General features: G+C 36.1%; 124 protein-coding genes, 1 tRNA gene and 1 other annotated feature (1 of these 126 running past the window's edge). Of the genes, 102 read left to right on the top strand and 23 right to left on the bottom strand.

All coding sequences use genetic code 11. From position 1 onward, the window contains the following. Positions 1 to 72 carry the 3' portion of an AI-2E family transporter gene (locus ACVWY7_RS01625; protein ID WP_000793106.1) on the top strand. The gene continues 996 nt to the left of window position 1, outside the view, so the window shows 72 of its 1068 coding nt (coding positions 997-1068); its start codon lies beyond the left edge, outside the window; its stop codon occupies positions 70 to 72. Between the two features lie 38 nt (positions 73 to 110). On the opposite strand, the gene ACVWY7_RS01620 is transcribed toward ACVWY7_RS01625, so the two are convergent. Next, positions 111 to 455: a PH domain-containing protein gene (locus ACVWY7_RS01620; RefSeq protein ID WP_000209459.1), complete on the bottom strand. Its 345-nt coding sequence runs from the start codon at positions 453 to 455 to the stop codon at positions 111 to 113. A gap of 222 nt (positions 456 to 677) precedes the next feature. Further along, positions 678 to 897 (top strand) — a binding site (T-box leader). A gap of 40 nt (positions 898 to 937) precedes the next feature. Between ACVWY7_RS01620 and alaS the strand changes: the two genes are divergently transcribed. From alaS to ACVWY7_RS01560, 12 genes are all read left to right on the top strand, one after another. Beyond that, entirely contained in the window at positions 938 to 3580 is a 2643-nt protein-coding gene (alaS, locus tag ACVWY7_RS01615; protein ID WP_105989260.1) for an alanine--tRNA ligase, read from the top strand. Positions 3581 to 3656: 76 nt separating this feature from the next. Continuing rightward, positions 3657 to 3923 carry an IreB family regulatory phosphoprotein gene (locus tag ACVWY7_RS01610; RefSeq protein ID WP_000348590.1) on the top strand — a complete coding sequence of 89 codons (267 nt, stop codon included), beginning with the start codon at positions 3657 to 3659 and terminating at the stop codon, positions 3921 to 3923. 3 nt (positions 3924 to 3926) lie between these two features. Beyond that, positions 3927 to 4340 carry a Holliday junction resolvase RuvX gene (ruvX, locus tag ACVWY7_RS01605; protein WP_001221197.1) on the top strand — a complete coding sequence of 138 codons (414 nt, stop codon included), beginning with the start codon at positions 3927 to 3929 and terminating at the stop codon, positions 4338 to 4340. 12 nt (positions 4341 to 4352) lie between these two features. Next, positions 4353 to 4631, top strand: a complete 279-nt coding sequence (locus ACVWY7_RS01600; protein WP_000392247.1) for a DUF1292 domain-containing protein — start codon at positions 4353 to 4355, stop codon at positions 4629 to 4631. A gap of 217 nt (positions 4632 to 4848) precedes the next feature. Further along, the gene (gene mltG, locus ACVWY7_RS01595; RefSeq protein WP_000230086.1) at positions 4849 to 5919 is read left to right on the top strand and encodes an endolytic transglycosylase MltG; all 1071 of its coding nucleotides are present in this window, start codon (positions 4849 to 4851) and stop codon (positions 5917 to 5919) included. Between the two features lie 202 nt (positions 5920 to 6121). Continuing rightward, positions 6122 to 6763, top strand: coding sequence for an O-methyltransferase (locus tag ACVWY7_RS01590; protein ID WP_000389090.1), 642 nt, complete (start codon positions 6122 to 6124; stop codon positions 6761 to 6763). A 7-nt stretch (positions 6764 to 6770) separates the two neighbouring features. Continuing rightward, complete coding sequence (locus ACVWY7_RS01585) at positions 6771 to 7700, top strand: peptidase U32 family protein (protein ID WP_000742780.1); 930 nt, start codon at positions 6771 to 6773, stop codon at positions 7698 to 7700. A gap of 18 nt (positions 7701 to 7718) precedes the next feature. After that, on the top strand, positions 7719 to 8999 hold the full coding sequence (locus tag ACVWY7_RS01580) for a peptidase U32 family protein (protein WP_000217969.1): 1281 nt from the start codon (positions 7719 to 7721) through the stop codon (positions 8997 to 8999). A gap of 17 nt (positions 9000 to 9016) precedes the next feature. Continuing rightward, positions 9017 to 9655: a uridine kinase gene (gene udk, locus ACVWY7_RS01575; RefSeq protein ID WP_000537076.1), complete on the top strand. Its 639-nt coding sequence runs from the start codon at positions 9017 to 9019 to the stop codon at positions 9653 to 9655. Between the two features lie 278 nt (positions 9656 to 9933). Next, the gene (gene greA, locus ACVWY7_RS01570; protein ID WP_000179966.1) at positions 9934 to 10410 is read left to right on the top strand and encodes a transcription elongation factor GreA; all 477 of its coding nucleotides are present in this window, start codon (positions 9934 to 9936) and stop codon (positions 10408 to 10410) included. A 92-nt stretch (positions 10411 to 10502) separates the two neighbouring features. Then, positions 10503 to 12257, top strand: coding sequence for a peptidoglycan D,D-transpeptidase FtsI family protein (locus ACVWY7_RS01565; protein WP_002080278.1), 1755 nt, complete (start codon positions 10503 to 10505; stop codon positions 12255 to 12257). Positions 12258 to 12373: 116 nt separating this feature from the next. Then, positions 12374 to 13024: a YrrS family protein gene (locus tag ACVWY7_RS01560; protein WP_000897111.1), complete on the top strand. Its 651-nt coding sequence runs from the start codon at positions 12374 to 12376 to the stop codon at positions 13022 to 13024. Positions 13025 to 13059: 35 nt separating this feature from the next. Here ACVWY7_RS01560 and ACVWY7_RS01555 read toward each other — a convergent pair whose 3' ends face one another. Further along, complete coding sequence (locus ACVWY7_RS01555) at positions 13060 to 13275, bottom strand: YrzA family protein (RefSeq protein ID WP_000010984.1); 216 nt, start codon at positions 13273 to 13275, stop codon at positions 13060 to 13062. A 136-nt stretch (positions 13276 to 13411) separates the two neighbouring features. Between ACVWY7_RS01555 and ACVWY7_RS01550 the strand changes: the two genes are divergently transcribed. The 13 genes from ACVWY7_RS01550 (at position 13412) to ACVWY7_RS01490 (ending at position 25245) form a co-directional block, all read left to right on the top strand. Continuing rightward, positions 13412 to 14050 carry a class I SAM-dependent DNA methyltransferase gene (locus ACVWY7_RS01550; RefSeq protein WP_000536327.1) on the top strand — a complete coding sequence of 213 codons (639 nt, stop codon included), beginning with the start codon at positions 13412 to 13414 and terminating at the stop codon, positions 14048 to 14050. Between the two features lie 14 nt (positions 14051 to 14064). After that, a complete protein-coding gene (mtnN, locus tag ACVWY7_RS01545; RefSeq protein ID WP_001217039.1) occupies positions 14065 to 14760 on the top strand; it encodes a 5'-methylthioadenosine/S-adenosylhomocysteine nucleosidase in 696 nt (231 codons plus the stop codon). Between the two features lie 82 nt (positions 14761 to 14842). After that, on the top strand, positions 14843 to 15766 hold the full coding sequence (locus tag ACVWY7_RS01540) for an O-acetylserine dependent cystathionine beta-synthase (protein WP_001103859.1): 924 nt from the start codon (positions 14843 to 14845) through the stop codon (positions 15764 to 15766). A 3-nt stretch (positions 15767 to 15769) separates the two neighbouring features. After that, positions 15770 to 16903 carry a bifunctional cystathionine gamma-lyase/homocysteine desulfhydrase gene (locus ACVWY7_RS01535; protein ID WP_001201906.1) on the top strand — a complete coding sequence of 378 codons (1134 nt, stop codon included), beginning with the start codon at positions 15770 to 15772 and terminating at the stop codon, positions 16901 to 16903. Between the two features lie 259 nt (positions 16904 to 17162). Then, a complete protein-coding gene (gene adhE / locus ACVWY7_RS01530) occupies positions 17163 to 19766 on the top strand; it encodes a bifunctional acetaldehyde-CoA/alcohol dehydrogenase (protein ID WP_000260480.1) in 2604 nt (867 codons plus the stop codon). A gap of 126 nt (positions 19767 to 19892) precedes the next feature. After that, positions 19893 to 20120: a YrhC family protein gene (locus tag ACVWY7_RS01525; RefSeq protein ID WP_000661442.1), complete on the top strand. Its 228-nt coding sequence runs from the start codon at positions 19893 to 19895 to the stop codon at positions 20118 to 20120. Positions 20121 to 20276: 156 nt separating this feature from the next. Beyond that, positions 20277 to 21224 (top strand): helical backbone metal receptor, encoded by a 948-nt coding sequence (locus ACVWY7_RS01520; RefSeq protein WP_000748472.1) that lies wholly within the window; start codon positions 20277 to 20279, stop codon positions 21222 to 21224. A 5-nt stretch (positions 21225 to 21229) separates the two neighbouring features. Beyond that, a complete protein-coding gene (locus ACVWY7_RS01515; RefSeq protein WP_000445949.1) occupies positions 21230 to 22258 on the top strand; it encodes a FecCD family ABC transporter permease in 1029 nt (342 codons plus the stop codon). Further along, entirely contained in the window at positions 22245 to 23063 is an 819-nt protein-coding gene (locus tag ACVWY7_RS01510) for an ABC transporter ATP-binding protein (protein WP_000626545.1), read from the top strand. Before ACVWY7_RS01515 ends, ACVWY7_RS01510 begins: the two co-directional genes overlap by 14 nt. After that, positions 23030 to 23428, top strand: a complete 399-nt coding sequence (locus ACVWY7_RS01505) for an ankyrin repeat domain-containing protein (protein ID WP_001258470.1) — start codon at positions 23030 to 23032, stop codon at positions 23426 to 23428. The genes ACVWY7_RS01510 and ACVWY7_RS01505 overlap by 34 nt, the downstream gene beginning before the upstream one ends. 249 nt (positions 23429 to 23677) lie before the next feature. Continuing rightward, on the top strand, positions 23678 to 24241 hold the full coding sequence (locus tag ACVWY7_RS01500) for a GNAT family N-acetyltransferase (protein ID WP_116869394.1): 564 nt from the start codon (positions 23678 to 23680) through the stop codon (positions 24239 to 24241). A 56-nt stretch (positions 24242 to 24297) separates the two neighbouring features. Continuing rightward, a complete protein-coding gene (locus tag ACVWY7_RS01495; RefSeq protein ID WP_000276116.1) occupies positions 24298 to 24756 on the top strand; it encodes a GNAT family N-acetyltransferase in 459 nt (152 codons plus the stop codon). A gap of 111 nt (positions 24757 to 24867) precedes the next feature. Then, entirely contained in the window at positions 24868 to 25245 is a 378-nt protein-coding gene (locus ACVWY7_RS01490; protein ID WP_000025005.1) for a hotdog family protein, read from the top strand. A gap of 32 nt (positions 25246 to 25277) precedes the next feature. Here the strand turns inward: ACVWY7_RS01490 and ACVWY7_RS01485 are convergent, their stop codons facing one another. Continuing rightward, positions 25278 to 25823 (bottom strand): helix-turn-helix domain-containing protein, encoded by a 546-nt coding sequence (locus tag ACVWY7_RS01485; RefSeq protein ID WP_001020695.1) that lies wholly within the window; start codon positions 25821 to 25823, stop codon positions 25278 to 25280. A gap of 156 nt (positions 25824 to 25979) precedes the next feature. Between ACVWY7_RS01485 and ACVWY7_RS01480 the strand changes: the two genes are divergently transcribed. Together ACVWY7_RS01480 and ACVWY7_RS01475 are read left to right on the top strand one after the other, a co-directional pair. Next, on the top strand, positions 25980 to 26384 hold the full coding sequence (locus ACVWY7_RS01480; RefSeq protein WP_001071556.1) for a DoxX family protein: 405 nt from the start codon (positions 25980 to 25982) through the stop codon (positions 26382 to 26384). Positions 26385 to 26405: 21 nt separating this feature from the next. Next, entirely contained in the window at positions 26406 to 27263 is an 858-nt protein-coding gene (locus tag ACVWY7_RS01475) for a VOC family protein (protein WP_000009815.1), read from the top strand. Between the two features lie 17 nt (positions 27264 to 27280). On the opposite strand, the gene ACVWY7_RS01470 is transcribed toward ACVWY7_RS01475, so the two are convergent. The 3 genes from ACVWY7_RS01470 to ACVWY7_RS01460 all read right to left on the bottom strand — a co-directional run bounded on the left by ACVWY7_RS01470 (position 27281) and on the right by ACVWY7_RS01460 (position 32275). After that, complete coding sequence (locus tag ACVWY7_RS01470) at positions 27281 to 27595, bottom strand: 4a-hydroxytetrahydrobiopterin dehydratase (RefSeq protein ID WP_000979543.1); 315 nt, start codon at positions 27593 to 27595, stop codon at positions 27281 to 27283. Next, positions 27576 to 29330 carry an aromatic amino acid hydroxylase gene (locus ACVWY7_RS01465; protein WP_000163218.1) on the bottom strand — a complete coding sequence of 585 codons (1755 nt, stop codon included), beginning with the start codon at positions 29328 to 29330 and terminating at the stop codon, positions 27576 to 27578. Before ACVWY7_RS01465 ends, ACVWY7_RS01470 begins: the two co-directional genes overlap by 20 nt. Before the next feature lie 191 nt (positions 29331 to 29521). Beyond that, positions 29522 to 32275 (bottom strand): S8 family serine peptidase, encoded by a 2754-nt coding sequence (locus ACVWY7_RS01460; RefSeq protein WP_456523628.1) that lies wholly within the window; start codon positions 32273 to 32275, stop codon positions 29522 to 29524. 228 nt (positions 32276 to 32503) lie between these two features. On the opposite strand from ACVWY7_RS01460, the gene ACVWY7_RS01455 reads away from it, so the two are divergent. Beyond that, positions 32504 to 33736 (top strand): eIF2A-related protein, encoded by a 1233-nt coding sequence (locus ACVWY7_RS01455; RefSeq protein WP_000709059.1) that lies wholly within the window; start codon positions 32504 to 32506, stop codon positions 33734 to 33736. A gap of 47 nt (positions 33737 to 33783) precedes the next feature. On the opposite strand, the gene ACVWY7_RS01450 is transcribed toward ACVWY7_RS01455, so the two are convergent. Beyond that, positions 33784 to 33906 carry a DUF4023 domain-containing protein gene (locus ACVWY7_RS01450; protein WP_000071861.1) on the bottom strand — a complete coding sequence of 41 codons (123 nt, stop codon included), beginning with the start codon at positions 33904 to 33906 and terminating at the stop codon, positions 33784 to 33786. 70 nt (positions 33907 to 33976) lie between these two features. Further along, positions 33977 to 34315: a hypothetical protein gene (locus ACVWY7_RS01445; protein WP_000871756.1), complete on the bottom strand. Its 339-nt coding sequence runs from the start codon at positions 34313 to 34315 to the stop codon at positions 33977 to 33979. A gap of 170 nt (positions 34316 to 34485) precedes the next feature. Between ACVWY7_RS01445 and ACVWY7_RS01440 the strand changes: the two genes are divergently transcribed. The 3 genes from ACVWY7_RS01440 to ACVWY7_RS01430 all read left to right on the top strand — a co-directional run bounded on the left by ACVWY7_RS01440 (position 34486) and on the right by ACVWY7_RS01430 (position 36408). Further along, on the top strand, positions 34486 to 35088 hold the full coding sequence (locus tag ACVWY7_RS01440) for a phosphoglycerate mutase family protein (protein ID WP_000766610.1): 603 nt from the start codon (positions 34486 to 34488) through the stop codon (positions 35086 to 35088). A gap of 18 nt (positions 35089 to 35106) precedes the next feature. Then, positions 35107 to 35643 carry a hypothetical protein gene (locus tag ACVWY7_RS01435; RefSeq protein WP_000935623.1) on the top strand — a complete coding sequence of 179 codons (537 nt, stop codon included), beginning with the start codon at positions 35107 to 35109 and terminating at the stop codon, positions 35641 to 35643. Between the two features lie 264 nt (positions 35644 to 35907). Further along, entirely contained in the window at positions 35908 to 36408 is a 501-nt protein-coding gene (locus tag ACVWY7_RS01430; RefSeq protein ID WP_000236633.1) for a DoxX family protein, read from the top strand. A 41-nt stretch (positions 36409 to 36449) separates the two neighbouring features. Here the strand turns inward: ACVWY7_RS01430 and ACVWY7_RS01425 are convergent, their stop codons facing one another. Both ACVWY7_RS01425 and ACVWY7_RS01420 read right to left on the bottom strand, forming a co-directional pair. Beyond that, the gene (locus ACVWY7_RS01425; protein WP_000819820.1) at positions 36450 to 37334 is read right to left on the bottom strand and encodes an alpha/beta fold hydrolase; all 885 of its coding nucleotides are present in this window, start codon (positions 37332 to 37334) and stop codon (positions 36450 to 36452) included. 15 nt (positions 37335 to 37349) lie between these two features. After that, a complete protein-coding gene (locus ACVWY7_RS01420) occupies positions 37350 to 38183 on the bottom strand; it encodes a GNAT family N-acetyltransferase (protein WP_078984486.1) in 834 nt (277 codons plus the stop codon). 261 nt (positions 38184 to 38444) lie between these two features. Here ACVWY7_RS01420 and ACVWY7_RS01415 point away from each other — a divergent pair, with 261 nt between their 5' ends. Both ACVWY7_RS01415 and ACVWY7_RS01410 read left to right on the top strand, forming a co-directional pair. Continuing rightward, positions 38445 to 39830: an alkaline phosphatase gene (locus ACVWY7_RS01415; protein WP_456523627.1), complete on the top strand. Its 1386-nt coding sequence runs from the start codon at positions 38445 to 38447 to the stop codon at positions 39828 to 39830. A 54-nt stretch (positions 39831 to 39884) separates the two neighbouring features. Continuing rightward, positions 39885 to 40352 carry a hypothetical protein gene (locus tag ACVWY7_RS01410; RefSeq protein ID WP_456523626.1) on the top strand — a complete coding sequence of 156 codons (468 nt, stop codon included), beginning with the start codon at positions 39885 to 39887 and terminating at the stop codon, positions 40350 to 40352. Between the two features lie 54 nt (positions 40353 to 40406). Here the strand turns inward: ACVWY7_RS01410 and ACVWY7_RS01405 are convergent, their stop codons facing one another. Beyond that, a complete protein-coding gene (locus tag ACVWY7_RS01405) occupies positions 40407 to 41057 on the bottom strand; it encodes a GTP pyrophosphokinase (RefSeq protein WP_000456225.1) in 651 nt (216 codons plus the stop codon). A gap of 392 nt (positions 41058 to 41449) precedes the next feature. On the opposite strand from ACVWY7_RS01405, the gene ACVWY7_RS01400 reads away from it, so the two are divergent. From ACVWY7_RS01400 to ACVWY7_RS01390, 3 genes are all read left to right on the top strand, one after another. Further along, on the top strand, positions 41450 to 42034 hold the full coding sequence (locus ACVWY7_RS01400) for a nitroreductase family protein (protein WP_072192961.1): 585 nt from the start codon (positions 41450 to 41452) through the stop codon (positions 42032 to 42034). Positions 42035 to 42178: 144 nt separating this feature from the next. After that, positions 42179 to 42328 carry a 50S ribosomal protein L33 gene (rpmG, locus tag ACVWY7_RS01395; protein WP_001265617.1) on the top strand — a complete coding sequence of 50 codons (150 nt, stop codon included), beginning with the start codon at positions 42179 to 42181 and terminating at the stop codon, positions 42326 to 42328. 92 nt (positions 42329 to 42420) lie between these two features. After that, complete coding sequence (locus ACVWY7_RS01390) at positions 42421 to 43914, top strand: YcdB/YcdC domain-containing protein (RefSeq protein ID WP_456523625.1); 1494 nt, start codon at positions 42421 to 42423, stop codon at positions 43912 to 43914. 43 nt (positions 43915 to 43957) lie between these two features. Here the strand turns inward: ACVWY7_RS01390 and ACVWY7_RS01385 are convergent, their stop codons facing one another. Beyond that, on the bottom strand, positions 43958 to 44851 hold the full coding sequence (locus tag ACVWY7_RS01385) for a hypothetical protein (RefSeq protein WP_142395543.1): 894 nt from the start codon (positions 44849 to 44851) through the stop codon (positions 43958 to 43960). 182 nt (positions 44852 to 45033) lie between these two features. On the opposite strand from ACVWY7_RS01385, the gene sigK reads away from it, so the two are divergent. Together sigK and ACVWY7_RS01375 are read left to right on the top strand one after the other, a co-directional pair. Further along, positions 45034 to 45747 (top strand): RNA polymerase sporulation sigma factor SigK, encoded by a 714-nt coding sequence (sigK, locus tag ACVWY7_RS01380; RefSeq protein ID WP_000051382.1) that lies wholly within the window; start codon positions 45034 to 45036, stop codon positions 45745 to 45747. A gap of 290 nt (positions 45748 to 46037) precedes the next feature. Next, positions 46038 to 46826, top strand: a complete 789-nt coding sequence (locus ACVWY7_RS01375) for a phosphatidylserine decarboxylase (RefSeq protein ID WP_001254998.1) — start codon at positions 46038 to 46040, stop codon at positions 46824 to 46826. A 146-nt stretch (positions 46827 to 46972) separates the two neighbouring features. On the opposite strand, the gene sda is transcribed toward ACVWY7_RS01375, so the two are convergent. Further along, positions 46973 to 47128: a sporulation histidine kinase inhibitor Sda gene (gene sda / locus ACVWY7_RS01370; RefSeq protein ID WP_000850094.1), complete on the bottom strand. Its 156-nt coding sequence runs from the start codon at positions 47126 to 47128 to the stop codon at positions 46973 to 46975. Between the two features lie 247 nt (positions 47129 to 47375). Here sda and ACVWY7_RS01365 point away from each other — a divergent pair, with 247 nt between their 5' ends. The 8 genes from ACVWY7_RS01365 to ACVWY7_RS01330 all read left to right on the top strand — a co-directional run bounded on the left by ACVWY7_RS01365 (position 47376) and on the right by ACVWY7_RS01330 (position 52505). Further along, on the top strand, positions 47376 to 47888 hold the full coding sequence (locus tag ACVWY7_RS01365; RefSeq protein WP_000765311.1) for a YqeG family HAD IIIA-type phosphatase: 513 nt from the start codon (positions 47376 to 47378) through the stop codon (positions 47886 to 47888). Between the two features lie 3 nt (positions 47889 to 47891). Beyond that, positions 47892 to 48998: a ribosome biogenesis GTPase YqeH gene (gene yqeH / locus ACVWY7_RS01360; protein ID WP_000140795.1), complete on the top strand. Its 1107-nt coding sequence runs from the start codon at positions 47892 to 47894 to the stop codon at positions 48996 to 48998. 15 nt (positions 48999 to 49013) lie between these two features. Continuing rightward, positions 49014 to 49847 (top strand): shikimate dehydrogenase, encoded by an 834-nt coding sequence (gene aroE, locus ACVWY7_RS01355; RefSeq protein WP_000812060.1) that lies wholly within the window; start codon positions 49014 to 49016, stop codon positions 49845 to 49847. Positions 49848 to 49852: 5 nt separating this feature from the next. Continuing rightward, on the top strand, positions 49853 to 50146 hold the full coding sequence (gene yhbY / locus ACVWY7_RS01350) for a ribosome assembly RNA-binding protein YhbY (protein ID WP_000955224.1): 294 nt from the start codon (positions 49853 to 49855) through the stop codon (positions 50144 to 50146). A gap of 131 nt (positions 50147 to 50277) precedes the next feature. After that, positions 50278 to 50847 carry a nicotinate-nucleotide adenylyltransferase gene (gene nadD / locus ACVWY7_RS01345; protein WP_001226054.1) on the top strand — a complete coding sequence of 190 codons (570 nt, stop codon included), beginning with the start codon at positions 50278 to 50280 and terminating at the stop codon, positions 50845 to 50847. Then, positions 50837 to 51406: a bis(5'-nucleosyl)-tetraphosphatase (symmetrical) YqeK gene (gene yqeK / locus ACVWY7_RS01340; RefSeq protein WP_001078245.1), complete on the top strand. Its 570-nt coding sequence runs from the start codon at positions 50837 to 50839 to the stop codon at positions 51404 to 51406. The genes nadD and yqeK overlap by 11 nt, the downstream gene beginning before the upstream one ends. Then, complete coding sequence (gene rsfS / locus ACVWY7_RS01335) at positions 51403 to 51759, top strand: ribosome silencing factor (RefSeq protein WP_000653200.1); 357 nt, start codon at positions 51403 to 51405, stop codon at positions 51757 to 51759. Before yqeK ends, rsfS begins: the two co-directional genes overlap by 4 nt. Beyond that, the gene (locus tag ACVWY7_RS01330; protein WP_001105571.1) at positions 51756 to 52505 is read left to right on the top strand and encodes a class I SAM-dependent DNA methyltransferase; all 750 of its coding nucleotides are present in this window, start codon (positions 51756 to 51758) and stop codon (positions 52503 to 52505) included. The genes rsfS and ACVWY7_RS01330 overlap by 4 nt, the downstream gene beginning before the upstream one ends. A 171-nt stretch (positions 52506 to 52676) precedes the next feature. Here the strand turns inward: ACVWY7_RS01330 and comER are convergent, their stop codons facing one another. Next, positions 52677 to 53504: a late competence protein ComER gene (gene comER / locus ACVWY7_RS01325; protein WP_001020550.1), complete on the bottom strand. Its 828-nt coding sequence runs from the start codon at positions 53502 to 53504 to the stop codon at positions 52677 to 52679. A gap of 77 nt (positions 53505 to 53581) precedes the next feature. Between comER and comEA the strand changes: the two genes are divergently transcribed. From comEA to ACVWY7_RS01310, 3 genes are all read left to right on the top strand, one after another. Further along, positions 53582 to 54181, top strand: coding sequence for a competence protein ComEA (gene comEA, locus ACVWY7_RS01320; protein WP_017560009.1), 600 nt, complete (start codon positions 53582 to 53584; stop codon positions 54179 to 54181). Positions 54182 to 54244: 63 nt separating this feature from the next. Next, the gene (locus ACVWY7_RS01315; protein ID WP_000439783.1) at positions 54245 to 54802 is read left to right on the top strand and encodes a ComE operon protein 2; all 558 of its coding nucleotides are present in this window, start codon (positions 54245 to 54247) and stop codon (positions 54800 to 54802) included. A 14-nt stretch (positions 54803 to 54816) separates the two neighbouring features. Then, positions 54817 to 57138, top strand: coding sequence for a DNA internalization-related competence protein ComEC/Rec2 (locus tag ACVWY7_RS01310; RefSeq protein WP_105989432.1), 2322 nt, complete (start codon positions 54817 to 54819; stop codon positions 57136 to 57138). A 28-nt stretch (positions 57139 to 57166) separates the two neighbouring features. Here the strand turns inward: ACVWY7_RS01310 and ACVWY7_RS01305 are convergent, their stop codons facing one another. Then, the gene (locus ACVWY7_RS01305) at positions 57167 to 57301 is read right to left on the bottom strand and encodes a YqzM family protein (RefSeq protein WP_000997609.1); all 135 of its coding nucleotides are present in this window, start codon (positions 57299 to 57301) and stop codon (positions 57167 to 57169) included. A 346-nt stretch (positions 57302 to 57647) separates the two neighbouring features. Between ACVWY7_RS01305 and holA the strand changes: the two genes are divergently transcribed. Beyond that, positions 57648 to 58658 carry a DNA polymerase III subunit delta gene (holA, locus tag ACVWY7_RS01300; RefSeq protein WP_001989864.1) on the top strand — a complete coding sequence of 337 codons (1011 nt, stop codon included), beginning with the start codon at positions 57648 to 57650 and terminating at the stop codon, positions 58656 to 58658. Positions 58659 to 58740: 82 nt separating this feature from the next. On the opposite strand, the gene rpsT is transcribed toward holA, so the two are convergent. Then, complete coding sequence (gene rpsT, locus ACVWY7_RS01295) at positions 58741 to 58998, bottom strand: 30S ribosomal protein S20 (RefSeq protein ID WP_001274011.1); 258 nt, start codon at positions 58996 to 58998, stop codon at positions 58741 to 58743. A 181-nt stretch (positions 58999 to 59179) separates the two neighbouring features. Here rpsT and gpr point away from each other — a divergent pair, with 181 nt between their 5' ends. The 31 genes from gpr (at position 59180) to ACVWY7_RS01140 (ending at position 90112) form a co-directional block, all read left to right on the top strand. Further along, the gene (gene gpr, locus ACVWY7_RS01290) at positions 59180 to 60283 is read left to right on the top strand and encodes a GPR endopeptidase (RefSeq protein ID WP_073525089.1); all 1104 of its coding nucleotides are present in this window, start codon (positions 59180 to 59182) and stop codon (positions 60281 to 60283) included. Next, the gene (locus tag ACVWY7_RS01285) at positions 60283 to 60645 is read left to right on the top strand and encodes a YqxA family protein (RefSeq protein ID WP_000438983.1); all 363 of its coding nucleotides are present in this window, start codon (positions 60283 to 60285) and stop codon (positions 60643 to 60645) included. Before gpr ends, ACVWY7_RS01285 begins: the two co-directional genes overlap by 1 nt. Before the next feature lie 210 nt (positions 60646 to 60855). Then, positions 60856 to 62679 carry an elongation factor 4 gene (gene lepA, locus ACVWY7_RS01280; RefSeq protein WP_001030953.1) on the top strand — a complete coding sequence of 608 codons (1824 nt, stop codon included), beginning with the start codon at positions 60856 to 60858 and terminating at the stop codon, positions 62677 to 62679. A 131-nt stretch (positions 62680 to 62810) separates the two neighbouring features. Further along, positions 62811 to 63185 (top strand): winged helix-turn-helix transcriptional regulator, encoded by a 375-nt coding sequence (locus ACVWY7_RS01275; RefSeq protein WP_001293546.1) that lies wholly within the window; start codon positions 62811 to 62813, stop codon positions 63183 to 63185. A gap of 52 nt (positions 63186 to 63237) precedes the next feature. Then, on the top strand, positions 63238 to 64377 hold the full coding sequence (hemW, locus tag ACVWY7_RS01270; RefSeq protein WP_105989431.1) for a radical SAM family heme chaperone HemW: 1140 nt from the start codon (positions 63238 to 63240) through the stop codon (positions 64375 to 64377). Positions 64378 to 64510: 133 nt separating this feature from the next. Next, entirely contained in the window at positions 64511 to 65527 is a 1017-nt protein-coding gene (gene hrcA, locus ACVWY7_RS01265; RefSeq protein WP_000954954.1) for a heat-inducible transcriptional repressor HrcA, read from the top strand. A 114-nt stretch (positions 65528 to 65641) separates the two neighbouring features. Next, positions 65642 to 66208 carry a nucleotide exchange factor GrpE gene (gene grpE, locus ACVWY7_RS01260; protein ID WP_000392710.1) on the top strand — a complete coding sequence of 189 codons (567 nt, stop codon included), beginning with the start codon at positions 65642 to 65644 and terminating at the stop codon, positions 66206 to 66208. A 26-nt stretch (positions 66209 to 66234) separates the two neighbouring features. After that, positions 66235 to 68070 carry a chaperone protein DnaK gene (gene dnaK / locus ACVWY7_RS01255; RefSeq protein ID WP_000034699.1) on the top strand — a complete coding sequence of 612 codons (1836 nt, stop codon included), beginning with the start codon at positions 66235 to 66237 and terminating at the stop codon, positions 68068 to 68070. 204 nt (positions 68071 to 68274) lie between these two features. Then, positions 68275 to 69390 carry a chaperone protein DnaJ gene (dnaJ, locus tag ACVWY7_RS01250; protein ID WP_000043944.1) on the top strand — a complete coding sequence of 372 codons (1116 nt, stop codon included), beginning with the start codon at positions 68275 to 68277 and terminating at the stop codon, positions 69388 to 69390. 28 nt (positions 69391 to 69418) lie between these two features. Then, the gene (gene prmA / locus ACVWY7_RS01245; protein ID WP_000872105.1) at positions 69419 to 70357 is read left to right on the top strand and encodes a 50S ribosomal protein L11 methyltransferase; all 939 of its coding nucleotides are present in this window, start codon (positions 69419 to 69421) and stop codon (positions 70355 to 70357) included. Positions 70358 to 70501: 144 nt separating this feature from the next. After that, positions 70502 to 71251, top strand: a complete 750-nt coding sequence (locus ACVWY7_RS01240; protein WP_001190168.1) for a 16S rRNA (uracil(1498)-N(3))-methyltransferase — start codon at positions 70502 to 70504, stop codon at positions 71249 to 71251. Between the two features lie 6 nt (positions 71252 to 71257). Beyond that, positions 71258 to 72610, top strand: a complete 1353-nt coding sequence (mtaB, locus tag ACVWY7_RS01235) for a tRNA (N(6)-L-threonylcarbamoyladenosine(37)-C(2))-methylthiotransferase MtaB (RefSeq protein ID WP_000108686.1) — start codon at positions 71258 to 71260, stop codon at positions 72608 to 72610. A 332-nt stretch (positions 72611 to 72942) separates the two neighbouring features. Beyond that, complete coding sequence (gene rpsU, locus ACVWY7_RS01230; RefSeq protein ID WP_000048061.1) at positions 72943 to 73116, top strand: 30S ribosomal protein S21; 174 nt, start codon at positions 72943 to 72945, stop codon at positions 73114 to 73116. 15 nt (positions 73117 to 73131) lie between these two features. After that, a complete protein-coding gene (locus tag ACVWY7_RS01225) occupies positions 73132 to 73575 on the top strand; it encodes a GatB/YqeY domain-containing protein (RefSeq protein ID WP_000054571.1) in 444 nt (147 codons plus the stop codon). A gap of 108 nt (positions 73576 to 73683) precedes the next feature. Beyond that, positions 73684 to 73977 (top strand): sporulation protein YqfC, encoded by a 294-nt coding sequence (yqfC, locus tag ACVWY7_RS01220; RefSeq protein WP_000732265.1) that lies wholly within the window; start codon positions 73684 to 73686, stop codon positions 73975 to 73977. Between the two features lie 176 nt (positions 73978 to 74153). Continuing rightward, positions 74154 to 75353, top strand: coding sequence for a sporulation protein YqfD (yqfD, locus tag ACVWY7_RS01215; RefSeq protein WP_000792481.1), 1200 nt, complete (start codon positions 74154 to 74156; stop codon positions 75351 to 75353). A 3-nt stretch (positions 75354 to 75356) separates the two neighbouring features. Then, entirely contained in the window at positions 75357 to 76316 is a 960-nt protein-coding gene (locus tag ACVWY7_RS01210; RefSeq protein WP_000840510.1) for a PhoH family protein, read from the top strand. 193 nt (positions 76317 to 76509) lie between these two features. Continuing rightward, positions 76510 to 78654, top strand: coding sequence for an HD family phosphohydrolase (locus ACVWY7_RS01205; protein ID WP_000946454.1), 2145 nt, complete (start codon positions 76510 to 76512; stop codon positions 78652 to 78654). Beyond that, on the top strand, positions 78651 to 79121 hold the full coding sequence (gene ybeY, locus ACVWY7_RS01200; RefSeq protein ID WP_000054692.1) for an rRNA maturation RNase YbeY: 471 nt from the start codon (positions 78651 to 78653) through the stop codon (positions 79119 to 79121). The genes ACVWY7_RS01205 and ybeY overlap by 4 nt, the downstream gene beginning before the upstream one ends. After that, on the top strand, positions 79118 to 79471 hold the full coding sequence (locus ACVWY7_RS01195) for a diacylglycerol kinase family protein (RefSeq protein WP_000715479.1): 354 nt from the start codon (positions 79118 to 79120) through the stop codon (positions 79469 to 79471). The genes ybeY and ACVWY7_RS01195 overlap by 4 nt, the downstream gene beginning before the upstream one ends. 99 nt (positions 79472 to 79570) lie before the next feature. After that, positions 79571 to 79969, top strand: a complete 399-nt coding sequence (locus tag ACVWY7_RS01190) for a cytidine deaminase (protein ID WP_001086294.1) — start codon at positions 79571 to 79573, stop codon at positions 79967 to 79969. Beyond that, positions 79962 to 80867, top strand: a complete 906-nt coding sequence (gene era, locus ACVWY7_RS01185) for a GTPase Era (RefSeq protein ID WP_001080241.1) — start codon at positions 79962 to 79964, stop codon at positions 80865 to 80867. Before ACVWY7_RS01190 ends, era begins: the two co-directional genes overlap by 8 nt. Before the next feature lie 176 nt (positions 80868 to 81043). Beyond that, positions 81044 to 81187, top strand: a complete 144-nt coding sequence (locus ACVWY7_RS01180) for a YqzL family protein (RefSeq protein ID WP_000883924.1) — start codon at positions 81044 to 81046, stop codon at positions 81185 to 81187. Positions 81188 to 81220: 33 nt separating this feature from the next. Further along, positions 81221 to 81967: a DNA repair protein RecO gene (gene recO, locus ACVWY7_RS01175; protein WP_000487010.1), complete on the top strand. Its 747-nt coding sequence runs from the start codon at positions 81221 to 81223 to the stop codon at positions 81965 to 81967. Positions 81968 to 82074: 107 nt separating this feature from the next. Continuing rightward, complete coding sequence (locus ACVWY7_RS01170) at positions 82075 to 82707, top strand: helix-turn-helix transcriptional regulator (RefSeq protein ID WP_000583759.1); 633 nt, start codon at positions 82075 to 82077, stop codon at positions 82705 to 82707. 29 nt (positions 82708 to 82736) lie between these two features. Next, positions 82737 to 83549: a pyruvate, water dikinase regulatory protein gene (locus ACVWY7_RS01165; protein ID WP_000368943.1), complete on the top strand. Its 813-nt coding sequence runs from the start codon at positions 82737 to 82739 to the stop codon at positions 83547 to 83549. 852 nt (positions 83550 to 84401) lie between these two features. Next, positions 84402 to 86198 (top strand): DNA primase, encoded by a 1797-nt coding sequence (gene dnaG / locus ACVWY7_RS01160; protein ID WP_144507677.1) that lies wholly within the window; start codon positions 84402 to 84404, stop codon positions 86196 to 86198. Between the two features lie 59 nt (positions 86199 to 86257). After that, a complete protein-coding gene (gene rpoD, locus ACVWY7_RS01155) occupies positions 86258 to 87379 on the top strand; it encodes an RNA polymerase sigma factor RpoD (RefSeq protein WP_000764058.1) in 1122 nt (373 codons plus the stop codon). A 385-nt stretch (positions 87380 to 87764) separates the two neighbouring features. After that, on the top strand, positions 87765 to 88121 hold the full coding sequence (gene cccA / locus ACVWY7_RS01150) for a cytochrome c550 (protein WP_000828146.1): 357 nt from the start codon (positions 87765 to 87767) through the stop codon (positions 88119 to 88121). A 165-nt stretch (positions 88122 to 88286) separates the two neighbouring features. Beyond that, positions 88287 to 88994 (top strand): tRNA (adenine(22)-N(1))-methyltransferase, encoded by a 708-nt coding sequence (locus ACVWY7_RS01145; RefSeq protein ID WP_001006551.1) that lies wholly within the window; start codon positions 88287 to 88289, stop codon positions 88992 to 88994. Beyond that, a complete protein-coding gene (locus ACVWY7_RS01140; RefSeq protein ID WP_000036218.1) occupies positions 88991 to 90112 on the top strand; it encodes a Nif3-like dinuclear metal center hexameric protein in 1122 nt (373 codons plus the stop codon). The genes ACVWY7_RS01145 and ACVWY7_RS01140 overlap by 4 nt, the downstream gene beginning before the upstream one ends. Positions 90113 to 90152: 40 nt before the next feature. Here the strand turns inward: ACVWY7_RS01140 and ACVWY7_RS01135 are convergent, their stop codons facing one another. Both ACVWY7_RS01135 and vrrA read right to left on the bottom strand, forming a co-directional pair. Beyond that, the gene (locus tag ACVWY7_RS01135; RefSeq protein ID WP_000706669.1) at positions 90153 to 91103 is read right to left on the bottom strand and encodes a 4-hydroxy-3-methylbut-2-enyl diphosphate reductase; all 951 of its coding nucleotides are present in this window, start codon (positions 91101 to 91103) and stop codon (positions 90153 to 90155) included. A gap of 89 nt (positions 91104 to 91192) precedes the next feature. After that, positions 91193 to 91933: a VrrA/YqfQ family protein gene (vrrA, locus tag ACVWY7_RS01130; protein ID WP_073525065.1), complete on the bottom strand. Its 741-nt coding sequence runs from the start codon at positions 91931 to 91933 to the stop codon at positions 91193 to 91195. 180 nt (positions 91934 to 92113) lie between these two features. Between vrrA and ACVWY7_RS01125 the strand changes: the two genes are divergently transcribed. Further along, positions 92114 to 93424: a DEAD/DEAH box helicase gene (locus ACVWY7_RS01125; RefSeq protein ID WP_000194030.1), complete on the top strand. Its 1311-nt coding sequence runs from the start codon at positions 92114 to 92116 to the stop codon at positions 93422 to 93424. A 230-nt stretch (positions 93425 to 93654) separates the two neighbouring features. After that, positions 93655 to 94551 (top strand): deoxyribonuclease IV, encoded by an 897-nt coding sequence (locus tag ACVWY7_RS01120; protein ID WP_000912466.1) that lies wholly within the window; start codon positions 93655 to 93657, stop codon positions 94549 to 94551. A gap of 18 nt (positions 94552 to 94569) precedes the next feature. On the opposite strand, the gene ACVWY7_RS01115 is transcribed toward ACVWY7_RS01120, so the two are convergent. After that, positions 94570 to 94824: a DUF2624 domain-containing protein gene (locus ACVWY7_RS01115; RefSeq protein WP_001048962.1), complete on the bottom strand. Its 255-nt coding sequence runs from the start codon at positions 94822 to 94824 to the stop codon at positions 94570 to 94572. 149 nt (positions 94825 to 94973) lie between these two features. On the opposite strand from ACVWY7_RS01115, the gene ACVWY7_RS01110 reads away from it, so the two are divergent. The 4 genes from ACVWY7_RS01110 to ACVWY7_RS01095 all read left to right on the top strand — a co-directional run bounded on the left by ACVWY7_RS01110 (position 94974) and on the right by ACVWY7_RS01095 (position 98124). Beyond that, positions 94974 to 95852 carry a YitT family protein gene (locus tag ACVWY7_RS01110; RefSeq protein WP_000435958.1) on the top strand — a complete coding sequence of 293 codons (879 nt, stop codon included), beginning with the start codon at positions 94974 to 94976 and terminating at the stop codon, positions 95850 to 95852. Between the two features lie 241 nt (positions 95853 to 96093). After that, positions 96094 to 96864 (top strand): metal ABC transporter ATP-binding protein, encoded by a 771-nt coding sequence (locus ACVWY7_RS01105; RefSeq protein WP_001059649.1) that lies wholly within the window; start codon positions 96094 to 96096, stop codon positions 96862 to 96864. Further along, the gene (locus ACVWY7_RS01100) at positions 96864 to 97697 is read left to right on the top strand and encodes a metal ABC transporter permease (protein WP_000613822.1); all 834 of its coding nucleotides are present in this window, start codon (positions 96864 to 96866) and stop codon (positions 97695 to 97697) included. The genes ACVWY7_RS01105 and ACVWY7_RS01100 overlap by 1 nt, the downstream gene beginning before the upstream one ends. A gap of 13 nt (positions 97698 to 97710) precedes the next feature. After that, entirely contained in the window at positions 97711 to 98124 is a 414-nt protein-coding gene (locus ACVWY7_RS01095) for a Fur family transcriptional regulator (protein ID WP_001054512.1), read from the top strand. Positions 98125 to 98155: 31 nt separating this feature from the next. Here ACVWY7_RS01095 and ispG read toward each other — a convergent pair whose 3' ends face one another. The 3 genes from ispG to ACVWY7_RS01080 form a co-directional block, all read right to left on the bottom strand. After that, positions 98156 to 99259 (bottom strand): flavodoxin-dependent (E)-4-hydroxy-3-methylbut-2-enyl-diphosphate synthase, encoded by a 1104-nt coding sequence (gene ispG / locus ACVWY7_RS01090; RefSeq protein WP_002194540.1) that lies wholly within the window; start codon positions 99257 to 99259, stop codon positions 98156 to 98158. A 164-nt stretch (positions 99260 to 99423) separates the two neighbouring features. Then, positions 99424 to 99789, bottom strand: a complete 366-nt coding sequence (locus ACVWY7_RS01085; RefSeq protein WP_000825409.1) for a hypothetical protein — start codon at positions 99787 to 99789, stop codon at positions 99424 to 99426. Between the two features lie 71 nt (positions 99790 to 99860). Next, complete coding sequence (locus ACVWY7_RS01080) at positions 99861 to 100619, bottom strand: DUF1189 domain-containing protein (RefSeq protein ID WP_000021908.1); 759 nt, start codon at positions 100617 to 100619, stop codon at positions 99861 to 99863. A 242-nt stretch (positions 100620 to 100861) separates the two neighbouring features. On the opposite strand from ACVWY7_RS01080, the gene ACVWY7_RS01075 reads away from it, so the two are divergent. The 14 genes from ACVWY7_RS01075 to glcK all read left to right on the top strand — a co-directional run bounded on the left by ACVWY7_RS01075 (position 100862) and on the right by glcK (position 115081). Continuing rightward, positions 100862 to 100935: transfer RNA gene (locus ACVWY7_RS01075), tRNA-Ile, on the top strand. A 221-nt stretch (positions 100936 to 101156) separates the two neighbouring features. Then, positions 101157 to 101768, top strand: a complete 612-nt coding sequence (sodA, locus tag ACVWY7_RS01070) for a superoxide dismutase [Mn] (RefSeq protein ID WP_001052031.1) — start codon at positions 101157 to 101159, stop codon at positions 101766 to 101768. Positions 101769 to 101882: 114 nt separating this feature from the next. After that, positions 101883 to 103160, top strand: a complete 1278-nt coding sequence (locus ACVWY7_RS01065) for an MFS transporter (protein WP_000871375.1) — start codon at positions 101883 to 101885, stop codon at positions 103158 to 103160. A gap of 109 nt (positions 103161 to 103269) precedes the next feature. Continuing rightward, complete coding sequence (locus ACVWY7_RS01060) at positions 103270 to 105390, top strand: peptidoglycan D,D-transpeptidase FtsI family protein (RefSeq protein ID WP_000039008.1); 2121 nt, start codon at positions 103270 to 103272, stop codon at positions 105388 to 105390. A 331-nt stretch (positions 105391 to 105721) separates the two neighbouring features. Next, positions 105722 to 106639: a phosphate ABC transporter substrate-binding protein PhoX gene (phoX, locus tag ACVWY7_RS01055; protein ID WP_000871263.1), complete on the top strand. Its 918-nt coding sequence runs from the start codon at positions 105722 to 105724 to the stop codon at positions 106637 to 106639. A 27-nt stretch (positions 106640 to 106666) separates the two neighbouring features. Continuing rightward, positions 106667 to 107617 (top strand): phosphate ABC transporter permease subunit PstC, encoded by a 951-nt coding sequence (gene pstC, locus ACVWY7_RS01050; protein ID WP_000323883.1) that lies wholly within the window; start codon positions 106667 to 106669, stop codon positions 107615 to 107617. A gap of 1 nt (position 107618) precedes the next feature. After that, positions 107619 to 108485, top strand: a complete 867-nt coding sequence (pstA, locus tag ACVWY7_RS01045; protein WP_001242542.1) for a phosphate ABC transporter permease PstA — start codon at positions 107619 to 107621, stop codon at positions 108483 to 108485. Between the two features lie 28 nt (positions 108486 to 108513). Continuing rightward, the gene (pstB, locus tag ACVWY7_RS01040) at positions 108514 to 109329 is read left to right on the top strand and encodes a phosphate ABC transporter ATP-binding protein (protein ID WP_000226683.1); all 816 of its coding nucleotides are present in this window, start codon (positions 108514 to 108516) and stop codon (positions 109327 to 109329) included. A gap of 155 nt (positions 109330 to 109484) precedes the next feature. Next, positions 109485 to 110141, top strand: a complete 657-nt coding sequence (gene phoU, locus ACVWY7_RS01035) for a phosphate signaling complex protein PhoU (RefSeq protein WP_000251234.1) — start codon at positions 109485 to 109487, stop codon at positions 110139 to 110141. Between the two features lie 375 nt (positions 110142 to 110516). Continuing rightward, positions 110517 to 112871, top strand: coding sequence for a sugar phosphate nucleotidyltransferase (locus tag ACVWY7_RS01030; protein ID WP_000679313.1), 2355 nt, complete (start codon positions 110517 to 110519; stop codon positions 112869 to 112871). Positions 112872 to 112940: 69 nt separating this feature from the next. Then, on the top strand, positions 112941 to 113090 hold the full coding sequence (gene rpmG, locus ACVWY7_RS01025) for a 50S ribosomal protein L33 (RefSeq protein ID WP_001265616.1): 150 nt from the start codon (positions 112941 to 112943) through the stop codon (positions 113088 to 113090). A 104-nt stretch (positions 113091 to 113194) separates the two neighbouring features. Then, complete coding sequence (locus ACVWY7_RS01020; protein ID WP_001206423.1) at positions 113195 to 113773, top strand: 5-formyltetrahydrofolate cyclo-ligase; 579 nt, start codon at positions 113195 to 113197, stop codon at positions 113771 to 113773. A gap of 104 nt (positions 113774 to 113877) precedes the next feature. Further along, a complete protein-coding gene (locus tag ACVWY7_RS01015) occupies positions 113878 to 114078 on the top strand; it encodes a YqgQ family protein (protein WP_000253699.1) in 201 nt (66 codons plus the stop codon). Positions 114079 to 114097: 19 nt separating this feature from the next. Beyond that, positions 114098 to 115081, top strand: coding sequence for a glucokinase (gene glcK, locus ACVWY7_RS01010; protein ID WP_000391706.1), 984 nt, complete (start codon positions 114098 to 114100; stop codon positions 115079 to 115081). 80 nt (positions 115082 to 115161) lie between these two features. Here the strand turns inward: glcK and ACVWY7_RS01005 are convergent, their stop codons facing one another. Further along, entirely contained in the window at positions 115162 to 115335 is a 174-nt protein-coding gene (locus ACVWY7_RS01005; protein ID WP_000524853.1) for a DUF2759 domain-containing protein, read from the bottom strand. Positions 115336 to 115343: the final 8 nt, after the last annotated feature.

The following is a 115343-nucleotide window of genomic DNA, read 5'->3' as shown; positions in this document are numbered from 1 at the left end:
GTTCCTGTTTTAGCGGTCATTCGTACAGTGATCGTTCATGTAAGGCCTCTTTGGAAAAAAGAAGATGTGTAATAGGAAGGCCCTCTACTTTTTTAAGTAGAGGGCCTTCGTTATTTAGAGAGTTGCTCGTTTATTTTTTGAACGAGAGAGCTTACATCATTTGTTTGAATATGTTTTATTTTTTTCCATTCACTATCATACATAAATACAATTTGATTGCTGAAAAGACGCTTTTGTTCTTTTAAATTTGAAATTTTTGCGAAAGAGTACTCCTCAAGTAATGGATTCTTGCTTACATCTGGACCATAAAAGAAGAGCCTTTTGTTTGTTAAAATTAATAGGCCTGGTCTTGCGACGGAACGATAAATAAATATTTCTAGTGAACATGCTGTGTAAAATAATATTGTTTCATCATTTGTTAACATATTTTTAGCTTCGTTCAATAAGGTTGTCATTATAATCGCTCCTTTATTATTGATAATTTAATTATAATAAAAAAATAATATTCAGAAAAGTTCATAGAAGTAGTACAATTTATTAATACATGCATAATATATGAAAAGGCTGTTAAGAATGAATGGTAGAATAGCTATGATTAATAAGCAATTAATATAATATAAATGATTATCTACATTGACAAACTTAAGAGAATTCTATTATATTTAGTCATATAATACATTAAATCAATGACGGAACAAGTACGTTACAGTCCATTTATAGAGAGAAGCTTCCATATGGCTGAAAGAAGCTTTAAATGAAGGGTAACAGAAAGCTAATCCTGAGAGCAGCTAATCACTGCCGTCTTGCCACGTTACGGCACCATGAGGTGATGAATTGATTCGTATAGCAATCAATTCATAATTAGGGTGGTATCGCGAGTTAACTCTCGTCCCTTTTATAGGGGCGGGAGTTTTTTATATTTAAGGAGGAAAATACAATGAAACAACTAACAGGCGCACAAATTCGTCAAATGTTTTTAGACTTTTTCCAAGAAAAAGGACACGCAGTAGAACCTAGTGCATCACTAGTTCCACATGAAGATCCATCTCTTCTATGGATTAACAGTGGTGTAGCAACATTAAAAAAATATTTTGATGGACGTGTAATCCCGCAAAATCCACGTATTACAAATGCTCAAAAATCGATTCGTACAAACGATATTGAAAACGTAGGGAAAACAGCTCGTCACCATACATTCTTTGAAATGTTAGGGAACTTCTCAATCGGTGATTACTTCAAAGAAGAAGCAATTACTTGGGCTTGGGAATTTTTAACGAGCGACAAATGGATTGGATTCGATAAGGAATTACTATCCGTTACAATCCATCCAGAAGATGAAGAAGCATTCACAATTTGGAATGAGAAAATGGGTGTTCCAAAAGAGCGCATCATCCGCTTAGAAGAGAACTTCTGGGATATCGGTGAAGGACCAAGTGGACCGAATACAGAGATTTTCTATGACCGCGGAGAAGCTTACGGTAATGACTTTAGTGACCCGGAATTATATCCAGGTGGAGAAAATGAGCGTTACTTAGAAGTATGGAACCTTGTATTCTCTCAATTTAACCATAATCCAGACGGTTCATATACACCACTTCCTAAGAAAAACATCGATACAGGGATGGGTCTAGAGCGTATGACATCTATCGTTCAAGATGTGCCTACAAACTTTGACACAGACTTATTCATGCCAATGATTGGTGCAACAGAAACAATCTCTGGTGAGAAATATCGTAATGGTGACTTAGAAAAAGATATGGCGTTTAAAGTAATTGCTGACCATATCCGTACAGTAACATTCGCTGTTGGTGACGGTGCTCTTCCATCTAACGAAGGCCGTGGTTATGTATTACGTCGTTTATTACGCCGTGCGGTGCGTTATTCGAAGAAATTAAACATCAACCGTCCATTCATGTTTGAATTAGTGCCGGTTGTTGGAGAAGTAATGAAAGACTTCTATCCAGAAGTACTTGAAAAGAAAGATTTCATCGCAAAAGTTGTGAAAAATGAAGAAGAGCGTTTCCATGAAACACTTCATGATGGGGAAGCAATTTTAGCTGAAGTTATCGCAAAAGCTAAAGAAGAAAAAACAACTGTTATTTCTGGAGTAGATGCGTTCCGTCTATATGACACATACGGTTTCCCAATTGAATTAACAGAAGAATATGCAGAAGAAGCTGGTATGACAGTTGATCATGAAGGCTTTGAAAATGAAATGGAAAAACAACGTGAGCGCGCACGTGCTGCTCGTCAAGACGTTGATTCTATGCAAGTTCAAGGCGGTGTCCTTGGAGAAGTGAAAGTAGCGAGCGAGTTCGTTGGTTACGGTACAGTTGCAACAGAAAGTAACGTTGTTGCACTTGTGAAAAACGGCGAATACACAGATAGTTTACAAGTTGGTGAAGAAGGACAATTAATGCTTGATGTAACACCATTCTATGCTGAGAGCGGTGGACAAATTGCAGACCGTGGTTATCTTCTTGCTGATGGCGTGAAAGTTCTTGTAAAAGACGTACAAAAAGCACCAAACGGCCAAAACTTGCACAAAGTTGTTGTGGAAGAAGGTACGTTAACGAAAGATGCGGCTGTAAAAGCTATTATCGATACGAAAAACCGTAGTAGTGTTGTGAAAAACCATACAGCAACTCACTTACTACACCAAGCATTAAAAGATGTACTTGGAACGCACGTTAACCAAGCGGGTTCTCTTGTAACTTCTGAACGTTTACGCTTTGACTTCTCTCACTTCGGTCAAGTACAAGCTGACGAATTAGAAAAAATTGAGCGTATTGTAAACGAGAAAATTTGGGAAAGTATTGATGTTGAGATTTCTCAAAAAGCAATCGAAGAAGCGAAAGAAATGGGCGCAATGGCATTATTCGGTGAAAAATATGGTGATGTTGTACGCGTTGTACAAGTTGGCGATTATAGCTTAGAGCTTTGCGGTGGTTGTCACGTTGATAACACAGCTTCTATCGGTATTTTCAAAATCGTTGCTGAGTCTGGTATCGGTGCAGGAACTCGTCGTATTGAAGCAGTAACTGGTAAGTCTGCTTATGAATTAATGAACGATCAAGTAGGTTTATTAAAAGAAGCAGCTGGAAAAATGAAAACAAATCCGAAAGATATTTTAACAAGAGTAGATGGTTTATTTGCTGAAGTAAAACAACTTCAAAAAGAAAACGAATCTCTTGCAGCAAAATTAAGCAATATTGAAGCTGGAAACTTAACTGATTCAGTAATGACAGTTGATGGCGTGAACGTATTAGCGGCAAAAGTAAATGTTGCAGATATGAACAACTTACGAACGATGATGGATGACCTAAAAAATAAATTAGAATCTGCAGTTGTCGTATTAGCGTCTGTAAATGATGATAAAGTAAACATCTTAGCTGGCGTAACGAAAGATTTAATTAGCCAAGGATACCATGCTGGTAAACTTGTGAAAGAAGTAGCTTCTCGTTGTGGCGGTGGCGGTGGTGGCCGTCCTGATATGGCACAAGCGGGCGGTAAAAACCCAGCGCAAGTTGAGGAAGCTTTAGCATTTGTACAAGAGTACATTAAATCTGTTTCAAAATAAAGAGATAGTAGTGTACAATGGTAGGGAGAGGAGAAGTTCTTCTCCCTATACTTACTATATAAGTGAGGTGCTTGAAATGGACGGTTTTGATAAAACAATGAAGTTTAGCATTCAAGATGAAAAACAGAGTGTCCATGTAAATGATGTACTTTTAACTGTGTATGATGCACTTCAAGAAAAAGGCTATAATCCGATTAACCAAATCGTCGGTTATTTATTAAGTGGAGACCCAGCATACATACCTCGCCATAAAGATGCACGAAGCATCATTCGCAAGCTTGAACGTGATGAATTAATTGAAGAGCTTGTGAAGTCTTACTTGAAACATCATCGTGAGGAGTAATTTATGCGGATATTAGGTTTAGATGTAGGTACAAAAACAGTCGGAGTTGCAATTAGTGACGAAATGGGCTGGACAGCGCAAGGGCTTGAAACAATCAAGATTAACGAAGAACGAGGTCAATTTGGATTTGACCGCATTTCTGAGTTAGTAAAACAGTATGATGTGGACAAGATAGTAGTAGGTTTACCTAAAAATATGAATGGTACAATTGGCCCGCGTGGTGAAGCATGCCAACAATTTGCAGAAAACCTACGAGAGCTGTTACAATTAGACGTTGTAATGTGGGACGAGCGTTTGTCAACGATGGCAGCGGAACGTCTACTCATTTCAGCCGATGTAAGCCGTAAGAAGCGAAAGCAAGTAATTGATAAGATGGCTGCAGTCGTAATCTTACAAGGATTTTTAGATAGTAAATAAGAGGTGACCAAAATGGAAGAAAATCAAATTACAATTGTAGACGAAAAAGGTAACGAACATTTATGTGAAATTATTTTCACTTTTGACGCTGAAAAATTTGGCAAAAAATCATACGTAGTCTTCTCTCCAATCGGTGAAGTAGACGAAGATGGAGACCAAATTTATGACGCAATGGCTTATGAGCAAAATGAAGAAGAGGGCGGAACTTTACTTCCAATCGAATCTGAAGAAGAGTGGGAAATGGTACAAGAAATGTTCAACACTCTAGCTGATGAGCAAGAAGCTGAATAATAAGTACTGAAAAGGTGGACGATATATCGTCCACCTTTTTTTATATGTAAAATGAAAGATTTTTTGTCGAAACTGCGTAATCCTTTGTAGTATAATGAGACGGATTGTAGAAAAATAAAGTATCTGTCAAAAATGATAGGTAAGTTTATTGTGATTTTTCATCATGTTGTATAGAAAGATGTACATATGGCCTACAATTGAATAAGGAGGAAGAGTTTTGGTAGAGAATCAAGTGAAAAAGAAGCGTAGACGCATTTTTTTATTTTCGATTATTGCACTGCTTTTAGTTTGTGGTTCAGTCTATGCGTATATTTCATCCGCATTAGGACCAGTTGATAGTGGGAATAAAAAAGAGATTGAAGTAGAAATTCCAAAGGGATCATCTACTAGTAAAATTGGTGAGATTTTAGAAGAAAAAGGTGCTGTGAAAAGCGGTACAGTTTTTAGTTTTTATACAAAGGCTAAATCTAAAAATTTACAAGCGGGTACATATTTATTAAATCCTTCAATGAGTGCGAAAGATGTTATGGAGCAAATGTCATCTGGTAATGTACATCGTCCAGCTCTTTATAAAGTGACGATAAAAGAAGGAGCACAAGTAACTGAAATTGCAGAAACGGTTGCAAACGAATTAAAGTGGAATAAAGATGATGTCGTACGTCAATTAAACGATAAAGCATTTATTCAAAAAATGCAGCAAAAGTATCCAAAGTTGTTAACCGATAAAATCTTTGATAGCAATATTAAATATCCATTAGAAGGTTATTTATATCCTGCGACGTACTCTTTCTATAAAAAAGATACAACGTTAGAAGAAGTTGTAATTCCAATGCTTGAAAAAACGAATGCAATCATTGTTCAAAACGAGGCAAAAATGAAAGCGAAAAACTGGGATGTTCACCAGCTTTTAACATTGTCTTCACTTATTGAAGAAGAGGCAACAGGCTTTACAGATCGTCAAAAGATCTCTAGTGTCTTTTATAATCGTTTAGCAAAAGGTATGCCACTGCAAACTGATCCGACGGTATTATATGCACTTGGAAAGCATAAACAACGTGTGTTATACGAAGATTTAAAGGTTAACTCACCGTACAATACGTATGTTGTGAAAGGATTGCCTGTCGGTCCGATTGCAAACTCTGGCAAACATTCAGTGGAAGCGGCGTTAGAACCTGCGCAAACAGATTATTATTATTTCTTAGCTGCACCAACTGGTGAAGTGTATTATGCGAAAACATTGGAAGAGCATAATGCATTAAAGCAAAAATATATTACGAAAAAGCAGTGAAATGGGGAGGGATAGCGAAAAAGGTCGCACATCCCTCTTTTTTGTGGTAAAATATATCGGGTTAAAAACTGGCAGAAGAATCGTTTTTAATATCAAAACGGGACGTACAAGCTAAGGGTAAAGCTGGCTTGTATTTTTATTGCATTCTATGTGTGAAAAGACGTCATAGAGGCACTTCTCCATGTAAATAAGGAGGACCATTATGGAGGATGCAGTTAACGAGTACCTATTATCATTTATTGATCCGAAAGATAAATTAATTCTTGAAATGGAAGACTATGCGAAAGAAAATCATGTGCCAATTATGGATCGACTTGGAATGGAATTTATGTTGCAATTTTTACGTTTAATTGGACCGAAGAGTATTTTAGAGCTTGGCACAGCAATTGGCTATTCTAGCATTCGTATGATGCAAGCTATTCCAAATTCTCGCATTGTGACAGTTGAGCGCAATCGCGATCGATATGAAAAAGCACTTGAATATATAGAACGTTCACCAGTTAAAGAGCGTATTTCCGTTATTTACGGTGATGCGTTAGAAACAGGCGAGCAAGTAGAAGAACATGGAACATTTGATGTTATTTTTATTGACGCAGCAAAAGGACAATATCGTCGCTTTTTTGACTTATATGAACCGTTATTAAATCCTGGTGGCGTAATTATTTCAGATAATGTTATGTACCATGGCCTTGTAACGACGAAAGAGAAAATTGAAAACAGACGTACACGTGGTTTAATCCGTCGTATTAAGACGTACAATGAATGGCTTATGAACCATGAAGGATATGATACGACGATTTTCCCAATTGGTGATGGAGTAGCTGTTAGTAAAAAGAGAGGGTGACCAAGGTATGAAGAAACCTGAATTGTTAGTAACGCCAAAAGCAGTGGCGGATATCGAACCTCTTGCGAAAGCAGGAGCAGATGCGGTAATGATCGGTGAGCAAAAGTTTGGTTTACGTTTAGCAGGTGAGTTTTCACGTGAAGATGTGAAACAAGCTGTGAAAATTGCACATGAAAATGGTGTGAAAGTATACGTAGCAATGAACGCTATGTTCCACAACGATAAAGTAGAAGAATTAACAGACTATGTTGCATTTTTAAACGAAGTACATGTAGATGCAATTGTTTTTGGAGACCCAGCAGTATTAATGGCGGTCCGCGAAGTAGCGCCAAATATGCAATTGCACTGGAATACAGAAACAACAGCAACAAACTGGTTTACTTGTAACTACTGGGGACAAAGAGGAGCAAAACGTGCTGTATTAGCTCGTGAGCTTAGCTTAGATGAAATTGTTGAATTAAAAGAAAATGCTGAAGTGGAACTTGAAGTACAAATTCACGGTATGACTTGTATGTTCCAATCGAAGCGTTCATTAGTAGGAAACTACTTTGAGTATCAAGGACGTCATCTTGACATTGAAAAGAAAAAATATGAAGAGAATATGTTCTTATATGATCCAGAGCGTAACAATAAATATCCAATTTATGAAGATGAAAATGGTACTCACATTATGAGTCCAAACGATATTTGTTTCATCGATGAGTTAGAAGAGCTAATTGATGCTGAAATCGACAGCTTAAAAATTGATGGTGTACTAAAAAGCTCTGAATACATTATTGAGGTAACGAAGAAATATCGTAAAGCAATTGATTTATGTGTAGAAGATCGTGATGCGTATTATGACGTGAAAGACGATTTATATAAAGAGATAGAAGAAATGCAACCGGTAAATCGTCCGTTAGATACAGGATTCTTCTTTAAAGAGACGGTTTACTAAACGAGGAGGGTGTAGGAAATGACTGTACAAGAAATTTCACGAGTAATCGATGGCAAACGCGTTATTGTGAAGAAACCTGAACTGTTAATCCCTGCGGGTAACTTAGAAAAATTAAAAGTAGCTATCCATTACGGGGCAGATGCTGTATATTTAGGTGGACAAGAATTTGGTCTTCGTTCGAATGCAGGTAACTTTACACTGGAAGAAATGGCAGAAGGTGTGGAATTCGCAAAGAAATATGGAGCAAAAATATATGTAACAACAAATATCTTTGCACATAATGAAAATATGGACGGGCTAGAGGAATATTTAAAAGGGATTGAAAAAGCTGGCGTAACGGGAATTATCGTTGCTGATCCGCTTATTATTGAGACTTGTAAACGTGTAGCGCCTTCTGTTGAGGTGCATTTAAGTACACAACAATCACTATCCAACTGGAAAGCAGCACAGTATTGGAAAGAAGAAGGTTTACATCGTCTTGTATTAGCTCGTGAAGCAAGCTATGAAGAAATGAAAGAAATTAAAGAAAAAGTGGATATTGAAATTGAAGCATTCGTCCATGGTGCAATGTGTATCGCATATTCAGGAAGATGTACGTTAAGTAACCATATGACAGCGCGTGATTCTAACCGTGGTGGTTGTTGTCAATCTTGCCGCTGGGACTACGATTTAGTTCAAACAGTATCACAACATAAAGATGCGAAAGAGCTTCCTCTCTTCCAAGAAGAAGATGCTCACTTTGCAATGAGTCCAAAAGACTTAAATTTAATTTTATCAATTCCGAAAATGATTGAAATTGGAATTGATAGCTTAAAAGTTGAAGGACGTATGAAATCAATCCATTACGTAGCGACTGTAGCAACGGTATACCGTAAAGTAATTGATGCGTATTGTGCGGATCCTGATAACTTTGAGTTTAAACAAGAATGGTTAGATGAGCTTGATAAATGTGCAAATCGTGATACAGCTCCTGCATTCTTTGAAGGAGTTCCAGGACATCAAGAGCAAATGTTTGGAAATCATAGTAAGAAAACAACGTATGATTTTGCTGGTTTAGTGTTAGATTATAATGAAGAAACGGGCATCGTAACGATTGAGCAACGTAATCATTTCAAACCAGGACATGAAGTGGAGTTCTTTGGACCAGAAATAGAAAACTTTACGCAGACGGTGGAGAAAATTTGGGATGAGGATGGAAACGAATTAGATGCAGCGAGACATCCGTTGCAAATCGTGAAATTCAAAGTGGATCAACCAGTGTATGTGAATAATATGATGCGCAAAAGCATACTTCAATAAGAAAGAGTGATAGTCGAATGGGGACGAATAAGCCTGTTGTAATTGGAATTGCTGGTGGTTCAGGATCAGGTAAGACAAGTGTAACGAAAGCAATTTTTGACCATTTTAAAGGTCATTCTATTTTAATCTTAGAGCAAGATTATTACTACAAAGATCAAAGCCATTTACCAATGGAAGAGCGTTTAAAAACAAATTATGATCATCCATTAGCGTTTGATAATGATTTGTTAATTGAACATTTGCAGCAATTGCTTGCATATGAACCGGTTGAAAAGCCTGTATATGACTATACATTGCATACGCGTTCAGAAGAAATTATTCCAGTTGAGCCGAAAGATGTAATCATTTTAGAAGGAATTCTTATTTTAGAAGACCCACGTCTTTGTGAGTTAATGGACATTAAGCTATTTGTTGATACAGATGCTGACCTTCGTATTTTACGCCGCATGCAGCGTGATATTAAAGAACGCGGTCGTACGATGGATTCAGTTATTGATCAATACGTAAATGTTGTACGTCCAATGCACAATCAATTTATTGAGCCTTCTAAGAAATTTGCGGATATTATTATCCCTGAAGGTGGACAAAACCACGTTGCAATTGATATTATGGTTACAAAAATTGCAACAATTCTTGAACAAAAAGTAAATTTGTAATAGCATAGTAAAAGATATACGATAGGAAGGGATTTTTTCCCTTCCTATCGAATACAATGAAACATGCAACCTCATCTATATATAGGTGAGGGCATATTTATATCAACTTTCCATACATATCTTCTTTATATAAAGAAGAATTGGGAATACGGGGTTGTATGTGACAACTCCGCTAGTACAGGCGTGCTAGAAACCTCCGCTCTCTATATAAGCGGGGGAGTTTTCATATGGAACTCCTCTTTTTTTCGGGGGATTGGTATATAAAAGGAGTGGAAAATATGGCAACAGAAAAAACATACCCTATGACGCAAGAGGGTAAGCAAAAACTAGAGAACGAACTTGAGGATTTAAAAACGGTAAAACGTAAAGAGGTTGTAGAGCGTATTAAGATTGCACGTAGCTTCGGAGATCTTTCTGAGAACTCTGAGTATGATGCAGCGAAAGATGAGCAAGCGTTCGTAGAAGGACGTATTACACAATTAGAAAACATGATTCGTAACGCAGTTATCATCACAGATAATGGCGAAGAATCTACTGTTGTTACATTAGGTAAGACAGTAACATTTAAAGAATTACCAAATGGAGATGAAGAAGCTTACACAATCGTAGGTAGCGCAGAAGCAGACCCATTTGAAGGAAGAATTTCTAACGATTCTCCAATCGCGAAAAGCTTATTAGGTAAGCAAATTGGTGAGAAGGTAGCAATCCAAACACCAGGTGGAGAAATGCAAGTAGAGATTATCTCTGTAAAATAATTAAAAATCACTCGTGTAAAAGCGAGTGATTTTTTTATTTGTATAAAAGATGAAACACTCCGTCCAAACTATAATAGACGAGGTGTTTTTTTATGAAAATAAAACGGAGAATTACCATTGTTTTAATTTGTTTTATATGTGTCATGTTTATATTACTTTGTCGTTTAATTCAAATACAAATTATCGATACGGAATCATTTACGGATCGTAAGATTAATTTAATTGAAAAAAGTGTTACACAACGGACGCAATCCATTACGGTAGATGATGGACGAGGCCATTTTATAGATCGTAATGGTCAGGAAATAGGTGAGAAAAAGTATCCTGTTTTAATTATTTTTCCATTTCTACAAATAAAAAATGACATGTTAGAGAAAATTGCGCATATCATTGGTATGTCGAGACAAGAGATTGAAAGTCAAATGAAAGATAAGAAAAGTGCATTTATTATGCAAAGAGGAAATGGACCATTTCGCTTGGCACGAGAGCAGATGGAGAAGGTGAATCAATTAAATGTATTAGGCATTGTAGCAGCTGAAGTTCGTTTGCGGCAAACTAGCGTGATGAATCATTTAATTGGCAATGTCGGTGAGAATGAACGAGAATTTCAAAAACGGTACGGAGAAGTAAGAAAAATTTCAAAACAAACGCCGATTGGCATTTCAGGATTGCAGCAATCATTTGATGAATTTCTTTTGACTGATGGAGAGGCAAAAGTATTGTATCAAGTGGACCGGCAAGGAGAACCGATTTTTGGAAAACAAGCGAAATATACATCACCTGGAAATCCATTTTATCCAGTGACGATTCAAACTACTTTACATAACGAGTTACAGAAGAAAGCAGAAGAAGTAGTTGAAGCAAGTGAAATAAAGAAGGGAGGATTAGTGCTACTTGATGTAAAGAAAAATGAAATTTTAGCGATGGTCAGCAAACCATCTGTACAGGTGAAAGATGAGAGTTTATATAAAACTACACTTGAAAATCAAATGTTAACACCACATTTTCCCGGTTCTGTTTTTAAAACAATAGTTGCAGCGGCAGCGATTGATCAAAATGAAAATGTTTTTAATCGCACATTTAATTGTAATAAAGATTTATATGGTGAAGACCACCCAAAAGTTATGATGGGGACACTTAGTTTTAAAGAGAGCTTTGCTAGAAGCTGTAATAGGACATTTTCAGAGTTAGGCAACGAGTTAATACAAAAGGATAAGATGGTGTTAGAAACTTATGTAGCGGCTTTAGGAGGCGCTGATAAGGTTGGATGGAGAGGTTCTGTATTTCATACAACTCATTTTGAACAAATGCCAGAGGAGAAGAGTGCTACGATTTGGCGGAGTGAAGGAAATAAGAATAGTAAAAAGGCGGTAGCGCAAACAGCAATTGGACAGAAAGATGTACGCATGTCACCTCTAGCGATTGCAAATATGATGGCGACGATTGCTAGAGGTGGAGAAAAGATGGAAGTGAAAGCTGTGGGAAAAATAATGTATAAAAATGGAACAGACTTTTATACATTTGAAGATCATACATTAGGTGGGAAACAGCTTTCGTATGAAACAGTGAAAACATTACAACAGTTATTAAGAAGCGTTGTAACAACGGAGAAAGGCACAGGAGCAGCATTCAGTTCATTACCATTAAGTGTCGCTGGAAAATCTGGGACAGCACAAACAGGAAAAGGAACGAAAGAGAATCGCTGGTTTGCAGGTTATTTTCCATATGAAAATCCAAGATATGCTTTAGTTGTCGTGGATATAGAAACGAATAGCGGTGTAAATAAAGTTACACCTATTTTCAAATCTATCGTAGAATCAATCTATCGATTAGAGAATGAAAAGTAATCTTGCAATTTATAGTAAAATGTTTTCATTTCATGAAAATATTATTGTAAATGTTCAACCTTTCTAGATTTAATGTTACAATAGCAAGTATGAAAAACTGCATGGAGGTTTGAAGAATGGCAGGAGGATCTAGATTCCAACAGAAACAACAAAAACGTCGTCAAAACGGTGTTTTAAATATTGCAATCGCTATTGTACTAGTAGCAGTAGCTATTGTAGCATATCAATTGTTTGTTCCTGATACGAAAGAGCAAGCGTCTTCTAGCGATAAAAAGGTGTCTCAGCAAACAACGAAAGAGAATAAGTCTGAGAAAGCTAAAGGCAAAGAAGAGACGAAGAAGAATGAACAAGAGAAAACAGAGGCTAAGAAGAAAGAAGAAGAAGAGAAGCTAAAGGCTGAAGAAGAACAGAAAAAAGCTGAAGAAGAAGCGAAAGCTAACGAGAAAGTACCAGCTGAAAAAACACAGCCAAAGGCAACTGACGCTTATACGAAATCTTCTTGGAAGCCAGTAGGAACAGAGCAAGGTGCAACACCTGCGATGACGTTTAAAAAAGGTACAGCAGATTGGAATGAGATGAATCAAGCGATTTCAGCTGCAATTGACGTTCCGGTAGAGCAATTAATTATTCATCGAATCGGAAATAACGGTAAGAATAAAGCTTACGGTAACGTACAAGATAAACAATCAGGTAAAAGATATTATGTAAATATTGATTGGGTAGAGAATGAGGGCTGGAAACCAGTACTTGTTCAAACTCTAAACTAAAAAAGAGAAGCTCCTAAGGAGCTTCTCTTTTTTAGTTAGCGTAATTTCTTTAATTTAAAATGAACAACTGCGCTATAATATGGTCTTTTGCTTTCAGGATCCATAACCATTTGATGTGAGATGTGATGAACTTCAAGCATAAGTGCTTTATTATTATCGATTTGTTCACTAATTTTTCGTTCTAAAGAAGCTAAGTCCCCCGCTTCAAAAAATTCTACTTTATCTTCTAACATTTCAAAGGTAAATGACATGAAGACGGCCCCTCTCCTATGTAATCAACTATAGTGTAACAAAGAAAAGAAGGAAATACCATGTACATTTCAATTGACATTTATAGAAAGAGAGAATATCATACTGATAAAACCGATAAGAAAAAGGGGAATTTTTATGGGTACAGAATTTAATGGTTTATTTGATGAGTGGGCTCATACGTACGACTCATTTGTACAAGGCGAAGATATACAATATAAAGAAGTTTTCGCCCATTATGAGGACATTCTAGAGGATGTAGTTAACAAGTCATTTGGTAATGTATTAGAATTTGGTGTTGGTACTGGTAATTTAACAAATAAATTATTACTTGCTGGCCGCACAGTTTACGGTATAGAACCGTCACGTGAAATGCGCATGATTGCAAAAGAGAAATTGCCAAAAGAGTTTTCCATTACAGAAGGTGATTTTCTTTCGTTTGAAGTCCCAACTTCAATTGATACCATAGTAAGCACCTATGCATTTCATCATTTAACAGATGATGAAAAAAATGTAGCGATTGCGAAGTATAGTCAATTGCTAAACAAAGGTGGTAAAATAGTCTTTGCTGATACGATATTTGCAGATCAAGATGCATATGATAAAACTGTTGAAGCAGCAAAACAAAGAGGTTTTCATCAGTTAGCAAACGATCTGCAAACGGAATACTATACACGTATTCCAGTTATGCAGACTATTTTTGAAAACAATGGCTTCCATGTAACGTTTACGAGATTAAATCATTTCGTGTGGGTAATGGAGGCAACTAAGCAATAGAAAGAGGGATTAGATTGAGAATTGCTGTAATTGGAGCAATGGAAGAAGAAGTACGAATTTTACGTGACAAATTAGAACAGGCAGAAACAGAAACGGTTGCGGGTTGTGAATTTACGAAAGGACAATTAGCAGGGCATGAAGTAATCTTGTTAAAGTCTGGTATTGGTAAAGTAAATGCAGCGATGTCAACGACAATTTTATTAGAAAGATATAAGCCTGAAAAAGTAATTAATACTGGTTCAGCTGGTGGATTCCATCATTCTCTAAATGTTGGAGATGTCGTTATTTCAACAGAAGTTCGCCACCATGACGTAGATGTAACAGCATTTAACTATGAATATGGTCAAGTACCAGGAATGCCGCCTGGATTCAAGGCTGATGAAGCATTAGTTGCATTAGCTGAGAAATGTATGCAGGCAGAAGAAAATATTCAAGTTGTAAAAGGTATGATTGCAACAGGTGATTCATTTATGAGTGATCCGAATCGCGTTGCAGCCATTCGTGATAAATTCGAAAATCTTTATGCAGTAGAAATGGAAGCAGCAGCTGTTGCACAAGTATGCCACCAATATGAAGTTCCGTTTGTTATCATTCGCGCACTTTCTGATATTGCTGGTAAAGAATCAAATGTTTCATTTGATCAATTTTTAGATCAAGCAGCTCTTCATTCTACAAACTTTATTGTAAAAGTATTAGAAGAGTTAAAGTAATGTAACAAAAAGGCAACTGTCTCATATAAAGAAAATACATACAGTTGCCTTTTCTTTATTGGCAAATAAGGGGGAGAACACGATGAATGTATATCGTGGAGTTCATGAGTTAATTGGTCATACACCAATTGTGGAAATTACTCGTTTTTCACTTCCAGAAGGGGTCCGTTTATTTGCAAAGCTTGAATTTTATAACCCAGGCGGAAGCGTTAAGGACCGGCTAGGAAGAGAATTAATAGAAGATGCGCTAGAAAAAGGGCTTGTTACAGAGGGCGGAACAATTATTGAACCAACTGCTGGAAATACTGGTATTGGACTGGCACTTGCAGCGTTACAACATGATTTACGCGTCATTGTTTGTGTACCAGAGAAATTCAGTATTGAAAAACAAGAATTGATGAAAGCACTAGGCGCAACGGTGGTGCATACACCGACAGAGCAAGGAATGACCGGTGCAATTGCAAAAGCAAAAGAATTAGTAAATGAAATACCGAATTCATACTCTCCAAGTCAGTTTGCGAATGAAGCAAACCCTCGTGCTTATTTCAAAACACTAGGTCCTGAACTTTGGTCGGCACTTAACGGAGAGATTAACATATTTGTTGCAGGGGCAGGAACCGGCGGTACATTTATGGGGACTGCATCTTATTTGAAAGAAAAAAATATAGATATAAAAACAGTTATTGTGGAACCAGAAGGATCCATTTTAAATGGTGGTAAAGCTGGCTCACATGAAACAGAAGGGATCGGCCTTGAATTCATCCCGCCATTTTTGAAAACATCTTATTTTGATGAGATTCATACAATTTCTGATCGAAATGCATTTTTACGAGTGAAAGAATTAGCACAAAAAGAAGGATTGCTCGTTGGGAGCTCTTCAGGAGCAGCGTTTCATGCAAGTTTACTTGAAGCAGAGAAAGCGGCGCCAGGTACAAATATTGTAACGATTTTTCCTGATAGTAGTGAGCGCTATTTAAGTAAAGACATATACAAAGGATGGGAATAAAAAATGAGAGCAAAGACAAAGTTAATTCATGGTATTCGCATAGGAGAACCTTCAACTGGATCTGTAAATGTACCGATTTATCAAACGAGTACGTACAAACAAGAAGCAGTTGGTAAGCATCAAGGATATGAATATTCACGTACAGGAAACCCAACACGTGCAGCTTTAGAAGAAATGATTGCTGTATTAGAAAACGGTCATGCTGGTTTTGCATTTGGTTCAGGCATGGCGGCTATTACAGCTACGATTATGTTGTTCTCAAAAGGTGACCACGTTATTTTAACAGATGATGTGTATGGTGGAACGTACCGCGTAATTACGAAAGTATTAAACCGCTTCGGTATTGAGCATACATTTGTAGATACAACAAACTTAGAGGAAGTCGAAGAAGCGATTCGTCCAAATACAAAAGCGATTTATGTAGAAACACCAACGAATCCATTACTAAAAATTACTGATATTAAAAAAATATCTACTCTTGCTAAAGAGAAAGATTTATTAACAATTATTGATAACACATTCATGACGCCATATTGGCAGTCGCCGATTTCTTTAGGAGCAGACATTGTACTTCATAGTGCAACAAAATATTTAGGAGGTCATAGTGACGTAGTTGCAGGTTTAGTAGTTGTAAATAGCCCGCAATTAGCAGAAGACCTTCACTTTGTACAAAACTCAACAGGAGGTATTCTTGGCCCGCAAGATAGCTTCTTACTACTTCGTGGTTTAAAAACATTAGGAATTCGAATGGAAGAGCATGAAACGAATTCACGCGCAATTGCTGAGTTTTTAAATAATCATCCAAAAGTAAATAAAGTATATTACCCAGGTCTTGCATCACATCAAAACCATGAATTAGCAACAGAACAAGCAAATGGATTTGGTGCTATTATCTCATTTGATGTAGATAGCGAAGAAACATTAAATAAAGTACTTGAGAGATTACAATACTTTACACTGGCTGAAAGTTTAGGAGCAGTAGAAAGTTTAATTTCTATCCCATCTCAAATGACACATGCATCAATCCCAGCAGATCGTCGCAAAGAACTAGGAATTACAGATACATTAATTCGAATTTCTGTCGGTATTGAAGACGGAGAAGATTTAATTGAAGATTTAGCACAAGCGTTAGCATAGTAAAAATGCACTGCTAGTATAGGCAGTGCATTTTTACCACATTATTTTGTGAAACTTTTCACAAAATAGACAAACACAAATGAAATAAATTCATGTATATTAAGTTCATGAAGTGTTACTCACGAACAAACTTGTGAAATATTTCACAAACAATGAGGTTCATGTAGGAAAGCAACTCTATTTTTTTTGTGCTAATCGGGACTAATTATGACCTATAGGGTCGTATTTAGTCCAATGTAGCAGAATAGGAGGAATTTACATGGTAGTCAAAGAGAAAGTTGTAAATGAAATGCAGGAAGTAAAAGAGATGATTGATACGTTAGTGAATAACGGTCGGAAGGCTTTACAAGCATTAGAAAGTTTTACACAAGAGCAAATTGACAACATTGTTCATGAAATGGCATTAGCAGGTGTTGATCAACATATGCCACTTGCGAAGTTGGCTGTTGAAGAAACAGGTCGTGGGGTATATGAAGATAAATGCATTAAAAATATTTTTGCTACTGAATATATTTGGCATAGCATAAAGAAAGATAAAACAGTAGGGATTATTCACGAAGATCCTCATGAAGAAATAATAGAAATTGCGGAGCCCGTCGGTGTAGTAGCTGGGGTAACACCAGTAACGAATCCAACATCGACAACAATGTTTAAAGCATTAATCGCGATAAAAACGAGAAATCCAATTATTTTCGCATTTCATCCTTCAGCACAAAATTGTTCTATTGCAGCCGCGAAAACAGTATACGATGCAGCGGTGAAGGCGGGTGCACCAAAACATTGTGTGCAGTGGATTGAAAAGCCTTCTGTCGAAGCAACGAAACAATTAATGAACCATGAAGGTATTGCACTTGTTTTAGCAACTGGAGGGGCTGGTATGGTGAAATCAGCTTATTCTACTGGAAAACCAGCGCTAGGTGTAGGTCCTGGTAATGTACCATGTTATATAGAGAAATCAGCGCATATAAAACGAGCGGTTAATGATTTGATTTTATCAAAAACATTTGATAACGGGATGATTTGTGCATCAGAACAAGCAATCATTGTAGATAAGGAAATTTATGATGATGTGAAAACAGAAATGATTGCAAATGATTGTTACTTTGTAACAGAGGAAGAGAGAAGAAAATTAGAAAAGCTTGTTATTAATGAAAATACATGTGCAGTAAATAGTGATATTGTAGGGAAATCCGCACAGTATATTGCCGAATTAGTTGGAATTACTGTACCTAAAAATACAAAAATGCTTGTAGCTGAAATACAAGGCATTGGAGCCGCATATCCACTATCTCGTGAGAAGTTAAGTCCAGTATTAGCTTGTGTAAAAGCAAATTCATTAGAAGAAGGATTTACATATTGTGAAGAAATGTTAAACCTCGGTGGTTTAGGACATTCAGCAGTTATCCATTCTGTAAATAAAGAAGTGCAAAAGCAATTTGGATTACGTATGAAAGCTTGCCGCCTTATTGTCAATGCCCCTTCATCACAAGGTGGAATCGGTGACATATATAATGGATTTATTCCATCACTTACGCTTGGCTGCGGTTCCTACGGGAAAAATTCGGTTTCTCAAAACGTAACAGCGACGCATTTATTAAATATAAAAAGGTTGGCAAATAGAAAAAAGAATATGCAGTGGTTCAAATTACCACCAAAAATTTATTTTGAAAAACATGCGACAGCATATTTAGCAAATATGCCTAACATTTCACGGGCGTTTATTGTAACGGATCCAGGAATGGTTGAGCACGGATATGTAGATACGGTCGCGCATTATTTACGTAAACATGCAAATGATGTGAAAGTAGAAGTTTTCTTTGAGGTTGAGCCAGATCCATCAGATGAAACTGTGTTTAAAGGTGCGGAAATGATGAGAAGTTTTCAGCCTGACGTCATTATCGCACTTGGTGGTGGTTCAGCTATGGATGCAGCGAAAGGGATGTGGCTTTTCTATGAGCATCCAGAAACAACATTCTATGGAATTAAACAGAAGTTTTTAGATATAAGAAAACGCACATGTAAATATCCGGAATTAGGAAGTAAGGCGCAGTTTGTTGCTATTCCAACAACATCTGGAACAGGATCAGAAGTGACACCATTTGCGGTTATTACAGATAAGAAAAATAATATAAAGTACCCACTCGCGGATTATGAATTAACGCCAGATGTAGCAATTGTTGATCCGCAATTTGTAATGACAGTACCACCACATGTAACAGCAGATACTGGGATGGACGTATTAACGCATGCAATCGAGGCATATGTGTCTGTTTTAGCAAATGATTATACAGATGGATTAGCATTAAAGGCCATTGATCTCGTATTTAAATATTTACCAAGAGCATTTAAAGATGGACATGATGAAGAAGCACGAGAAAAAATGCATAATGCTTCTGCAATTGCAGGGATGGCATTTGCAAATGCATTCCTAGGTATTAATCACAGTTTAGCGCATAAAATTGGACCAGAATTCCATATTCCGCATGGACGTGCGAATGCAATTCTTATGCCACACGTAATTCGTTATAATGCTATTAAGCCAAGAAAACATGCATTGTTCCCAAAATATGAGCACTTTGTGGCTGATGAACGCTATGCACATATTGCGAGAATGCTCGGGCTTCCAGCAAGTTCGGCGGCAGAAGGTGTGGAATCACTCGTCAAAGCAATTATTGATCTCGGAAAAAGTTTAAATATAAATATGAGTATTGCGGGACAAGGAGTTGCTAAAGACCAATTTGAAGAGGTTGTTGGATTATTAGCAGAAAGAGCTTTTGAAGATCAATGTACAACAGCTAATCCGAAATTACCTCTCATTTCAGAGCTGAAAGAAATTTATATGAAAGCATATAAAGGTGAGTAATGGTTATGAAAGAGTCGCCATAAAGCGGCTCTTTTTCTTTTGGAAAACATCTCCCAGAATGGCTGTATTTACTTGTCTTTAAGTTTAGTAGAATATGATACAGTGAAATGGAGGAGTGAGAATATAATGAAAGAATTACAAGAGAAAATAGAAGATTATACTCGGTTCGGACAAATTCTTCTCGCTGTAAGTACATTGTTAATGGTTGGCTTATTGATTCCAAATGGAGCAAAAGAAACATCACAACCTTTTGTTATGATGGGGAGCATTGTTATATTTTTAAGTTTATCCTTCTTTTTCTTTCAGCGTGTGAAAGTGATGCGAGACGAGTTAGAGGGAAACGAATGTGAATAATATTGATAAATAGAGCGTTACAAAAAGAAGGAATCTTTTTTGTAACGCTTTTTGTTTTTCTAGAAAATGTATGCGTTTTATATTGACAATGATAATCCTTATCAATTAAAGTAGAATAGTAGTTAATGATTATCATTATCAATTAGAGGTGAAAGAATGAAAAAATCTATTACGCTATTCACAGCGATTTTATCTATTTTTTTCTTATTAATAGGTTGCAGTGCAAAAGGAGACGAAAAAGCATCGGCAACAAAAACAGAAAAAGGAAAAGAGAAAATAGAAGTTACCGACCTATCAGGAAGAAAGGTAACATTCGATAAAGTGCCAGAGAGTTTTGCAACATTAAGTATGGGAGACATGAATATTATTCGTGCTTTAGGTGGAAAAATTGTAGGTCGTCCAGATACAAAAATAACTCTTCCAGAAGATATAAAGAAAATACAAGTAATCGGGAATGCACATCAGCCAAATTTTGAGCAAATTGCTAGCTTAAAGCCTGATGTACTTATTGCTAACAATGGATTTCAAAAGAACATTCCAACGGTGGAAGGACAAGGAACGAAAGTAATGATTTCTTCTGCGAATTCTGTACAAGATATTCAAAAGAATATTGAGCTATATGGAACGATAATGAAGAAAGAAGATAAAGCAAACGAACTTAATGAAAAAATTAATGATCAAATGAAGAAATATGAGAAACAAAGCGATGTGAAAGCATTGCTAGTGTATGGAGCACCAGGTACATATTTAGCCGCATTACCAACCTCTTTATCAGGTGATATTTTAGAAAAGACAGGCGGAAAAAATATCGCTGCTGATTTTCCAGAAATGAAGGAATATCCGCAATATGCGCAGCTAAGCGTAGAACGCATTATTGAGGCAAATCCAGATGTGATTTATTTAATTACACATGGAGATCCAAATAGCGTTAAAAAAGCATTTGAAGGTGAAATGATGAAAAATGAAGCATGGAAAAATTTAGATGCAGTAAAACAAAATCGTGTAGTTATTTTGCCATCTGACTTATTTGGATCAAATCCTGGAACAAAAGTTACAGAAGCGATGGACTTTATGTATAAAAGTATACAAGATGTAAGGAAATGATAAGTATGGAAAGTAGTGAAGTAGTAAGGGAAGAGGAACATCCTTTTGCGAAAAAAAGATGGATCATAGCAGTTAGTTTAGTTATATTAACGATTTTAGGTCTTTTTTACGGCCTTTTCGCAGGAAGCTTATCCTTTTCTTTACGAGATATTCTAACAGGGATACAAGATGAAGGGTCGACAGTTCATCGAATTGTATGGGACCTTCGTATACCAAGAGTGCTCGTTGGATTTATAGTAGGAACATGTTTAGCTGCATCAGGTGCATTATTACAAGGAGTTATGAGAAACCCTCTTGCAGACCCCGGTATTATTGGGGTTTCATCTGGAGCAGGCCTTGTAGCAATCGTAATTATGATTTTATTCCCTCAGCATATGGCTTTTTTACCGCTCGGGGCGTTTTTAGGAGCTTTCATAACGGCGATGATCATTTATGCTTTATCATGGCAAAAAGGGGCGCCACCTTCAAGAATTGTCTTAGTAGGCGTGTCAATCAATGCATTAATTGGTGCAGCGACATCAGCGTTAATGTTATTGCATAGTGACAAAGTACAGTCCGTGTTACCGTGGTTAGCAGGTGGCATTGGTGGTGTGAGCTGGGCACATTTAAACATGATTATTTATTATGCAATATTCGCTATTATATTGGCTTTCTTTGGTATCAAGCATATTCGAGTATTAATGCTTGGAGATGAAATGGCGAAATTATTGGGTCATAACGTGGAGAGAAGCCGGTTTTATTTAATAGTAGTAAGTACATTATTAGCTGGAATTGCGGTGAGTGTTTCTGGTCTTATTGGATTTGTCGGTCTCGTCGTACCACATATGTTACGTTTATTAGTTGGGAATGACTATAAATATTTACTGCCATTATCATGCCTTGGCGGAGGCATATTACTTGTTTTCGCAGATGCGATAGCTCGAAGTTGGTTCGATCCAATTGAATTACCTGTCGGTATTTTATTATCCTTCTTAGGCGGTCCGTTCTTCTTATATTTAATTCATAGGGGAGGCAAGCAACGTGATTTCCGTTAACAAAGTGTTTTACGCACATTCCGAAAGATTTCAAATGCAAAATATGAATGTACATATTAAAGCTGGAGAGGTCGTTAGTTTAATTGGACCGAATGGGTCAGGGAAATCTACTTTGCTTCGTTTAATGGCAAGACTACTTAAACAGAGCGAAGGAGATATCGTTTTAGATGGAAAAAGTATTCATACGATGAAAAGTGCCGATGTAGCGAAGCAATTAGCGATGTTACCACAAATGCATGATCATCAATTAGATTTAACAGTGAAAGAATTAATCGAATTTGGAAGAGGCCCTCATAAATCATGGAGAGGTCGCTTAAATAAAGAAGATGAAGAAATTGTTGATTGGGCATTGTCTGTTACAAATCTTGAAGGGTATGAATATCGTCTTTTACAATCTTTATCAGGAGGAGAAAGACAACGCGCTTGGATTGCAATGACGCTAGCACAACGTACGAACGTCTTATTATTGGATGAGCCAACAACTTTTTTAGATATCGTTCATCAGTTGGAAGTAATGGAACTTGTGAAACGACTAAACGAGGAATTTGGTATGACAATTATAATGGTTTTACATGATATTAACCAAGCGGCTCAATATAGTGATCGTTTACTCGTATTAAAGCGAGGGAAGCTTCAGTATGATGGTGTACCAGAAGAAGTGTTATGTCATGAAATGTTTCAACATGTATTTGGCATAGATGTAGATATTTTTCAAGGAAGCGAAAAGCCATTTTTTACACCGAAACGAATTTCTAAAAAAGGAGGAGCAAAATGCGAACAGAAGAACGTGTTACCACTGAGTTAGTAAGAGAATTTGTTATGGCAGCTCACGGAGATTTAGAAAAAGTACAAGAACTGTTGGCTGAATCGCCAAGTTTACTTCATGCCTCTTACAATTGGGGCGGATCAGATTGGGAAAGTGCGTTAGGAGCAGCGGCACATGTAGGGCGTAAAGATATTGCTCTTTACTTATTAGAAAAGGGTGCTCGAATGGATATTTTCGCGGCCGCTATGCTGGGGGAATTAGAAGTTGTACAAGCTATTTTAGTAGCACAACCAGAAGCATTACGTGCATCTGGTCCACATGGTATTTCTCTTCTTCAACATGCACGAATGGGTGGAGAAAAAGCACAGCGTGTATTTGACTACTTAACGGTGCTTTCTTACTGACCGCCAAAGTTCTTATGTGCGGTAAACTTTTCACTTTTATATAATTGGAAAGTTTACCGCCCGTTAGAACGGGATAAGTATCTAGTGTATTTGAAAATCCTACCCCCCCCTCAATTGTAGTTTTCTTTATGCTAGTTATGATATGGATGCAGTAGACAATATTTGTCTACTGCCTTTTTTAAATTCTTTTGGGATTGAATATTCTGTATTTCAATGTTAGTTCATTTATAATAGATAGTAACATTTAGTATGGATACAAGACGTGAGCGTGTAATTAAGTACAAATTCGTGGGAAGGAGTGCAGAAATGTTTCATACAGATCGTTTACAAATTCGCAAATATACAATGGATGATTTACAGTTCTACGCTTCACTATGGGGAAATGAGAAGGTAATGCGTTATATTGGAAATGGGACGTTAAAAACATATATGCAGTGTAAAAAAAGTTTGGAGGAGTGGGTGATTCCTAGCTATAAAAACGGTCTCGGTTTATTTGTATTAATTGAAAAGGAAACGGGAATACGAATTGGTCATGCAGGATTAGTGAAGCAACAAATAGATGGAAAAGAGGAAATTGAAATTGGTTATTGGTTATTACCTCAGTATTGGGGAAAAGGGTATGCGAAAGAAGCAGCAGCAGCATTTCGAGATTATGGCTTCCAAGCGTTACGAATGAATAAATTAATCTCTCTTATTAATCCGGACCACCCCGCCTCAATCTTTGTTGCCAGAAAAACAGGGCTTAGTTATGAGAAAACAACTTCATTTCATGGGATCGATGTTCTCGTTTATTCTATTAGGCGTGTTGGATGAAAAAAGGTAAATTGCATCTTTTGAAGAATGGTATATAAAAATAAAGGGGGGATTACATGTACATTTATCATAATGGACTTATTATTCGTGAGGGAACGAATGGTGTACCTGCATATGCAATTAAGACTTTATTTGAAGATGCCGGTTGGAGCAATGATAATATCCCTTCTTGGCAAATTGAAAAATTTACGATAGCATTTGAAAATTCAACATGGGCATTCACAATTTGGGATGAAGAAGAGATGATTGCGATGGTTAGAGTCATTTCTGATGGAATCATGGTCGCAAACATAGTAAATTTAGTTGTGAAATGTGAATATAGAGGGAAGGGATTAGGTAAGAAACTTGTCGCTCTTTGTTTGCAAAAATTGCCACATGGTGACTGGTTTGCGCATACTTCTGCGAGTAATTTTGATTTTTATAGAAGTTGTGGTTTTGAGGTGAGAGAGTTATCGAGAAATGGAACATGTGCGTACTATGGATATCAAATAGCCAAAAAAGAGGGGCACCGATAAGGAGAAAAAGTAGAACAGAAAAAGGCTTACTATTTTAATAATATAAACTGAACTAAGATTCATTTTATGATAAAATGAAAGAAAATTCTGTTTATTATTAGGGGGATAAAAATGAGTATAAAAGTTGGGGATGTATTTAAATACGAAAGAAGATTTACTGAGGAAGAGGTTTTTGAATTTGCAAATATTACAGGGGATAAAGGTAGGCATCATATGGAATATGATGAAAATGGACGTTTAATGGTTCATGGTTTATTGACTGCTAGTATTGGAACGAAAGTAGGCGAAGAATTACATTACATAGCAAGAGAATTAGTAAGTGAGTTTATTAGACCAGTTTTTGCAGGAGATACAATCACTTGTGAATTAACTTTAACGAATGTTGAACAGATGGAAGGATACAAAAAGGTTTCAATCGAATCAGTTTATCGTAATCAACACGAAAAGACTGTACTAGTTGGGACAAGCTATGGAGTTATAAGAGGATAAAAAGAAGCCTGATTTACAGGCTTCTTTTTTGTTTAATAAACACGTTTTCGATTTTCAGCATGACTAGAGATGAGTAATAAGGCAGTTTCTTCTCCTATATTACGAACGATATGAGGAACACATGCATTCCAGGAGAAAGAATCCCCTTCTTCTACAATTGCAACATCTTCTCCGTGTTGAACTTCTAGTTTTCCGCGTAATACAAGGTGACATTCTTCTCCTTCATGGGCATTTGGTGTGTTTTCTTTCGGAAACCCAGCAGGAATTTCTACGAGATTGAGGCGAAGGCCACCTTGCTCTGCAACATGTTCAATTCTTTGTTCATCTTTTCCATATACACTATATTTACGTTCTCCCTTTTTGACAACTTTCAATCGATCTTTTTGTTCTAACAATAAATAGGGAAGAGGAACGTTTAAAAAATTGGAGATCGTTTCTAAAGTTGAGATAGATGGTGATGTTTTATTATTTTCAACCTGACTCATAAACCCTTTAGAAAGACCTGTCCCCTCACAAATTTGTGCAATTGTTATGCCTCTACGTTGACGAATTTCACGTATTGCAGAACCAATATTCATAAAATCAAGCTCCTTTTTGTAAACAACTATTTGTATCATAGCAAAAAAAATATATATTTTCCCAGTGAAAATGAATTGACGAATAAAAAAAATTAGTGTATGTTTTGTAATGTAAATAAAAGTTTTGTATAAGAAAACCATAAAGGAGAGAAGGAAATGAATCAACATATTGGTAACTTAATTATTCGTATCGTGTTAGGGGTAACGTTCTTTATGCACGGTTTAACAAAATTCCAATCGGGAATTGACAATATTGCAGGGTGGTTCACAAGCATTGGTTTACCAGGAGGACTTGCATACGGTGTAGCAACAGTTGAATTAGTTGGCGGTCTATTATTAATTCTAGGTTTAGGTGTAAGATATATTGGATTATTATTTGCACTAGTTATGGTTGGAGCAATTATAAAAGTAAAATGGTCAGCTGGTTTATTAGGAGATGGAAAAAATCCTGGCTTCGAATTAGAGCTTGCATTACTAGCAATGGGGGCGTACTTATTTGTTGCGAAAGCGGATGGTTTTGTAGATAATTTCTTAAAAGAGAAAATGTCAAAGAAGAACTAATTTAAATGGGAGGCTAACAAGATGAGTTTTCAACTTCATCCCGATACAACACTTGATGTTGTTCATTTATATGTATCAAATATAAAGAAATCACTAGAGTTTTATACAGAAGTACTACGTATGAAAGTGCTAAAAGAAGATGAAATGGTCGTTACATTTGGGAATGAAGATAACGAACCACTCCTTATCATTGAAGAAAAGAAAGAAGCATTACCAAAGCAAAGAGGGAGAACGGGTTTATATCATTACGCAATTTTATTACGGAGCAGACAGGATTTAGCGAATATCCTTCGTCATTTTGTAGAAATGGTATATCCACTGCACGGCGGAGCTGACCATTACTTTAGTGAGGCCCTTTATTTAGCTGATCCAGATGGAAACGGGATTGAAATTTATCATGATCGCCAAAAAGAAGTTTGGCGTGATGAGAATGGAGAGCTACCATTTGTTAGTCACCCGTTAGCTGGTGAAGAATTATTGCAGCAAGGAAGTACATGGAATGGTTTTCCATCTGGTACTGTGATGGGACATATTCATTTCCATGTAGCTGATTTGGAAGAAGCGAAACGTTTCTATGTAGATGGTCTTGGTTTTGAAGTAACGATCCCAGCTCGTAATGGGGCGCTCTTTGTATCAGCAGGTGGCTACCATCACCATATCGGTTTAAATACGTGGCAAGGTGAAGGAATACTACCGCAAATGCCAAATTCCGTTGGTTTGAAATATTTCACAATTGTACTAGCAGATGAAAAACAAAAAGAGCAAGTATGTGAAAGCTTAAAAAATATTGGCAAGATTGCTACGTACAAAGATGGAATATTACAAGTCGAGGATCCATTTGGACATTGTATCCATTTCAAAATAAAAAGAGAAGCCTAAATAAAGGCTTCTCTTTTTCACTTTCTTATAATTGCATTTTCATTTTGGACAAATAGTTCATCAAATTGCTTCGCAAGCTCAAAATCCAGTTTCGTTAAACCTTTTGCATTCCAAGATGACAAAGTAATAATGACTGCTTTATACTGGATAAGGATAAATGGGTGGTGATTATGTTCTTCTGATAGTTTGGCGGCTTCAGAGACAAATTCGACTCCTTTTAAGTAGTCGGAAAACATATATTTTCTTTCAATCCATTTTTCATCTTTTACTACCCATTTATCTAACTTTAATAATTCCTCTTGAACTTCTTCTTCAGTTAATCGTAGCATCATTTTTCACATCCTTTACTGGAAGTAGCGTAAGACCATTGTTAATAAGGCGTGTTACAGCTTCATCAGTTGTGAAAGTAGAAAGTTGTTGTAATAATGCTGCTGATGTTTCGTGCCCTTTGTTATGTTCTAAAAGCAATTCTAATATTTCAAGGCGAAGTAACCATTCTTTCGCATAAAATTTGTTTAATACCTCTTGAATTGCTACTAATTGCTCGATATGTGCGTCGTGTAAAATACCTTCATTTCGGATATCACGAACTGTTTGATACATACGTTCAAGTTCATTCAGTACAAGTGGAGCAGGAATTTCTTGAATTTCTTCATCCATTGGGAAAAATGCTGCAGCATCTGCGGCACCTGGGAATACGGAAGTGATTGTTGAACCAACAGCCATATCAAATGCGCCCCATGAAGCATCAAATAAAACGCGGTCGTTATAAGTAACTGTACAATTGATAAAGGAAATAAGAGCGATTTTATTATCGTTTTTTACAATATCTGTTACTGTTCCTTTTACATGAATACCACTTTCAAAAGTAAACTCAGCAATATTTCCAATTGTAATTCCTAATGCTTGTAGTTGTTCATCTGTACAATTTTCTAATGCAATATTTTCAGTGAGTAATCCAATCGGTGTTCCAAAGCCGTCACTGTGTACAGCCGTAGAATGATTCGCTAACTGTTTATTGTGAATGGCTAATGCTGTTGGCGAACTTGTTCGCATATAAATCAATTCACCCGCATCGTTTTCAATTGTCTCGGTGAATGTACCTGTAATTTGTAATCCGCTATTTAATTCAGCAGTTGCATGGTTTTCAGAGCAAATTGCTTTTTCTAAGCCTTCTTTACCACCTGTTTTAAAGGCCATCGTTTCAGCAAATTTCTCAAGTGCTTCCGTTAATTCTTCAAATGATTTACAAACAAATAGTTGTGGTTGCATTTTTGTTACGTCATAAGTTGTACTTGTACATGCCTCTATAGAGAATGGAACCTTTTCTACGGCGTCTGTTAAGCAATGTTTGCTTTCGCCAACAGAAGAAAGGAGACCAGCACCATATATTTTTGGATTGTCTATATCTCCAATTAATCCGTACTCCACTGTCCACCAGAAAAGCCGTGAAATTTGTTCCGCTTCTGATAAGCCAGAAACTAAGTTTTGTTTTTCAATTACATTATTTTCAGCAGCTGTAACTTCATCAGGAGTAGAAGTAGGGCTTTCTTTTACAATCGTTAATGTACGAACAGCTTCGAATGCATCATGTTCTTCTTTTGTGGAAAAAGCTTTTGCACCAATTTGCCCAAATCGTTTTACATATTTTGCATATGTAGGATCAAGTAAAATAGGTGCGTGTCCTGCTGCTTCGTGTACAATATCTGGAGCAGGTGTATACTCGATGTTTTCTACTTTGCGAATATCTGTTGCGATTGGTAGCAATCCGTGCCCTTGAAAATCGAAAAATGCGACGCCAGGAATAAGTCCGTCAATCGTTACAGCGCCCCAGCCGCTTGACGCCAAACATTCATTCATTTCTTCTACCTTTGGGATTGCCTCTATATTAATACCAGATGATTGTAGTCCATTCACATAGGCTGGATGGGCAACGTCTTTTAAGAAACTATGATTTTGTCTCATAATGTAACGCCATACAGCGTGGTTCACCGGTGTGTATTGATCATAATGCTGTGTAGATACGAATGGTTTTAAATGCGATGGAATTTCTGTTTTCTTTGTCATTTAAACATCCTCCTTTTTTCTATAAAACGGAATATCGATTTCGTATAGCTTGTATCACCTCATTTTATAATTGTAAGCGCTTATAAAAATTCTATCATAAGATTCGGAATTATTTAACATTTGTTTCTGTGAGAAATAGAAAAAGCCCCCTATCGAAACATTTGATAGGGGGGAAAGAATTGTGGTACGACTTATTTTACTTCTAAATCAACATTTAAATTTGTTGTATTTCCAGCTGCATCGGTTGTCATAATATGAATGGTATTCTTTCCTTGTTGTAATTGATTACGATCGAAATAAATTTCATAGTTTTTCTCCCAAGGGTTTAAGAACGCACTTTCCCATACGCCATTACCGTTAATCTCATATTGCATTCTCACTGGAATTCCAGGTGCTACCCAACCAGATTCTGTCATCCAATCTAGTAGAATATCGTCAACTTTTCCTCTAATTACGAGATTTTCTTGATCAACTTCATGCGTCAATTTTGGTGCAGTTCGGTCAATAAATACAGCCGCCGTTTGTTTCGTTTCTCCGCCAGAATTAGAAGCAACAGCTTCAATTTGATATAAACCATCCGCGAGTGGTGATCCATCTACTTTTGTACCATTCCATTTGAAAGGTTTATAACCTGCTGTTTCATTTTTACCTTCATAAATGATTCCTTCGTATGTCACACGTTCTTTTGTAACTAAGTTAGCATGTAACGTTACATCTTCAACAGGAGAAACTAAATAGTAGTTGATGAGATTATCATCTAATATGTTATCTCCGTTTGGACTAAAAGTAGAATTCACAATTTCGAGACCATCAATACGTTTATAATCTTTAGGATCGATACTAAATGTAAATGGAATTCGAATTTCTTCTTTCGCTCCCTGCTCTTTTACATATACATTCCCAGTATACACACTTTGTGGGAGTGAGCTATCGACAGTGATAGTAAATGGTTTTTCCGTATTACTATTTGGTTGTACGCTAATTGATGAAGGAACAGAAGCTTTTATTTTTGTTTTTGTGTTTGCATCTAGTAATTCTATACGAGTTGAAAAGCTTTTCTTTTTACTAGAAAGATTTTGTAACGTAATATTTTGCGTCAGTTTTACTTTACCACTGTTTGGTTTTATAAGACCGAAGCTGATATTGTTAGGCTGTACTAATACACTTGTTTGAACAGCTTTTGGAATGTTAATTAAGCCAGATCCTTGCGTCATAACAGGATACGTATTTTCATTAACATCTTTTAAAGTTTTTGCTGTATTGGCAAGTGATGCTTTTAATTGTTCCGTCGTCCAATCAGGGTGCATTTGACGCAGGAGGGCAACCGCTCCAGCTACTTGCGGAGCAGCCATACTTGTTCCGTTATGAGATTCATAGCCACCTCGTGGTACGGTACTAGTAATTTGTACGCCAGGTGCAACGATATCTGGTTTTATAAGCCAGCTTCCTTGTGATGGACCTCTGGAACTAAAGTTTCCAATTAATTCAGTCGGAACCGGTTGTCCGATCTTTATATTTTTCTTACGCTTTGTAATTAAATTTTTCAACTCTTCACCGTTTACATTGGATAGTTGCATAACTGGAAGGGCTAGGTTTTCACGTGTAAAGTATTCAGGCATAATATTAATTTCTTTTTCTGTAGAAATGAATAGTACACCAATTGCACCAGCTTGCTTCGCTTGTTCAGCTTTTACTAACGTGCTAGAAGTACCTTGTAAAACAAGTGCAAATTTTCCTTTCACATCTTGTTTTGCATAATCGCTTGGATTACCATAGCCAACATATACAAGTGGAGAATCATTTCCTATTGGGAAATCTGATTTTGATAACGGTAATCCTTGGTATGTTTTGCTGGAACCAGCTACTTGGAATGTTGGAAACGGAATAGAAACTGTAGATGCTCCAACTGATATCACGCTATTTGCATTTCCAGGTGCATCAACAGACCAAGGTTTTGGACCATCATTTCCATTGGAAACGACTGCAGTAACCCCAAGCTTTGCTGCACGTTCTAACGTTAAAGTTACAGGCTGATCAGGTACATTTAAATCTTGTCCAAGGGATAGATTTAACACATCAGCACCATCTTGAATTGCTCGTTCAATACCTTGAATAATATCATCTGTTGTACCAGTACCACCGTCATTCATGACACGATAAGCTAAAATAGAAGCATTCGGAGCAACGCCTTTAATTTTTCCATTACCAGCAATAATTCCAGCTACATGAGTACCGTGTACGTTACCATCCATTGGATCATCATCTTCATCCACTGTGTCGTATCCACCAATATAATTTGCCTTTAAGTCAGGATGTGTATAGTCTACGCCAGAATCGATAATCGCTACTTTCATACCTTTTCCATCAAGAGATTTACCAGATGGGTCTTTTAAATTCCATGCTTCAGGAGCACCAATTGTCGGTCCACCAATATTAGGTGCTTCTTCGCTAGTAGCGCTTTTCGTTGTTTCATGCAATTTATATGTTAAGTTCGGATAGACTGTCTTTACTTCAGGTAAAGAAGCAAGAGCAGTAATTTGATCTCCTGGAACTGAAATAGAGAAACCAGAAAATAACGTATTATAAACTTCTTTAATTTTTGCACCAGGTGCTTTTTCTTTTATTTTCTCAGTCGTCTCTTCTTGTGCTTTTTTTAGCTCGGTATGATAAGACTGTGCATGACTATTTTGTAAATCTGGAGCATGCTGAATGTTACTTTGCGCAGCAAGAGGTGCATGTTGCAATTCTACAATTACAGATATTTCTTTTGTTGTTTTTGTTTCAACGTGTTGAGCAATTTTACTTTCTCCCCATTGTTCAATCGTTGTTTTTAGTTGTGGACTAAATTGCTTCTCCTTTTGCAGTGATTCAGCATGGGCGCTTAAAGCTCCAAAACTAGAAAAGACGAGTGCCATACTTAAAAGTGTAGATGTAGTTTTTTTCATTGAAACTCCCTCTAATAAAAAGTGCCAATATTCCAAAAAGTTATCTTACATTTTTATTGTGAAATATAAAAACGAATGTTGGCTAAACTATATTTTCGACATAATTCATACCAATCCTCTATGAATTGAAAATTTCTTGGGAAATTTTTTCTGATTATGTCGAATAGGTATTTTTCACATATTGTAGGTGGACATTGAGGAATGCTATGAGGGAAATGGAGGAGTGTTATGAAAAAGGCTATAGCAAGTGTCATCGCATTATTATTCATATTTTTAAGTTCAATTACTATTACGAAAGCAGAAAATAGTGGAGTAAAAATTGCTTTTATTCGTCATCATGACCTCTGGATTAAAGTTGATGGAAAAGAAAAACAACTTACAAAAGGAGAATACATAACAGGACCGAAGTGGTCATATGATGGGGAGTGGCTAGCATATGTAAAAGGAGAGAAACAAAATACTCTTGAGTTATATCGGCTAAAAGATGGAAAGAAAGTTACGCCGTTTCACTCAGAAGTATCAAATTATCAATGGTCACCAACAGAAAATATAATTGCATTTATATTTACAGGTACATTACATACCTTCAAGGTAGAAAAAAAGAATGCAGATTTTGAAAATGTATCGGCTGGTGTAGGTGATTATGCATGGTACCCGAATGGAAAGAAGTTTCTTGTATCTTCTGAAGCACACTTACTTCCAACTGGATGGACAGGAGCTCAGCTATATGAAGTACAAAAAGATGCGCATATGAATCCTCACAAAATGAAGCATTTGTATGCATTGCCAAATGAACATGATGATTTCCTAGCGTTAGTTGCAAGTGGCTTTCAGTGGTCACCAGATCAAAAGTGGATTTCATTTTTAGCAGTACCGACAGCTTCATGGTCAGCTGATAGCAATACGCTTTGCTTAGTTCGTGCAGATGGTAGTCGTTTTGAAAAGGTAGATCAAATGTTATTAAACACACAATGGTTCAAATGGGCGCCAGCCAACAATATATTGGCCTATATTGAAGGAAGCGGGAGAGTTGCGTTAGAGAATAAACATTTAAAAGTAAAAGAATTGCCAGCACTTCAGCAGAACACATTTACACCGAAAGGATATGTCGATTGGGATTTTACATGGAAGAACGATAACGTAATTATCGTTTCACGAGCAAAAGAAGCGGGGATAGAAACTCCACCAGAAAAAAGGCCACTACCATCTTTATATGAGATCGATAGTACAAGCGACGAACAACATCGAATCACAAAGCCACCTCATAGGCAAGGAGATTATCATCCGCTCTTCATGAATAAGAGTAATCAATTAATATGGATACGTTCAGACCGTAAGAAAGCGGATGTATGGCTTGCTCATAAGGATGGAAAGCATGAAATGAAGTGGATTGAAAATATAGATGTACCAGAGTGGTATTACGAGAAATGGAATTGGGAACATGTTATCTCGGTGAAATAAGAATAAAAAACCTGCCTAAAAGATCATTTTAGGCAGGTTTTTTATTCTTATTTATGTGTTTTATTTGGCTTCTTTTTCGCTGGGTTTCCGTTTCCCTGACGTTTTCTATTTTGTTCATCTTTTGCTTGTTTTTCATGCAGTGTATCTAAAAAGTCATTCGAGTTACTCATTTTTCTATCGCTCCTTTCATCTTGTCCTAATTACTATAACCATTTAGGAGGATAATCATGAGATAAAAAATTAAGCGCTTAGTTTTCTTCGATAGTATACGTAAAATATGCCATACGTAATAAATAGCATAAATAAAATTTGTAACTCTACATTTTCTTTTAAAATAGTTGCGACAGAAGTTGGTAAGTATGGTGATGTATTACTCGTTTCTATACCTAACCATTTGTTTAAGAGATTAATGGTACAAAACATAAAAACACCGGACCAGCTTGCAATGATTGCCTTTTGCTTAATTTTTGTTTCGCGTTCATCATCTGTAATCCAAGGGTTAGCAGTTTTATCACTGCTAAAAAATCCGTTTATATATCCCCATATAATCATGCCAATTAAGATAGTTAGCCATTTCATATGCATGTTTCTCCTCTCTCTTGTAAAAAGTATTTTACACATATAATTGTAATGTTTTCCAATTCGTTGTGTCAAATGTTTTTTACATATCGATTTTTCATATAGCAGGAATAAAGGATGGAATAGGGAAGAAATATGTAAGAGGATTTTATAGTGAGAGGAGGATGGGGATGAAACTCATCTTTGTTCGGCACGGTGAAGGAGAACATACAAAAGATTCGCCACCAAGTTTACAAGTGCCTCATCCACCGTTAACGGATGAGGGAAGGAATCAGGCTAAATTACTTCAATGCAATGTACCCTTGCAAGAAACGGATATATTAATTGCTAGTCCTACAATTAGAACTTTACAAACAGCAACAATATGGAGTACGAAAGTAGCTTGTCAAAAAATTGTCCATCCATATGTATCCCCACGTATTTTTCCTTATCGAGAAGGAGCGACAACATTACCATGTGATCACATAGTAGATCAGGGGAGAATAAAAAAATTATTTTCGAATTTTTCGATAGAGAAAAGTACAAATAAACAGCTATGGAGGGAAGGCATAAATACTATTTCAGAAAATAGCTTTCAGCGAATAGTAGAGGAATTTCTTCTTTGGTGTTATGAACTGGGCGCTGAAAGAATTTGCATTGTATCTCACGACGGGACAATTACTGCGTATCGGCAATATTTACAAAAAGTCGTTTTAACTAGAGCTGATTTTTTGCAAGAAACGGGTATATATGAAATGGATGTATCCTTTAAAAGTCTAATTGGTGAAATCTAATTATAGGATGGTGGGTGTATGTTGAATGTTGCACTAGTAGTTGGCTTTAATTCTGATTTAGAGGCACAATCAATCCGAGCATCACTTGAATACTTTGGGGCGAAAGTTATAACGTACTGGATTGGTAGACCGAAAGAATTCATCGACATTCTTTCTGGAAAGGGTTTATATAGCGATATTAATTATGTCGTCTTTTGCTTTCATGGTGAGGAAGGAAAGTTTGTCATGGAAGAGTTAGGCGAAGAAGTATATGAACAAGATGAACCGAGAGGATATTTTGGTACAGAAGAAATTTATGAATATGCAAAATTGCATAATACACATATTGTAAATAGCGGGTGCACGTTAGGGGATCAAAATCTAGCAAAATCTTTTTTACATAGTGGTGCGAAATCATATATTGGATCGATTGATTATGTAGATGGAAATGCAGCACTTATGTTTACTATACGCTTATTTTACGGGCTTATTAACCATGAAAAAACGTTAGGAGAGGCTTTTGAAGAAGCACGGTTAATTGATAAAGAGACACATACATTTCGATTATATAAGTAGTGTGAAACACGTTTATTCTATATTCGAATAAACGTGTTTCACATTTAACTCACATTTTTTTTACATTTTCTTCAATGAAAACCATTATCACTTATGGTATGATATGTTCAAGTTTTTACAAGTAATAAAAGTTACTATACAAACGTTAGTTTTTAATGTTTCATACACATGTCACAAATTATTCATAATTAACATTTGTAAAATAAGTAACTAATGTTATTATATTACCTGTAACTAACTTAATTACAACTTTAGGAGGAAGATATGGTTATTCAACTTTTAAGAGAAAACAAAGCAGTTTCTTTTGTGTTAGCGGTAATCCGAGTGTATCTTGGTTACACATGGTTAATGGCTGGAATCGGTAAACTACAAGGAAAAGGTTTCGATGCAACTGGTTATTTACAAGGTGCAATTGAAAAATCTAAAGGTGCACAACCGGCTGTTCAATCTTGGTGGGCATCATTTTTACAAGATTTCGCAATTCCAAACGTTGATCTATTTAATACACTTGTAACATGGGGAGAGATTTTAGTCGGAATTGGTTTAATTGTAGGCTGTTTAACAAAAACAGCGGTCTTTTTCGGCCTTGTAATGAACTTTTCCTATATGTTTAGTGGGTCAATTGGAGTGAATCCGGAAATGGTTATCTTATCTATGTTCCTTCTAGTTTCTGGTATGAATGCTGGTAAATTTGGAATTGACGGTTTCGTTATCCCAAAAGTATTAGGATCAAAAACTCAAAAACGCCAAAAGCAAGCTGCTTAATATATGAAAACGGGTATCTCAAAATGAGATACCCGTTTATGTTATTTTTCAGCTTGTATCGGATTGTTTTTAAAGAATTCTTTTACATAACCTACAAATTCTTGTGGCTCTTGACGAAACGGTGCATGATAACCCTTTTCGATAATATGGAAAGTACTATTCTTTAAGAATTGATGATACGTTTCTCCTTCTTTCCATGAAACGCTACTATCATTTCTTCCCCATATAATTAAAGTTGGTTGTTGTATTTCATTTGCATTGATTTGAAGACGTCTAGGCCATAATTTCATTTTATTGTAATGCTCTTCATCATTACGTTTAAATTTCACTTTGCTTTCATCATAATCTGCAATAGCAGAGACAGTATGTAAATCAGTCGACAACTGGGGTTTTGGAGAACCTTGTTTATTCACGAGTGTATGAGGACCGCCTGTAGCGTCAGTTAAAATAAGGTGGGTAACGGCTTCAGGATATAAATATGTTAAATTAAGAGAAATTTCTCCACCCATTGAGTGGCCCAGTATTGCAAACGAATCGTAACCTAGTTTTTTCATTAATTTATAATACAAATTTGCATGAGTCGGGAAAGAATAATAAAAATCCATCGGTTTAGATGAGCGCCCGAATCCTAAAGCATCTACAGAAATAATTGTATGATCTTTTGCTAAATCTGAATAAATCTTTTGAAAACCATCTGAAGATCCTCCAAATCCATGGATCATAAGTAAAGGTGGTTTTTCATTACCAATCTTTTTGAAGTAAATGGTTTGACCATCTATTTCTATCATTTTTTCCTCGGTAGCTAGTTTTGCTGTAAGTGTATTTTTAACTTGTTTTACTTGTTCTACTGGCTTTTCTGCTGCACTACATCCTACTAATAGTGTAAGAGTAAGACAACCTACCATAAAATAGCTAAATCGCTTCAATTAGGTGTCCCCTTTCTAACATAACGCTGTATCTATCATAGCAAATAGCATATTACGATTTCCAGGAAGTTGGCTACCATTTTTTATCATAAGAGGTGAAAGGAGCGTTTCTTGGAAATTTTCTGTTTGAAGAAATTTACGAAATATAAATTGTGAATGTGGGACATCAATTCGTACTGTGCCATTCCAACATTCACATATGTTTTGTAGTAATTGAATAGCATCTTCTTCTCGTTTGGCGATAAGTGGATTGATACATAATATATTACCTTTTTGTATGCATAAGGAAAAAGCTTCTATACAGTTATGTCTCTCAATTTTAAAAGAGTGGCTCGTTTTTGGTAATAGTAATGAATAAAGTAATGAACGATCGGCACCAGTTGTAATTTGATCGAGAGAAATAAGAGATATAAGATCTTTTTCTTTTACTTGTTTTGTAGGAGTGATATGTGTCTTAGTAGTTTGTTTTTCAAAACGATGAATCGTCGTTACTGTTTGAAATCCGCATGATGTATACAGAGGCTCGCCAGCTTTTGTTGCAATAAGTGCAATTGGCTGTTTTGGATGAGTGTGTTCTAAGCAGTGATTAAGCAAAGTCCGCCCGATGCCTCGGCCTTGAAAATTAGGATGGACGATTAACATGCCAATAGTAGAAAACCTATCTTTAAAAGGGAATACTCCTCCAGCTGCAATCAGTTTATTTTCATGCATATAACCGACAAGTGTACCGAGAGAAAGATACATTTCGAATTGTTTTTTCATAAATGCTTTATCTTGTAACCATCCAATAGCTTTGCAAAGGTCCAGTAAATCAAAAATATAAGTTTTATCTAGCTCTATTATTTTCATAAATGCTCACCACATTTCTATTAATTTTCATAAAAGTAGATTGAAAATGTTAAATAAGAGATTTACGTTAAATGAAATCCAACTTGTTTATGTTTGGATTGTAAAGGCGAAGATGGTTGATATGAAAAGACAAAGTTATACAAATTATAACTGATATTTACATAAGTTAACAAAAAATTTACATATAACTAATTTTCCCTTAACAGTCTTCTATTAAATTTGATAGTGGGAAATGAATAACCTAATTAGGGGGACAATACAGTGAAAAAGTTTGTGAAAAAAGCATGGCCATTTGCAGTTGTGGCTTCGTTAGCAGTTACTTCGGTGGCAACATGGAATTTTACGCGTTCTAGTGAAGTAAATGCAGATGAGAACGGAAGCAATGCAAAGATTAAAAATGTTATTGTGTTAATTGGAGATGGTATGGGTCCTTCATATATGACAGCTCATCGTTATATGAAAGACAATCCAAAAACTTTTGAGATGGAATCTACAGAGTTTGACAAGCATCTTGTAGGAACACAAAAAACATATCCGGAAGATGAACATGAAAATATTACAGACTCTGCATCGGCAGCAACAGCTATGTCAGCAGGGATTAAAACATATAATGCGGCAATTTCAGTTGACAATGATAAAGCTGAAGTGAAAACTGTTCTTGAACAAGCGAAAGAAAAAGGGAAATCAACAGGATTAGTTGCAACTTCCGAAATTACACATGCCACACCAGCTGCTTTCGGTGCGCATGACATTAGTCGTAAAAATATGGATGCAATTGCAAATGATTATTTTGATGAGAAAGTTAAAGGGAAGCATAAAGTAGATGTTATGCTTGGCGGCGGTGTAAAAAACTTTGTTAGGAAAGATCGCAACCTTACAGAAGAGTTTAAGAAATCTGGTTATAGTTACGTAACAGATCGAGATCAATTGTTAAATGATAAAAATGATCAAATCCTTGGTTTATTTGCACCAGGCGGTTTAGATAAAATGATTGACCGCAATGAGAAGACACCTTCATTAGAAGAAATGACGAATGCAGCAATTGAGCGTTTGAACAAAAATAAAAAAGGTTTCTTCTTAATGGTTGAAGGAAGCCAAATCGACTGGGCTGGACACGATAATGATATCGTTGGTGCAATGAGTGAGATGGAAGACTTTGAAAAAGCCTTTAAAGCTGCGATTGAATTTGCGAAAAAAGATAAAAATACGTTAGTTATTGCAACGGCAGACCATGCTACTGGCGGATTATCTTTAGGTGCAAATGGCGAGTATAACTTTAAAGTAGATCCAATTAAAGCAGCAAAACGCACACCAGACTTTATGGCAAATGAGATTGCAAAAGGTGCAAATGTAGAAGAAACATTGAAAAAATATATTGATTTACAATTAACGCCCGAAGAAATTAAAGCGGTAAATGATAGTGCTCCTTCAAAAGATGTAACAAAGATTGATAATGCGATTGAAGATATTTTCAATAAGCGTTCGGTTACAGGCTGGACAACAGGTGGACATACAGGAGAAGATGTAAACGTATATGCATTTGGCCCTGGTAAATACTTGTTCTCTGGCGTTCAAGAGAATACAAATCTCGCTAAACGTGTCTTTGATATTGTTGGCGGTGGTGATCCGAATAAAGGAAGACGCTAATTATAAATGAGAGTGAGGCGAAATGCCTCACTTTTCTTTTTAGGAGATGGGAAGATGAGAGCTTTTTTCAGAGGGATTGGATCCCTTCTAATAGGTGTATTATTGCTAGTTGGATGTCAATCCGAAGAGAATAAGATAGAAGAAAAACCTCCTACTACAAAAGCTGAGGGAAAGGTACAAATAACGAAAGAAGAAGAGAAGTCAATTCAAGATGTTATTGAGACATTTGTACGGACGACAAATGAAAAAAATCTTGCTGAACATATGGAGTTATTTTCAAAGAATATACCTAGTGCGGAAGACTTAAAAACACAAAAAGAAGCAAGTTTTCAAAAAGGAAATAAGAAAATTGAATTGGAACATATAGACGTGAAAGCTAGTAAAGAAGGGTATGTTGTTGTTGAAACAAAGGAAAAGGAACTAGATGGAGAGGTCACTCTTCAGAAGAAAGTACAGTATGCACTTGGAAAAGAAGAGGATGGATGGAAAATTGAAGAGGTTCGCACGATAGAGAAGAAATAAAGTGAAACTTTTCGTAAATAGCAAAAAAAGGTTCTCATTGGCGAGAACCTTTTTTTATAGTGGTAACATAATTTGATTTGAGCATGCTTCGATATCATCAATATCTTGGCGAATGGTTGCCATTTTATTATCAAGATCTTCAGCTTTCATTGCTGCATCATGTAGTTCATCTTTTAAATACTCAGGTATTTTCCCCTCATATTTATAATAAAGTTTATGTTCTAAGCTTGCCCAAAAGTCCATTGCAAGTGTACGTAACTGAATTTCTGCAAAGACTTCTTTTGTACCAGAATTTAGTGATAAAGGATATTTAATAATCATGTGTAAACTTTTATATCCATTTTGTTTTGGGTTAGCGATATAATCTTTTACTTCTATGATTTCCATATCTTCACGTTTTTGAATGACATTTTTTAAATGATAGATATCTTCTACGAAGCAACATGTAATACGAATGCCGATGATATCTTGTAAATGCGTTTGCGCATTTTCAACTGTCGGTAATAAATTTTTACGCTCAAGTTTTTTAATAATACTTTCAGGTTGTTTTAATCTTGTTTTTATATGTTCAAACGGGTTGTAATCCTCTAAAAATTGGGCTTCCCGGTTCATAATTTCAAATTTAGTTTTTAACTCTTCTAAAGCAAAGGTATATGGTAGTACAAAAGCTTTCCAGTAGTTAACTGTTGATTGATTATATTCCATTTATATACACACCTTTTTCTATTTACAAGTGAGGTTGTTATTACACTAAATACCAAAGCATATAAGCGCAAGCAGCAAATGATGAGATCATAAAGCGATATTTAGTTTTCATACTTTCAACTCCTTTCGAGTAAGATTTTATATAAATAAACGTGATTGTTAATAAGTTCACTATGTACAATTTCTATAGTAATAGATTCGTGTGAATTTCGTATGAACTAATTGTTTCAGCTTTTTGTCTTTTTCTTTGTAAATCATCATTATTATCCATAATGTAAAGTGTTTTTATTTGATTTATTCATTTGTATAAATTAATGTATATTTAAATTTATGGTTATTAAGGAGGTTATACGGTGAATTTTGAAGAATTAGCAATTGCTAGACGTTCTGCAATGAAATTTGTACAAGGAATAGAAATCCCAGATGAGGATTTTAAAAAAATATTTGAGCTAACAAAGCTCTCTCCATCTTGTTACAATTTGCAACATACGCATTATGTTGTAATTCGTGATCAAGAGCGCAAAGAAAGATTAAAAGAGTTAGCTTTCGGGCAATATAAAGTATCGAGTGCGTCTGCGGTAATACTTGTTTGTGGTGATAAGAGAGCATATCAAAATGTCGAAAATATTTATTTCGGTATGAAGGTTTTAAAGATGATTGATGAATGTGAGTATGAAGATACAATTAAGCAAACGAAAGGGTTATATGAAGGAAAAGGAGAACGCTTCATGGAAGAGGAAGCGATTAGAAATGCTTCGCTAAGTGCGATGACTTTTATGTACGCAGCTAAATATTATGGCTATGATACGTGTCCAATGATCGGTTTTGATGAAAAAGCAGTACAAAGTGAATTAAATATGCCGGAGCATGTAGTACCTGTTTTAATGATTACGATAGGAAAAAGTGATACTACTAAAACTCGTCCACGAGGATATCGAAAACCGATTAGTGAGTTTGTTACATATGAGACATTTTAATACAAGGGATAGATTACTTAAATAAAAGGGTTCTATTTAGATCCCTTTTATTTTGCAATTGACAAATAGAATGAAGTTATATAATATATAAATCGTAATCATTACGATTTAGTTTGCGATCTTTAAAAGAAAGGGGAATTACATATGCGTGTAAATATTACACTAGCTTGTACGGAGTGCGGTGATCGTAATTATATTTCTAAAAAAAATAAACGAAACAATCCAGAGCGCATCGAACTAAAAAAATATTGTCCACGATTAAAGCGAGTAACGTTACATCGTGAAACGAAGTAGAAGACTAGAGATATCTCTAGTCTTTTTTTTGTTTATATTTTTTGGTTGTGTTTGTTATAATTACCTTAAATTGTAATAAAGGGAGCGGTATGATGAATCAAAAAGATAAAGAAAGAAAAGAGCAGGTGGTTCATATTATTAACATTCCAGATGATTATAGGCTTGTTGTAGATGATCAAGAAGGTGTGGATGACCCATATCATCTATTATGGTGGGAGCATAAAGCGGATGAGGAGAGAACAATACGGATTACGTTGAATAGACATACTGGTAGTTTAATTGACTTTAGGATAGAGGATGAAAAAGCTTTTTCGAGCGGTGAGGAAGCGATAGAGGACAATCAAGCAAGAGAGATTGCAAATACATTCTTAAAAAAATATACAAAAGAAGGATCTGAATTTTATACATATGTAACTGTTAAGAGTGACAGGCGCGGTTGCAAAGAAGTAAATTATATGCAAGAAGTGAATAGCTATCCATTGCCGAATACAGGGTGTGTTGTGCGAGTTCACTCTTCAGGAAATGTTGTGAATTTCCATTACAATGGACAAAAACCGATAGAGAAAAAACCATTATGGCCAAGTGAAATTGTAGAGGAGAACGTCGTTTTAGAAAGTTTGAAAGCTAGACAAGATATGAGACTTGTATTTGTAGATTTAACATACTCTTCATGTGAGTATGAAAACGGGGAGGAAGTAAAAGGGTACCATCTTGTATATGAACCAGAGCCTAATCATGCATGTATTGATGCAAGTACAGGTAAAGATTTATATGGGCCAGAACATTATAAATTACCGCCAACAGTAGTTGTTGAAAAAATAGAAGAAGGTAACCGGCAAGATGACATATTCGAATTATTTGACTGGGATAAAGAAAGTTTTGCAAAAGTAGATGAGAAGGAAAATGATAATGAAATAAGGATGAAATTTGTTCCGAAAGAGGAATTACAAAAACAGAAAGAAGAAAAGAATTCATATTTAATGAATGAATTCTTTAAAAAGCATTTACCGATGCTGAAATATAATAATTTAGTTAGCGTTACAATTGATAAATTAACCAATGAATTAACTGGTTTTATAAAATTGACAGATGATAAAGAAGTAAAGCAAATACTGCCTAGAGAGGAATGTTTACAAAAAGCACTTCAATTTTTGGAACAAGTTATTCCAGATATCACACAATATCTGCGTCTTTGGGAGGAACGTGAAGAAGCTGAAGATGGGATTGAAAGATTTAACTTCTCCGTATATGTGAATGGTATTCCGGCAGAGTATAAGCACTTTATGATCAATATCAACGCGGAAAATGGTGCAGTGATGCATTACTCTGGAGAGTCTAGCAAATTTATAAAAGAATTACTTACATACGAAACAACACCAAAAGTAACGAAAGAAGAAGCGTTAGAAATATACAGAGATGCTATCCGAGTTAAATTAGAATGGTCTATAGATCATGATGTAGAGGAAACGGTATATCAATTGCTGTATAAACAAATAACGGGTGAAAATTATAAAGAATTCTTCGACGGTAGTCGAGAAATTCGTTATATTGATGCGCATACTGGGGAGAAAATTTGGAGCAAGTAAAATAAAAAGAGTTATTTTTCAAAGAAAATAACTCTTTTTATTTTTATAATTTGCCTGTTCGTTTTTCAAATGTAAATGTGATAGGAAGGTTGGAAGGAGAACTATCACTTTTAAATGTTACTTTCCATTCTTTAGAGTGGGCTTTAATTTCGAAATCAAGAAGATTCATTGCTCTACGTTTATCTATTTCTAAAAACATATTATGAATTTCTGGTTCCTGCTGTAAATTAAGAGCCTTTAGTGTGACTGTTAATGTGAAAAAATCTCGCCCTTCATATACTATTTTTGATATTTTTGTTTTTTGTGTATTTAACAGTATATAAAAACGGTCTGATGGAGTTAATTGTACAGAGTCATCAGTAATTTCATCCTCCATATTATGAAGTTCAACTAAGAAAGATGTACTATGGGAAGAATCTTTTTTGCTTGTAATCTGTAATTCAGTAGGAATCATCGGTATTTCATAAAAATCATTTCTTATTATGTTGTTGTAATCCTCCGAAAATTTACGCACTTCTTTTGGGAAAGAGTCTTCTTCTTGTGTACTTAAAAAAGTTTTATGTTGCTTTGGAATTTTTTTACTAAATTTTAATGTTTCTTTAAAGTAATAATTGGATCCAGTTAAAAATAAAAAACTACAAATTAATAAAAAAATTCGATAGGGATTTTGAAAGCGAAAGAACAATAGTATACATGTAATAAATCCAATTACATAGAAAATAAAGATAAGTAGTTCTAGTTTTGAGTGAAAGGAGAAACCATAGTTATGAAAAAATTTCATTCCAATTATAATTTGAGCTCCAAAAAACAAGGAAATTCCAAATTGAAAAAATAATAAATCAGGCCCTTTCTTAATAACAAAAGTAATGAATGAAATGAAAAGTAAAAATACCCCTAAATAAATTGTTACATTTAATAATCGATCTAATGTGAGCATGAATAGTGTCCCCTTTAATAGCATATTCATATATAAATAACAATTTTATATAATTATAATATAACAATAAAATATTTTAAATATTGGAAGTGTTGAGTTTTATAAATAAACTGTACAGACACAAACAACCTCACGCCTACATACACTTAGTAAAGACCACTATTTTGGCGGAGGTGAAAGGTTTGAGTCTATTCGCCGCAATTGGATATATGGTTCGAGAAGTGTTTGTCTTTGTTTCTTATGTGAAGAACAATGCGTTTCCGCAGCCATTATCATCAGACGATGAGAGAAAGTACTTAGAGTTAATGGAGCAAGGTGATGCTCAAGCGAGGAATCTGTTAATTGAACATAATTTACGGCTTGTAGCTCATATCGTTAAAAAATTTGAAAATACAGGGGAAGATGCAGAAGATTTAATTTCAATTGGTACAATCGGGCTCATTAAAGCGATCGAGAGCTATTCGGCAGGAAAAGGTACAAAACTTGCGACGTACGCAGCACGCTGTATTGAAAATGAAATTTTGATGCATTTACGTGTATTAAAGAAAACGAAAAAGGACGTTTCACTTCATGATCCAATCGGGCAAGATAAAGAGGGGAATGAAATATCGCTTATTGATATATTAAAATCAGAGTCTGAAGATGTAATTGATATGATCCAGCTTAGTATGGAGTTAGAAAAGATTAAAGAGTATATCGATATTTTAGACGAACGAGAGAAAGAAGTAATCGTGAAGCGTTTTGGACTGGGGCTTGATAAGGAGAAAACGCAACGAGAGATTGCGAAGGCACTTGGTATTTCCAGAAGCTATGTATCAAGAATTGAAAAGCGCGCTTTAATGAAAATGTTCCATGAATTTGTAAGAGCAGAGAAAGAGAAAAAAGCAAAAGAATAATGTACATTGCAAGCAGCCGTATTTTAAAATGGGCTGCTTTTCTTTTTGGAAATAAGGAAAGAAAAAGAGTTGTGTTCAGAAGAAATCCATGTTCACTGTTGAAAATGACGGATTCTATCTGTAATATTAGAAGGTGCTAAACAATTTAAGAATAATACCGTACTTAGTTTTCTGCATGTATAATATGGCGGTTCTATATGATATGTGGGAATAAGAACTAATTTTACATATGATATAGAAGGAAAAGAAGGGGAAGCTAAAGTTATAGACTGATTAGGAGGTTCCGCAATTTGCGACGTACATTATATCGACTTATGATCGAACTTACAAATGGTCGTTTTACTTCTTATATATTACGTAAATTTGCACAATCTCGTTTGAGCTCTATCATTATTCCATCGTATGCGAAAGTGTTTCAAATTAATCAAGATGAGATGGAAAAGGGTTTGAAGGAATATAGAACATTGCATGAATTATTTACACGTAAGCTAAAAGAAGGAAAGCGTAGTATTGATACAGATGCATCGAGTATCGTTAGTCCTGTTGATGGTGTTTTTGCTGATCACGGTCCTATTGAGGACACAAAAACATTTGATATTAAAGGCAAGCGTTATTCGATTGTGGATATGCTAGGTAATGAAGAGCGTGCACAGCGATATGCAGGTGGTACATATATGGTTATTTATTTAAGCCCAAGTCATTATCATCGTATTCATAGTCCGCTTTCTGGTTCTGTGACTGAAAGATTTGTACTCGGTAGAAAATCATATCCGGTAAATGCAGCTGGTATGGAATACGGGAAAGAACCATTGTCAAAAAATTATCGCTCCGTTACAGAAGTGAATAGTGACGGTGAACATATGGCGCTTGTAAAAGTAGGAGCTATGTTTGTAAATAGTATTGAGCTGCTGCATGAAAGAGACACTGTTCAAAAAGGTGAAGAAATGGCATACTTTACATTCGGTTCAACAGTTGTGTTATTGTTTGAAAAAGATATGATAGAAGTAGTGCAAAAATTGAAGAGTGGACAAGAGCTTCGCCTTGGTGAAAAAATTGCTACTCGATTGGCTTATAAGTAAAAAAGATTTTATAACTGTAAGCAAGATTTATGGACAAAGATGCGTAATGATGAAATTCCCTAGATGGGAGTACTTGTTTATTCGAGAGCCATCGCAGGATGGCTCTTTTTACAAGTTAGTTAATTAAAATTCCTCTTTATATGTAATCAAGACGATTTGACAAGCTTGTCCTCTAATGAGCGTCTAATAATTTCTTGTTTTATAAGTAAAATGAAGTCGGGATTTAATTTTAGTTCTTTTGCTTTATAATAAGACTCAGTGAGTAACTCAGTAGATAACTGTTCCATATGTTTTGTTTTCAAGGTGAGTCACCTCCTAATAATATAAGGATTGATTCGTTGTTGCATTTAATGTACCAAAAAAATATGACAGTCACAAACGAGTGGTTATCCACATACCTAGGTGGATAAAATGTGTATAGATTGTTAGTAAATTCCAAATTAACTGAAATATTAATGTGGAAAATGTGTACAATTTTATCCACAGGCCATATATCGAAATATGTTGTCGAAAAATTTTTATGAAAACTCCTCAAAGAGGTGAAAGAAATTGAAACTATTTTTACCAAATGAATATGTGAAAAATGTATATCACGTTCAACCAGAAGATTTGAAGAAACGTGGAATTAAAGGTGTTATTACTGATTTAGATAACACTTTAATTGAATGGGATCGTCCAAATGCAACGCCACAACTTGAAGAATGGTTTTTGAAAATGAAAGAGCAAGGCATTCAAGTAACGGTCGTTTCAAATAATAATGAGCAACGAGTGAAAGACTTTGCTGATCCATTAGGCATTCCATTTATTCATAGTGCGCGTAAGCCGTTTGTTCGTGCGTTTAAGCGTGCGATACGAGAGATGCAGTTGCAACCAGATGAAGTTGTAGTAATTGGGGATCAGTTACTGACGGATGTGCTAGGTGGAAACCGAGTTGGACTGCATACAATTTTAGTTGTACCAGTAGCACAAACAGACGGATTAGTAACGCGCTTTAATCGAAAAATTGAACGAAGAATTATGAGAAACATGAAGAAAAAAGGTTTAATTAACTGGGAGGAATAAAGTTTGACTGAAACAATTAAATGTATTGGTTGCGGTGTAGAAATTCAAACAGAAGATAAAAATGAAGTGGGATATGCTCCTGCCTCATCTTTAGAAAAAGAACAAGTAATTTGTCAACGCTGTTTTCGATTGAAACATTATAACGAAATTCAAGATGTCTCATTAACAGATGATGATTTCCTACGTATTCTAAACGGTATTGGAAAATCGGATGCGTTAGTAGTTAAAATTGTAGATATTTTTGACTTTAATGGTAGCTGGTTACCTGGCTTACATCGTTTCGTGGGAAATAATAAAGTATTACTTGTTGGGAATAAAGCTGATTTAATTCCTAAGTCAGTAAAACATGATAAAGTAAAGCATTGGATGCGCTATAGTGCAAAGCAGCTAGGATTAAAGCCAGAAGATGTCTTTTTAATTAGTGCAGCGAAGGGACAAGGGATTGCTGAGCTGGCAGATGCGATTGAGTATTACCGCGGCGGAAAAGATGTTTACGTTGTTGGATGTACAAATGTAGGGAAATCAACATTTATTAATCGTATGATTAAAGAATTTAGTGATGAGACTGAAAATGTAATTACAACATCTCATTTTCCAGGAACAACGCTTGATTTAATTGATATCCCGTTAGACGAAGAATCTTCTTTATATGATACACCAGGTATTATTAACCACCATCAAATGGCTCATTACGTTGGAAAACAAAGCTTAAAGCTTATTACACCAACAAAAGAAATTAAGCCGATGGTGTTCCAATTAAATGAAGAACAAACATTGTTCTTTAGTGGACTGGCACGTTTTGATTATGTAAGTGGCGGTCGTCGTGCATTTACTTGTCACTTCTCAAATCGCTTAACAATCCATCGTACAAAGCTTGAGAAAGCAGATGAATTGTATAAAAATCATGCTGGGGATTTACTAAGCCCGCCAACACCAGAAGAATTAGAAAATATGCCAGAGCTAGTGAAATACGAGTTTAATATTCGTGAACCGAAAACGGATGTTGTATTCTCTGGATTAGGATGGGTTACTGTGAACGAACCAGGAGCAAAAATTGTTGCACACGTACCAAAAGGAGTAAGTGTTTCATTACGTAAATCTTTAATTTAATATGGAGAGGGATTTATGAAACAATTATATGGTGTAATCGGAGATCCAATTGGACATTCATTATCACCCGTTATGCATAACGATGCATTTGAACACTTGAATATGGATGCCCATTATCATGCCTTTCTTGTTAAAGAGGAAGTGTTAGGGGAAGCAGTAAGAGGTTTAAAAGCGTTAGGTATTTCAGGATTTAATGTAACAACTCCGCACAAGGTTGCGATTATGGATTATTTGGATGAGATTGACCCGCTAGCAAAACAAATTGGTGCAGTAAATACGGTGGTTCATAAGGATGGAAAATTGATTGGCTACAATACAGATGGAATTGGTTTTGTCCGAGCACTGCAATCCATTAGTAGTGAACCACTTCAAGAGAAACGTATTTTATTACTTGGCGCAGGCGGTGCTAGTCGAGCTATTTATTTTTCACTTGCTGATGCAGGGGTGAAAGAGATTGATGTAGCTAATCGTACAGTAGATAAGGCGAAAGAACTTATTGCTGCATGTACGGCTACTGTTCATTCTGTTGCTTTATCATTAGAAAAAGCAACAAAAGAACAAGGGAATTATGATATTATCATTCAGACGACAACGATAGGTATGCATCCACGTGTCGAACATACGCCGTTACAAATTTCTTCGTTAAAAAATGGAACAATTGTATCAGATATAATTTATAATCCATTTGAAACGAAAATTTTATGTGAGGCGAAAGAGCAAGGTGCAATCATTCAAAATGGTATTGATATGTTTGTTTATCAAGGAGCGCTTGCATTTGAAATGTGGACAGGTTGCGTACCGAATATCGAACGAATGAAACAATTAGTTATAAGAAAGCTTGGAGGCTAACATATATGTTAACAGGAAAACAAAAAAGATTTTTACGTGCACAAGCACATCATTTAACACCAATTTTTCAAGTAGGAAAAGGCGGAGTAAATGAAAATATGATTAAACAAATTGCAGATACTTTAGAAGCTCGTGAGTTATTTAAAGTAAGTGTGCTACAAAACTGTGAATTCGATCGCCGTGAAGTTGCAGAAGAGCTTGCAAAAGGTGCACGTGCTGAAATCGTTCAAGTAATTGGAAGTACAATTGTTTTATACAAAGAATCAAGAGAAAACAAGCAAATTAAACTTCCTCGATAAAAATAGCATACGCTATTTTTATCACTAGTAATGATGTAGAAATCGAAACCAATTGAACTTTTATTAACAGTAAACTCTCTTCGGATGGAAATGAAGAGAGTTGCTGTATGTAAAAGGAAGGGGCGTTTCTTTTGAGAAAAATTGGCATCATTGGCGGTACATTTGATCCGCCACATTATGGGCATTTGCTAATTGCAAATGAAGTATATCACGCTTTGAATTTAGAAGAAGTATGGTTCTTACCGAACCAAATTCCGCCGCATAAACAAGGGCGGAATATTACAAGTGTAGAAAGTCGCTTACAAATGTTAGAACTTGCGACTGAGGCAGAGGAACATTTTTCTATTTGTTTAGAAGAGCTAAGCAGGAAGGGCCCATCTTATACGTATGACACTATGCTACAATTAACGAAGAAGTATCCGGATGTGCAGTTTCACTTTATTATTGGTGGAGATATGGTTGAGTATTTACCAAAGTGGTATAACATTGAAGCGTTACTTGATCTTGTAACGTTTGTTGGGGTTGCAAGACCTGGTTATACATTGCATACACCTTATCCTATCACCACTGTGGAAATTCCGGAGTTTGCAGTTTCTTCATCTTTATTACGTGAGAGATATAAAGAGAAGAAAACATGTAAATATTTACTTCCTGAAAAAGTACAGGTATATATCGAGAGGAATGGGTTGTATGAATCGTGAGGAAGCACTTCATATTGTGAAACAACAAATGCATGAAAAACGTTATATACACACAATTGGTGTAATGGAGACGGCAATTGAACTTGCTAAATTATACGGTGTGGATGAAAAAAAGGCTGAAGTTGCAGCTATATTCCATGATTATGCGAAGTGTAGAGCGATTTCAGAGATGGAAGAGATCATTAAAAGTGAAGATTTGCCGAAAGATTTACTTTGTTATAACAAAGAGTTATGGCATGCACCTGTTGGGGCATACTTAGTAGAAAAAGAAGTAGGCATTACGGATCCTGAAATTCTGCAAGCTATTACATATCATACAAGTGGTCATGAGAAAATGACGATGTTAGATAAAGTAATTTATGTAGCTGATTACATTGAACCTGGGCGAAAGTTTCCGGGGGTAGAGGAAGCTCGTAAACTCGCATATGCGGATATAAATCAAGCTTTATTATTTGCGTTAAAGAGAACAATTCAATTTTTAATGGAAAAAAATCAAACGATTTATCCATTAACATTCCAAACATACAACGCAGTTATCAAGGAGGAAATGAGTAAATGAAAGATAAAGATTTATTAGTATTAGCAGCAAAAGCAGCTGATGATAAGAGAGCAGAAGATATGGTTGTCCTAAATATGCAAGGTATTTCACCAATTGCAGATTATTTCATTATTTGTCACGGTAACTCAGATAAGCAAGTACAAGCCATTGCGCGTGAAATTAAAGCGAAAGCACACGAGTTCCAAATCGATGTACAACGTATGGAAGGTTTTGACGAAGCACGCTGGGTGTTAGTTGACCTTGGAGATGTAGTTGCTCATGTATTCCATAAAGATGAGCGTAATCACTATAATTTAGAGCGTCTATGGGGCGATGTGCCACGTGAAGATATTACAGAAGAGTTAGGCCAATGAACTACGAACAATTTGCATTGTTGTACGACGAACTAATGAATGACGTCCCGTATGATAAATGGGTGGAATTCACAGAGGAAAGCTTACAACAAGCGGATATGAAAGAGGCAAAGATTCTGGATGTAGCATGCGGTACTGGTAATGTAACGCTTCCGCTTGTACAAAAGGGTTACGATGTAATCGGTGTCGATCTTTCAGAAGAAATGTTAGCAGTCGCTCAGCAAAAACTAGGCGGAGAAGGGCATTTTATTCCTTTTTACCAACAAGATATGCGCGAACTTGATGTTCCGGGTGAGTTTGATTGTGTAACAATCTTTTGTGATTCATTAAATTATGTATTGCAAGAAGATGGCGTACAAGAAACATTTCGAAGAGTGTTTCATCATTTACGTCAAGATGGTTTGTTTTTATTTGATGTACATTCTTTATATAAAATACATCATGTATTTCAAAATGAAACATACACAGTGAATGGGGAAGAAATATCTCTTATTTGGAATTGCTTCCCTGGTGAAGAATCAAATAGTGTAGAACATGATTTAACATTCTTTGTTCAAGACCCAGAAAAAGATGTGTATCATCGTTTTGATGAATGTCACGTGCAACGTGCATATCCGGTTGAAGAGTTAACGAAATGGCTTGAAGAGGCTGGTTTTACAGTACTTCGTGTAACTGGTGACTTTGAGCGACTTGAAGTTACAGAACAAACAGAGCGTATTTTCTTCATGGCGAAGAAAAACGGATAAAACAAAAGCAACCGAGAAGGTTGCTTTTGTTTTGTAAAGGAGCTGTAATTTTAGTTCTAGAATAATAAGGAAATGATATGTGTGAAGTGTGAAAATGCTAGTTTAAGTGAAAATATAATGTGAAAAAGTAAGTATTTATAAAAAGGATTTGGAATAACGATGACGTATTTATTATGTGTGCTTATTGAATTGCTGATCAACGCATTTTAAATCTTCATCAAACTTCTCGTGTGTCCGCTCGATTAATTTATGAAACATATCCCCAACATGTTCTTCTAAAACACGAATACCTTCTCCTGTAACGCCGCCTTTAACGCATACTTTTTCTTGTAAAGTAGGTAATGTGAAAATCCCTTTTTCAAGTAGTTTCCCCATTCCAACGACCATTTCACTTACTAAAGTAGTGGCTTCTTCATGTGTGATATTTGTTTTATCTACAGCAGCGTTAATGAAACATTGTAATAAATAACTAAAGAATGCAGGGCCGCAGCTTGCTATATCAGATGAAACGCGTGTTATATCTTCTTCTATTACAAGGGGAGTAGAAATATTTTTGAATAGACGAAATAGTTTTTGTTGCCATTCTTCAGAGCAGTTATTTCCAAATGTAAATAGTGATGCGCCAGACAGGGCGCGGTTTGTAATGCTCGGAATAATACGGGCAACATGGCAAGGTACAAGTGTCTCTAATTGTGATGGAGATATTGGACTTGTGATAGAAACTAAGCACTTTTCATCAGAAAAATGTTCAGCGTATTTTTGTAGGATCGGATATATATCTATCGGCTTTACGCAAATAAAAATAAGATGTGATCGTTCGATTACCTTATCAATAGTTTTGGCTATATGAACAGAAGGGTATTTTTCCTTTATATGATATGCTTTGGCTGGCGTTCGATTAATGATTGTAAGGCACGAAGGTTTGACAGCACGGGTTTCTAAAAATGCATCGATTAATATATTCCCCATGTTTCCTGTCCCTATAATTCCTATGTTCAATGTTTCATCCCTCCTTCGTAACAGCTTTCTCCTAAACAATATGAATGATGTTATAAATTTATGATTAGAGGTGTAAAATGATGTGGGATTTTCCAAAGAAATGGTTAGGACTAGTAGCTATTATTGGGATTGTACTTTTTCTTCTTTTTTGGAAAACGAACGAGCATACAGAGCGCTCGGTCATTACAACGGATGTTCAAGCGAAAGAGATAGAGAAAAAAAGTAAACCGAAAATATCGGATACAAAGCAGCAGAAAAAAATAATTGTAATTGATATGAAAGGGGCTGTTGTTAAAGAGGGAGTGTATGAAATGAAAGAAGGAGACCGGGTCAAGGATGCCATTGAAAAGGCAGGCGGTTTTTTACCCGAAGCAGATAGGAAAAAGGTAAATTTAGCGCAAGTGGTACAAGACCAAATGGTCCTTTATGTGCCGGATAAAAATGAACAAGTGCAGGAAGGGGCTGCTGTTTCAAAGGGGGAGGAGAAAGTTCAAATAAATGCAGCTTCTAAAGAACAACTTGAAAAAATTACAGGTATCGGTTCTAGGAAAGCAGAAAGTATTTTGAAATATCGTGAGGAACATGGTCCGTTTCAGAAAATAGAAGATTTGTTAGAGATTGATGGGATTGGTGTGAAGTCTCTGGAAAAAATAAAAGATCAAATTATTATTCCGTAAAAGATTGACGAAGTTTTTCTTCATTCGCTACACTACAAGTAGACAAAAAAGTAGGTGAAGAATATGGAACGAATTTCATGGGATCAATATTTTATGACGCAAAGCCATTTGCTATCTTTACGTAGTACATGTACAAGGCTTGCAGTAGGAGCAACAATCGTTCGTGATAAACGAATTATTGCTGGTGGATATAATGGTTCAATTAAAGGTGGCGTACATTGTATAGATGATGGATGCTACGTTATTGATAATCATTGTGTTCGTACAATTCACGCAGAAATGAATGCTTTATTACAATGTGCAAAATTTGGCGTGAAAACGGAGGAAGCGGAAATTTATGTTACGCATTTTCCGTGTTTACAATGTTGTAAGGCGATTATACAAAGTGGTATTACAGCGGTTTATTATGCACAGGATTATAAAAATCATCCATATGCCGTAGAGTTATTTGAAAAAGCGAATGTAACGGTGAAACACGTTCCGTTAGAATATGATATTGCAGCATTAGAGGATCAAAAGCGTCATATGGAGTTAAAAGAACTATTTGCATCTTTAGAAAAAGAGAACTTATCAATGGAAGAATTACAGCATGTATTCACGAAAGCAAAAATGATGCTATAAGGAGTGAGTATGAGTTGCAAGGACAATGGGGCTACGTTGCAATCTCATTTATAATAGGGATTGCAATCGCCTTCTCCTCTTCAGTTGTATTGCTGACTTGTTGTCTCGTTCTATATGTTTTCTTTTGTTTGTATCGTACTTCGCGTAAAACCTTCCTTTATTGTATGATAGTGTGTTTTAGTGGCGCTATGTACACCACGTATGTTCAAGGGCAAAATAAGCCTCTGGGAGAGTCCTACGAAGCTACAAGAGGAGTGATATATAATACACCTCTTATTAACGGGGATCGCCTATCATTTCAAGTTGAAGATCAGAATAAAAATATAGTGCAGTTAAGTTACAAAATGAAATCAGCCTCGGAAAAGAAACAAATGCGACAATTACATGCAGGAGTGTCATGTATATTTGATGGTGAGAGGAAAGAACCACAAATAGCTCGGAATTTTCATGGGTTTAATTATCGTGATTATTTATATAAGCAAAATATTCATTTCATATTGGAAGCTACATATATTTCTGAATGCCGTAAAACATCGTTGTCACTTGTGCAATGGATTCTTCTTTTGAGGCAGCAAGCAATCTTAGGAGTTACAGAAATGTTTCCAGAGCAATCAGGCGCTTTTATGAACGCGTTACTATTTGGTGATAGACAACAAATGACATTTGAAGTTGAAGAGCAATATCAACAATTCGGTCTTGTGCATTTGTTGGCGATTTCAGGATCGCATATCGTATTGTTAATGGTGATTGTGTATTTTATTTTGCTAAGAAGTGGTGTGACAAGGGAGATAGCAACAGTATGTCTTATCTTCTTCATTCCTATATATATGATTTTAGCAGGAGCGTCACCGTCTGTTATAAGAGCTTCTGTAACAGGAGTTTTAATGTTAATTGCTTTTATGTGTTCTATTCGTTTATCTAGCTTAGATGCTTTAAGTATAACAGCTATATGTATGCTTATATTTGATCCATATCTCGTGTTTAATATTGGCTTTCAGTTTTCTTTCGTTGGGAGTTTTGCTTTACTTTTATCTGCCCCGCTCTTACTAGAGAGTGGTAATGGAGTAATTAGAAATTCTATTTATATTTCTCTTATTTCACAGCTCGTTAGTACTCCGATTTTGTTATATCACTTCGGTTATTATTCTCCATATAGTATTTTTCTAAATATCCTTTACGTTCCGTTTTTATCTCTCATTGTATTGCCGTGTAGTATTATTGTTTTGATATGTATGCCGATCATCCCGTTTCTTGCAAAAAGCTTTGCGAATGTACTATCAATAGGTTTGAATTTTTCTAATGATTTTTTAAGTTATTGTGAAAGTTTACCATTTACCCGTCTTAATTTCGGACAAACACCTATACTTCTTGTAGCCTTATATTGCGTGAGTATTATTAGTGTATTGATGGTTTGGGAAAGGCGAATATCGAAGGGAATGATGTTTATATCTGCGGGCATATTTCTTTTCATTAGTACAGGTCATTATGTATATCCGTATTTTCGAGAAAGTGGGAGTGTTACATTTCTTGATGTTGGCCAGGGGGATGCAATATTAATTCGCCTCCCGTATGATCAAGAGATTTACCTTATTGATACTGGTGGAACAATTCGTTTAAACAAGGAAGAATGGCAACGGAAAAAGCATGAATTTTCTGTTGGAAATGATATTTTGATCCCTTATTTACAAAAGGAAGGTATTAAAAAAATTGATAAATTAATTGTAACGCATGGAGATGCAGATCATATCGGTGCTGCACAAGAATTATTATCAAATATAACCGTAAAAGAAGTTGTATTTGGTCGAAAGGAACAAGAGGCAATATTAGAAAAAGCAGTAAAGAAACAGGCGTTAGAAAAGGAAGTGAAAATAAGTGAAGTGGGGGAAGGAGAGAGTTGGCGCGTAAATGAAGCGGAATTTTTTGTGCTAGCACCAACAGGAAAAGAAAGAAGTGAAAATAACGCTTCAATTGTACTGTGGGCAAAATTAGGGGGGATAACGTGGCTGTTTACAGGTGATTTAGAAGAAGAAGGAGAGAAGGGTTTAGTAGCTACATATCCAGATTTACGGGCGGATGTTTTAAAGGTTGCTCATCATGGAAGTAATACGTCATCTATAACGCCTTTTTTGAGCGCCGTACAGCCTAATATAGCGATTATTTCTGTCGGTGAACGGAATAGGTATGGGCACCCTCATAAGGAAGTTATAGAGCGTTTTGAGAAGATGGGGATTGAAATATGGCGCACGGATAAGCAAGGTGCTATTTCCTATGTTTTTAAAGGGGAACGCGGAACGTTTCGTAGCAAAATCACATATGATGAAACACGGAATAGATAAAAAAAAGACTGCCAGTAAGCAGCAGTCTTTAAGAACCGATAAATTTAATAACAGTTGCAATGATGAAAAGTGTTGCGAAAAAACCAAATGAGACGATAAATCCTACCCCTGAATCAATAGCGTCATTGCGTTTACTTTGAACGTTTTGTTCAAAATCATTCATTTAGAATCCCTCCCCAACATTCCACTTTAGTATAAAATATTGTCAGAAAAAAATCTACAATTTCCATATGAAGAGAAATCGAGCGTTTTGACTACTTTTAGATCATGTAGTCACGTGAGTTTTTGTTTCCAAGCATGTTAACAGTTGGCACTTATACTCGAATTTTTATGGTGAATAATAAAGGGAAGGTGATTACCGCACACCAATAAGAAACCCGGGGCTTATTGCGTGGCGTTTAATATAAATAAAGGGACGGGTTATACAGCCTGTTCCTTTGTACTTGTAAAACAAAAGCTAGGGCATTAGTATAAAATATATATTGCCAAGTTAGGGAGTAGGAAAAAGTATGAGTGATATACATAAAAAGATTAAAAAAAAGCAGTTTGCTTCGTTGTATTTACTGTATGGAACGGAAGCGTTTTTTATAAATGAAACGATAAAGCTTATTACAACAGAAGCGCTTGAAGAGGAAGATCGCGAGTTTAATGTTGTGACATATGATTTAGAAGAAGCGTATTTAGAAGATGTGGTTGAGGATGCACGTACACTTCCTTTTTTCGGAGAACGTAAAGTGTTATTAATAAAATCACCATTATTTTTAACGTCACAAAAAGAAAAGTTAGAACAAAATATAAAAATTTTAGAAGAATATATCGGGGAACCTTCTCCATTTTCTATTCTTGTTTTTGTTGCGCCTTACGAAAAGCTTGATGAACGAAAAAAAATTACAAAACTATTAAAGAAAACAGCAGATATAGTAGAAGCGAATGCGATGCAAGTGCAGGATGTTCAAAAGTGGATTGTAGCTCGTGCAGAGGAAGGGCATGTACATATTGATAATGCAGCTGTTAGTTTATTGTTAGAGCTTGTGGGAAGTAATGTGACGATGTTGGCGAAGGAAATGGACAAGTTAACGTTATACGTCGGTATGGGCGGAGAGATTACGCCGAAACTTGTTGCAGAGCTTGTGCCAAAATCAGTTGAACAAAATGTATTTGCTTTAACAGAAAAAGTGGTAAAAAAAGATATCGCAGGTGCGATGCAAATTTTGGATGGATTATTTACGCAGCAGGAGGAACCGATTAAATTGCTTGCGTTGTTAGTAAGTCAATTCCGCTTGCTGCATCAAGTGAAAGAGTTACAGCAGCGTGGTTATGGACAAAATCAAATTGCTTCTCATATTGGTGTACATCCATATCGTGTAAAGTTAGCGATGAATCAAACGAAGTTTTTCTCTTTTGAAGAACTAAAAAAAGTGATTATAGAATTGGCGGAAGCTGATTATAGTATGAAGACTGGAAAAATGGATAAGAAACTTGTGCTTGAGTTTTTCTTAATGCGATTAAATCATATGTGATGATACAAAAAGTTCACGTGCTTAGCACGTGAACTTTTTTGGATATAAAAAAACGATCCAAATGGATCGTTTTTTAAACGCCTTACGCGTTTACTTGTTTCGCTAAGCGAGATTTTTGACGAGCTGCAGCGTTTTGGTGGATAAGACCTTTACGAGCTGCTTTGTCAAGTTTTTTAGAAGCAGTTTTGAAAGCTTCTTTAGCATTTTCAAGATCGTTATTAGTAACTAAAGCTTCTACAGTTTTAACAGCAGAACGCATGTCAGACTTGATAGAAGCGTTATGTGCACGACGCTCTTCGCTAAGTTTAGCGCGTTTGATAGCAGATTTGATGTTTGCCATACTTTTCACCTCCCTGGTGCAATCGAATGACTCGATTCTTAACATAGAACAAGTGATATTCTATCAAACGGTGAAGAGAATTGCAATAGTATATCTATGAAATTTCACGTAAAGGAAAGAATGACCTTATATAACTTTGGGAAATCTAACGATATTTACTATGAATTACGGAGGAGATACGATGAAAGAATCATTAGATTTAAGTAAATATAGCGTTAGAACTGACCTTGCTGTAGAGGCACATCAAATGCTGCAAGAGCGCCAAGAAGAGGAAAAAGGGATACAAGGCGTTATTGTAAAAGAGAGGGAAGAAGAAGGTATTATCATTACGAAAGTAACGATTGATGAAGTTGCCTCTGAATCGATGGGTAAAAAACCTGGAAATTATTTAACGCTTGAAGTACAAGGTATACGTCAACAAGATACGGAATTGCAACAAAAAGTAGAGCGCATTTTTGCAAAAGAATTTTCTTATTTCTTAGAAGAGGTTGGCGTTACGAAAGAAGCGAGTTGTTTAATTGTTGGTCTTGGAAATTGGAATGTAACGCCCGATGCGCTTGGACCGATAGTGGTAGAAAATGTATTGGTAACGAGACATTTGTTTCAATTGCAGCCTGAAAGTGTAGAAGAAGGCTTTAGGCCTGTTAGTGCAATTCGGCCGGGGGTAATGGGGATTACAGGAATTGAAACGAGCGATGTCATTTATGGAATCATTGAGAAGACAAAACCAGACTTTGTCATTGCAATTGATGCATTAGCTGCTCGTTCTATTGAAAGGGTAAATAGTACGATACAAATTTCTGATACAGGAATTCATCCTGGATCGGGTGTTGGGAATAAACGTAAGGAACTGAGTAAAGAAACATTAGGTATTCCTGTTATCGCAATTGGTGTTCCAACTGTGGTGGATGCCGTTTCAATTACAAGCGATACAATTGATTTTATTTTGAAACATTTTGGCCGGGAGATGAAAGAAGGAAACAAACCTTCTCGATCTTTGTTACCAGCTGGTTTTACATTTGGAGAAAAGAAAAAATTAACAGAAGAAGATATGCCGGATGAAAAGAGCCGAAATATGTTTTTAGGTGCTGTAGGTACACTGGAAGATGAAGAGAAGAGAAAATTAATTTATGAAGTGTTATCGCCTCTAGGTCATAATTTAATGGTGACTCCGAAAGAAGTGGATGCCTTCATAGAAGATATGGCAAATGTAATCGCAAGTGGTTTAAATGCAGCACTGCATCATCAAATTGACCAAGATAATACAGGAGCATATACACATTGATGGAAAGAGACGATAATCATTTAAGCCGCTTTTCCCTTTTATGTATATGTAGTGCGATCATATGCTTACTTATGGTGGCAGCAGGGGTGGCACTTGCAAATCACGGATTGAAAAGTATGAAAGGTTATCAGCAAATGTCGTATGAACAAATCGCTCATATGACAGGAACAAAAGGTGAGGCCGCTGAATCAGAAATTTCGGAGAGTTCGTTTTCCGCTACTGAAAAACAAAAACAATTAGAAAGCTTAAAAAGTTTTAATGTTGTAGAAGGAATGGGTATGGCGATAGCAAGTGTTGCCTACGAAATAACAAAGTTTGGAACAGATATAGTTGTCGGGAAAGTAAAAGGAATTTTTAGTTAAGAGTCAAACGGAGGACGGTTGTTTTACAGATTTGTAAGACGGCCGTTTTTAAATTTGAAAAAGGTTTGTCTCTTATGGTTTGTTCGCATAAGATATAGATAGAATGATTTGTATTGTAAGCAGCACGAGTTTTCATTGAATCTTTGCTGCTCTATTGATATAATCAGTGCTAGTGTATATTGGCGAGACTATTAGGAGTTGAGAACATAGATGAACAAAGAAGAAAGAGCAAAAAGACAGTCCAAAATTCGTAATTTCTCTATCATTGCTCATATTGACCACGGAAAGTCAACGTTAGCAGACCGTATTTTAGAGAAAACAAACGCGTTAACACAACGTGAAATGAAAGCTCAGTTGCTTGACTCTATGGATTTAGAGCGTGAGCGTGGTATTACAATTAAATTAAACGCAGTACAATTAAACTATAAAGCAAAAGACGGCGAAGAATATATTCTTCACTTAATTGATACACCAGGACACGTCGACTTTACGTACGAAGTATCTCGTAGTTTAGCGGCTTGTGAAGGTGCGATTCTTGTAGTAGATGCAGCGCAAGGTATTGAAGCGCAAACGTTAGCAAACGTATACTTAGCGCTTGATAACAATTTAGAAATTTTACCGGTTATTAATAAAATCGACTTACCAAGTGCAGACCCAGAGCGTGTACGCCAAGAAGTAGAAGATGTAATTGGATTAGATGCATCAGAAGCTGTACTTGCTTCTGCAAAAGCTGGGATTGGTATTGAAGAGATTTTAGAACAAATCGTTGAAAAAGTACCAGCACCAACAGGTGATTCAGAAGAACCGTTACAATGTATGATCTTTGACTCTTTATATGATCCATACCGCGGTGTAATTGCGTATATCCGTGTTGTAAATGGAACGGTAAAAGTTGGCGATAAAGTACGCATGATGGCAACTGGAAAAGAGTTTGAAGTAACAGAAGTAGGTGTATTTACACCGAAAACTACGCAACGTGACGAGTTAACAGTAGGTGATGTAGGTTTCTTAGCAGCATCGATTAAAAATGTTGGTGATACACGCGTTGGTGATACGATTACACACGCGAAACGTCCGGCAGCTGAGCCGTTAGCAGGTTATCGTAAATTAAATCCAATGGTATTCTGTGGTTTATATCCGATTGATTCTGCACGTTACAACGACTTACGTGATGCGTTAGAAAAATTAGAATTAAACGATTCTGCACTTGAGTTTGAACCAGAAACATCTCAAGCGCTAGGATTTGGTTTCCGTTGTGGATTCTTAGGACTTCTTCATATGGAAATCATTCAAGAACGTATTGAACGTGAATTTAAGATTGATTTAATTACAACAGCGCCAAGCGTTATTTATAAAGTATTCTTAACAAATGGTGAAGACATGATTGTCGATAACCCGTCTAATATGCCGGATCCACAAACAATTGATCGTGTTGAAGAGCCATTTGTTAAAGCTGCAATTATGGTTCCGAACGACTATGTTGGAGCTGTAATGGAAATTTGCCAAGGTAAACGCGGCACATTTATTGATATGCAATATTTAGATGAAACGCGTGTTACATTGACATATGAAATCCCGTTATCAGAAATCGTATATGACTTCTTCGATCAGTTGAAATCAAATACGAAAGGATATGCATCATTTGATTATGAGTTAATTGGTTACAAACCATCTAAACTTGTAAAAATGGATATTCTTTTAAATTCTGAGCAAGTCGATGCTCTATCATTTATCGTACACCGTGATTCAGCGTATGACCGTGGTAAAGTAATCGTAGAAAAATTAAAAGAATTAATTCCAAGACAGCAATTCGAAGTGCCAATTCAAGCGACTATCGGAAATAAAGTTGTAGCGCGTTCTACAATTAAGGCGATGCGTAAAAACGTACTTGCGAAATGTTACGGTGGTGACATTTCTCGTAAGCGTAAACTTCTTGACAAGCAAAAAGAAGGTAAAAAACGTATGAAGTCTGTTGGTTCTGTAGAAGTACCGCAAGAAGCATTCATGGCTGTACTGAAAATGGATGACAACTAATATTTGGAATGAAAAAAGAAGTCGTTTATGCGGCTTCTTTTTTATGTATAATTACTTTTTAGACATCTGAGTGGCTCTCATTTACAATAGTGAGAGAGCTTTTTAGTTCATATAGAGTTAGGAGTTTGTTAATGTCCGAAAATATTCGAAAAGATATTCAAGAAAAAATACAAAATGGCAATTTTAATTGTGAAAAGGAATTGACGCTGTCCATTATTAGTGGAAAGTGGAAAGTTGTAATATTATGGCATCTTGGTGTGGAAGGGCCTCATCGTTTTAGTGAATTACAACGGTTATTTCCAAGCATTTCTCATAAAGTTTTGTCAAACCAATTAAAAGAGTTAATGGAAGATGGGATTGTTGATCGGACCGTATACCCAGAAATTCCTCCGCGAGTGGAATATTATATGACGGAATTAGGCATGTCGCTTTTACCAATCGTTGAAATGATGTATGATTGGGGAAAAATGCGAATGGAACAAATTCGTAATACGTTAGAGAAGTAAAAGAAGCCTCCCGAGCGCGGAGGTTTTCTTTTTAGAAAGGTAGGAGTTATTTTTGGTGCAAGCTGCATATATTCATATTCCGTTTTGTCAGCATATTTGTCACTATTGTGATTTTAATAAAGTGTTTATTGAACGCCAGCCGGTGGATCAATATTTAGAGTATTTAGAGAAAGAAATAATAAATACAGTTCAAAAGGTACCGTTTGATAGTATGAAAACGATTTTTGTTGGCGGGGGAACTCCAACAGCATTAAATATGGAACAGACAAAGAAATTATTAGATATTATAAATCGTCGTTTACGTCCGTTTGCCCCGAATTGTGAATTAACATTTGAAGCGAATCCAGGTGATTTGCCGAAAGAAAAATTAAATGTATTGCTAGAAGGTGGAGTGAACCGAATTAGTTTTGGTGTGCAGACATTTCGAGATGAATTGCTTGAGAAAATTGGGCGCAAGCATACGAGAGAAGATGCGTTTGTAGCAATTAGAGAAGCACAGGAAGTGGGCTTCAAAAATATAAATGTAGATATTATTTATGCTCTGCCAGGACAGACGATAGAAGATGTGAAAGAAACGTTAGATATTGCTTTTACGCTTGGGGTACAACATTTCTCGGCATATTCATTAATTGTGGAACCGAAAACTGTGTTTTATAACTTAATGAATAAAGGGAAATTAAGACTTCCGGGTGAAGACCATGAAGCGAAAATGTACGAAATGGTAATGGATGAAATGGAGAAACATGGCTATACCCAGTATGAAATTAGTAATTTCTCAAAAGGTGATAATGAAAGTAGACATAATCTCACATACTGGAATAATGAAGAGTATTATGGGTTTGGAGCTGGAGCGCATAGTTATGTAAATGGAGAACGTATCCAAAATGTAGGGCCGCTCAAGCAATATTTTAATAAAATCGATGAAACGGGATTTCCGTACTTAGATGTTCACGTGGTGACGGAGAAAGAAAAGATGGAAGAAGAGTTGTTCCTAGGACTCCGAAAAACAAAAGGTGTATCTAAAATAGCGTTTCAAAAGAAATTTAATATGGAGATGAATCAAGTTTTCGCGAAGCAGTTACAAAATAACCAAGAACAAGGATTGCTTGAAGAGAGCAATGGATATGTTCGTTTAACGCGAAAAGGGAAATTATTAGGGAATGAAGTATTCCAATCATTTTTGATTGACTAATTACATGTTCCATGAACGTGAAAAAGTTTCATTATTTCGTGACGTTTCCGTTGACAATTGAATGTCAATTTTGGTAAGTTATTAATAGATTTAGCACTCGAAGACAAAGAGTGCTAACAGAGGTGATGATGAGATGCTTACGGAACGTCAGCTCTTAATTTTACAAACAATTATTGATGACTTTATTGGATCAGCGCAACCTGTTGGGTCGAGGACGTTGGCGAAGAAAGATGAAATTACGTATAGTTCAGCTACTATTCGAAATGAAATGGCTGATTTAGAGGAACTAGGATTTATTGAGAAAACGCATAGTTCTTCAGGACGTGTTCCTTCTGAAAAAGGATATCGTTTTTATGTAGACCATCTTTTAGCGCCGCAAAACTTACCAAAAGATGAAATTGTACAAATTAAAGATTTATTTGCTGAAAGAATTTTTGAAGCGGAAAAGATTGCGCAGCAATCAGCTCAAATTTTATCAGAGCTTACAAATTATACGGCCATTGTTCTTGGACCGAAGTTAAGCACAAATAAACTTAAAAACGTACAAATCGTTCCGCTTGATCGTCAAACTGCAGTCGCTATTATTGTAACGGATACAGGGCATGTACAAAGCAAAACGATTACCGTTCCGGAATCTGTTGATTTATCAGATTTAGAAAAAATGGTTAATATTTTAAATGAAAAGCTATCGGGCGTACCAATGTCAGAACTCCATAATAAGATCTTTAAGGAGATTGTTACGGTACTGCGTGGGTATGTTCATAATTACGATAGTGCAATAAAAATGTTAGATGGTACATTTCAAGTTCCTTTATCGGAAAAGATATACTTTGGAGGAAAAGCAAATATGCTTTCCCAGCCAGAGTTCCATGACATTCACAAAGTAAGGTCCTTACTGACGATGATTGATAACGAAGCTGAGTTTTATGATATTTTGCGTCATAAACAAGTAGGTATTCAAGTGAAAATTGGTAGGGAAAACTCTGCGACGGCCATGGAAGATTGTAGTTTGATTTCTGCAACATATTCGATTGGAGAAGAACAGCTTGGAACAATTGCTATTTTAGGTCCGACAAGAATGCAATACTCTCGGGTAATTAGTTTGTTACAGTTATTTACGAGACAATTTACAGATGGACTTAAAAAGTAAATGAGAGTAATACATTCGCTCAAGTGATGAACTTTTCATTGCTGTGTGTAATATATAATGCTTAGGTAATTGTGTTTAACATGGTACCTAATACCTTTTAAGGAGGTGAATATTGTGGAAGAGCGTAACGAACAAGTGGTAGAAGAAGTAAAAGAAGCGCAAGTTGAAGAAGCTGTCACGCCAGAAAACAGTGAAGAAACTGTAGAAGAAAAAAGTGAGGCTGCTCTTTTACAAGAAAAAGTAGATGAGTTACAAGCGAAACTAACGGAAACGGAAGGTCGCACATTACGTCTACAAGCTGATTTTGAAAATTATAAGCGCCGTGTCCAAATGGATAAACAGGCTGCTGAAAAATATAGAGCACAAAGTCTAGTTTCAGATATTTTGCCAGCTCTTGATAATTTTGAAAGAGCAATGCAAGTGGAAGCAACTGATGAGCAAACGAAATCCCTGTTACAAGGTATGGAAATGGTGCATCGTCAATTGCTAGAAGCATTGAATAAAGAAGGTGTTGAAGTGATTGAAGCTGTTGGTAAACAGTTTGATCCTAATGAACACCAAGCTATTATGCAAGTGGAAGACAGTGAATTTGAATCAAATGCGGTAGTTGAAGAATTCCAAAAAGGTTATAAACTAAAAGACCGTGTGATTCGCCCATCAATGGTAAAAGTAAATCAATAATTTACATAAAAGTAGGAGGATTCGCCATGAGTAAAATTATCGGTATTGACTTAGGTACAACAAACTCTTGTGTAGCTGTTATGGAAGGTGGAGAACCAAAGGTTATCCCAAATCCAGAAGGAAACCGTACAACACCTTCTGTTGTAGCTTTCAAAAATGAAGAGCGTCAAGTTGGGGAAGTTGCAAAGCGTCAAGCAATTACAAACCCAAATACAATCATGTCTGTTAAACGTCATATGGGTACAGACTACAAAGTAGAAGTTGAAGGTAAAGATTATACACCTCAAGAAATTTCTGCAATCATTTTACAAAACTTAAAAGCTTCTGCTGAAGCATACTTAGGTGAAACAGTAACGAAAGCTGTTATTACAGTACCTGCATACTTCAACGATGCAGAACGTCAAGCAACAAAAGATGCTGGTCGTATCGCTGGTTTAGAAGTTGAGCGTATCATTAACGAACCAACAGCAGCAGCGCTTGCTTACGGTTTAGAAAAACAAGATGAAGAGCAAAAAATCTTAGTATATGACTTAGGTGGCGGTACATTTGACGTATCTATCCTTGAGTTAGCAGATGGAACATTCGAAGTTATTTCAACTGCTGGTGACAACCGTCTTGGTGGAGATGACTTTGACCAAGTTATTATTGACCATTTAGTGGCTGAGTTCAAAAAAGAAAATAACATTGATTTAAGCCAAGATAAAATGGCGCTTCAACGTTTGAAAGATGCAGCTGAAAAAGCGAAAAAAGATCTTTCTGGCGTAACACAAACACAAATTTCATTACCATTCATTAGTGCTGGAGCTGCTGGTCCATTACATTTAGAATTAACATTAACAAGAGCGAAATTCGAAGAGCTTTCAGCAGGTCTTGTTGAAAGAACGTTAGAGCCAACTCGCCGTGCATTAAAAGACGCTGGTTTTGCTCCAAGCGAATTAGATAAAGTTATCCTTGTTGGTGGATCTACTCGTATCCCAGCTGTACAAGAAGCTATTAAACGTGAAACTGGTAAAGAACCATATAAAGGTGTAAACCCTGATGAAGTTGTAGCGTTAGGTGCTGCAGTTCAAGGTGGCGTACTTACTGGTGATGTAGAAGGCGTACTATTATTAGACGTAACTCCACTTTCTTTAGGTATTGAAACTATGGGTGGCGTGTTCACGAAATTAATCGAGCGTAACACTACAATTCCAACAAGTAAGTCACAAGTATTCTCAACAGCTGCTGACAACCAACCAGCAGTAGACATTCACGTATTACAAGGTGAGCGTCCAATGTCAGCTGACAATAAAACATTAGGTCGTTTCCAGTTAACAGATCTTCCACCAGCACCACGTGGTATTCCACAAATCGAAGTAACATTCGATATTGATGCGAACGGTATCGTTAACGTACGTGCGAAAGATTTAGGAACAAGCAAAGAGCAAGCTATTACAATCCAATCTTCTTCAGGTCTTTCTGATGAAGAAGTAGAACGTATGGTACAAGAAGCAGAGGCAAATGCTGACGCTGACCAAAAACGTAAGGAAGAAGTTGAACTTCGTAACGAAGCTGACCAACTTGTATTCCAGACAGATAAAGTTGTAAAAGATTTAGAAGGTAAAGTGGATGCTGCTGAAGTTGCAAAAGCAACAGAAGCGAAAGAAGCATTACAAGCTGCGATTGAGAAGAACGAGCTTGAGGAAATCCGTGCGAAAAAAGATGCTTTACAAGAAATCGTGCAACAATTAACTGTTAAATTATACGAGCAAGCTCAAGCAGCTGCAGGGCAAGCAGAAGGTGCAGAAGGAGCACAAGATGCTGGCGCGAAGAAAGACAATGTAGTAGACGCTGAGTTTGAAGAAGTAAAAGAAGACAAGTAATTTAACTATAAACATAATAAGTAAGATGACAAAAAGTCAAAGTCAAGCGTGCCTTGACTTTGGCTTTTTTCACGAATGAGAAGGAATGTGTGAGGATCTTAAGTTTTTTATTTTGCATACTGTAAGTGAGGAAACTTTGTTGCAAAGCACTTTCTTTCGGTGTTAAAATTACGTTTATGTGAAAGATTCGGGGGTTGTAAAATTATGAGTAAACGAGACTATTATGAGGTCCTTGGACTTAGCAAGGGTGCTTCAAAAGATGAAATAAAAAAAGCGTATCGTCGTTTGGCTAAAAAATACCATCCAGACGTAAGTAAAGAAGAAAATGCAATTGAAAAGTTTAAAGAAGTACAAGAAGCATATGAAGTATTAAGCGACGATCAAAAGCGTACGCAATATGATCAATTTGGTCATGCTGGTGCAAATCAAGGTTTCGGTGGCTTTGGCGGCGGAGGAGACTTCGGCGGTGGCTTCGGTTTTGAAGATATCTTTAGTTCATTCTTTGGCGGCGGTGGCGGCAGACGTCGTGATCCAAATGCTCCGCGTCAAGGAGCTGACTTACAATATCAAGTCACTTTAGATTTTGAAGAAGCTATTTTTGGTAAGGAATTAAATGTGGAAATTCCAGTAGAGGATCCATGTGATACTTGCAAAGGTAGCGGAGCAAAACCAGGAACTTCAAAAGAAACATGTAAACATTGTTCAGGGGCAGGTCAAGTAAGTGTAGAACAAAATACACCGTTTGGTCGTATTGTAAACCGTCAAGCTTGTAGTCATTGTTCAGGAACTGGTCAAATGATTAAAGAAAAATGTACGACATGTCACGGTTCTGGTAAAGTACGTAAACGTAAAAAAATCAACGTTAAAATCCCAGCAGGTATTGATAATGGTCAACAAATCCGTGTATCTGGAAAAGGTGAAGCGGGCGTAAACGGCGGACCAGCAGGAGATTTATATGTTGTTGTTCATGTAAGAAGTCATGAATTCTTTGAACGTGAAGGAGATCACATTATTTGCGAAATGCCATTAACGTTTGCGCAAATGGCACTTGGTGCTGAAGTAGAAGTTCCTACTGTTCATGGTAAAGTGAAGTTGAAAATTCCAGCAGGAACACAAACTGGAACAGAATTCCGATTAAAAGGAAAAGGTGCTCCGAATGTACGTGGATATGGTCAAGGAGATCAATATGTAGTCGTTCGTGTTGTTGTACCGACGAAATTAACTTCACATCAAAAAGATTTATTACGTGAATTTGCAGGGCAAGAAGAGCAGGATGATAGTTTATTCGGAAAGCTTAAACGTGCTTTCAAAGGGGAATAATGGAAATAAAAAATGGAGTTGGTAAATTGTGAAATGGTCAGAAATTAGTATTCATACAACAGAAGAAGCAGTAGAAGCTGTCTCTCATATTTTACATGAAGCTGGTGCTAGTGGAGTTGCGATTGAGGATCCAGCGGAGTTAACGAAAGAGCGCGAGCAACAATATGGTGAAATTTATGCATTGAACCCAGATGAATATCCGGCGGAAGGTGTATTAATAAAAGCATATTTCCCGCAAACGGATTCTTTACATGAAACGATTGCAGGTGTAAAATCATCTATTGATGTGCTTCCATCTTACGACATCGAAATTGGTACTGGAAATATTACCGTTAACGAAGTCAATGAAGAAGATTGGGCTACTGCTTGGAAAAAATATTACCACCCAGTACAAATTTCTGATACATTCACAATTGTACCGACTTGGGAAGAATATACACCATCTTCTCCGGAAGAAAAAATTATTGAATTAGATCCAGGTATGGCGTTTGGGACAGGAACTCATCCAACAACGACGATGTGTATCCGTGCTTTAGAAAAAACAGTACAGCCAGGTGATACGATCATTGATGTAGGAACGGGTTCTGGTGTACTGAGTATTGCAGCAGCAAAATTAGGTGCGTCTTCTGTTCAAGCCTATGATTTAGATCCGGTTGCAGTTGAAAGTGCAGAAATGAATGTACGTTTAAATAAAACAGATGACGTCGTGTCTGTTGGACAAAATAGTCTTTTAGAAGGTATTGAAGGTCCTGTTGATTTAATCGTAGCTAATTTATTAGCAGAAATTATTTTATTATTCCCTGAAGATGCAGCAAGAGTTGTGAAATCAGGCGGATTATTTATTACATCGGGCATTATTGCTGCGAAGGAAAAAGTAATTTCTGAGGCACTAGAAAAAGCTGGATTTACAATTGAAGAAGTGTTACGAATGGAAGATTGGGTAGCAATTATTGCACGAAATGCGTAATATAGATTTTAGTCTATAATGAAAAGGGGAGTCTCTCACTATAAGGTGAGGGACTTGCCGTTTGTTATATGAAAAATGATAACGTTTCGTTCTTTTCGTAAGTGTTGACTTACGAAAGGAACGAAACTCTACTAAGGTGATTATATGCAACGTTATTTTGTAGAAGAGAAATATGTAAATGAGACAAGTATTCGCATTGTAGGTGATGACGTACATCATATCGCAAGAGTGATGCGTATGTCAGTTGGTGATCACATTTATTGTTGTGTAAACGGAAAAACAGCCGTATGTTCAATTGATGAAATTACCAGTGAATTTATTAATACGGCTATTGTAGAATGGGTAGAGGCGTCAAGTGAACTTCCTGTTTTCATGACGATTGCAAGTGGACTGCCGAAAGGAGACAAGCTAGAGTTAATTTTTCAAAAAGGAACTGAGCTTGGGGCAGCTGCATTCTTACCATTTCAAGCATCTCGCTCTATCGTAAAATGGGATGCGAAAAAAGCTGATAAAAAAGTTGAGCGTTTAAGAAAAATTGTGAAAGAAGCTGCGGAACAATCACATAGAAGTGAAATTCCAGAAGTACACGCTCCGGCATCGTTTAAGCAATTGCTTTCAATGAGTGGTGAGTATGATGTTTGTCTTGTTGCTTACGAAGAGGAAGCGAAACAAGGTGAGAAATCTAATTTTGCGAAAGCTTTGACGACGATGAAACCAGGTCAAAAGCTATTGATTGTATTTGGCCCAGAGGGCGGTTTAGCAGAGGAAGAGATTACAGTGCTTCGTGAACATAATTTTGTACCATGTAGTTTAGGACCAAGAATTTTAAGAACAGAAACGGCGCCGTTATACGCGTTAAGTGCTGCTTCGTATCATTTTGAATTGATGGGGTGATGATCAATGTCAACTGTTGCGTTCCATACGTTAGGTTGTAAAGTAAACCACTATGAAACAGAAGCCATTTGGCAATTGTTTAAACAAGGTGGATATGAAAGAACTGAATATGAAAAGAAAGCTGATGTATATGTTATTAATACATGTACAGTAACAAATACGGGAGATAAAAAAAGTCGTCAAGTTATTAGACGTGCTGTTCGTCAAAACCCAGATGCAGTTATTTGTGTAACAGGATGTTATGCACAAACATCTCCAGCGGAAATTATGGCGATTCCAGGTGTAGATATTGTAGTTGGTACACAAGATCGTGAAAAGATGCTAGGATACATCGAAGAATTCCGTAAAGAGCGTCAACCGATTAATGCTGTCCGCAACATTATGAAAACACGTGTATACGAAGAACTGGATGTACCTTATTTCACGGATCGTACACGTGCATCTTTAAAAATACAAGAAGGTTGTAATAACTTCTGTACATTCTGTATTATTCCTTGGGCGCGTGGTTTAATGCGTTCTCGTGATGGGAAAGAAGTTATTAAACAAGCGCAGCAATTAGTAGATGCAGGTTATAAAGAAATCGTATTAACAGGTATTCATACAGGTGGGTACGGTGAAGATATTAAAGATTATAACTTAGCTGGATTACTTCGTGATATGGAAGCAGAAGTAGGCGGATTAAAACGTCTTCGTATTTCTTCTATTGAAGCGAGTCAGATTTCAGATGAAGTAATTGAAGTGTTAGATAAGTCTGAAGTAGTTGTACGTCACTTACACATTCCGTTGCAATCTGGATCTAATACTGTATTAAAGCGTATGCGTCGTAAGTATACGATGGAATTCTTCCAAGAGCGTTTAGATCGTTTGAAAGAAGCGTTACCAGGTCTTGCGATTACATCAGACGTAATCGTTGGTTTCCCAGGTGAAACAGAAGAAGAATTTATGGAAACATACAATTTCATTAAAGAGAACCGCTTCTCTGAGTTACACGTGTTCCCTTACTCGAAACGTACAGGAACACCCGCAGCACGCATGGAAGACCAAGTTCCTGAAGATGTAAAGAACGATCGTGTTCACCGTTTAATTGAATTATCTAATCAATTAGCGAAAGAGTATGCGTCACAGTTTGAAGGAGAAGTACTTGAAATTATTCCAGAAGAACAATTTAAAGAGGGCGACCGTGAAGGCTTATATGTAGGTTATACAGATAACTACTTGAAAATTGTATTTGAAGGATCAGAAGAATTAATTGGTAAACTAGTGAAAGTGAAAATCACGAAAGCTGGTTATCCATATAACGAAGCGCAATTTGTTCGTGTTCTTGAAGATGATGTGAAAAAGGAATCAGCAAGCGCATAAAAAAAAAGCATGCAAACGGAAACGATTTGCATGCTTTCTTTTTTTGTGGAGAAGTTAAGTACTGAAAATGTACGAGATGCGTAGTTGTTTCGTACGTTCCTGCATGAAAAAATGTGTAATGACAAAAATATAGTTGTCTTCAGGGGAAAGAATAAGAGCTATCTACATAGTTTTTGAAAAAGGAAGAGCATCTATTCCTCTTTTATTCTGCCAAATAGTTGACCTGAAGTGATAAAATGTATTATAATCGTAAAAGACATGCTGAAGAAGTGTTTCTTTTTGCATGCTGAAGTTAGTATGTAAGTGTGATGTTTCGGAGGGAGGGAAAGAGAATGTCAAAAACAGTCGTTCGTAAAAACGAGTCTTTGGAGGATGCACTTCGCCGTTTTAAAAGATCGGTTTCTAAAACTGGTACACTTGCTGAAGCAAGAAAGCGCGAGTTTTATGAAAAACCAAGTGTAAAACGTAAGAAGAAATCTGAAGCGGCAAGAAAGCGTAAATTCTAAGAGAGGGTGTAAGTTATGAGTCTTCTCGGTCGTTTAAACGATGATATGAAACAAGCGATGAAGAATAAACAAAAAGAAAAATTAACCGTCATTCGTATGGTTAAGGCTGCTTTACAAAATGAAGGTATTAAACTACAGCATACTCTTACTGAAGAAGAGGAACTAACAGTTTTAGCTCGTGAAGTAAAACAGCATAAGGACTCCCTCCTTGAATTTAAAAAAGCTGGTCGTGAAGACCTTGTTAATAAACTGCAAAGTGAAATTCAGATTTTAAGCGCATATTTGCCGGAGCAATTAACGGAAGAAGAGCTAGTTGATATAATCAAGCAAGTTATTTCTGAAGTTGGTGCGACTTCTAAAGCAGATATGGGTAAGGTGATGACTGCTGTTATGCCGAAAGTAAAAGGTAAAACAGACGGATCACTTGTGAATAAGCTGGTTATCCAGCTATTAGCATAAAAAAACGTCTCATTTCGTATGAGACGTTTTTTTATGCTTTTTTTCAGTTTGGACGTGATATTACAAGCTCTTTTTTCATACATATGGGATGAGAGGGGGTCTTTTGGGATGAAAAAATTAGAACAAATGAAGAATTGGTTAACGAAGCAAATAGACCTGCCAGTGGATGTGCTAATGGATCTACCTCGGATCACGCTTGTTGGGCAAGTGCATATCTATATAGAAAATCATCGAGGTTTATTAGTGTTTTCAGATAAAGAAGTAAGATTGTTGTTAAAACATGGTCAATTATTGATTAAGGGGCAGTCCTTTGTTATTAAAACAATCCTTCCGGAAGAACTTTTGCTTGAAGGGATAATTGAGCAAGTGACGTTTTTAGAAGACGAAAAGAAAGAGAAGTGAGGGAAACTTCCGTATGTGAAGTTTTTCTTCTTTATTTTAATGATTTACCCCTACTATTTAGTTTATCCCGTTATGTATGGAAAATAAAACTCTTTATTTCATTTTCGTACGAGCTATTTTGCTAATTAAAGTGAAAAGTAGTGTGTCTACTTTTGGAAAGGTAGTGAAGGTAGTAGATGAAAAATAAATGGTTTATAAAGTGGCTTGGATATGTAAAGGTACGAATTGAAGGTAGAGGAGCGGAACGGTTCGTTAACGAATGTGTGCGTAGAAAATTATTAGTTTGGGACGTTAAGAAAATTGCTGATGAAACGTTAGTTTTTTGTATGCTATTACGAGATGTGAAAAAAATCAAACCGATTTATAGAAAAAATGAATGTAAACTATACTTTATTGGGCGTTACGGTTTTCCTTTTTGGAATAAGCGTTTAATTAAAAACAGTGGATTCTTAATTGGTTTTTTAATTTTCTTTTTTGGAATGATTGCATTATCAAATATGGTTTGGAAAATTGAAATTACAGGAGCGAAACCTGAAACAGAATATATATTGATGAAAGAATTGGACAAAATGGGTATTAAAAAGGGGAAATTACAATTTCAAATGCCTAGTGTAGAAGATGTACAACGTCATTTGACAGACAATATTAATGCAATTACTTGGGCAGGATTAGAAATAAGGGGAACGACATATCATTTTAAAATTGTTGAAAAAAATGAGCCGAAAAAAGAGAAGGAACAAAGGCCGCAAAATTTAGTGGCAAAAAAAGAAGCAATTGTTACAAAAACATTTGTTGAAGTAGGAAAACCAGTGGTGCTAAAAAATGATCATGTAGAAAAAGGACAGCTTCTCGTATCGGGGGTATATGGTAATGAGGAGAGTCCGACGATTGTTTCGGCGAAAGGTATTGTATATGGAGAAACGTGGTATACATCTAATGTGAATGTGCCGCTGAAGACACAATTTCAAGTGTATACAGGCAATACGTATAATGAGCATTACCTTAAATTGGGGAGTGCGAAAATAAAAATATGGGGATTTCAACATGATAAGTATAAACGCTCTCGTACGGAAAATGTAAAGCATGATGTGAAATTATTTGGTTTTACACTACCGATTGCATACGAAAAAGATATAGTGCGAGAAGAGGAAGAAGCAAACCGGGAATATACAGAAAAACAGGCAATGAAAGTAGCAAAAGAGATGGCAGAAAAAGAACTAAAGAAAAAATTGGATGAACATGCTATGATTGTAAGTGATAAGATTTTGAGTAAAGAGGTTGAGGCGGATCAATTAAAAGTCACATTGCATTATACTGTGATTGAAAATATTGCAGAACCACAACCAATATCCGAATCCGATATTCAAGGAGACTGAGTAATGGCAGAACAATTAGTAGAAATGAACCAACAATTGGAAAATACTAACGAAGCAATCGCTCTTTTTGGAGTCAATGATGCTCATTTGAAAGTAATTGAACGGGAACTGAATGTATCGATTATAACTAGAGGTGAAACTGTTCATGTATCTGGAGCAGTTGAAACTGTGACACTCGTAGAAAAAATCTTACAGCAATTACTTGTTGTTATTCGAAAAGGTGTATCAATTACAGAAAGAGATGTTGCGTATGCAATTCAGCTCGCACAACAAGGGAAAATTGCTCAATTTGAAGAGTTATATGAAGAAGAAATCTTTAAAACGGCAAAAGGTAAATCCATTCGTGTAAAAACAATGGGACAGAGAAGATATATTCATGCAATGAAGAAAAATGATATTGTATTTGGAATAGGACCTGCGGGGACTGGGAAAACATACTTAGCTGTAGTAATGGCTGTAAGAGCTTTAAAGCAAGGGTATGTAAAGAAAATCATTTTAACGAGGCCAGCTGTAGAAGCTGGAGAAAGTTTAGGGTTTTTACCGGGTGATTTGAAAGAGAAGGTAGATCCGTACTTGCGTCCATTGTATGATGCTCTGCACGATATTCTTGGACAAGAATATACGCAGCGTATGATGGAGAGAGGTGTAATTGAAATCGCGCCTCTTGCTTATATGAGAGGGCGTACGCTCGATGATTCGTTTGTTATTTTAGATGAAGCACAAAATACAACAGGTGCACAAATAAAAATGTTTTTAACTAGATTAGGTTTTAGTTCTAAAATGGTTATTACGGGGGATCCTTCACAAGTAGACTTACCAAAAGGGGTAAAATCAGGGCTTACGCTAGCTTCTAACATTTTATCTGGTGTATCAGGTCTTTCGTTCATTACATTGGAACAAACGGACGTTGTAAGGCATCCACTGGTGCAACGTATTATTGAGGCATATGATAAAATGGAATGATCCTATTTGTCAGGATCATTTCTTTTTGTATTAAGGTTGGCGAACGGCATATTTTTTACTATCATAAAAGATAAGAGAAATAAACTATAGGTACTGGTGTATAAAAATGTTACCTAAAAGTATCGTTGGCTAGAAGAAATGAAAGCTATAAATAGTTTCACTTTATTTCTGGAGAGGAGAAGGTATTGAAATCATGTTAAGATCTCAAGAAATTTCTAAGTGGTTTCGTAATTTACAACATTCGAAAAAACTAAGTTGGATTTCTTACGTTTTATTAGGAGCAGTGCTGTTTTTTGCACTTATGAATAATGTGAAACCAGAGCAATTAGATGTTGATATGTATTCTATTGCGAAAAAAACAATTCATTCTCCTATTAAAATTGAAGATAAGGTTATAACGGAAAGGAAAAAACAAGAGGCCGCTCAAAAAGTTGGGGATCAATATACATATAGAAGTGAATATAAACAAAATAGAGTAGATATTGTAAATGATGTTTTTGCTAAGGTAAATGAAGTAATTCAGGAGATGAAAGCTGCTGGACCTGAAGAGCAAAAAAAGATGACCGATGCTAATAAATTAGAAAAGTTAAAGAAGAAATTGCCATCTAATTTAACAAAGGAATTATCTGATGAAAATTTATTGTACTTTATTAATGCAGAACCGGATCAATTAGAATTAGCAAAGAATGCGGCTTTAACGTCTGTTAGTGTTATTATGGGTGGAAATATTAAAATGTCCGAAGAAATGGCAGCGAAAGAGCGATTTGTTAATGAAATGAAAACCCTTAATGTGAATAGCGGATTGAAGGAAGCTGTTAATGCGTTAGGATCATATGCGATTACAGCAAATTATTTTTATGATCCAGCTGTAACGAAAGAGAAGAAGAAAGCGGAAGAAGATTTAGTTCCACCTGTTTATATTCTTCAAGGACAAGTTATTGTTAGAGAAGGTGAAACAATTTCAAGTGATATGTATAATCAGTTGAAATTGGTCGGTTTATTAGAGAAAGGTAATAGTTTTCAGCCTTATGTTGGATTAGCTGTGCTTATTGGTGTGTTATTATACTTTATGCATAAGCAGTTTGAAGTATTTTTACAGCGGAAAAGAGAAGATAGACCGTACATTTTAGCATATATCACAATTTTGTCTATCACGATTGTTTTAATGAAAATTATTAGTTTGTTTCAAAAGCTTGAATATGCAGGAATTGCGTATGTTGTCCCGGTTGCGATGGGAACAATACTTGTAAAACTAATGATTGGCGATCGATTTGTATTTTTAACAAGTATGATTTTTTCTGTGTGCGGAAGTATTATGTTTAATGAAGGAGTAACAAGTACACTAAATTATAGTGTAGGTATTTATGTGTTATTAAGTTCATTATCAGTGAGTATTTTCTTAAGAGAAAAAAATCGTCGTACGATGATCTTACAAGCTGGTATACTCGTTTCTATCTTAAATGTAGTCGTCTTGGCGGCGTTATTATTATTACGCAATGGGAATTTTTCACCTCTTGAAATTGGTACGCAATTATTAATGGCTTCCCTTTCAGGCATTATCTCATCCGTTTTGGCTATGGGAATATTACCATATTTAGAAAGTGGACTTGGAATTGTATCAAGTATGAAGCTTATGGAATTATCAAGTCCGAATCATCCGCTTTTGCGTAGAATTTTGTTAGAAGCGCCAGGAACATATCATCATAGTGTAATGGTAGCTAATCTTTCTGAGGCAGCTTGTGAAGCGGTTGGAGCAAATGGTGTATTAGCGCGTGTAGGGGCGTATTATCATGATGTAGGAAAAACAGTACAACCGCAATTCTTTATTGAAAACCAGATGGGAATTGAAAATCCACATGATAAATTAGATCCTGTGACGAGTAAAGATATTATTATTGCTCATGTAACCGATGGAGTAAAAATGCTCGAAGAATACCATATTCCACAAGAAATTATCGATATTGCTGGACAACACCATGGTACAACGCTCCTTAAATATTTTTATTATAAGGCGATTAAAGAAGATAAAGAAAAATATACAGAAGAGATGTTCCGTTATCCGGGATCAAAAGCAACTTCTAAAGAATCGGCAATCGTTGGTATCGCGGATAGTGTTGAGGCGGCGGTACGTTCTATGAATCACCCAACGCCAGATCAAATTAATAATTTAGTGCAAAGTATTATTAAAGATCGTTTGCAAGATGGGCAATTTAGTGAATGTGATTTGACATTTAAGGAACTACAAATCGTTGGAAAAACGTTATGTGAAACGTTAAATGGTATTTTCCATTCGCGTATTACATATCCGGAGCCACCGGAAGAGAAGGAGAAAGAATGAGTTTATTAATTGATTTTATTGATGAAACAGAAGAAGTGAAAGAAGAATATGTGAATTTAATTCGTGAAATATTAGGAAAAGCAGCTCAAATGGAAAAAATAGAGGATGGTGCGGAGTTATCAGTGACATTTGTAGATAACGAACGTATTCGCGAGATTAATCGTGATTACCGAGATAAGGATCAGCCTACTGATGTCATTTCTTTTGCTATGGAAGAAATGGGGGAAGGAGAAATGGAAATTGTAGGTGTAGAGATGCCACGTATGTTAGGTGACCTTATTATTTCTATTCCGAGAGCGAAAGAACAGGCTGAAGAGTATGGACATTCTTTTGATCGTGAACTTGGCTTTTTAGCGTTACATGGCTTTTTACATTTACTTGGTTATGACCACATGACAGAAGAAGATGAAAAAGAAATGTTTGGAAGACAAAAAGAAATTTTAGAAGCATTTGGATTAGGACGATGAAAAAAGGAAAACTTATAGATAGTTTTGGATATGCTATAGTTGGTATATTCTTTTGTCTTCGTCATGAACGAAATATGAAAATTCATTATTTAGCCGCAGTCATTGTTATATGCTGCGGCTTTTATTTCCATATTACGAAAGTAGAGTGGATGGTATTACTTATTGTAATAGGAATTGTAATGAGTTTAGAGATGGTAAATACGGCTGTGGAAAAAACAGTAGATTTAGCGACTACTGATATACATCCATTTGCGAAAGTTGCAAAGGATGTTGCAGCGGGAGCGGTTTTATTGTTTGCGATAATAGCCGTTATAATTGGTGCTATTATCTTTTTACCGTATGTGGTATAGTTGCATTCCAAAGCTTTTATTAAGCTTTGAAGGTGCTGTAAAGGCCTTTAATAAGAGAGTGTATCTATTCACAGCTGTGAACAGGAAGGATGCGGGAATATGAATAGTAAACAATTAATTCAAGAAGCAATCGAAGCGCGTAAACAAGCGTACGTACCATATTCTAAATTTCAAGTAGGTGCAGCATTATTAACACAGGATGGAAAAGTATATCGTGGATGTAATGTTGAGAATGCATCATATGGCTTATGTAACTGTGCAGAAAGAACAGCTTTATTTAAGGCGGTTTCTGAAGGAGATAAAGAGTTTGTAGCTATCGCGATTGTGGCGGATACAAAGCGTCCAGTACCTCCTTGTGGAGCATGTCGACAAGTTATGGTAGAATTATGTAAACAGGATACGAAAGTATACCTATCAAATTTACATGGTGACGTTCAAGAGACAACAGTTGGAGAATTGTTACCAGGAGCATTTTTAGCGGAGGATTTACATGAATAGAAAAGGTTATAAATCAGGTTTTGTCTCTATTATTGGCAGACCGAATGTTGGGAAATCTACATTTTTAAATCGTATTATTGGTCAAAAAATTGCTATTATGAGTGACAAGCCACAAACAACTCGTAATAAAATTCAAGGCGTATATACAGAAAATGATTCACAAGTAATTTTCATTGATACACCAGGAATACATAAACCTAAACATAAACTAGGCGACTTCATGGTGAAGATGGCGCAAACGACATTAAAAGAAGTTGATATCGTTCTGTTTATGGTTAATGCTGTCGAAGGCTTTGGTCGTGGTGAAGAATTCATCATTGAGAAGTTAAAAGAAACGAAACAACCAGTATTTTTAGTTATTAATAAAATTGACCAAGTTCACCCAGAACAATTATTAGAGCTAATTGATCAATATCGCAAATTACATGACTTTGCAGAAATCGTACCAATTTCTGCATTAGACGGTAATAATGTGGAAGCTCTAATTGGAACAATTAAAAAGTATTTACCGGAAGGACCACAATACTACCCAGATAATCAAGTAACGGATCATCCGGAGAGATTTATTATTGCAGAGCTTATTCGTGAGAAAGTACTACATTTAACACGTGAAGAAGTGCCGCATTCTGTAGCTGTTGTTATTGATGCAATTCAAAAACGCGAGGGCGGAGCGGTTTATATCAATGCAACGATTGTTGTGGAACGTCCGTCGCAAAAAGGGATTATTATCGGAAAACAAGGGAAGATGTTAAAAGAAGTCGGTAAGCGAGCTCGTTTTGATATTGAAGCATTACTTGGTTCTAAAGTATTTTTAGAAGTATGGGTAAAAGTGCAAAAAGATTGGCGTAATAAAATGTCTCAGCTTCGTGACCTTGGTTTCCGCGAAGACGAGTATTAAAATAGAGTAAAGCTGTAATCAGCGGATGTTTTGTTCATCCGCTGATTATTGGTTTTTATGAGTTTTGATAAATTAGGAAAAATTTTTCTCACATGAAAATGGACAAAATGGGTCAATTTAATAACAACAAAGGAAATTGGTTTATAGGCTACGCTTATTGAGAAAGGTGGATTCTTATGCTAGATTTTACCTGGAAGTTTTTCTCCAAAACAGGAAGCATTGAGACGTATTTGCTTTTGAAAGAAATGGAAAAAGACGTAAACGATGAGATGGATCAACATGAAGAGGAGCTAGCGCATCTAGACTCTCCAATTTCTTGACCCGTTTTGTTCAAACCTTGGATGGTGACGAACATGTTTCAAAAAGTTGAGGGCATCGTTATCCGTACGACAGATTACGGAGAAACGAACAAGATTGTTACAATATTTTCAAGAGAATTGGGTAAGGTAAGTGCAATGGCAAGAGGAGCGAAAAAACCGAAAAGTCGGTTAGCATCTGTTTCGCAACTTATGACACATGGTCATTTTCTTATTCAAATGGGATCTGGACTTGGAACTTTGCAACAAGGCGAGATTATTTCAACTATGAAAGAAATTCGCGAGGATATATTTTTAACTGCTTATGCATCATTTATTGTTGAATTAACTGATAAAGCAACAGAAGATAAAAAACATAATCCATATTTATTTGAAATGTTATATCAAACGTTGCATTATATGTGTGAGGGTGTTGATCCAGAAGTATTATCATTAATTTATCAAACGAAAATGCTTCCGGTATTAGGGATGCGCCCGTACTTTGACACATGTGCGATTTGTCATCAAGAAACAGATTTTGTCGCCTTCTCTGTTAGAGAGGGCGGTTTTCTGTGCTCACGTCATGCTGAGCAAGATCAGTACCGTATACCAGTGGGGGAAGCTGTTCATAAATTATTGCGTCTTTTCTACCACTTCGATTTACATAGGCTTGGCAATGTATCAGTGAAGGATAGCACAAAAAAACAAATGCGTTTAGTATTGAATACATATTATGATGAATATTGCGGGATTTATTTGAAATCAAGACGTTTCTTAGAACAACTTGATAAGTTTCAAATATAATTTGGGGCCGTATACGGTCCTTTTTACATCCTTTCTTTTTCGAATAGCATATTTAGTATATAATATTTAAGAGATAGTATAACTTTTTTCGTTGTGCATTAAAGGTGGTGATTATCATAGAGCTGAATAAAAGACAAGAACATATCATTCAGATTGTAAAAGATCACGGTCCTATTACAGGGGAGTCAATTGCTGCGCAATTGGGATTAACACGTGCAACGCTAAGGCCAGACTTAGCAATTTTAACGATGGCTGGTTATTTAGAAGCACGTCCACGCGTAGGTTATTTTTATACGGGTAAAACTGGGGGGCAGTTATTATCTGAAGCTGTTAAGAAAATTAAAGTACAAGATTATCAATCTAGACCAGTCGTAATTGATAAAAATGTATCGGTATACGATGCGATTTGTACTATGTTTTTAGAGGATGTAGGTACATTATTCGTTGTAGATCAATCGACTCTATTAGTAGGCGTTGTATCTCGTAAAGATTTATTACGAGCTAGCTTAGGAAAGCAGGATTTAACCTCACTTCCGGTTAATATTATCATGACAAGGATGCCAAACATTGCGATGTGTCGTAGAGAAGATTCTTTATATGATATTGCGATGGAATTAATAGAAAGACAGATTGATGCGATGCCAGTTGTAAAAGATACGAAACAAGGTTTAGAAGTGGTTGGACGAATTACAAAAACAAATATTACACGTGCGTTTGTAAACTTAGTAAATAACGAATAAGTGTAATTTGTTTAAAGTGAGGTAATGTAATGGATAATAAAATCGTATATGTCGTATCTGACTCTGTAGGAGAAACGGCTGATTTGGTTGTTCGAGCAGCAATGGGGCAATTCCCATTTGCTCCTGATATTAGACGTGTACCGTATGTAGAAGATACAGGAACATTAAAAGAAGTGATTTCGATTGCTAAGAGCAATCAAGCACTTATTTGTTTTACGTTAGTAAAGCCTGACATGCGTCAATATTTAGTGACAGAGGCTGCAAAAGAAGGTGTAGAGGCATATGATATTATCGGGCCTCTAATCGATCAAATTGAAGAAATTACAGGGCAAGTGCCGAGATATGAGCCTGGTGTTGTTCGTAGATTAGATGAAGAATACTTTAAAAAGATTGAAGCGATTGAGTTTGCTGTGAAGTATGATGATGGTAGAGATGCACGTGGTATTTTAAAAGCGGATATCGTGTTAATTGGGATTTCGCGCACATCAAAAACACCACTTTCTCAATATTTAGCTCATAACAAACGTCTAAAAGTTGCTAACGTGCCACTTGTACCAGAAGTAGATCCACCTGAAGAATTATATCAAGTGGCTAAAGAAAAATGCTTCGGTTTGAAAATTACGCCAGAAAAGTTGAATCATATCCGAAAAGAGCGATTGAAATCACTTGGACTAAGTGACGGAGCAACATATGCCAATATTAATCGTATTAAAGAAGAGATTGATCACTTTGAGAATGTAGTTAGTAAAATAAATTGTCAAGTAATTGATGTATCGAACAAAGCGATTGAAGAAACAGCTAACATTATTGTGAATGCAGTGCAAAACCAAAAAATGTTTTAGCACATTTACCAAAGGTGAATGTGCTTTTTTCGCTCGTGAGAAACACAGTGCCTGCTGATTTCGTAATAGGTGATAGCGAAGTGGTTATACTTATATTCTTCTGCCTTTTTATTATGTTAAAGATAGGGTTTTGCTATCCTGAAATAGAAGATGAAAAAATAAAGGGATATGTAGCGTAGTTGAAGAAAATATATTATAATAAAAAATTGTGATAAAAACCTATATTTTACGTTTAGACTTTAATTTTTCAGAATAAACTAGGGATAGGATTTAAGAAAAGACATGTAATTACGTTAAATCGACAAAATCTATACAAGAAAACGCACATTATGGAAGGATTCGCAGAAGGGATGTAGAATACAGAAATATGCAAAACATCAATATGGTATTAGTTGATGCGGATGCATATACTGTGAAGGCTGAAATTTGTGCAAGTTGAAACGAAATTTCATGTCAAAATTTTGTTTGTCACATCGTATGCTCATCGTTTAAGGAAGCGGCAAGGGAATTTGGATCTATGTAGATGCTGAATAAGCGAATGTTGATTTTTTTATATGTATCAACAAGCAATAGAAACAGATCTCGTGATCACATAGGATATAGTGCTTGTTAGTCTTCTTATGAAAAAGTGCATATGTATTGTCTCCATGAGGTACATTTGTAATAGATGAGCAAATGGATACAATTTTATATAGTAGGTACGTATCTGCGAAGTTACGCAGAAAAGAGTCTGCAAAATCGCTTGATAACGTGATCGATAACATTTTCTAATAAGTTTAGAAAAATATTGTCGAATTATAAAGGAATTTTTTAATTTATATCGAATACAAAATACGACACGGAGATGGAGTTATGGGGAACAGAATTCCTGAAGAAGTTGTTGAACAGATTCGGACGTCATCCGATATTGTCGAAGTGATTGGTGAATACGTTCAACTTAGAAAACAGGGACGTAACTATTTCGGCCTTTGTCCGTTTCATGGTGAGAATTCTCCTTCATTCTCTGTTTCATCTGATAAGCAAATTTTTCATTGCTTCGGATGTGGAGAAGGTGGAAATGTATTTTCCTTTCTAATGAAAATGGAAGGACTGGCTTTTACCGAGGCTGTTCAAAAGCTAGGTGAAAGAAATGGAATTGCGGTTGCAGAGTATACATCAGGGCAAGGACAACAAGAAGACATATCTGATGACACTGTCATCATGCAACAGGCTCATGAACTTTTGAAAAAGTATTATCATCATTTATTAGTAAATACAGAAGAAGGAAATGAAGCACTTTCGTATTTGTTAGAACGTGGTATTACAAAAGAAATGATTGAGAAGTTTGAAATTGGTTATGCGTCACCTGCTTGGGATGCAGCAACGAAAATTTTACAAAAAAGAGGTTTATCGCTGTCTAGTATGGAACAAGCTGGTCTTCTCATAAGAAGTGAGAAGGATGGGAGCCATTATGATCGCTTCCGTGGACGAGTTATGTTTCCAATCTATACGTTACAAGGTAAAGTGATAGCGTTTAGTGGAAGGGCATTAGGAGATGATACTCCGAAATATTTAAATAGCCCAGAAACACCGATTTTTCACAAAAGTAAATTGTTGTATAACTTCCACCAAGCGAGGCCGTTTATTAGAAAACGTGGGCAAGTGGTCCTTTTTGAAGGATATGCCGACGTACTAGCTGCCGTAAAAAGTGGTGTGGAAGAAGCTGTTGCGACAATGGGAACAGCTTTAACTGAAGAACAAGCAAAACTTCTGCGACGTAACGTTGAAACTGTTGTTCTTTGCTATGATGGTGATAAAGCAGGGCGAGAAGCGACGATGAAAGCAGGGCAATTATTGTTGCAAGTTGGTTGCCAAGTAAAAGTTACATCCTTGCCAGATAAGCTTGATCCTGATGAATATGTGCAACAATATGGGGCAACTGCTTTTGAAAATCTTGTGAAATCAAGTATAAGTTTTGTTGGTTTTAAAATAAATTATTTGCGTTTAGGGAAAAATTTGCAAGATGAGTCGGGCAAAGAAGAGTATGTGAAAAGTGTTTTAAAAGAGTTATCGTTGTTACAAGATGCGATGCAGGCAGAATCATATTTGAAGTCATTATCGCAAGAATTTTCGTATTCAATGGAAACACTTTTGAACCAATTGCACCAATATCGCAAAGAACAAAAGGTACAACAAAAACAAGTAAAGCAGGTTTCTAAGCCGTCTCAAATTGTTCAAACAAAACCGAAGTTAACAGGTTTTGAAAGGGCAGAAAGAGAAATTATTTACCATATGTTGCAAAGTCCAGAAGTGGCAGTTCGTATGGAATCCCACATAGAAGATTTTCATACAGAAGAACATAAAGGGATTTTATATGAACTATACGCATATTATGAAAAGGGAAATGAACCTTCAGTCGGAACATTTTTAAGTTGGCTCTCTGATGAAAAGTTGAAAAATATTATTACCGATATTTCGACGGATGAATTTATTAATCCAGAATACACAGAAGAAGTGTTACAAGGCCATTTGGAGACGCTTAGACGTCATCAAGAAAAACTTGAAAAGATGGAAATCATCTTCAAGATAAAACAAATGGAAAAAACAGATCCTGTAGAGGCTGCTAAATATTATGTAGCATATTTACAAAATCAAAAAGCGAGAAAATAGCTTTTTTGATAAATTTTTAGTATAATGAATGTTTGTATCTCGCGTAAGGAGGGGAACAGATGGCTGACAAACCAGCTCGTTCTAAACAAATTGAAACTGAAATGACCCTTGAGCAAGTGAAAGAACAACTCACTGAGCTCGGAAAAAAACGTGGCGTTCTTACATATGAAGAGATTGCAGAACGCATGAATGGATTTGAAATTGAATCCGATCAAATGGATGAATACTATGAATATTTAGGTGAACAAGGGATTGACTTAGTTGGCGACAACGATGAAGGCCCTAATAATCACCAAATTACGAAAACAGAAGAAGAGTTTGACCTAAATGACTTAAGTGTACCACCAGGGGTTAAAATCAACGATCCTGTTCGTATGTATTTAAAAGAAATTGGTCGTGTAGATTTACTATCTGCAGAAGAAGAAATTCGACTTGCAACGCGTATTGAAGAAGGCGATGAAGAAGCAAAACGTCGTCTTGCAGAAGCAAACTTACGTCTTGTAGTAAGTATTGCAAAGCGCTACGTGGGCCGTGGTATGCTTTTCTTAGACTTAATCCAAGAAGGAAATATGGGTCTAATTAAAGCGGTTGAAAAGTTCGATTATCGTAAAGGTTTCAAATTTAGTACGTATGCAACTTGGTGGATTCGCCAAGCAATTACACGTGCGATTGCAGACCAAGCAAGAACAATTCGTATCCCAGTTCATATGGTTGAAACGATTAATAAGTTAATTCGTGTACAACGTCAATTATTACAAGATTTAGGACGTGAACCATCTCCTGAAGAGATTGGTGAAGAAATGGATCTTGCTCCAGAAAAAGTGCGCGAAATCTTAAAAATTGCTCAGGAGCCAGTCTCTCTTGAAACACCGATTGGTGAAGAAGATGACTCCCATTTAGGTGATTTTATTGAAGACCAAGAAGCAACATCGCCTGCGGACCATGCAGCGTATGAATTGCTAAAAGAACAATTAGAAGATGTGTTAGATACACTAACAGATCGTGAAGAAAATGTTCTACGTCTTCGTTTTGGTTTAGATGATGGACGAACTCGTACGCTTGAAGAAGTTGGGAAAGTATTCGGCGTAACGAGAGAACGTATTCGTCAAATTGAAGCAAAAGCACTTCGTAAATTGAGACATCCAAGCCGTAGTAAGCGTCTTAAGGATTTCTTAGAATAGGCTACCTTTAAGTTTACTTCACCTTTGTGAAGTAAACTTTTTTATTTTGTTAATTTTTGTTAAACTTTAGCTGTCAGTAACGATTACAATTTCTTGTAATTTATTTTACAGAATTGTCTTTTGATTTGCAAATGCTCATTTTTCGATTTTTCGATTAATTTTGTTTATTCTATACAAAAATATATGTAGAAAAGTGAAAAATATGATGAGAAAAGTTAATAATTATCGAAATAATAAGCGATATAACAATAAAAAACAATAAACTGAATTTATGGAATATTTTTAACGATTAGTAGTTTACTCTTTTCTGATAGAGTGTTTTCAAGTACAATGGAAATGACTGAATCATCTAACTATTTAGGGATATAGAGGGGGGAGAAGAGATATGAAACGTAATCCGCTGATTCCGTTCGCTCTTATTGCAGCATTAGGTATTATCGTTATGTTTGTATTTTCATTTCAGGGGCTAAATAAATCTAAAGAGTTAGCTGATGCAAAAAATGGCGGGAAGCCAGCACAAACAGCATCAAAGCCAGAGGATATTGTGAAGCAAAGCTGTACGAGCTGCCACGGTGATCAGTTACAAGGGGCGGTAGGACCTAATTTACAGAAAATTGGTGGAAAGCTTTCGAAAGAAGAGATTCAAGAAGTTATTTCGAAAGGAAAAGGAAACATGCCTGCCAATATAGTTCCTGCTGATCAAGCCGCTAAAGTAGCTGATTGGCTATCGAAGAAAAAATAAAGTTTTGTGTTACAAGCCTTTTGCTTATGCAAAGGGCTTGTTTTTCTATATTTTCTAAAATACGATGAGTTATAGAGAATGGAATTGTTGTTATGGGCTTGCAACAACTACTATAAATTCATTATCATGGAGACAGACTGACAAGAGAAGGAGTAATGGAAATACATGAATGAAGTAAAGCTTTCAAAACGATTAGAAGAAGTTGTGCGTGAAATACCAGTAGGATCTACAGTTGCTGATATTGGATCGGATCATGCGTATTTACCGTGTTATACAATTATAAATAATATTGCTACAAAAGCAGTTGCAGGTGAAGTTGTAGATGGACCATTTCGTTCTGCGCAAGCAACTGTAGCTGAAAGTGGCTTACAAGATAAAGTAGATGTGCGTAAAGGGAATGGATTGGCTGTTATCACGCCAGGAGAAGTAGATGTGATTACGGTTGCCGGAATGGGCGGAGCGTTAATTCGTGACATTTTAGAAAGTGGTAAAGAAAAATTAGAAGGTGTAACACGTTTAATTTTACAGCCGAATATTGCAGCGCATCACATTCGTGAATGGTTTATTGAGAATGGATGGGAGCTTATCCATGAAAAAATCGTAAAAGAAGATGGGAAAATTTACGAGATTTTAGTAGGGGAACGAGGAAATATTGAGGTTCCTTATTCCGGAAACAAACAAACTGAATTGTTCATGGGACCATTTTTAATAAAAGAAAAAAGTGAAGCTTTCGTTGAAAAGTGGGAAGGCGAATTAAAAAACTTCCAAAATATTTTAAAGCAGTTAGAACGTGCGGCTGATTCTGAGGAAACAAAAGCGAAGCGCGCGGAAGTAGAAGCGAAAATGAAAATGATAGGGGAGGTTTTATCATGAGTAAAATTCCAAATGGCCATGAAATTATTTCTTTATTTGAAAGTATGTATCCGAAGCATTTGGCGATGGAAGGAGATAAGATTGGCCTGCAGATTGGAGCGCTTAATAAACCCGTGCAGCACGTATTAATTGCGTTAGATGTAACGGAAGAAGTTGTGGATGAAGCAATTCAATTAGGAGCGAATGTCATTATTGCGCATCATCCTTTAATTTTTAACCCGCTAAAAGCGATTCATACAGATAAGGCGTATGGGAAAATTATTGAAAAGTGTATTAAAAATGATATTGCAATCTATGCAGCACATACAAATGTGGATGTTGCTAAGGGCGGGGTAAATGATTTACTTGCTGAGGCGTTAGGATTGCAAAATACAGAAGTTTTGGCACCGACATATGCAGAAGAAATGAAAAAAATTGTTGTGTTTGTGCCTGAAACTCATGCAGAAGAAGTAAGAAAAGCATTAGGAGACGCAGGCGCTGGTCATATCGGCAATTATAGCCACTGTACGTTTAGTAGCGAGGGTACAGGCACGTTTATACCTCAAGAGGGAACAAATCCTTATATCGGGGAAACTGGGCAGTTAGAGCGCGTGGAAGAAGTGCGAATCGAAACGATTATTCCAGCTTCATTACAGCGAAAAGTAATTAAAGCAATAGTAACGGCACATCCATATGAAGAAGTAGCATATGATGTGTATCCACTTGATAACAAAGGTGAAACATTAGGGCTTGGAAAAATAGGATATTTACAAGAAGAAATGACACTTGGACAATTTGCGGAACATGTAAAGAAGTCATTAGATGTAAAGGGTGCGCGAGTTGTTGGGAAATTAGATGATAAAGTGCGCAAAGTAGCTGTACTTGGTGGCGATGGTAACAAATACATCAATCAAGCTAAATTTAAAGGAGCAGATGTATATGTAACGGGGGACATGTATTATCATGTTGCTCATGATGCGATGATGCTCGGTTTAAATATAGTTGACCCAGGACATAACGTTGAAAAGGTAATGAAGCAAGGTGTACAAAAGCAATTACAAGAAAAAGTGGATGCAAAGAAACTTAATGTAAACATTCATGCTTCGCAGTTACATACAGATCCATTTACATTTGTATAAGAAAAATAAAAACCGTTGCTCATATAGGCAACGGTTTTTATTATTGTTCTTTTTTCACTTTTACACGAGGTAATATTTTTTGTAACGGTACTTTTCGAACTCTCTCCCATGTAGCGGGATTCATTGGGTCATATTGCTCTAAGAAAGCGATAACCTCTTTTGTAATTGGTGTTGGAGTAGAAGCACCTGCTGTAACAGCTACGTTTTCTACACCTTGTAACCATTCTAATTTAATTTCACTTACGTCTGCAACGCGGTATGCCTTCGTACCAGCGATTTCTTGTGATACTTGTGCTAAACGGTTTGAGTTGTTACTTTTCGGATCACCAACAACAATTGTTAAGTCGGCAACATCAGCTTGTTTGGCAACAGCTTCTTGGCGAACTTGAGTTGCTAAACAAATTTCCTTATGGAACTCTGCTGTTGGGAATTTTTTCTGAATGTCCTCCATTAAATGTTGCACATCCCATTGACTCATCGTTGTTTGATTTGTAACTAAAATTTTATCCGTTGGAATTTCTAATGTTTTTAAATCATCGGCTCTTTCGATAAGATGAACGATATCAGGTGCGATACCAACTGCGCCTTCCGGTTCTGGATGATTTTTTTTGCCGATATAAATGACATGGTAACCTTCAGCTTTCTTTGCTTCAATAAGGTCATGTGTTTTTGTAACATCTGGGCAAGTGGCATCGATGGTTGTTAAACCTTTTTCTTTTGCACGCTGTTTAACTTCTGGAGAAACACCGTGTGCAGTGAAAATAACAGTACCAGAATCGATTTTATCTAAAATGTCTAATCGACTTGGACCGTCTAATGTAATGATACCATCTTCTTCGAATGCATCTGTTACATGTTTGTTGTGAACAATCATACCTAAAATATAAATAGGTCTTGGTAATGATGTATCTAATGCGGCGTTACGTGCAATAACCATCGCGTCCACAACACCGTAGCAATAACCACGAGGGGAAATTTTAACAATTTTCATATGAGTAATCCTCTCCTTCTAAACAAGGGATACTTTTGTGCATAGTCTTTTACATTATAAAGGAGGAGTGGATAGAAAACAAAGGATTGTTACACATATAGTTTTGGTTTTGTTGCTATTTTTTGAACAGGATCCTCGCGCACTTCTTTTTCTATAGCTGGCTCAATCACCATTTTTTTTCTTTTTCTTTTTTTTTGTGGAGGAGGTGGAGTTGCTACTTCAACCTTTTCTGTTAGGTCTTCAGTTTGATCTTCGGTTGGATTTTCTTCCGTACTTTTTCCAGAGGTGAGGATTTTAACGATGCTTGGTAGGTTACGCATAATGGGACCGTACTGTTCGACGACAGGGCTTACAGATTGAACGACTTGTGATACTTTTTCGATATTATTTATCATATTAGTTGGATTCGAAATTAAATTCGAAAAGAAACTACCGATGCCGCTACTTGATGTGGCTGTAGTTGCTGCACCGCCGCGCGTTTCGTTTGATTCATACATTTGAGGAGGGATCATTTGCTCGGGATGATGCTGCATGTATGGTTGGTATTGCTGTGAGTATTGCTGCGGGTAATGTTGTTGATATTGTTGTTGATATTGCTGTCGATATTGGGGTGGCGGTTGCTGGTGCATCATTGGCGGTGGTCCTTCCATTTGTCGATAAGGCGGAACCATTTGCATGAAAGGTTCGGTTGGATCGTGTTTTTTAAAGAGTTTAGCAAGGAACCCTTTCTTTTTTTGTGCCATCGGTGGTAGTTGTGGAATTGGATATGGTGTATAAGGTTGCTGCCCTGGATTCGGATACATTTGTCTATTGGGTGATTTTGGAAACATATGAGAAATCCTCCTTTCTTCAGTTAGGTATATACACATACAATATGCAATAAGAGAGAAGAAGGTTAGTTTTTGAAGTAAAAACCTAAACTAAAGATGGATTTTACTTGTAGATTTCGATATAATGTAAACTTGACTGATTTGTGCGCGCAGTAGAAATTTAGAAAGAAGGTGTAACTTATGACACAACAAACTTTTACACAGTATGATTTTAAACCATTTTTAATAGATGCAGTTCGTGAACTACGCTTTACAGAGCCGACAGGAATTCAACAGAAAATTTTCCCAGTCGTAAAAAAAGGTGTAAGTGTAATTGGGCAATCCCAAACAGGTTCTGGGAAAACACATGCATACTTACTTCCTACATTGAACAGAATTAACCCAGGTCGTGAAGAAGTACAACTTGTTATTACAGCGCCTACTCGTGAGTTAGCACAACAAATTTACGAAGAAATCGTGAAATTAACAAAGTTCTGTGCGGAAGATCAAATGATTACAGCGCGTTGTTTAATTGGTGGAACTGATAAACAACGATCAATTGAAAAGTTGAAAAAACAACCTCATATTGTAGTTGGAACACCAGGACGTATTAAAGACTTAGTGGAAGAACAAGCATTATTTGTTCATAAAGCAAATACGATTATTGTCGATGAAGCAGACTTAATGCTTGATATGGGATTCATTCATGATGTAGACAAAATTGCAGCACGCATGCCTAAAAACTTGCAAATGCTAGTTTTCTCTGCAACAATTCCTCAAAAACTAAAACCGTTTCTGAAGAAATATATGGAGAATCCAGAGCATATTCATATCAATCCAAAACAAGTTGCGGCTGGAAATATTGAGCATTATTTAGTTCCGTCTAAACATCGTAACAAAATCGATTTAGTGAATAAAATGTTGCTACAATTTAAACCGTATTTAGCAGTTGTTTTCACGAATACGAAGAAGATGGCGGATCAGGTTGCTGACGGATTAATGGAGCGCGGCTTAAAAGTTGGACGAATTCACGGAGATTTATCACCGCGTGATCGTAAAAAAATGATGAAACAAATTCGTGACCTAGAATTCCAATATATTGTTGCAACTGATTTAGCGGCACGTGGTATCGATATTGAAGGAATTAGTCATGTTATTAACTATGAGCTTCCATCAGATTTAGATTTCTTCGTTCACCGCGTTGGAAGAACAGCACGTGCAGGGCATTCAGGTATTGCAGTGACGATTTATGATCCAGCAAACGAAGAAGCGCTAGATAGTTTAGAAAAACAACGTCATATTGAGTTCAAACATGTAGATTTACGAGGAGATGAGTGGGCGGATTTAGGTGAACGCCGTCGTCGTAAGAGCCGTAAAAAACCAAATGATGAACTTGACGTTATGGCAACGAAAGTTATTAAAAAGCCGAAAAAAGTAAAACCAAACTATAAACGCAAACTTGCAACTGAACGTGACAAAGTGAAGAGAAAATATAGCAATAAAAAAAGATAAGGGATTTCCCTTATCTTTTTTTATTCAGCTATTTGTGAGAGCTTTAATCAATATGGATAGAAAATATTGATTAAAGTTTCGCTTCATCTAGATAATGTAAATGAAGAGTATAGTCTGTTTAAATAGTCGTATAAATTTATGTAGTGCGTTTTTTGTGAACAAACAATTCACTACATATTTCTACAAATTATGCTATCATTATATCTATTGTATATTGAAGAGGTGATTGTATGTTAAAGATTGGATCTCATGTTTCCATGAGCGGGAAGAAAATGTTATTAGCAGCAAGTGAAGAGGCTGTTTCATACGGTGCAACAACGTTTATGATTTATACAGGTGCACCGCAAAATACAAGAAGAAAACCAATTGAAGAATTGAACATAGAAGCAGGAAGAAAACATATGGAACAAAACGGTATTGAAGAGATTATCGTACATGCGCCATATATTATTAATGTCGGAAATACGACGAAGCCAGAAACATTCCAATTAGGTGTAGATTTCCTTCGTATGGAAATTGAGAGAACATCAGCATTAGGTGTGGCGAAACAAATCGTTCTTCACCCAGGTGCGCACGTTGGTGCAGGAGCGGATGCTGGTATTCAACAGATTATTAAAGGACTTAATGAAGTGTTAACGCCAGATCAGACTGTTAACATTGCGTTAGAAACGATGGCAGGAAAAGGAACAGAATGCGGCCGTAGTTTCGAGGAAATTGCAAAAATTATTGATGGTGTAAAATATAATGAAAAACTATCAGTATGCTTTGATACATGTCATACGCACGATGCAGGATATGACATTGTAAATGACTTTGACGGTGTATTAAACGAATTTGATAAGATTGTTGGTATCGATCGTTTACAAGTACTTCATATTAATGATAGTAAAAATGTACGCGGCGCAGGAAAAGACCGTCATGAAAATATTGGTTTCGGTCATATCGGTTATAAAGCATTGCATCATATTGTGCATCATCCACAGTTAACGCACGTACCAAAAATTCTTGAAACGCCATATGTAGGTGAAGATAAAAAAGATAAGAAGCCGCCATATAAATTAGAAATCGAAATGCTGAAAAATGGTACTTTTGATGAAGGACTTCTTGAAAAAATTAAAGCGCAATAAGGAGGGGATATCCCCTCCTTATTTTAGTAGTTGCTGAAATAAAGTATTTACTTGTTGGGCAGTAGCAGGGGAGGTTACTTTTGCTATTTGTTTTAAGAGCTCTAGTCGTTCGTCATTATCATAAATGTTAATATTCTTTCCTTTCATAAGTACAACAATTTGATCAGCTTGTGCAGTCGTAATTGGAACTTCATATTCTTTACTATATTTCAATAAATCTTTTGTAGAAATATGATTTAATTTTTTATTTACAAGTTGTTTAATGAGGTTCATCGTTTTATCCTCCTTCACACGTTCTTCTATCGAAATATATGAGTACGTAGCTTGTACATATTCGTATAGAGTTTCTTTTTTCATGACAAAAAGAAGCGTATGTTATAATAAAGAGACAAAACTATAGAAAAAGAGTATGGGGAGGATTTATGGAGCAAAAGCAACATCGAAAAGAAAGTGTTATCCATCTTATTTATCGTTTAGTTATGATTATTTTTGGGGCAGCATGTGCAGCGGTAGCGATTGAATTATTTTTAATGCCGAATAAAATTATTGATGGTGGAATTATTGGTATTTCTCTTATACTAGATTATCTTACTCCTAATATTTGGTGGTTAAGCTTCTCTACTTTAGTCGTTATTCTCAACATCCCATTTATGTATTCAGGTTATAAGCAAATAGGAAAAACGTTCATGCTATCTTCGGCGTTCGGTATTGTAGCTTTAGCGTTTATTGAATCAACGTTACATGCTGTTCCGCCATTTACAACAGAGCCAATTTTAGCGACAGTGTTTGGTGGTCTTATTTTAGGACTTGGTGTAGGGCTCGTTATTCGTCATGGTGGATCAATGGACGGAACAGAAATTATGGGTATTTTATTAACGAAAAAATTACCTTTCTCCGTTGGCGAATTTGTAATGTTTGTGAACTTATTCATTTTTGCGTGGGCAGCATTTGTATTTGGTGTTGAACAAGCTATGTATTCTGTTATGACGTACTATATTGCGTTCAAAACAATTGATACAGTCATTCAAGGTTTAGATGAAACGAAAGCAGTTTTAATTGTATCAGATCAATATGAGGAAGTATCAAATGCGATTTTACATCGTCTTGGTCGTGGAACTACAAAGCTTGTAGCGAAAGGCGGTTACACGGATAAAGAAAAAGAAGTGATCTATGCAGTTGTAACGCGTTTGGAAGTGACAAAGCTGAAATCAATTGTGTATGAAATTGATGCGAATGCATTTGTTACGATTATGAGTACACAAGAGACAAATGGTGGTAAGTTTAAATCGGCTATTCACTAAAAAAATTATCCAGTAAAAGCCTTTACCAATCGGTAGGGGATGGCCTCATCTCATTAAGGTTTCATTTTATAGGAATATTTTTCGAAAGCAGAGAATTTTTCTCTGCTTTTTGTTATAATAGTAAGGTTTCTTGAAAAAGTAGATATATTTTAGGCAGATTGGTTTACAACTATAATAAGCTGTACTATAATTCAAATAGATATAAATCGGAATCATTCTGAATTAAAATAGGTGAGATGCTATGAATAATATATTAGAAATAGAAGGATTGTCATTTCGATATGAAGATCGAAATGTGTTAGAAGATATTAATTTGCAAGTTCCGAAGGGAGCTTTTTTAGGTTTAGTTGGCCCGAATGGTTCTGGGAAATCAACTTTGCTAAAATGTTTATTAGGCGTTTTAAAGCCAAAACAGGGAAGTATTCGTTTGTTTGGTGTTGATAGTAAGAAGTTTAAAGAATGGAACAAAGTTGGTTATGTGTCGCAAAAGGCAAATAGCTTTAATTCTGGTTTTCCGGCAACTGTGTTTGAAGTTGTGTCAATGGGACTCGTTTCGAAAAAAGGGTTGTTTCGCTTTTTCACGAAAAACGATAAGGAAAAGGTAGAAAAAGCGATTGCTGATGTAGGGATGAGTGAGTTTCAAGGGCGTAATATCGGAGAGCTTTCTGGCGGACAACAACAGCGCGTATTTATTGCTCGTGCGCTCGTTAGTGATCCTGAATTACTTATTTTGGACGAGCCCACTGTTGGAATCGATGTGAAGAATGTAGAAAGTTTTTATGAGATATTAGAGGATTTAAACAAAAGGCTAGGAATCACATTAATTCTCGTTACGCATGATATGGGAGCTGTTACCGAGAAAGTAACACATGTTGCATGCTTAAATCAACATTTACATTTCCATGGAAATGTAGAAAAGTTCCGAGAGTTAGAAGATGCAGAAATGTCCGTCTTATATGGACATCATGTTCATCGTTTAGAACACGAGCATGAGCATCACGGGAGGATATAATGATACAAGATTTTTTACAATATGACTTTTTACGTAACTCTTTATATGCAGGGATTTTAATAGGACTTGTTGCGCCGCTTATCGGTGTATTTGTTGTCATTCGCCGCATGTCGCTTATTGCGGATGCGTTAAGTCACGTGACATTATCGGGTATTGCTGCAAGTTTACTACTAGAAAAAACAATTTTCACAGGGGGATTTTTAAATCCGTTATATATGGGGATGATTTTTTCTATTGGTGGGGCGTTACTTATTGAAAAACTACGTACTGTATATAAACATTATCAAGAATTAGCAATTCCGATTATTCTATCAGCAGGAATGGGTATTGGTGTCATTTTTATTTCACTTGCAAATGGATTTAACACAGATTTATTTAGTTATCTATTTGGTAGTGTAAGTGCTGTAACAAGTACGGATTTAATCATTATCGGCATTGTAGCAATTGTTGTTATTATAACGATTACTTTATTATACAAAGAGTTATTTTTACTATCGTTTGATGAGGAATACGCTGTATCAACCGGTTTGAGTGCAAAGTGGATTCATTTTATTTTCATTATATTGGTTGCTCTTGTCATTGCAGTATCAATGCGTGTAGTAGGGGTTCTTCTCGTATCATCATTAATGACATTACCAGTTGCGGCAAGTATTCGTATTGCAAATGGATTTAAACAAACAATTTTCTTCTCCATTTTATTTGGTGAAATTGCAGTAATTGGTGGAATGTTTGCTTCGTATCAACTTGATCTAGCGCCAGGTGGTACAATTGTTATGATAGCAGTTCTTATTTTAATTGGTGCGATTTTATGGAAGAAGAAAAAAACTGCATAAAGTAGGGATAGATATGAATCTAACAGAAGCTTTACGCCTAATGAAAGATAAAGGATACAAACATACTGGGAAAAGAGAAGAAATGCTGAGGTTATTTGCAGCTCACAATCGTTATTTAACGGCGAAAGACGTTTTAGAGCATATGAAGGATGATTATCCAGGTCTTAGCTTTGACACGATTTATCGTAACTTAACGGTGTTTGCTGAAATCGGTGTTTTAGAACAAACAGAATTAAACGGTGAAAAACATTTTCGTTTTACATGTTCTATTATGGAACATCATCATCATTTTATTTGTTTAGATTGCGGGGGGACGAAAGAGATTACTTCCTGCCCAATGGATTTTATGAATAAAGATTTTAACGGTTATGAAGTAACAGGTCATAAGTTTGAAATATACGGACGTTGTCCAAAATGTGCAAAGTAAAAGCTCGTCAGTTATAGAACTGACGAGCTTTTTATTGTTCTTGTGTTTCTTTTTCTTTTTCTCGTTCAGCAGCCATTTCAGCAGCAATTACGTCAATTTCTTTTTTTAGTTCTTCTACCATTATTTCTTCTGGTACTTTACGAACAACTTGCCCTTTACGGAATAATAATCCTTCTCCGCGTGCACCGGCAATACCGATATCAGCTTCACGAGCTTCACCAGGACCATTTACAGCACAACCAAGTACGGCAACTTTAATTGGTACTTGCAGTGTAGAGATGTACTCTTCCACCTCGTTAGCGATGCTAATTAAATCAATTTCAATACGACCACAAGTTGGACAAGAAATAAGTGTTGCTGCATTAGATGCAAGGCCGAATGACTTTAATAGTTCACGCGCAACTTTTACTTCTTCAACTGGGTCAGCACTAAGTGAAATACGTAGTGTATTTCCGATACCTTTATTTAAGATTGCTCCAAGACCAGCAGCACTTTTTACAGTTCCGGCAAATAATGTTCCAGATTCTGTGATACCTAAATGTAATGGGTAATCAAAAGCACGTGCAGCTTTTTCGTATGCTTCAATTGCTAAGTTAACATCAGAGGCTTTCATAGATACGATAATATCGTGGAAATCTAAGTCCTCTAAAATTTTAATATGATGCAAGGCGCTCTCCACCATACCATCTGCAGTTGGGTATCCATACTTTTCTAAAATGTGACGTTCTAATGAACCTGCGTTTACACCGATACGGATTGGAATACCGCGTTCTTTTGCTGCATTTACAACAGCTTCTACTTTATGGCGACGACCAATGTTACCTGGATTGATACGTACTTTATCAATGCCACCTTCAATTGCTTTTAAAGCAAGGCGATAATCAAAATGAATATCAGCAACAAGTGGAATGTTGATTTGTTTTTTAATATCAGCAATGGCATTTGCTGCGCGTTCGTCTGGAACAGCAACACGCACGACTTGACAGCCAGCTTCTTCTAAACGTTTAATTTCAGCAACTGTTGCTTCAACATCATGTGTTTTTGTTGTTGTCATACTTTGTATAATTAATTCATTATTACCGCCAATTGTTAAATTACCGACTTTAACTGGACGTGTTTTTGTACGATGAGTCATTTCATTCACGAATAGATCGCTCTCCTTATAAAAGAAGTTTCTTATTTAGTCCCTTATATCAATGATAGTATACGTGATACAGGGCTATAGAAACCGAAGTGCTCGGTTTCACTTTTACTATTGTATCAGCGCCTTTATGTAATTGACAAGGATTAAGTGATTGCTTATTGATATAACGGGAATTTATAAGACTTTCCAATTTGTATTTTTGTAGCAGAAGTACTTTTGTTTAGTTGTTTAAAGTCATCAATTACCTTTTCAATGGAAGGGATCTTTTTCTTATTAATTTGTTCAGTAATAGAAAGAACTGTCTCACCTGTTTTGACTTCAATTGTTTTATAAGTTACATCTGTTTCTTTTTCTGCTTTGTTCTCTTTATTTTGTTTTGTATTTGTACTTTCTTGTTTTATTGTTTGGGCTGCATTTGTTTTTTTATATGAACTTAACATCGGTAAAGTGCCGATTTTTATATCGTAATAAAATATATAACCAAGAACAAGCACGAATAAGAATATACCTAATCTCTTCATATTCTTCACTCCTTTGCTAGGAATATATGCTTGTCCAAAAAAAAAATGCCTATTTAGGCATTTTTTCGTTCTTATTTTTCATTCGGTTTTGGAACTTCTTTAATTGTTAAGTATAGAACAATTAAAACAACTGCGATATAAATGAATGTTGAACCAGGCACAACGATTTTGGATAAATCCATAATCATAAAGAAAATTGTTGGAATTGTGTAGCTGTAAGCAGTTAACGTCCATACTTGCTTATAAGATAATTTACGTTGACCACTCATAGCAGAACCTATAAACGCAAGTAAAGTAATTCCTAAGAAAGTAATGAACAATTGGAATAGATATACTAATACGCCGATAACAGCTAATAAAATTGGATAGATACTATCGAATACAGAAATGAAATCTTGTAAATCTTTCTTCTCAAGAGATGTCCCTAGTAAATCATTGTAGGAGTATGTTTGCGTTTGGCCATTTCCTATAGAAACTACTTTATCTTTTAAAATAAATAAACCCGTTTTATTTTGGTATTTTTCAATATCTGTTGTATTTGGGTCAAATACGAAAAGAGCATCTCCCTCTTCTTTTTGAATAGGTTCTTCAATATCAGCTTTTAGTTCACCGTTTTCGATTTTAAAATCAGGTAAATCTTTTTCAATTGCTTGATTTACCATAGTAACACTATCTTGAATAAAGCTACCGTAAAAGAATGTTCTTGGAATAGTAGTGATTAGACAAAGTAGCATAATATACAAAATGGTTTTTCCGATTTTTTGAAAACGGAATAGCGCCATATCTTTAGGCGAATATACGCTTTTGACTAATTGGGTAAATATGGACATAGATTCACTTCCTTTATGTATGTATAAAATCATTGTAACGTAGGAATCTAGGGAATCTCAAGATATATTATATTTACATATAGTAGAGATAACTAAATTTCTTTTTATTAATTTTCTTCTTTTAAATGAGAAAAATACAATTGACACTTTTCTTTTCTATATGGTAAATTTATCTTACATTTCTTAAAGAGTATATCCGATAGGAATTCCTTTATTTGATGTATTGTTACATACATAATTGTGGACCCTTAGCTCAGCTGGTTAGAGCAGACGGCTCATAACCGTCCGGTCGTAGGTTCGAGTCCTACAGGGTCCATATCCATTTCACATGTTTATTATGTCGGCAGGAAGCTTCCTTGTAGAAGGGAGCTTTTTTTATGAAATATATGAGCATTTTAATTGAAATGAAGTGGGAATTTTGCTACTTTAATGATAGCAAGACAATGTGATTTATTTGTTTGCACCCTATGGCAATTAGGGTAGAATGAAGTTGTATGTCACTTAAGTGGCAATACATAAACTGGGAGGAATATAACAATGGCGAAACACGAATTACCAAATTTACCTTATGCGTATGATGCTTTAGAGCCTCACTTTGACAAAGAAACAATGAACATCCATCATACAAAACACCATAACACGTACATTACAAACTTAAACGCTGCTTTAGAAGGTCATGCAGAATTAGCTGACAAAAGCGTAGAAGAATTAGTTGCAAACTTAAACGAAGTACCAGAAGCAATCCGTACAGCAGTACGTAACAATGGTGGCGGACATGCTAACCACACATTCTTCTGGACAATCTTATCTCCAAACGGCGGTGGACAACCAGTAGGTGAACTTGCAACTGCAATTGAAGCGAAATTCGGTAGCTTCGATGCGTTCAAAGAAGAATTCGCAAAAGCTGGCGCAACTCGCTTCGGTTCTGGTTGGGCTTGGTTAGTAGTAAATAATGGTGAGTTAGAAGTAACAAGCACGCCAAACCAAGATTCTCCTCTAACTGAAGGTAAAACTCCAGTTATCGGTTTAGATGTTTGGGAACATGCTTACTACTTAAATTACCAAAACCGTCGTCCAGATTACATCGGTGCATTCTGGAACGTTGTAGATTGGAACGCTGCTGAAAAACGTTACCAAGAAGCAAAATAATTGTAATAACGATAAAAAGCTAGGAGAATGCTCCTAGCTTTTTTCTATGCTTTCCTTTTACATAATTGGGCTTGTCTTTGGAAGACTAGAACATGAAGTAAAGGAGAGTTGTGTATGAAGTGGAAACATATAATTGGTGACGTTGAAGTGAATCGGGATTTAGTGTTATTGCTCCTTATTGGAGGTTTATACACGCTCGCAATTTCTTTATCGAATACGTTTGTGAACATTTATTTATGGAAACAAACACAAAATTATGTGAATCTTGGCTTGTATAATTTGGCCAGCGTTGTATTACAGCCTCTCACATTTCTTATAGGTGGGAAATTAGCGAAGCGTATTGATCGCTCAATCTTGTTGCGAATAGGCGTAGGCACGTTAGCTACTTTTTTTATCGTTGTTTTAGTAGCGGGGAAAAGTGCTTCTCACTATATTTTATTGATGGGGGCTCTTTTAGGAGTTGGATATGGTTTTTACTGGCTCGCGTTTAACTTATTAACATTTGAGATTACAGAACCAGAAACAAGAGATTTCTTTAACGGGTTTCTTGGACTTCTTACATCTTTCTCTGGCATGATTGGACCGATAGCAGCTGGATACACAATTTCGCGTATGGAAAAATGGAGTGGCTATACGGTCATATTCTTTCTTTCATTAGTGCTGTTTGCATTTGCTGTCGTGTTAAGCTTTTTTTTATCCAAGAGAGAATGTGAAGGGCGTTATGAGATTACGCAAGTTTTGAAAGAGCGACGGATTGATAAAAATTGGGGAAGAATTACACGTGCTCATTTTTTCCAAGGATTGAGAGAGGGAACGTTTATTTTTGTTATTTCGGTATACGTGTACTTAGCAACCGATAGTGAGCTCGCATTAGGGAAATATAGCTTAGTAAATTCTGCTGTATCATTTGTATGTTACTACTTAGTCGCCCGTATGTTAAAGAAAGAGTGGCGAAAAAAAGCAATTTTACTTGGAGGTATTATTTTATATGCGGTCGTATTTTTAGTTATATTCAATGTTACATACACAAAATTACTTATTTATGCAGCATGCATTGCCATTGCATACCCTATTTTACTCGTTCCGTATGGATCGATGACATATGATGTAATTGGTAGAGCGAAAAATGCGAGAGAGTGGCGTGTAGAGTATGTAGTTGTCCGAGAATTATGGTTAAATGCTGGGAGAATTTGTTCAGTTTTAAGTTTTTTATGTGCTGTATTATTCTTTCCGCCTGAAAAGAGCTTACCTTTCTTACTATGTATTTTAGGTGCTGGACATTTTCTTATTTATTTTGCAGTTAAAAATGTCAAATATGATGGGGGAAATGCGGGGAAAACAAGTGTTGTAGCGCAAGGGACCACGCAGAATCAAACTGAACCAGAAGGTTAACTTCTCTTTTGTTTTATGCTAGAATAGAAAAAGATGTAAGACAGCAGTGAGGACACCTGTATGAAGGTGTCCCTTTCACATTACATAGCTGTTGGTAGAGGGGGTTTGTATGAGCAAGAAGCAGAAACAACAAAAGAAAAAGACTCACGTTCCTTTTCGGTTAAACGTGCTGTTTTTCTGCGTGTTTTTAATGTTCTCCGCGGTTATTGTAAGGCTTGGATATGTACAAATTGTTCGCGGTGAGGAATATAAAAATGAAGTGGAGAGGAAAGAGAACTCGACAATTAGTAATCCTGTACCACGTGGGAAAATATTTGACCGTTATGGGCGAGCTGTAGTAGATAATGCAGCTGTACGTACGATTACATTTACAAAAATGAAAGGATCAACTGCAGAGGCTCGCTTAGAAACAGCGAAAAAGCTAGCAGATTTGATTGAAGTACCGACAGATAAATTAACAGATCGCGATAAGAAAGATTATTGGCTTGCTATTCATAAAGAGGAAGCTAAAGAAAAAATTACGAATAAAGATCGTCAAGAGTTTAAAGATAAAAAAATTGACGATAAAGAATTAGATGAGCGTCAACGAAATCGCGTGACAGAAGAAGAAGTGAATCAATTATCCGCAAAAGATTTAGAAGTACTAGCGATTAAAAGCAAAATGGACGGCGGATATGCGATGACGCCACAAGTTATTAAAAAGGATGCTACAGAACAAGAATACGCTATTATTAGTGAAAATCTAGCAACATTACCGGGTGTAGATACGAATGTTGATTGGGATCGAAAGTATATTTATGATGATTTATTCCGAAGTGTACTTGGCGGGGTGTCAACGTCTGATGAAGGTTTACCTAGAGAAAGACTAGATTACTATCTTGTTCGTGATTATAATCGAAATGACCGCGTAGGGAAAAGTTATCTTGAGCAGCAATATGAAGATAGTTTGCACGGTAATAAAGCGGAAGTGAGAAATGTTACAGATAAAAACGGTAATATTTTAGAAACGATTAATGTATCAAAAGGGCAAAGTGGTAATAATCTAAATTTAACAATTGATATGGAATTACAAAAGCGTGTAGAAGAAATTATCACGAAAAATTTATTGAGATATAAAGGTGGACAACCCTATTTAGATCGTGCATTCGTTGTAATGATGAATCCAAAAAATGGTGAAGTTTTATCTATGGCAGGGAAACAGTTAGTGGAAGAAAATGGCGAAACGAAAGTGCAAGATTTCGCATTAGGAACGATGACAAGCTCTTATCCGATGGGATCAACTGTAAAAGGTGCGACAGTACTTACAGGATATCAAACAGGTGCAATTCAACCAGGTTCAGTTCAACTTGATGAACCAATCAGATTAAAGGGAACGCCACCAAAATCTTCGTGGAAGACGATGGGATATATTAATGATTTAACAGCATTAAAAATGTCTTCTAACGTATATATGTTTAAAACAGCGATGAATATCGCAGGCGTTCAATATGTAAGAGGTGGTACGTTAGATATACCACAAAAAGCATTTGATACGATGCGTTATTATTTCGGACAGTTTGGACTTGGCGTAAAAACAGGTATTGATTTACCAAATGAATCTGCGGGCCAAACAGGTAGAGGAAATCAGCCAGGTTTCCTACTAGATTTATCAATTGGACAGTATGATACGTATACGCCACTTCAATTAGCACAATATGTTTCAACAATTGCAAATGGTGGATATCGTATGCAGCCGCAAGTTGTAAAGGAAATTCGTCAACCGTCAGCGAAACAAGACGAAGTTGGAAAAGTTGTTCATTCAATGGAGCCGAAAGTACTAAATCGTATTGATATGCCTGAATCACAAATTAAACGTGTTCAGGAAGGATTTAGACAAGTATTTAACGATTCTGGTGGTACAGCTGCGAAATACTTTGCAGGTGCACCATATAAAGCTGCTGGTAAAACAGGTACAGCTCAAACTGTGTATGGCGGAGATAAAGAGATTGGTAAAAAGGCAAACGGTGAGCGTAAAGAAACATATAATTTAACATTAGTAGGTTATGCGCCACTTGAAGACCCTGAAGTAGCATTTTCTGTTGTTGTACCTTGGGTAGATGATAAATCAGGTATTAACGGATATATTAGCCGTGACATTATGGACGCGTACTTTGATTTGAAAAAAGTAGAAAATGGCGAAGCTACTAAAGATGAAATAGATAAGAAAAATAAAGAACAAGATGATGAATAAAAAGTTGTAAAAAAAGCACACTATCTGAAAAGATAGTGTGCTTTTTTTTATGGTTCATGCATACGTTTTAATAAGGTGGACAAGCATATTATATCGAAAAAAAATAAGAAATCTCACAAATGATACTTACACAAGCACCTAGAGAATACCGATTTTACGGGGGAAATTATCTGTGAAGAGGAACGGTGGATATGGATTCAAGTTTACCTTATGTTGATTCTTGTGGAACTTTACAAAACTTTTACAAACAATTAAAACCGAATTAATAGTTTAGCAGTATTCTTATATCTGTAATCCTGTTATTTCCGGTTACTTCTAGGAGGAAGAACACGTGAAATGGATAAGTGCATCAATTAAAGTTTTCATACTGTCGACATGTTTCTTTTATGTTGGCACGTCTACTGCATTTGCTGTGAATGAAATGGGAGAAGTGAGAGTTGATGGATCCTCAACGGTTTTTCCTATTATAGAAGCAGTAGCGGAGGAATATACAAAGGTGCATCCGAACGTGAAAATCTCCATCAGTGTTTCTGGGACAGGAGGAGGATTTAATCGTTTCAGTAAAGGAGAAGTAGATATAAATAATGCTTCGAGAGTAATGAAACAAGTGGAAGAAAATGAAATGAAGAGAAACTCCATTCAGTTTACACCGTTTGAAGTCGCTTATGATGGTCTTACAATCGTTGTGAATCGTCAAAATACTTGGGTAGACAACATGACGGTAGACGAGTTACGTCTATTATGGAGTGAAGATGAAAGTGAAAAGCGATGGTCACAAATTCATTCATCATGGCCACGTGAACAGGTAAAGTTTTATGCGCCAGGTGTAGACTCTGGTACGTATGATTATTTTCAAAATGTCATCTTACAAAAAAGTCGCATTGTAAAAAAAGTCTCTTTGTCTGAAGATGATCAAGTTATTATGCAAGGGGTAATGAATGATAAAAATGCCATTGCTTTTGTAGGATATGCTTATTATATGGCCAATCGAGATAAGGTGAGAGCAATAAAAGTGAATGGTGTACTTCCGACGAAAGATACCATCCAATCAGGTGAGTATAAGCCGTTATCTAGGTCGCTATTTGCTTATGTGAATCATGCATCTATCCGAAATAAAATGAATGTAGCAAATTATATTGAGTTTATGATTCAGCATGTCGGTAATCTCGCTGAAGAGGTAGGATATGTAAAATTACCAAAAGAAAAATACAATGAACAGCTGCGGATGTTAACAGAAATAAAAAGGTAATGTCAGGGTGGAAAGGGGTTTTCATCTTTGGCTTATAATGACAAAAGTCAAATTACATTTTCTGTACAACATTTGATTGAAAGAAATACAAAACAGAGAAAAAAAACGCAGCGAATCAATCGAATCGTTCCATTATTACTAAAAATAATTGCTAGCGTGTCTATTGTAACGACACTTGGAATTATTTTTACGCTTTCCAATGAAACAATAATGTTTTTTCAAAAAATACCATTACAATCCTTTATGACGGAAAAGGAATGGTTACCTTTTTTTGAAGATCCTAAGTTCGGTATATTACCACTTATATGTGGAACGGTCCTTGTAACAGCGATTGCTATGTTTGTAGCAATTCCTATCGGTTTAGCGTGTGCCGTATTTTTAAGCGAATATGCTTCAAACGGTGCAAGAAAAGTATTAAAACCGATGTTAGAACTATTAGCAGGTATACCGACAATTGTATATGGTTTTTTTGCATTAACAGTTGTTACACCGCTTTTGCAACGGATTATACCTGATTTACAGTTTTTTAATGCGATTAGTCCAGGTATTGTTATTGGCTTTATGATGATACCTACAATTGCCTCCCTGTCTGAAGATGCAATGAGATCTGTAGCAAAAGGAACGAAAGAAGCTTCATTAGCACTGGGAGCAACTCGGTTAGAGATGGTAAAACAAGTCGTGTTTCCTTCGGCTTTTACAGGGATTATGGCAGCGGTTATATTAGCTGCTTCCAGGGCAATCGGTGAAACGATGATCGTTGTAATTGCAGCGGGATCTACGCCGAACGTATCGCTCGATCCGACACAATCTATTCAAACGTTAACAGCTTATATTGTGCAAGTGAGTTTAGGTGATGCTCCGCATGGAACAATTACTTATTACAGCATGTACGCTGTAGGCGCGACGTTATTCTTATTTACTTTTATAATGAACATCATGTCTCAGTTTATTATGCGCCGCTTTAGGAGGGTGACATAATATGCGAATGTTGAATCATAAAAAAATACAAGAAAATATGGCATCACGTTTTTTAAAAGATCGAATTTACAAATTGTTATTTTATATGGCAATTTTGTTTTCAATAGTAATACTGCTTATTTTGCTTTTTCAAATTTTTGAAAAAGGTATCAGTTACCTTTCGTTAGAGTTTTTTACAAACTTCGCTTCGCGTAATCCAAAAGAAGCTGGGATTGCTGCAGCATTGTCAGGAACAATATTATTTATGAGTATTGTTATACCAGTCTCCTTTATATTTGGGGTCGGGACTGCTCTTTATTTAGAACAATATGCGAAGGAATCTATATTTAAAAAGGTAATAGAAATTAATAATCAAACGTTAGCAGGAGTACCTTCCGTTGTATTTGGATTACTCGGCTTAACTATTTTTGTATATGCTCTTCATTTAGGTGAGAGTATTATTGCGGCGGCACTGACGATGAGTTTACTCGTCTTACCTACAGTTGTTGTAGCAAGTCAGGAAGCGATACGATCAGTACCAAATTCATTATTAGAAGCTTCTTACGGATTAGGTGCTACGAAGTGGCAAACGATGTATCGAATTGTATTGCCATATGCTTTTCCGGGAATTATAACGGGTTGTACGTTAGCGATATCAAGAGCGATTGGAGAAGCGGCACCGTTATTAGTTATTGGGGCACTTGCATTTGCGAATTATGTTCCGTTTAGTATGTTTGATAGATTTACAGTTTTACCAATTCAAGTTTTTAATTGGATGAGTAGACCACAAGAAGAATTTCAGTATGTAGCAGCTGCTGGGATGATTGTTTTGTTAGGTTTATTGCTCTTGATTAATATATTTGTCCTATGGTTACGAAATCGAAAATAAGTTGGAAATGGATGAAAGGGGAATTCAAATGGTGGCAACAGTAGTAAATGTACAGGTGAAAAACGAGGAGAAAATTGAGACTGCGCCAAAGAAAGTAGTATTTGATACGAAAAACTTAAATCTATGGTACGGAGAAGATCATGCTTTAAAAGATATTAACTTAAGCATTCATGAGAATGAAGTTACGGCAATTATCGGGCCAAGTGGTTGTGGTAAATCAACTTACTTAAAAACATTAAATCGTATGGTGGAGTTAGTACCAATCGTGCGAACTACAGGCGTAATTGAATATAGAGAGCGCAATATATTTGATAAATCATACCCAGTTGAAGAATTACGAACACATGTAGGAATGGTGTTCCAAAAACCAAATCCATTTCCAAAATCTATTTATGAAAATGTAGCATACGGTCCGAAAATTCATGGTATTAGCGATAAAAAAACATTAGATGAAATTGTTGAAAAAAGTTTACGTGGAGCAGCAATTTGGGATGAGTTAAAAGATCGTTTGCATGATAATGCATATGGTTTATCTGGCGGACAGCAACAGCGTTTATGTATCGCACGTTGTTTAGCGATTGAACCAGACGTTATTTTAATGGATGAGCCAACATCTGCACTAGATCCAATTTCAACATTAAAAGTAGAAGAATTAATTCAAGAGTTAAAGAAAGACTTTAGTATTGTTATCGTAACGCATAACATGCAACAGGCAGCACGTATTTCAGATAAAACTGCTTTCTTCTTAAGTGGAGAAGTTGTGGAGTATACAGATACAAATAAATTATTTACGACACCTTCAGATAAGCGTACAGAAGATTATATTACAGGCCGATTCGGTTGATGTCGCTAGCAAGGATAAGAGCAAATACCCTCTTAACAGAGGGTATTTCTTATTTTTACCTCATGTAAATTAGAGAAGTAATACTTCTCCTATCTTAAGGCTTATTATAAGTGGGCTAGGTAGGAGATATATATAATATTGAGGGGGAAGAAACAATGGTAAGAGAACAGTTTCAATGTGATTTAAAAACGTTACAGCAAAAAGTGATTGAGCTTGGCGAACTAGCGAGGGAAGCTTTATTGCTTGCTATGGAAGGTCTTCATAAAAGGGATGTAGAGAAAGCGTTAGAGGTAATAGATGGGGATTATCGTATGGATAATTTAGAAGAGGAAATAAATGATCTTGCGCTTATGCTTATTACGAAGCAGCAACCTGTAGCAAGTGATTTAAGAAGGATTTTCATTTCAATTAAAACAGCGACAGATTTAGAACGTATTGCAGATCATGCTGTTAATATTGCCAAATCAACAATTCGTCTCGGGGAAAAAGAAGTGTCTGTTAGTTTGCATAATCTTGATGAGATGTTTGCAATTGCAAATAACATGTTACAGTTAGCGTTAGATGCATATGAGCAAGAAAATTTAACGTTTGCGAAGCAAATTGCCGAAATGGATGATTCAGTTGATGAAATATATGGGAAAGCGATTCGTGAATTTATTTCTTCAGTTCCAGAACAACCAGAAGCAATTACACAAATTACACAATTATCGTTTGTAGCGAGATATATTGAGCGTGTAGCAGACCATATTACAAATATTGCTGAAAATGTTTTTTATTTAGTAAAAGGAAAGCATTACTTATTAAATGAATAAGGAAAAAGCAGGTGAAACATCACCTGCTTTTTTTAGTCAAAACATGACAAAAAAAGCTCGTTGTTTCCATTAGTGTATGATGGTAAGATGTATCATAATATAATGGAAAAAATAGGACAGATATGTTGTTCACTTATTAAGTAATATTTTACAAAGTTAATAGTAAGCGCTTTCTTTAGACGTTTAAAAGGTGCATGTATATAGGAGAAGCTTTACTACTTATCGGCCCGATTGGTCAAGGCTAACAACCAGTAGGAGATGAACAAAATCTTTATTAATGAAATTTTTATTTTATACTGCTAGTTAATGCTGGGTAGATAATATACATATCGTATATGAAGTTACTGAACATTATATAAGTGGAGGCTGAAGTATATGAAGGGGGTTATTTTAGCTGGAGGAAAAGGACGACGCCTTAGACCATTAACATGTAATACTCCAAAGCCGATGTTGCCATTATTAGAAAAGCCAGTTTTGGAATACAATATTGAATTATTGCGTCAGCATGGTATACGTGAGATTGCAATTACTGTTCAGTATATGAGTACGGCCATTAAGCAATATTTTGGTGACGGTAGCAAATGGGGCGTTAACTTGTACTACTTTGAAGACTCTCCACCGCTTGGAACTGCAGGGAGTATTAAACAAGCGGAAAAATTTTTGGATGAAACGTTTGTTGTCATAAGTGGGGATGCGTTAACTGATTTTCAATTATCAAAAGGAATTACGTTTCATGAACAACAGAAAAGAATGGTAACTATGTTTGTAAAGGAAGTAGAAAATCCACTCTCATTCGGTCTAGTTGTAATGAACAAAGAACAAGAGGTTACACGATATATAGAAAAACCGAGTTGGAATGAAGTAGTCTCTAATATTGTGAATACAGGTATATATATTATGGAGCCAGAAATTTTTTCTTACATACCGCCCCGAGAATTTTTTGATTTCAGTCAAGATGTGTTTCCATTATTGGCAAATAAAAACGCGTTATTTGCATATTTATCAGAAGGTTATTGGTTAGATATCGGTACATTTGATCAATACCGACAAGCCCAATTTGATTTGTTAACAAAAAAATTGCAAGTACCTATTCCTTATACTGAAGTATTGCCGATGGTATGGATGGGGGAAGGTGTGACGATTGGAAAAGGCACAAAAATTCACGGCCCTTCTTTTATTGGAGAGGGAGCAAAAATTGGTGCCGGGGCTGTAATTGAGCCGTACTCTATTATCGGGAAAAATAGTATTGTTTCGAGTTATTCTCATCTTCAAAAAAGTATTGTTTTTGCAAATGCGCACATTGGACAATATTGCGAGTTATTAGAAACGACAATAGGAGAGCATACAATGGTGGAAGATGACGTTACATTGTTTCAAAAAAGCATTGTAGCAGATCATTGTCATATAGGGAAAAGTACGGTAATTAAGCAAAAGGGAAAACTATGGCCATATAAGGCGATTGATAGCTATTCGGTAGTAGGATCGGCTGGTGTTCAAGAAAGTGAAAAGAGCGCCGGATGGCTGCAAAAAAGTCGCATTGTAGGAAGAGGGAACGTTGAAATCACCCCTCAATTTATAGTAAAGGTAGCGATGGCGTACGGATCCCTTTTTACCAAAGGGGAAAGTATATTAATCGGGAGCCAAGAACATATAGAAACGACTTCTTATAAAAATCTTTTTCTTCATGCGATTCATGGTATTGGGATTCATACGATGGAATGCAAAGAAATGAACGAATCGCTTTTTCAGTATAGCATTCAAGATTTACAATGTGCAGGTGGAGTTTTCATTCAAGTGGAAAATGAAAAAGAAGTTATTATAAAGTTGTATGGTCAGGATGGGGCACAATTAACGTATAAGCAGCAAAAAGCGATAGAACAAGTATATATGTCTGAGTCTTTTTATTACGTATGTGAGAAAGAAATGGGGCGAAATAAGCTGGTCCATGTTTCTTTACATGATTATATAGAGGCTGTATTAGAGCGCATTGATATTGAGAAAATACAAAAACAGAAGTTCCACCTTCTTATTAATAAGAGAAATGATATGTTACAACATTTACTTATGCTTTTTTTGCAAAGGCTTGGATGCACAGTTACGTGGATTTATGCAGGTGAACAGAAGGATCATGTGAAGGCCTTGATGAAATCAAGTAAAGCGAATATGGCACTCATGTTTTCAGAGCAAGGAAATTATTTTGAGTTATATGATAATCATAGTAACATTTACCAGGGGACAGATTTTGAAGAGGTAGATATTCCAGATTTATTACTTGAATCGGCAGGAAATATTTACCCAATGTCTTTGAAATTAGGAGAATGTTACCTTCTATTTTATACACAGGATGAAAAAAAGTCGTTTCAAACAAGGTGGAAGCGAGATATTCTATATAGAATTGGAAAATTATTTGAGCTAATAGCATTGCAGGGAAAAACATTTCTCAGCATAGTAGAGCAATCACCTCCGCTCTATTTACTTTGTGATGAAGTTGTATGTTCATGGAATGAAAAAGGGAAAGTGATGAGGAAATTATTGGCTGATATGGAAAGAAAGGAAGAAGGTATATTTGAAGGAGTACAGTTCAAATATACCGAAAAAGAGTGGTCTTATATCGTTTCTGACACAAAACAACCGAAATTTTTAGTGTATTCACATGCTAGAAACCCAGTCATAGCAAGGGAAAACATGAAAAATCTTATAGAAAAAATTAGACAATATCAAAAGGTGTAGAATTTTTATTTTAAAAGTGGTATTATAGTATAGTCTGATTTAAGTTATTAGTACTGGAGGGAAATAAGAATGCGTGTGAATATTACTCTAGCATGTACAGAATGCGGAGATCGTAACTATATCTCAAAGAAAAACAAACGTAACAACGCTGAGCGTATCGAGCTTAAAAAGTATTGCAAGCGTGACAAGAAGTCTACGTTACACCGTGAAACAAAGTAAGCAGTAGGAATATTTTCCTACTGTTTCTTTTTTTATTCGATTCCTCTCTTAAAAATGATACACTATCATCGTAGAGCAAAGTATCACTGTGAGGGGGAAAATGTGTGAGAGAAGAGAAACTACGTTTACGTAAACAAATAATAGAACACATGAATTCTTTATCAAAAGAACGGTATACAACTTTATCAGAGCAAATAGCATTTTCGTTGTATGAGCAAAAAGAGTGGGCTGAAGCTAAAACAATTGGAATCACTCTCTCGATGGAAAATGAAGTGAATACATATCCTATTATCGAAAAAGCTTGGGAAGAAGGAAAGAGAGTTGTTGTTCCGAAGTGTAATAAAGAAACAAGAACGATGTCCTTTAGGCAAATTAGTAATTTTGATCAATTAGAAACAGTGTATATGAATTTACGTGAGCCAATTCCAGCACTTACGGAAGAAGTGAATGCAGATGAAATCGACCTTCAAATCGTACCAGGCGTAGCTTATACAGAGCGAGGAGAACGGATTGGATATGGCGGTGGCTATTATGATCGTTATCTCGTGCATTATAAAGGGAAAACGCTATCATTAGCTTATAGTTTTCAAATGGTAGAACATATTCCAGTAGAGCCGTTTGATAAAAATGTAGAAAAAATTATTACAGAAAAAGGAACAATGGTTAAAAATGGGCTTGTATAGACAAATAAAAATTGACGAGACTTTTTCTTCTTGATTATAATAAAATATGTGAACGTTTTCTTATTATAATTTTTTTATAGTAAGTGAGCATAGAGGGTGATGAAATGGTATCTATATATGATATTCAGCAATTGCTAAAGAAATTTGGTACGATTATTTATACGGGAGATCGAATTGCAGATTTACAATTAATGCAAGATGAATTGCGTGAATTAAATCAATCACAGCTAATCGATCCACAAGACTATCAAACAGCTTTATTTTTATTGAAGCAAGAAATTCAAAAAGAGCTAAATAAGAATTAGATAAAGGTAGGTAAGCAACATGGAAGAGAAATGGTTAGTTGGTGTTGACCTTGGTGGTACAACGATTAAATTAGCATTTATTAATGTGTACGGTGAAATTTTACATAAGTGGGAAATCCCTACGAATACAAATGAGCAAGGAAAACATATTACACTTGATGTAGCGAAAGCTATTGATAAAAAGTTAGAAGAGTTAGGTGAATTAAAAAGTAAGTTAATCGGTATTGGTATGGGAGCTCCTGGCCCTGTACACGTGGCGTCTGGAATGATTTATGAAGCGGTTAACTTAGGATGGAAAAACTATCCGTTAAAAGATTTATTAGAAGTAGAAACAGGATTACCTGTTGTTATTGATAATGATGCAAATTTAGCGGCACTTGGTGAAATGTGGAAGGGTGCTGGTGAAGGAGCAAAAGATTTAATTTGTATGACACTTGGCACTGGTGTTGGCGGCGGTGTGATTGCCAATGGTGAGATTGTACATGGCGTAAGCGGTGCTGCTGGTGAGATTGGACACATTACAGTAGTTACAGAGAATGCTTTCCCATGTAATTGCGGGAAGTCTGGTTGCCTAGAAACTGTAGCATCTGCAACAGGTATTGTACGTGTTGCTATGCAGAAAATACAAGAGACTGATAAAGAAAGTATTCTACGTTCTATGTTAGCAGAAGAAGGGCGTATTACATCAAAAGACGTATTTGAAGCACATGGACAAGGTGATGAACTAGCAGGCGAAGTAGTAGAAAAGGTAGCTTCTTATTTAGGATTAGCTGTAGCGAACCTTTCGAGCACGTTGAACCCAGAGAAAATCGTTATTGGTGGAGGCGTTTCTAAAGCTGGAGATGCACTATTAGAACCAATTCAACGTTATTTCGAGCAATACGCTTTCTCACGTGCTGTAAAGAGCACGAAGTTAGCTATTGCAACACTTGGTAATGATGCAGGTGTTATCGGAGGAGCTTGGCTTGTAAAAAAGCACAAATACGAAGCGAAGATGATATAAGTTGTGAACTATGAAAAGAGGAAGGGGAAACCCTTCCTCTTTTTGTGCGAAATCTGGATGAAGAATAATCTGTAAATGAATTAAGCTGCTGGTGGGTACCCGTTATATAGAACAGTCATGATTGTAAACCATCCGAAAACGAGTACAGTTGCAATGGCAAAGCCACCCGCGAGAAAATTCTTTTCCCGAAGTGTTCTAAGCGTAGCAAATACAGCTAACAGAGTGACAAGCGTAAAAATAATAACAAGGCCCATACAATATC

The organism is Bacillus sp. TE9106W, assembly GCF_054062215.1.
Note: the sequence above shows the minus strand (reverse complement) of the source record. Positions and strands in the feature narration are given on the sequence as shown.

Bases quoted from the DNA above. Each gene is read 5' to 3' on its own strand.
- ACVWY7_RS01120 (WP_000912466.1), top strand. From the start codon at position 93,655: ATGTTAAAGATTGGATCTCATGTTTCCATGAGCGGGAAGAAAATGTTA.
- yhbY (WP_000955224.1), top strand. From the start codon at position 49,853: ATGTTAACAGGAAAACAAAAAAGATTTTTACGTGCACAAGCACATCAT.
- greA (WP_000179966.1), top strand. From the start codon at position 9,934: ATGGCAACAGAAAAAACATACCCTATGACGCAAGAGGGTAAGCAAAAA.
- ACVWY7_RS01385 (WP_142395543.1), bottom strand. From the start codon at position 44,851: ATGCTCACATTAGATCGATTATTAAATGTAACAATTTATTTAGGGGTA.
- ACVWY7_RS01500 (WP_116869394.1), top strand. From the start codon at position 23,678: ATGGATACAAGACGTGAGCGTGTAATTAAGTACAAATTCGTGGGAAGG.
- ACVWY7_RS01445 (WP_000871756.1), bottom strand. From the start codon at position 34,315: ATGAAATGGCTAACTATCTTAATTGGCATGATTATATGGGGATATATA.
- ACVWY7_RS01205 (WP_000946454.1), top strand. From the start codon at position 76,510: ATGTTAAGATCTCAAGAAATTTCTAAGTGGTTTCGTAATTTACAACAT.
- ACVWY7_RS01135 (WP_000706669.1), bottom strand. From the start codon at position 91,103: ATGAAAATTGTTAAAATTTCCCCTCGTGGTTATTGCTACGGTGTTGTG.
- ACVWY7_RS01330 (WP_001105571.1), top strand. From the start codon at position 51,756: ATGAACTACGAACAATTTGCATTGTTGTACGACGAACTAATGAATGAC.
- yqfD (WP_000792481.1), top strand. From the start codon at position 74,154: ATGAAAAATAAATGGTTTATAAAGTGGCTTGGATATGTAAAGGTACGA.
- ACVWY7_RS01080 (WP_000021908.1), bottom strand. From the start codon at position 100,619: ATGTCCATATTTACCCAATTAGTCAAAAGCGTATATTCGCCTAAAGAT.
- ACVWY7_RS01600 (WP_000392247.1), top strand. From the start codon at position 4,353: ATGGAAGAAAATCAAATTACAATTGTAGACGAAAAAGGTAACGAACAT.
- hrcA (WP_000954954.1), top strand. From the start codon at position 64,511: ATGCTTACGGAACGTCAGCTCTTAATTTTACAAACAATTATTGATGAC.
- ACVWY7_RS01540 (WP_001103859.1), top strand. From the start codon at position 14,843: ATGAATGTATATCGTGGAGTTCATGAGTTAATTGGTCATACACCAATT.
- ACVWY7_RS01030 (WP_000679313.1), top strand. From the start codon at position 110,517: ATGAAGGGGGTTATTTTAGCTGGAGGAAAAGGACGACGCCTTAGACCA.
- rpmG (WP_001265617.1), top strand. From the start codon at position 42,179: ATGCGTGTAAATATTACACTAGCTTGTACGGAGTGCGGTGATCGTAAT.
- ACVWY7_RS01105 (WP_001059649.1), top strand. From the start codon at position 96,094: ATGAATAATATATTAGAAATAGAAGGATTGTCATTTCGATATGAAGAT.
- ACVWY7_RS01400 (WP_072192961.1), top strand. From the start codon at position 41,450: ATGAAATTTGTACAAGGAATAGAAATCCCAGATGAGGATTTTAAAAAA.
- comEA (WP_017560009.1), top strand. From the start codon at position 53,582: ATGATGTGGGATTTTCCAAAGAAATGGTTAGGACTAGTAGCTATTATT.
- ACVWY7_RS01455 (WP_000709059.1), top strand. From the start codon at position 32,504: ATGAAAAAGGCTATAGCAAGTGTCATCGCATTATTATTCATATTTTTA.
- rpsT (WP_001274011.1), bottom strand. From the start codon at position 58,998: ATGGCAAACATCAAATCTGCTATCAAACGCGCTAAACTTAGCGAAGAG.
- glcK (WP_000391706.1), top strand. From the start codon at position 114,098: ATGGAAGAGAAATGGTTAGTTGGTGTTGACCTTGGTGGTACAACGATT.
- ACVWY7_RS01225 (WP_000054571.1), top strand. From the start codon at position 73,132: ATGAGTCTTCTCGGTCGTTTAAACGATGATATGAAACAAGCGATGAAG.
- ACVWY7_RS01285 (WP_000438983.1), top strand. From the start codon at position 60,283: ATGGAAAGAGACGATAATCATTTAAGCCGCTTTTCCCTTTTATGTATA.
- ACVWY7_RS01140 (WP_000036218.1), top strand. From the start codon at position 88,991: ATGAGTAAAATTCCAAATGGCCATGAAATTATTTCTTTATTTGAAAGT.
- aroE (WP_000812060.1), top strand. From the start codon at position 49,014: ATGAAACAATTATATGGTGTAATCGGAGATCCAATTGGACATTCATTA.
- ACVWY7_RS01115 (WP_001048962.1), bottom strand. From the start codon at position 94,824: ATGAACCTCATTAAACAACTTGTAAATAAAAAATTAAATCATATTTCT.
- ACVWY7_RS01305 (WP_000997609.1), bottom strand. From the start codon at position 57,301: ATGAATGATTTTGAACAAAACGTTCAAAGTAAACGCAATGACGCTATT.
- ACVWY7_RS01275 (WP_001293546.1), top strand. From the start codon at position 62,811: ATGTCCGAAAATATTCGAAAAGATATTCAAGAAAAAATACAAAATGGC.
- cccA (WP_000828146.1), top strand. From the start codon at position 87,765: ATGAAACGTAATCCGCTGATTCCGTTCGCTCTTATTGCAGCATTAGGT.
- lepA (WP_001030953.1), top strand. From the start codon at position 60,856: ATGAACAAAGAAGAAAGAGCAAAAAGACAGTCCAAAATTCGTAATTTC.
- phoU (WP_000251234.1), top strand. From the start codon at position 109,485: ATGGTAAGAGAACAGTTTCAATGTGATTTAAAAACGTTACAGCAAAAA.
- rsfS (WP_000653200.1), top strand. From the start codon at position 51,403: ATGAAAGATAAAGATTTATTAGTATTAGCAGCAAAAGCAGCTGATGAT.
- ACVWY7_RS01490 (WP_000025005.1), top strand. From the start codon at position 24,868: ATGAGTATAAAAGTTGGGGATGTATTTAAATACGAAAGAAGATTTACT.
- ACVWY7_RS01190 (WP_001086294.1), top strand. From the start codon at position 79,571: ATGAATAGTAAACAATTAATTCAAGAAGCAATCGAAGCGCGTAAACAA.
- rpmG (WP_001265616.1), top strand. From the start codon at position 112,941: ATGCGTGTGAATATTACTCTAGCATGTACAGAATGCGGAGATCGTAAC.
- ACVWY7_RS01410 (WP_456523626.1), top strand. From the start codon at position 39,885: ATGAGAGCTTTTTTCAGAGGGATTGGATCCCTTCTAATAGGTGTATTA.
- ACVWY7_RS01470 (WP_000979543.1), bottom strand. From the start codon at position 27,595: ATGATGCTACGATTAACTGAAGAAGAAGTTCAAGAGGAATTATTAAAG.
- ACVWY7_RS01560 (WP_000897111.1), top strand. From the start codon at position 12,374: ATGGCAGGAGGATCTAGATTCCAACAGAAACAACAAAAACGTCGTCAA.
- ACVWY7_RS01525 (WP_000661442.1), top strand. From the start codon at position 19,893: ATGAAAGAATTACAAGAGAAAATAGAAGATTATACTCGGTTCGGACAA.
- ACVWY7_RS01590 (WP_000389090.1), top strand. From the start codon at position 6,122: ATGGAGGATGCAGTTAACGAGTACCTATTATCATTTATTGATCCGAAA.
- yqfC (WP_000732265.1), top strand. From the start codon at position 73,684: ATGAAAAAATTAGAACAAATGAAGAATTGGTTAACGAAGCAAATAGAC.
- adhE (WP_000260480.1), top strand. From the start codon at position 17,163: ATGGTAGTCAAAGAGAAAGTTGTAAATGAAATGCAGGAAGTAAAAGAG.
- ACVWY7_RS01145 (WP_001006551.1), top strand. From the start codon at position 88,287: ATGAATGAAGTAAAGCTTTCAAAACGATTAGAAGAAGTTGTGCGTGAA.
- ACVWY7_RS01405 (WP_000456225.1), bottom strand. From the start codon at position 41,057: ATGGAATATAATCAATCAACAGTTAACTACTGGAAAGCTTTTGTACTA.
- ACVWY7_RS01015 (WP_000253699.1), top strand. From the start codon at position 113,878: ATGGTATCTATATATGATATTCAGCAATTGCTAAAGAAATTTGGTACG.
- ACVWY7_RS01005 (WP_000524853.1), bottom strand. From the start codon at position 115,335: ATGGGCCTTGTTATTATTTTTACGCTTGTCACTCTGTTAGCTGTATTT.
- dnaG (WP_144507677.1), top strand. From the start codon at position 84,402: ATGGGGAACAGAATTCCTGAAGAAGTTGTTGAACAGATTCGGACGTCA.
- ACVWY7_RS01100 (WP_000613822.1), top strand. From the start codon at position 96,864: ATGATACAAGATTTTTTACAATATGACTTTTTACGTAACTCTTTATAT.
- ACVWY7_RS01620 (WP_000209459.1), bottom strand. From the start codon at position 455: ATGACAACCTTATTGAACGAAGCTAAAAATATGTTAACAAATGATGAA.
- ACVWY7_RS01440 (WP_000766610.1), top strand. From the start codon at position 34,486: ATGAAACTCATCTTTGTTCGGCACGGTGAAGGAGAACATACAAAAGAT.
- ACVWY7_RS01210 (WP_000840510.1), top strand. From the start codon at position 75,357: ATGGCAGAACAATTAGTAGAAATGAACCAACAATTGGAAAATACTAAC.
- udk (WP_000537076.1), top strand. From the start codon at position 9,017: ATGGGGACGAATAAGCCTGTTGTAATTGGAATTGCTGGTGGTTCAGGA.
- dnaJ (WP_000043944.1), top strand. From the start codon at position 68,275: ATGAGTAAACGAGACTATTATGAGGTCCTTGGACTTAGCAAGGGTGCT.
- ACVWY7_RS01515 (WP_000445949.1), top strand. From the start codon at position 21,230: ATGGAAAGTAGTGAAGTAGTAAGGGAAGAGGAACATCCTTTTGCGAAA.
- ACVWY7_RS01485 (WP_001020695.1), bottom strand. From the start codon at position 25,823: ATGAATATTGGTTCTGCAATACGTGAAATTCGTCAACGTAGAGGCATA.
- ACVWY7_RS01390 (WP_456523625.1), top strand. From the start codon at position 42,421: ATGAATCAAAAAGATAAAGAAAGAAAAGAGCAGGTGGTTCATATTATT.
- ACVWY7_RS01535 (WP_001201906.1), top strand. From the start codon at position 15,770: ATGAGAGCAAAGACAAAGTTAATTCATGGTATTCGCATAGGAGAACCT.
- ACVWY7_RS01065 (WP_000871375.1), top strand. From the start codon at position 101,883: ATGAAGTGGAAACATATAATTGGTGACGTTGAAGTGAATCGGGATTTA.
- ACVWY7_RS01095 (WP_001054512.1), top strand. From the start codon at position 97,711: ATGAATCTAACAGAAGCTTTACGCCTAATGAAAGATAAAGGATACAAA.
- ACVWY7_RS01315 (WP_000439783.1), top strand. From the start codon at position 54,245: ATGGAACGAATTTCATGGGATCAATATTTTATGACGCAAAGCCATTTG.
- ACVWY7_RS01585 (WP_000742780.1), top strand. From the start codon at position 6,771: ATGAAGAAACCTGAATTGTTAGTAACGCCAAAAGCAGTGGCGGATATC.
- ispG (WP_002194540.1), bottom strand. From the start codon at position 99,259: ATGACTCATCGTACAAAAACACGTCCAGTTAAAGTCGGTAATTTAACA.
- ACVWY7_RS01550 (WP_000536327.1), top strand. From the start codon at position 13,412: ATGGGTACAGAATTTAATGGTTTATTTGATGAGTGGGCTCATACGTAC.
- ACVWY7_RS01165 (WP_000368943.1), top strand. From the start codon at position 82,737: ATGGATAATAAAATCGTATATGTCGTATCTGACTCTGTAGGAGAAACG.
- ACVWY7_RS01430 (WP_000236633.1), top strand. From the start codon at position 35,908: ATGGTTATTCAACTTTTAAGAGAAAACAAAGCAGTTTCTTTTGTGTTA.
- ACVWY7_RS01555 (WP_000010984.1), bottom strand. From the start codon at position 13,275: ATGTCATTTACCTTTGAAATGTTAGAAGATAAAGTAGAATTTTTTGAA.
- ruvX (WP_001221197.1), top strand. From the start codon at position 3,927: ATGCGGATATTAGGTTTAGATGTAGGTACAAAAACAGTCGGAGTTGCA.
- mtaB (WP_000108686.1), top strand. From the start codon at position 71,258: ATGTCAACTGTTGCGTTCCATACGTTAGGTTGTAAAGTAAACCACTAT.
- ACVWY7_RS01460 (WP_456523628.1), bottom strand. From the start codon at position 32,275: ATGAAAAAAACTACATCTACACTTTTAAGTATGGCACTCGTCTTTTCT.
- ACVWY7_RS01240 (WP_001190168.1), top strand. From the start codon at position 70,502: ATGCAACGTTATTTTGTAGAAGAGAAATATGTAAATGAGACAAGTATT.
- pstA (WP_001242542.1), top strand. From the start codon at position 107,619: ATGCGAATGTTGAATCATAAAAAAATACAAGAAAATATGGCATCACGT.
- ACVWY7_RS01565 (WP_002080278.1), top strand. From the start codon at position 10,503: ATGAAAATAAAACGGAGAATTACCATTGTTTTAATTTGTTTTATATGT.
- ACVWY7_RS01505 (WP_001258470.1), top strand. From the start codon at position 23,030: ATGCGAACAGAAGAACGTGTTACCACTGAGTTAGTAAGAGAATTTGTT.
- ACVWY7_RS01495 (WP_000276116.1), top strand. From the start codon at position 24,298: ATGTACATTTATCATAATGGACTTATTATTCGTGAGGGAACGAATGGT.
- ybeY (WP_000054692.1), top strand. From the start codon at position 78,651: ATGAGTTTATTAATTGATTTTATTGATGAAACAGAAGAAGTGAAAGAA.
- alaS (WP_105989260.1), top strand. From the start codon at position 938: ATGAAACAACTAACAGGCGCACAAATTCGTCAAATGTTTTTAGACTTT.
- ACVWY7_RS01580 (WP_000217969.1), top strand. From the start codon at position 7,719: ATGACTGTACAAGAAATTTCACGAGTAATCGATGGCAAACGCGTTATT.
- ACVWY7_RS01125 (WP_000194030.1), top strand. From the start codon at position 92,114: ATGACACAACAAACTTTTACACAGTATGATTTTAAACCATTTTTAATA.
- ACVWY7_RS01480 (WP_001071556.1), top strand. From the start codon at position 25,980: ATGAATCAACATATTGGTAACTTAATTATTCGTATCGTGTTAGGGGTA.
- dnaK (WP_000034699.1), top strand. From the start codon at position 66,235: ATGAGTAAAATTATCGGTATTGACTTAGGTACAACAAACTCTTGTGTA.
- vrrA (WP_073525065.1), bottom strand. From the start codon at position 91,933: ATGTTTCCAAAATCACCCAATAGACAAATGTATCCGAATCCAGGGCAG.
- ACVWY7_RS01465 (WP_000163218.1), bottom strand. From the start codon at position 29,330: ATGACAAAGAAAACAGAAATTCCATCGCATTTAAAACCATTCGTATCT.
- ACVWY7_RS01520 (WP_000748472.1), top strand. From the start codon at position 20,277: ATGAAAAAATCTATTACGCTATTCACAGCGATTTTATCTATTTTTTTC.
- ACVWY7_RS01435 (WP_000935623.1), top strand. From the start codon at position 35,107: ATGTTGAATGTTGCACTAGTAGTTGGCTTTAATTCTGATTTAGAGGCA.
- ACVWY7_RS01110 (WP_000435958.1), top strand. From the start codon at position 94,974: ATGGAGCAAAAGCAACATCGAAAAGAAAGTGTTATCCATCTTATTTAT.
- ACVWY7_RS01085 (WP_000825409.1), bottom strand. From the start codon at position 99,789: ATGAAGAGATTAGGTATATTCTTATTCGTGCTTGTTCTTGGTTATATA.
- ACVWY7_RS01060 (WP_000039008.1), top strand. From the start codon at position 103,270: ATGAGCAAGAAGCAGAAACAACAAAAGAAAAAGACTCACGTTCCTTTT.
- sodA (WP_001052031.1), top strand. From the start codon at position 101,157: ATGGCGAAACACGAATTACCAAATTTACCTTATGCGTATGATGCTTTA.
- rpoD (WP_000764058.1), top strand. From the start codon at position 86,258: ATGGCTGACAAACCAGCTCGTTCTAAACAAATTGAAACTGAAATGACC.
- ACVWY7_RS01475 (WP_000009815.1), top strand. From the start codon at position 26,406: ATGAGTTTTCAACTTCATCCCGATACAACACTTGATGTTGTTCATTTA.
- ACVWY7_RS01610 (WP_000348590.1), top strand. From the start codon at position 3,657: ATGGACGGTTTTGATAAAACAATGAAGTTTAGCATTCAAGATGAAAAA.
- gpr (WP_073525089.1), top strand. From the start codon at position 59,180: ATGAAAGAATCATTAGATTTAAGTAAATATAGCGTTAGAACTGACCTT.
- yqeK (WP_001078245.1), top strand. From the start codon at position 50,837: ATGAATCGTGAGGAAGCACTTCATATTGTGAAACAACAAATGCATGAA.
- recO (WP_000487010.1), top strand. From the start codon at position 81,221: ATGTTTCAAAAAGTTGAGGGCATCGTTATCCGTACGACAGATTACGGA.
- rpsU (WP_000048061.1), top strand. From the start codon at position 72,943: ATGTCAAAAACAGTCGTTCGTAAAAACGAGTCTTTGGAGGATGCACTT.
- ACVWY7_RS01180 (WP_000883924.1), top strand. From the start codon at position 81,044: ATGCTAGATTTTACCTGGAAGTTTTTCTCCAAAACAGGAAGCATTGAG.
- ACVWY7_RS01420 (WP_078984486.1), bottom strand. From the start codon at position 38,183: ATGAAAATAATAGAGCTAGATAAAACTTATATTTTTGATTTACTGGAC.
- pstB (WP_000226683.1), top strand. From the start codon at position 108,514: ATGGTGGCAACAGTAGTAAATGTACAGGTGAAAAACGAGGAGAAAATT.
- ACVWY7_RS01195 (WP_000715479.1), top strand. From the start codon at position 79,118: ATGAAAAAAGGAAAACTTATAGATAGTTTTGGATATGCTATAGTTGGT.
- holA (WP_001989864.1), top strand. From the start codon at position 57,648: ATGAGTGATATACATAAAAAGATTAAAAAAAAGCAGTTTGCTTCGTTG.
- ACVWY7_RS01450 (WP_000071861.1), bottom strand. From the start codon at position 33,906: ATGAGTAACTCGAATGACTTTTTAGATACACTGCATGAAAAACAAGCA.
- era (WP_001080241.1), top strand. From the start codon at position 79,962: ATGAATAGAAAAGGTTATAAATCAGGTTTTGTCTCTATTATTGGCAGA.